This window comes from Pseudoalteromonas luteoviolacea (assembly GCF_018100925.1).
Classification (GTDB): domain Bacteria; phylum Pseudomonadota; class Gammaproteobacteria; order Enterobacterales; family Alteromonadaceae; genus Pseudoalteromonas; species Pseudoalteromonas obscura.
On record NZ_JAGJEH010000007.1, the window covers coordinates 115,343 to 230,685 of the forward strand.

The 115,343-nt window shown below is 42.2% G+C and carries 87 protein-coding genes (2 of these 87 running past the window's edge); 46 read left to right on the top strand and 41 right to left on the bottom strand.

Features of this window, described 5'->3' with window-relative positions; all coding sequences use genetic code 11:
• From J8M00_RS16095 to J8M00_RS16110, 4 genes are all read left to right on the top strand, one after another.
• Window positions 1-1,667, top strand: the 3' portion of a protein-coding gene (locus tag J8M00_RS16095; protein ID WP_211011564.1) for an S-layer family protein. It extends 1,372 nt beyond the left edge of the window; 1,667 of the gene's 3,039 nt are visible here — the last part of the coding sequence; its start codon lies off the left edge, out of view; the stop codon is at window positions 1,665-1,667.
• A 17-nt stretch (window positions 1,668-1,684) separates the two neighbouring features.
• Window positions 1,685-5,890, top strand: a complete 4,206-nt coding sequence (locus tag J8M00_RS16100; protein ID WP_211011565.1) for a DUF637 domain-containing protein — start codon at window positions 1,685-1,687, stop codon at window positions 5,888-5,890.
• The gene (locus tag J8M00_RS16105) at window positions 5,887-6,798 is read left to right on the top strand and encodes a hypothetical protein (protein ID WP_211011566.1); all 912 of its coding nucleotides are present in this window, start codon (window positions 5,887-5,889) and stop codon (window positions 6,796-6,798) included. Before J8M00_RS16100 ends, J8M00_RS16105 begins: the two co-directional genes overlap by 4 nt.
• A 769-nt stretch (window positions 6,799-7,567) precedes the next feature.
• The gene (locus J8M00_RS16110) at window positions 7,568-15,589 is read left to right on the top strand and encodes an ExeM/NucH family extracellular endonuclease (protein ID WP_211011567.1); all 8,022 of its coding nucleotides are present in this window, start codon (window positions 7,568-7,570) and stop codon (window positions 15,587-15,589) included.
• Window positions 15,590-15,965: 376 nt separating this feature from the next.
• Here J8M00_RS16110 and J8M00_RS16115 read toward each other — a convergent pair whose 3' ends face one another.
• From J8M00_RS16115 to J8M00_RS16125, 3 genes are read right to left on the bottom strand one after another with little or no spacing between them, the layout of a single operon-like run.
• Window positions 15,966-16,265 (bottom strand): AzlD domain-containing protein, encoded by a 300-nt coding sequence (locus J8M00_RS16115; protein ID WP_211011568.1) that lies wholly within the window; start codon window positions 16,263-16,265, stop codon window positions 15,966-15,968.
• A complete protein-coding gene (locus J8M00_RS16120) occupies window positions 16,262-16,945 on the bottom strand; it encodes an AzlC family ABC transporter permease (protein WP_211011569.1) in 684 nt (227 codons plus the stop codon). Before J8M00_RS16120 ends, J8M00_RS16115 begins: the two co-directional genes overlap by 4 nt.
• 4 nt (window positions 16,946-16,949) lie before the next feature.
• Window positions 16,950-17,750 (bottom strand): helix-turn-helix transcriptional regulator, encoded by an 801-nt coding sequence (locus J8M00_RS16125; RefSeq protein WP_211011570.1) that lies wholly within the window; start codon window positions 17,748-17,750, stop codon window positions 16,950-16,952.
• Between the two features lie 370 nt (window positions 17,751-18,120).
• On the opposite strand from J8M00_RS16125, the gene J8M00_RS16130 reads away from it, so the two are divergent.
• The 6 genes from J8M00_RS16130 (at window position 18,121) to J8M00_RS16155 (ending at window position 30,542) form a co-directional block, all read left to right on the top strand.
• Window positions 18,121-22,116 carry a TOMM system kinase/cyclase fusion protein gene (locus J8M00_RS16130; RefSeq protein ID WP_211011571.1) on the top strand — a complete coding sequence of 1,332 codons (3,996 nt, stop codon included), beginning with the start codon at window positions 18,121-18,123 and terminating at the stop codon, window positions 22,114-22,116.
• Window positions 22,117-22,183: 67 nt separating this feature from the next.
• Entirely contained in the window at window positions 22,184-22,993 is an 810-nt protein-coding gene (locus tag J8M00_RS16135) for a hypothetical protein (RefSeq protein WP_211011572.1), read from the top strand.
• A gap of 91 nt (window positions 22,994-23,084) precedes the next feature.
• Window positions 23,085-24,236: an amidohydrolase family protein gene (locus tag J8M00_RS16140; RefSeq protein WP_211011573.1), complete on the top strand. Its 1,152-nt coding sequence runs from the start codon at window positions 23,085-23,087 to the stop codon at window positions 24,234-24,236.
• 2 nt (window positions 24,237-24,238) lie between these two features.
• Window positions 24,239-26,380, top strand: coding sequence for a YcaO-like family protein (locus tag J8M00_RS16145; protein WP_211011574.1), 2,142 nt, complete (start codon window positions 24,239-24,241; stop codon window positions 26,378-26,380).
• 178 nt (window positions 26,381-26,558) lie between these two features.
• A complete protein-coding gene (locus tag J8M00_RS16150) occupies window positions 26,559-29,411 on the top strand; it encodes a hypothetical protein (protein WP_211011575.1) in 2,853 nt (950 codons plus the stop codon).
• A 375-nt stretch (window positions 29,412-29,786) separates the two neighbouring features.
• Window positions 29,787-30,542, top strand: a complete 756-nt coding sequence (locus tag J8M00_RS16155) for a hypothetical protein (RefSeq protein WP_211011576.1) — start codon at window positions 29,787-29,789, stop codon at window positions 30,540-30,542.
• 183 nt (window positions 30,543-30,725) lie between these two features.
• Here J8M00_RS16155 and J8M00_RS16160 read toward each other — a convergent pair whose 3' ends face one another.
• Window positions 30,726-31,979, bottom strand: coding sequence for an MFS transporter (locus J8M00_RS16160; RefSeq protein WP_211011577.1), 1,254 nt, complete (start codon window positions 31,977-31,979; stop codon window positions 30,726-30,728).
• Window positions 31,980-31,991: 12 nt separating this feature from the next.
• The gene (locus tag J8M00_RS16165; RefSeq protein WP_211011578.1) at window positions 31,992-33,308 is read right to left on the bottom strand and encodes an NAD(P)-binding domain-containing protein; all 1,317 of its coding nucleotides are present in this window, start codon (window positions 33,306-33,308) and stop codon (window positions 31,992-31,994) included.
• A gap of 308 nt (window positions 33,309-33,616) precedes the next feature.
• Between J8M00_RS16165 and J8M00_RS16170 the strand changes: the two genes are divergently transcribed.
• Complete coding sequence (locus J8M00_RS16170) at window positions 33,617-35,353, top strand: hypothetical protein (protein WP_211011579.1); 1,737 nt, start codon at window positions 33,617-33,619, stop codon at window positions 35,351-35,353.
• Between the two features lie 73 nt (window positions 35,354-35,426).
• Here J8M00_RS16170 and J8M00_RS16175 read toward each other — a convergent pair whose 3' ends face one another.
• On the bottom strand, window positions 35,427-36,266 hold the full coding sequence (locus tag J8M00_RS16175) for an SPFH domain-containing protein (protein ID WP_211011580.1): 840 nt from the start codon (window positions 36,264-36,266) through the stop codon (window positions 35,427-35,429).
• 175 nt (window positions 36,267-36,441) lie between these two features.
• Between J8M00_RS16175 and J8M00_RS16180 the strand changes: the two genes are divergently transcribed.
• The 5 genes from J8M00_RS16180 (at window position 36,442) to J8M00_RS16200 (ending at window position 39,976) form a co-directional block, all read left to right on the top strand.
• On the top strand, window positions 36,442-36,918 hold the full coding sequence (locus tag J8M00_RS16180; RefSeq protein ID WP_211011581.1) for a GNAT family N-acetyltransferase: 477 nt from the start codon (window positions 36,442-36,444) through the stop codon (window positions 36,916-36,918).
• A gap of 469 nt (window positions 36,919-37,387) precedes the next feature.
• A complete protein-coding gene (gene bufA2 / locus J8M00_RS16185) occupies window positions 37,388-37,855 on the top strand; it encodes a BufA2 family periplasmic bufferin-type metallophore (RefSeq protein ID WP_211011582.1) in 468 nt (155 codons plus the stop codon).
• 63 nt (window positions 37,856-37,918) lie between these two features.
• On the top strand, window positions 37,919-38,764 hold the full coding sequence (gene bufB, locus J8M00_RS16190) for an MNIO family bufferin maturase (RefSeq protein ID WP_211011583.1): 846 nt from the start codon (window positions 37,919-37,921) through the stop codon (window positions 38,762-38,764).
• Window positions 38,751-39,542 (top strand): HvfC/BufC N-terminal domain-containing protein, encoded by a 792-nt coding sequence (locus tag J8M00_RS16195; protein WP_211011584.1) that lies wholly within the window; start codon window positions 38,751-38,753, stop codon window positions 39,540-39,542. The genes bufB and J8M00_RS16195 overlap by 14 nt, the downstream gene beginning before the upstream one ends.
• Before the next feature lie 8 nt (window positions 39,543-39,550).
• Window positions 39,551-39,976, top strand: a complete 426-nt coding sequence (locus J8M00_RS16200) for a hypothetical protein (RefSeq protein ID WP_211011585.1) — start codon at window positions 39,551-39,553, stop codon at window positions 39,974-39,976.
• A gap of 80 nt (window positions 39,977-40,056) precedes the next feature.
• On the opposite strand, the gene J8M00_RS16205 is transcribed toward J8M00_RS16200, so the two are convergent.
• Both J8M00_RS16205 and J8M00_RS16210 read right to left on the bottom strand, forming a co-directional pair.
• Window positions 40,057-40,422, bottom strand: coding sequence for a hypothetical protein (locus J8M00_RS16205; protein WP_211011586.1), 366 nt, complete (start codon window positions 40,420-40,422; stop codon window positions 40,057-40,059).
• The gene (locus J8M00_RS16210; RefSeq protein ID WP_211011587.1) at window positions 40,419-42,983 is read right to left on the bottom strand and encodes a reprolysin-like metallopeptidase; all 2,565 of its coding nucleotides are present in this window, start codon (window positions 42,981-42,983) and stop codon (window positions 40,419-40,421) included. Before J8M00_RS16210 ends, J8M00_RS16205 begins: the two co-directional genes overlap by 4 nt.
• Before the next feature lie 302 nt (window positions 42,984-43,285).
• Between J8M00_RS16210 and J8M00_RS16215 the strand changes: the two genes are divergently transcribed.
• A complete protein-coding gene (locus tag J8M00_RS16215) occupies window positions 43,286-43,468 on the top strand; it encodes a hypothetical protein (protein WP_211011588.1) in 183 nt (60 codons plus the stop codon).
• 37 nt (window positions 43,469-43,505) lie between these two features.
• On the opposite strand, the gene J8M00_RS16220 is transcribed toward J8M00_RS16215, so the two are convergent.
• From J8M00_RS16220 to J8M00_RS16245, 6 genes are all read right to left on the bottom strand, one after another.
• Window positions 43,506-44,243 (bottom strand): substrate-binding periplasmic protein, encoded by a 738-nt coding sequence (locus J8M00_RS16220; protein ID WP_284137576.1) that lies wholly within the window; start codon window positions 44,241-44,243, stop codon window positions 43,506-43,508.
• 180 nt (window positions 44,244-44,423) lie between these two features.
• Window positions 44,424-44,882, bottom strand: coding sequence for a nuclear transport factor 2 family protein (locus tag J8M00_RS16225; RefSeq protein WP_211011590.1), 459 nt, complete (start codon window positions 44,880-44,882; stop codon window positions 44,424-44,426).
• A 75-nt stretch (window positions 44,883-44,957) separates the two neighbouring features.
• Complete coding sequence (locus J8M00_RS16230; protein WP_211011591.1) at window positions 44,958-45,698, bottom strand: ferredoxin--NADP reductase; 741 nt, start codon at window positions 45,696-45,698, stop codon at window positions 44,958-44,960.
• A gap of 54 nt (window positions 45,699-45,752) precedes the next feature.
• Window positions 45,753-46,772 carry a hypothetical protein gene (locus J8M00_RS16235; RefSeq protein ID WP_211011592.1) on the bottom strand — a complete coding sequence of 340 codons (1,020 nt, stop codon included), beginning with the start codon at window positions 46,770-46,772 and terminating at the stop codon, window positions 45,753-45,755.
• 763 nt (window positions 46,773-47,535) lie between these two features.
• Window positions 47,536-48,237: a purine-nucleoside phosphorylase gene (gene deoD, locus J8M00_RS16240; RefSeq protein ID WP_211011593.1), complete on the bottom strand. Its 702-nt coding sequence runs from the start codon at window positions 48,235-48,237 to the stop codon at window positions 47,536-47,538.
• Between the two features lie 17 nt (window positions 48,238-48,254).
• Entirely contained in the window at window positions 48,255-49,469 is a 1,215-nt protein-coding gene (locus J8M00_RS16245; protein ID WP_211011594.1) for a phosphopentomutase, read from the bottom strand.
• A gap of 310 nt (window positions 49,470-49,779) precedes the next feature.
• On the opposite strand from J8M00_RS16245, the gene udk reads away from it, so the two are divergent.
• The 3 genes from udk to J8M00_RS16260 all read left to right on the top strand — a co-directional run bounded on the left by udk (window position 49,780) and on the right by J8M00_RS16260 (window position 55,053).
• Window positions 49,780-50,409, top strand: a complete 630-nt coding sequence (udk, locus tag J8M00_RS16250) for a uridine kinase (RefSeq protein WP_211011595.1) — start codon at window positions 49,780-49,782, stop codon at window positions 50,407-50,409.
• 17 nt (window positions 50,410-50,426) lie between these two features.
• Window positions 50,427-51,650 (top strand): NupC/NupG family nucleoside CNT transporter, encoded by a 1,224-nt coding sequence (locus J8M00_RS16255; RefSeq protein WP_211011596.1) that lies wholly within the window; start codon window positions 50,427-50,429, stop codon window positions 51,648-51,650.
• 376 nt (window positions 51,651-52,026) lie between these two features.
• Window positions 52,027-55,053 carry a TonB-dependent receptor domain-containing protein gene (locus J8M00_RS16260; RefSeq protein ID WP_348772558.1) on the top strand — a complete coding sequence of 1,009 codons (3,027 nt, stop codon included), beginning with the start codon at window positions 52,027-52,029 and terminating at the stop codon, window positions 55,051-55,053.
• Between the two features lie 63 nt (window positions 55,054-55,116).
• Here the strand turns inward: J8M00_RS16260 and J8M00_RS16265 are convergent, their stop codons facing one another.
• Together J8M00_RS16265 and J8M00_RS16270 are read right to left on the bottom strand one after the other, a co-directional pair.
• The gene (locus J8M00_RS16265) at window positions 55,117-55,368 is read right to left on the bottom strand and encodes a DUF2999 family protein (protein WP_023398396.1); all 252 of its coding nucleotides are present in this window, start codon (window positions 55,366-55,368) and stop codon (window positions 55,117-55,119) included.
• Between the two features lie 107 nt (window positions 55,369-55,475).
• On the bottom strand, window positions 55,476-56,756 hold the full coding sequence (locus J8M00_RS16270; RefSeq protein WP_247687424.1) for an RsmB/NOP family class I SAM-dependent RNA methyltransferase: 1,281 nt from the start codon (window positions 56,754-56,756) through the stop codon (window positions 55,476-55,478).
• Window positions 56,757-57,000: 244 nt separating this feature from the next.
• On the opposite strand from J8M00_RS16270, the gene J8M00_RS16275 reads away from it, so the two are divergent.
• Entirely contained in the window at window positions 57,001-58,389 is a 1,389-nt protein-coding gene (locus J8M00_RS16275) for an FG-GAP repeat domain-containing protein (protein ID WP_211011597.1), read from the top strand.
• A gap of 171 nt (window positions 58,390-58,560) precedes the next feature.
• Complete coding sequence (locus J8M00_RS16280) at window positions 58,561-59,925, top strand: hypothetical protein (RefSeq protein WP_211011598.1); 1,365 nt, start codon at window positions 58,561-58,563, stop codon at window positions 59,923-59,925.
• A gap of 54 nt (window positions 59,926-59,979) precedes the next feature.
• Here the strand turns inward: J8M00_RS16280 and J8M00_RS16285 are convergent, their stop codons facing one another.
• The gene (locus J8M00_RS16285; protein ID WP_211011599.1) at window positions 59,980-61,440 is read right to left on the bottom strand and encodes a chitinase; all 1,461 of its coding nucleotides are present in this window, start codon (window positions 61,438-61,440) and stop codon (window positions 59,980-59,982) included.
• A 246-nt stretch (window positions 61,441-61,686) separates the two neighbouring features.
• Between J8M00_RS16285 and J8M00_RS16290 the strand changes: the two genes are divergently transcribed.
• The 3 genes from J8M00_RS16290 to J8M00_RS16300 all read left to right on the top strand — a co-directional run bounded on the left by J8M00_RS16290 (window position 61,687) and on the right by J8M00_RS16300 (window position 64,127).
• Window positions 61,687-62,250, top strand: a complete 564-nt coding sequence (locus J8M00_RS16290) for a GNAT family N-acetyltransferase (RefSeq protein ID WP_247687425.1) — start codon at window positions 61,687-61,689, stop codon at window positions 62,248-62,250.
• Window positions 62,247-63,584 carry an NAD(P)/FAD-dependent oxidoreductase gene (locus tag J8M00_RS16295; RefSeq protein WP_211011600.1) on the top strand — a complete coding sequence of 446 codons (1,338 nt, stop codon included), beginning with the start codon at window positions 62,247-62,249 and terminating at the stop codon, window positions 63,582-63,584. Before J8M00_RS16290 ends, J8M00_RS16295 begins: the two co-directional genes overlap by 4 nt.
• A 138-nt stretch (window positions 63,585-63,722) precedes the next feature.
• Window positions 63,723-64,127: a hypothetical protein gene (locus tag J8M00_RS16300; protein WP_211011601.1), complete on the top strand. Its 405-nt coding sequence runs from the start codon at window positions 63,723-63,725 to the stop codon at window positions 64,125-64,127.
• Window positions 64,128-64,232: 105 nt separating this feature from the next.
• Here J8M00_RS16300 and J8M00_RS16305 read toward each other — a convergent pair whose 3' ends face one another.
• The 3 genes from J8M00_RS16305 to J8M00_RS16315 form a co-directional block, all read right to left on the bottom strand.
• Window positions 64,233-64,511, bottom strand: coding sequence for a hypothetical protein (locus tag J8M00_RS16305; protein ID WP_211011602.1), 279 nt, complete (start codon window positions 64,509-64,511; stop codon window positions 64,233-64,235).
• Window positions 64,512-64,766: 255 nt separating this feature from the next.
• Entirely contained in the window at window positions 64,767-65,465 is a 699-nt protein-coding gene (locus J8M00_RS16310; RefSeq protein ID WP_211011603.1) for an SDR family oxidoreductase, read from the bottom strand.
• Window positions 65,466-65,557: 92 nt separating this feature from the next.
• Window positions 65,558-65,938, bottom strand: coding sequence for an STAS/SEC14 domain-containing protein (locus J8M00_RS16315; protein ID WP_211011604.1), 381 nt, complete (start codon window positions 65,936-65,938; stop codon window positions 65,558-65,560).
• A gap of 160 nt (window positions 65,939-66,098) precedes the next feature.
• Between J8M00_RS16315 and J8M00_RS16320 the strand changes: the two genes are divergently transcribed.
• Window positions 66,099-66,872 carry a putative porin gene (locus tag J8M00_RS16320; RefSeq protein ID WP_211011605.1) on the top strand — a complete coding sequence of 258 codons (774 nt, stop codon included), beginning with the start codon at window positions 66,099-66,101 and terminating at the stop codon, window positions 66,870-66,872.
• On the opposite strand, the gene J8M00_RS16325 is transcribed toward J8M00_RS16320, so the two are convergent.
• The 9 genes from J8M00_RS16325 to J8M00_RS16365 all read right to left on the bottom strand — a co-directional run bounded on the left by J8M00_RS16325 (window position 66,869) and on the right by J8M00_RS16365 (window position 79,053).
• Window positions 66,869-68,179, bottom strand: a complete 1,311-nt coding sequence (locus tag J8M00_RS16325) for a methyltransferase domain-containing protein (RefSeq protein WP_211011606.1) — start codon at window positions 68,177-68,179, stop codon at window positions 66,869-66,871. The genes J8M00_RS16320 and J8M00_RS16325 overlap by 4 nt on opposite strands.
• A gap of 21 nt (window positions 68,180-68,200) precedes the next feature.
• A complete protein-coding gene (locus J8M00_RS16330; protein ID WP_211011607.1) occupies window positions 68,201-68,806 on the bottom strand; it encodes a LysE family translocator in 606 nt (201 codons plus the stop codon).
• 97 nt (window positions 68,807-68,903) lie between these two features.
• Window positions 68,904-70,079, bottom strand: coding sequence for a 2-methylaconitate cis-trans isomerase PrpF (gene prpF, locus J8M00_RS16335; RefSeq protein WP_211011608.1), 1,176 nt, complete (start codon window positions 70,077-70,079; stop codon window positions 68,904-68,906).
• A 55-nt stretch (window positions 70,080-70,134) separates the two neighbouring features.
• On the bottom strand, window positions 70,135-72,723 hold the full coding sequence (acnD, locus tag J8M00_RS16340; RefSeq protein WP_211011609.1) for a Fe/S-dependent 2-methylisocitrate dehydratase AcnD: 2,589 nt from the start codon (window positions 72,721-72,723) through the stop codon (window positions 70,135-70,137).
• A 99-nt stretch (window positions 72,724-72,822) separates the two neighbouring features.
• Window positions 72,823-73,944: a bifunctional 2-methylcitrate synthase/citrate synthase gene (gene prpC / locus J8M00_RS16345; RefSeq protein ID WP_211011610.1), complete on the bottom strand. Its 1,122-nt coding sequence runs from the start codon at window positions 73,942-73,944 to the stop codon at window positions 72,823-72,825.
• Between the two features lie 78 nt (window positions 73,945-74,022).
• Window positions 74,023-74,901, bottom strand: a complete 879-nt coding sequence (gene prpB / locus J8M00_RS16350) for a methylisocitrate lyase (RefSeq protein ID WP_023398379.1) — start codon at window positions 74,899-74,901, stop codon at window positions 74,023-74,025.
• Window positions 74,902-74,924: 23 nt separating this feature from the next.
• A complete protein-coding gene (locus tag J8M00_RS16355) occupies window positions 74,925-75,590 on the bottom strand; it encodes a GntR family transcriptional regulator (RefSeq protein ID WP_211011611.1) in 666 nt (221 codons plus the stop codon).
• Between the two features lie 318 nt (window positions 75,591-75,908).
• Entirely contained in the window at window positions 75,909-76,118 is a 210-nt protein-coding gene (locus J8M00_RS16360) for a cold-shock protein (RefSeq protein WP_023398377.1), read from the bottom strand.
• Window positions 76,119-76,764: 646 nt separating this feature from the next.
• Window positions 76,765-79,053, bottom strand: coding sequence for a putative bifunctional diguanylate cyclase/phosphodiesterase (locus tag J8M00_RS16365; RefSeq protein WP_211011612.1), 2,289 nt, complete (start codon window positions 79,051-79,053; stop codon window positions 76,765-76,767).
• A 171-nt stretch (window positions 79,054-79,224) separates the two neighbouring features.
• Between J8M00_RS16365 and J8M00_RS16370 the strand changes: the two genes are divergently transcribed.
• From J8M00_RS16370 to J8M00_RS16395, 6 genes are all read left to right on the top strand, one after another.
• Complete coding sequence (locus J8M00_RS16370) at window positions 79,225-79,842, top strand: chemotaxis protein (RefSeq protein ID WP_211011613.1); 618 nt, start codon at window positions 79,225-79,227, stop codon at window positions 79,840-79,842.
• A complete protein-coding gene (locus J8M00_RS16375; RefSeq protein ID WP_211011614.1) occupies window positions 79,839-80,573 on the top strand; it encodes an MBL fold metallo-hydrolase in 735 nt (244 codons plus the stop codon). The genes J8M00_RS16370 and J8M00_RS16375 overlap by 4 nt, the downstream gene beginning before the upstream one ends.
• A 375-nt stretch (window positions 80,574-80,948) precedes the next feature.
• The gene (locus J8M00_RS16380) at window positions 80,949-82,730 is read left to right on the top strand and encodes a glycoside hydrolase family 3 protein (protein WP_211011615.1); all 1,782 of its coding nucleotides are present in this window, start codon (window positions 80,949-80,951) and stop codon (window positions 82,728-82,730) included.
• A 64-nt stretch (window positions 82,731-82,794) separates the two neighbouring features.
• Entirely contained in the window at window positions 82,795-83,592 is a 798-nt protein-coding gene (locus J8M00_RS16385) for a D-glutamate cyclase family protein (protein WP_211011616.1), read from the top strand.
• 17 nt (window positions 83,593-83,609) lie between these two features.
• Window positions 83,610-84,344 carry a 5-oxoprolinase subunit PxpA gene (locus J8M00_RS16390; RefSeq protein ID WP_211011617.1) on the top strand — a complete coding sequence of 245 codons (735 nt, stop codon included), beginning with the start codon at window positions 83,610-83,612 and terminating at the stop codon, window positions 84,342-84,344.
• Between the two features lie 25 nt (window positions 84,345-84,369).
• Complete coding sequence (locus tag J8M00_RS16395) at window positions 84,370-84,915, top strand: GNAT family N-acetyltransferase (RefSeq protein ID WP_211011618.1); 546 nt, start codon at window positions 84,370-84,372, stop codon at window positions 84,913-84,915.
• Between the two features lie 54 nt (window positions 84,916-84,969).
• Here J8M00_RS16395 and J8M00_RS16400 read toward each other — a convergent pair whose 3' ends face one another.
• On the bottom strand, window positions 84,970-87,141 hold the full coding sequence (locus J8M00_RS16400; protein WP_211011619.1) for a beta-propeller domain-containing protein: 2,172 nt from the start codon (window positions 87,139-87,141) through the stop codon (window positions 84,970-84,972).
• A 155-nt stretch (window positions 87,142-87,296) separates the two neighbouring features.
• On the opposite strand from J8M00_RS16400, the gene J8M00_RS16405 reads away from it, so the two are divergent.
• From J8M00_RS16405 to J8M00_RS16420, 4 genes are read left to right on the top strand one after another with little or no spacing between them, the layout of a single operon-like run.
• A complete protein-coding gene (locus J8M00_RS16405) occupies window positions 87,297-88,274 on the top strand; it encodes a MipA/OmpV family protein (protein WP_211011620.1) in 978 nt (325 codons plus the stop codon).
• Window positions 88,264-88,665: a DUF3019 domain-containing protein gene (locus J8M00_RS16410; protein WP_211011621.1), complete on the top strand. Its 402-nt coding sequence runs from the start codon at window positions 88,264-88,266 to the stop codon at window positions 88,663-88,665. Before J8M00_RS16405 ends, J8M00_RS16410 begins: the two co-directional genes overlap by 11 nt.
• Complete coding sequence (locus J8M00_RS16415) at window positions 88,665-89,354, top strand: response regulator transcription factor (RefSeq protein ID WP_211011622.1); 690 nt, start codon at window positions 88,665-88,667, stop codon at window positions 89,352-89,354. The genes J8M00_RS16410 and J8M00_RS16415 overlap by 1 nt, the downstream gene beginning before the upstream one ends.
• A 6-nt stretch (window positions 89,355-89,360) precedes the next feature.
• A complete protein-coding gene (locus J8M00_RS16420; RefSeq protein WP_211011623.1) occupies window positions 89,361-90,614 on the top strand; it encodes an ATP-binding protein in 1,254 nt (417 codons plus the stop codon).
• Here the strand turns inward: J8M00_RS16420 and arfB are convergent.
• From arfB to J8M00_RS16450, 6 genes are all read right to left on the bottom strand, one after another.
• Window positions 90,604-91,017, bottom strand: coding sequence for an alternative ribosome rescue aminoacyl-tRNA hydrolase ArfB (gene arfB / locus J8M00_RS16425; RefSeq protein ID WP_211011624.1), 414 nt, complete (start codon window positions 91,015-91,017; stop codon window positions 90,604-90,606). The genes J8M00_RS16420 and arfB overlap by 11 nt on opposite strands.
• 206 nt (window positions 91,018-91,223) lie before the next feature.
• Window positions 91,224-92,429, bottom strand: coding sequence for an ABC transporter permease (locus J8M00_RS16430; protein ID WP_211011625.1), 1,206 nt, complete (start codon window positions 92,427-92,429; stop codon window positions 91,224-91,226).
• 13 nt (window positions 92,430-92,442) lie between these two features.
• A complete protein-coding gene (locus J8M00_RS16435; protein WP_211011626.1) occupies window positions 92,443-93,771 on the bottom strand; it encodes an ABC transporter permease in 1,329 nt (442 codons plus the stop codon).
• Window positions 93,772-93,785: 14 nt separating this feature from the next.
• Window positions 93,786-94,475 carry an ABC transporter ATP-binding protein gene (locus J8M00_RS16440; RefSeq protein ID WP_211011627.1) on the bottom strand — a complete coding sequence of 230 codons (690 nt, stop codon included), beginning with the start codon at window positions 94,473-94,475 and terminating at the stop codon, window positions 93,786-93,788.
• Between the two features lie 9 nt (window positions 94,476-94,484).
• Window positions 94,485-95,753, bottom strand: a complete 1,269-nt coding sequence (locus tag J8M00_RS16445) for an efflux RND transporter periplasmic adaptor subunit (protein WP_211011628.1) — start codon at window positions 95,751-95,753, stop codon at window positions 94,485-94,487.
• 399 nt (window positions 95,754-96,152) lie between these two features.
• Entirely contained in the window at window positions 96,153-96,446 is a 294-nt protein-coding gene (locus J8M00_RS16450) for a hypothetical protein (protein WP_211011629.1), read from the bottom strand.
• 144 nt (window positions 96,447-96,590) lie between these two features.
• Here J8M00_RS16450 and nhaR point away from each other — a divergent pair, with 144 nt between their 5' ends.
• Window positions 96,591-97,487 carry a transcriptional activator NhaR gene (nhaR, locus tag J8M00_RS16455; protein ID WP_211011806.1) on the top strand — a complete coding sequence of 299 codons (897 nt, stop codon included), beginning with the start codon at window positions 96,591-96,593 and terminating at the stop codon, window positions 97,485-97,487.
• Window positions 97,488-97,522: 35 nt separating this feature from the next.
• Window positions 97,523-97,807, top strand: a complete 285-nt coding sequence (locus J8M00_RS16460) for a SelT/SelW/SelH family protein (protein ID WP_211011630.1) — start codon at window positions 97,523-97,525, stop codon at window positions 97,805-97,807.
• A gap of 196 nt (window positions 97,808-98,003) precedes the next feature.
• On the opposite strand, the gene J8M00_RS16465 is transcribed toward J8M00_RS16460, so the two are convergent.
• On the bottom strand, window positions 98,004-98,933 hold the full coding sequence (locus tag J8M00_RS16465; protein ID WP_211011631.1) for a hypothetical protein: 930 nt from the start codon (window positions 98,931-98,933) through the stop codon (window positions 98,004-98,006).
• Between the two features lie 314 nt (window positions 98,934-99,247).
• Window positions 99,248-100,156 carry a LysR substrate-binding domain-containing protein gene (locus J8M00_RS16470; protein WP_211011632.1) on the bottom strand — a complete coding sequence of 303 codons (909 nt, stop codon included), beginning with the start codon at window positions 100,154-100,156 and terminating at the stop codon, window positions 99,248-99,250.
• A gap of 132 nt (window positions 100,157-100,288) precedes the next feature.
• Here J8M00_RS16470 and J8M00_RS16475 point away from each other — a divergent pair, with 132 nt between their 5' ends.
• Window positions 100,289-100,750, top strand: coding sequence for an OsmC family protein (locus J8M00_RS16475; protein WP_211011633.1), 462 nt, complete (start codon window positions 100,289-100,291; stop codon window positions 100,748-100,750).
• Window positions 100,751-100,758: 8 nt separating this feature from the next.
• On the opposite strand, the gene J8M00_RS16480 is transcribed toward J8M00_RS16475, so the two are convergent.
• Window positions 100,759-101,913 (bottom strand): HAMP domain-containing histidine kinase, encoded by a 1,155-nt coding sequence (locus tag J8M00_RS16480; protein WP_211011634.1) that lies wholly within the window; start codon window positions 101,911-101,913, stop codon window positions 100,759-100,761.
• Window positions 101,906-102,589 carry a response regulator transcription factor gene (locus J8M00_RS16485; RefSeq protein ID WP_211011635.1) on the bottom strand — a complete coding sequence of 228 codons (684 nt, stop codon included), beginning with the start codon at window positions 102,587-102,589 and terminating at the stop codon, window positions 101,906-101,908. Before J8M00_RS16485 ends, J8M00_RS16480 begins: the two co-directional genes overlap by 8 nt.
• A gap of 71 nt (window positions 102,590-102,660) precedes the next feature.
• Here J8M00_RS16485 and J8M00_RS16490 point away from each other — a divergent pair, with 71 nt between their 5' ends.
• The 5 genes from J8M00_RS16490 to J8M00_RS16510 all read left to right on the top strand — a co-directional run bounded on the left by J8M00_RS16490 (window position 102,661) and on the right by J8M00_RS16510 (window position 110,862).
• Complete coding sequence (locus J8M00_RS16490; protein WP_247687426.1) at window positions 102,661-104,433, top strand: amidohydrolase; 1,773 nt, start codon at window positions 102,661-102,663, stop codon at window positions 104,431-104,433.
• 267 nt (window positions 104,434-104,700) lie between these two features.
• Entirely contained in the window at window positions 104,701-106,719 is a 2,019-nt protein-coding gene (locus tag J8M00_RS16495; protein ID WP_211011636.1) for a HAMP domain-containing methyl-accepting chemotaxis protein, read from the top strand.
• Window positions 106,716-107,960 (top strand): ABC transporter substrate-binding protein, encoded by a 1,245-nt coding sequence (locus tag J8M00_RS16500; RefSeq protein ID WP_211011637.1) that lies wholly within the window; start codon window positions 106,716-106,718, stop codon window positions 107,958-107,960. The genes J8M00_RS16495 and J8M00_RS16500 overlap by 4 nt, the downstream gene beginning before the upstream one ends.
• Window positions 107,961-108,670: 710 nt before the next feature.
• On the top strand, window positions 108,671-109,849 hold the full coding sequence (locus J8M00_RS16505) for a S41 family peptidase (RefSeq protein ID WP_211011638.1): 1,179 nt from the start codon (window positions 108,671-108,673) through the stop codon (window positions 109,847-109,849).
• Window positions 109,850-110,655: 806 nt separating this feature from the next.
• Complete coding sequence (locus J8M00_RS16510) at window positions 110,656-110,862, top strand: hypothetical protein (protein ID WP_211011639.1); 207 nt, start codon at window positions 110,656-110,658, stop codon at window positions 110,860-110,862.
• A gap of 325 nt (window positions 110,863-111,187) precedes the next feature.
• Here the strand turns inward: J8M00_RS16510 and J8M00_RS16515 are convergent, their stop codons facing one another.
• Window positions 111,188-112,972 carry a S41 family peptidase gene (locus J8M00_RS16515; RefSeq protein WP_211011640.1) on the bottom strand — a complete coding sequence of 595 codons (1,785 nt, stop codon included), beginning with the start codon at window positions 112,970-112,972 and terminating at the stop codon, window positions 111,188-111,190.
• A gap of 425 nt (window positions 112,973-113,397) precedes the next feature.
• Between J8M00_RS16515 and J8M00_RS16520 the strand changes: the two genes are divergently transcribed.
• Entirely contained in the window at window positions 113,398-114,093 is a 696-nt protein-coding gene (locus tag J8M00_RS16520) for a fimbrial biogenesis chaperone (RefSeq protein WP_211011641.1), read from the top strand.
• Window positions 114,094-114,101: 8 nt separating this feature from the next.
• Window positions 114,102-115,343 carry the 5' portion of a fimbria/pilus outer membrane usher protein gene (locus J8M00_RS16525; RefSeq protein WP_247687428.1) on the top strand. Its footprint extends 1,212 nt past the window's final position, so 1,242 of the gene's 2,454 nt are visible here — the first part of the coding sequence; it begins with the start codon at window positions 114,102-114,104; its stop codon lies off the right edge, out of view.

Below are 115,343 nucleotides of genomic sequence, written 5' to 3' on the forward strand. Positions count from 1 at the left end.
CAACTCACTTAAATATCAAAGCAAACATACTGGAAAACATTAACCCTTATTATAAAGAGCGGGGGGATGCAGCGTGGCCAGGAAAAGTTAGTTTAGACTACGGAAAATCTCGGCAAGTAAGTATAACCGCGCAGCACACTCTAAAGCTATATAGCAGTACTTACGTATTAAACAGCAGTGCCATACTTGGTCTTGAAAGCTCTGGTGAATTCACTATTAACACGCCAAAACTACAAAATGAGCGTTACAGATTCGATTCAAAAGGTTATGTATTCCACCAAAAGCAGCATGATAGCACCAATGAAAAACACGCTGTTAAGAGTCCACTGGCAGTAACTGCATCGGCACATGTCGATGCTATTTCACCTATGGCGGCGCTATACAGCTTTGGCGAATTTAATCACTCTCCTCTAAATAGCAACGCAGCGACAACTTTCACTAACCTTGCAAGTTTTTTACAAATTCATGGCCGCTCTAACTTTTACAACACCACCTTCGGCTCCATCGCAATCTCCGCTTCATCCGAGTATCAAGAAGGACTAACTCCAGCATGTATCACCAATGCATGTAATATTTCAAACTACGAAGAAAACTATACGCAGACCACATTTACTTCGTTTTTGGATGATGTGAATGGACTAAGTACAGACTTTTTAGTTCAAACCAACTTACAGCTTGAAGCAACTATCGACGCCGACATCAAGTGGTTCAAAGAAAAATTCATTGCAGAGAAAAAAGCAGCTTTCGGCGGTGAAGAATTTCATCCAGAACACGGGAAGATGTTCTATTACAACGTAGCGGAACAAAAAACGACTTCAGCTAGACACCTCATCATTACTATTTATGAGTGTAGACTCAGTATCTTGCAAGATGGTGAAACTTTCGGTAACAAGCGCTGTGTACCAGAAGAATATAGCAAACCATTTTCAGAGATTTTGGAAGAAGCTGCCGCGCACCGTCCGATACCAGGCACAGCCCATACAGCGAAGCAGTTAGGTGAGCTAATTAAAATCTACATGGGTAGATACAATAGAGGTGCTCAAATGGAACAAACCTACAAAGATGCCGAAGGTTTTCCAGATGTCCGAATCGTGCGGGGTTATTGGGGCAACGTCTATTCAAACGCTTTCTTCACGCCAACGATTAATTCAAGTGGTACTGTCGATCTAGAAGTAAAATACTTCCGCCACTTCTTTAAAACTACAGCCCTAAAAAACCCACATGTGGATTTGGTAAATTACAATCCTTACCGAGAGTACAGTAAAGTGATTGCCTACAACGACTTAAAGGTTCCATCCCCTCCCACTCCAGGATACAAAACAATATCTTACGACAATAAAACAGGTCGACTTGTATTCAATTGGAGCGATGTACTAGTACCGCATCACAGCTACATTTTAGAGACTGATTTAAGCAATTCACCAGTACGTACCGCAACAAGCTGGCGTGCATTTACCAAAAAAACGGATGGCAAAGTCAAATTTAGAGTCAAAGCATGCACCAAATATCAAAATATTGAATATTGCGGAACTTTCAGCGAATGGACGGAAAAAACTGTGGATTACGTCGGTGGCGGTAGCAGTGGCGGCGGCGGTGGCGGCGGTGGCGGCGGCGGCGGCGGTGACGTTGAACCTAAGCCTCCATGTGAAGGCTGTGAGCTAGAGTAAGTAAAGGGAAAATAATAATGAATACATCTATGGAAAACATAAAACGCTCCCTATGGCACAAAGCCACCAGTTATGGGTTGACGTTATTTATGATGCTGCAACTCACACTGCCAAGTGTAGCGTCAGCATTGACAAGCGTTTCTAACGAACAAGTACAACATGACTTAACTTCAGAACAAATGTTTATAAGATCTGTGGTTAGCGATTATTTGTACCAAAGATCTAGTTACATACCAAAGCCGTCCAGTGCATATGGCAACCAGAGTATTGCCGAGTTTCACAGTAAATTAAAGACCTCAGCAATATATCGCCTGCCCAACATAAAGTCAGTCGACTATATTCCAATCACTGGCAATATTACCTTCTTCGTGCCGAAAAAAAGAACAACTTATCCGCTGCAGAAGCAAGTTGGTGATAACTTTGTACAAAAGAAGTTAATTGGCTCACAAATCAAACGTCTGATAGGCCGAACCTATTACAAAGACACCTTTACCAGTGAACAGCAACAAATCAATCAGTTATATGTAAATGCGATGACGGTTGCAAAACGCTCCTCATTTACTCATATGTTTGGTGCGCCGTTGCCAAGTGATATTGCCGATACACTTAACATTGATTTTATCTGGCCTGAATCACGTAATATCGCTGGCAACTATGTTTTAGTACCTGTTGTTCATCTGCGTACCAGTGTTGTTGACGCGCAAAGTATCGATGGCACACATACCGTTGAATTTAGAAAGTCCAATGCTTCATTTAAATCAGCCTCTATCTCAAACGCTGATTTAAAAATTCAGCGAGACGCTTCCTTTAGCACTATCAATGATTTAGTCATTGGCTCAAAATCCAGCATCACCTTAAGTAGCGGCGCTTCAAACATTTATGCTGGTGTCAGTTACATCGAAGACGGTCGCGGAAATATCAAAGGCGTGGCTTCAGGCACTCTGTATAACTATGGTCAAATCAATGCCGCGCGAAATGTAAAGATAGTTGCAGGAAACTACGAACAAAAAACGTTTGTTCATAGATTTAGGTCTGCTCACGGCTATGAAGATCATTTAGGTACAGTCGCTTCAATTAATGCAGGTGGCAGTATCTCAATAAATACATATGGAAATATGGTATTTGAAGGAGCAACTGCAAATGCAGCTGGCGGTAGTATAAAGCTTAATAGTAACGGTAGCATTTATATCGGAGCTGCAAAGCTAGAAAACGCTGCAAGCTTTAAAATCAAAGGAGGCCAAAAAAACGAAAAAGGCATTAGCTATGTCCAGTCTATTTTGTCAGCCCGAGATAACATTAGCCTCTACGCTGCTGGCGTAATTGAAATCAAGGCATCAGAGTTACACGCTGATAAAGGTATCATTGATATTCTTGGTCAAAATGGTGTTTATATTCTCAATGAATTAGGTGAGCAAAGCAGTAGCTATAATCGCAAGTGGGGTAAAACCACTGAACAAGAGCAGCAACTTCAGACCATGGCCATTCACTCTGCATTAGAAGCAGGGAAAAGTGTAAAAATAGCCTCTCACTTAGGTGATATCACTCTAAAAGCAACAAAGATCAAGTCTGGTACAGGCACATCTATCGAAGCCCCTGATGGTAGAATAAACTTACTGCTCGCAATACAGCAAAAAGAATACTTCTACAACAAAGTTAAAAAAGGCACGTGGAAGATCAAGACTGAGACCAAGCAAGATCAGGTCGATACCGCAGTCTACAATGAAATAATTGGCGGAGTAAAAGTTCACGCCACCCATGGGTTAACCCTCGAACTTGGACAGTATGAAGGGGAGGATATTTCTCACGTTGTTAATCAGTTTGCAGGCTCTGATAGTTTAAGCTGGATGGCTGATATCTATAATGATCCCAGATATAACTGCCCTTCAACGTCATCTCATCAAGCGCCTGGGGACTTCAATGCTTATGCCTATGAGGCAATGAGGCATGACCCTGACTTCCAGCAATGTAATAACCTACTCGATGTGGTCTATCACAAGCTAGAAAAGATCCACATACATGAAAAAACAAGCACACTCAGCCCGGCAGCAATGGCAATTGTTGCTATTGCAGTATCAGTTGCAATGGGGCCTCAAGGTGCAGGGTGGATTGGTTCTAAAGGCGCAATCGCAACCGCTGTTGGACAAGGTACATTTTCAGCGGCAGCATTGTCAGCGGGTGCAGCGACCTTAACGACTCAAGCTGTGACAAGCCTTGCCAATGGCGAAGGCATAGATGGCGCAATCAAGTCAATTGTAGATAGTGATAATTTACGCTCATTGGCAATTTCGATGGCAACAGCTGGCGTCTTAAAAGACATAGATGCTATCAGCTTCTTTGAAGTAGACCCTAATATTGCCAGTGCTTCAGCACAAGCACTTGCATCTGTCGGAAACCAAGCGCTGCAAATTGTCGCTGATTCAGCAGCTAGAGCGGGCATTGAAACAGTGATTCAAGGGGGCAACTTTGGTACTTTAACTGACTCATTTGTAGCCGGGTTGCGCAGTGGTGCTGTTAGCGCATTAGGGCGTGGCATTACCAGCCAAATTGAAAGTTTCGATATTTCAGAAGCGTCGAAGTATATAGCGCATGCCGCGACCGGATGCTTGCTTGCAAACGTCTCTTCAACACATGGTAATAGCTCTCAGCAATGCCTAGCAGGTGCATCAGGCTCTGTAGCGGCTAAATTTGTTGCGAGTCGATACGATCACCGAGTTGATAAACTCACGAAGCAAGGTGAGGATATCGCAGCTTGGCTTGAAAAGCACGTAGGTGTAGACCCATCAACTCTGTCTGACAAAGAGTTAAACTACTTCTTAAATACGCACAAAGTCTCTGCGGCTGAACTATCCCAGTGGAACCGATTTAAAGTTGCCACATCTGAGATTAGACAGTTACAAGAAGCCGGAGCGGATATTTCACGCTTAGTGGCAGGCCTTACTGCTTTTGTAGCAAAAGGCAGTAGTGAAGTTATCTCAAGAGCTGCGGAGCAAGGTGGCAATGTCACTTACTCAAGCCTCATGAGAGAAATGTCACCTCAGTATCAGCAAGCAACCGCTCTGCTTGCCGTGCTTGATGAGCATCACATACTTCAATCTGCACAAATTCATGGCTATAAAGTTGAAGATATAAAAAAAGAAAATATCCTACTCCCTTCTGCTTATAACGATCCCTCCATAGCCCCTGCCAATATCTCTGGTAGAGATCTTCTGTTATTACAAGAAATCGCAATTTTAGAAACACTGAGTGTAGGCACGCCTGAGCAAAAAGCCAAACTCATCGAAACATATGGCAATGCAGTAGTAGAGAGCTTTTCTAACACTGATGGACAAATACTTAGATATAACTGGCGCTCACTTGGTCGTGAAGCCATTACTAAGGGTCCATGGGAAGCATTCAACAAAGCCTACTACCATGTAATTGGCCCAGCCTATGATAATGTCCAAGGTGCAGAAACGCTTAGAGAAATATTTAGAAATAAACGCGCCGATGCACTAGAAGATTGGAGAATTATAGACGCAATCGCTCCCTTTGCAGGCGCATCTCGCTATGTGGCCGTTTCGGCTTCCCAAGCGGCAGAGACTATAACGCGAAATGTAGCAACACGGGTAGTCTCTGAAGGAGTCGAAAGAGACAAACTCAATTTTGTTGAAGCACTGCGTGAAAAAACTAAAGTCCTGCTTGAGATTGGCGATGGAAGAAAACCAGAGGTGAAAAACAGAACAGCTATTTCACAATTTTTTGAAGCAGGTAAACAAGGCTCGGAGTCGCCGCTTTTTTATAATTTTACCGGCAACCCGAGTAAAGTATCCAGTCTAGTTAAAAACGGTTATGCTGAGTGGGTGGAAGTAGACAAATCAATAGCGATTAAAGATGTGGACAAGTACTTGAAACATATAGCTAAAGATCTTTACACTGCTACTAATGTCGAGCCACTTCACCCTATCATGAGACAACGTATCTCAGACTATTTGAATTATACAAACGCCAATAACATACCCATACCAACTGGATCGGCGGGATCGCCTGGGTTGCACGCAGAGGTTAGAGCTGTAAACTGGTATCTAAATAATGTGAGCACGGATTTAACTAAAATCTCTATCGCAACTTTTAAGCTTAAAGGAGATGGGGTAGGCAAGCCCTTTACAGCTTGTCAAAATTGCAGTGGGATCCTTAAAGGCTTAGAGATCTTAACGGATATGGACAAATACAAGGCGGGACAATGAATACAAACGGGTTATTAATGGTGCTTTTTGAGGCTTTAGAGCTAAAGCAACAGCGCTATTACTATCACAATACCCTATTTACTGGTATGGCGATTAGCCATACCGACGGGGTCGTAACCAGCCGGCATATGTATAAAGATGGCGTTAAGGAATGCGATTATGAACCGCCTTATTTAAATAAAACAACACATGCCATACTAGATGACTTGGTTGATTGCACCACAGATGAGCCCATGTATTTAAATGGAGAGAAGTATACTGGGATCATATACGGTATTTATCCAAAAGATAGAGTATCAAGCGAAGATGTTTTTATACGTGGTATGAACCGTGAAAACACACACTTTCACTACAATTCAACTGCGTTACATGAACTACAAATAGAAACAATCGTGAATGAGCAGCTCTGCATAGATGAAATGCACGGATGGGATTCAAATGGCCAACTAGAATATTGGAATACAGGAATTGAAAGCACCAAAGGCGAAATGAAAGGCCGTATTTCATTCAGATTAAATGAAGATTTTAGCATCAGTTTTTTTACAATTACCGGTGATTTCAACAAAGTACTGGAAAACAGTGAGAACTTCACATGTCCCTACTTCCCAGCTCTGAAGCAGGTTCGTCAACTGAATTCAGGTCCTATTGATACATTTAACATAAATTTCTGTAAACAGCTGTGGGCTCATGAGCCTGTAATCAAGCAGCTAATAAAGGAACTTCAACCAGCAGAACTCGCAATAAGTGACTTTTCAAGTGAGTACCTAAGCCTGATCCAATATGCCTCCAAACATAATGTGAATAGGCTCGAGGTGTTTGGTTCTCTAGAGGAGCAAGACAGAGAAAGTTTAACATCATTTATTACCCAGCAATGCCCACATATTGAGCTAATTATATATAGCTCTTAAGTTCAGCAACATCGGGCAGCCATAAAGTTAGGGTATTTAACTTCAACCATGATGGCTGCCCTTATACGTTTTACTATTCATTTTAATAGCGCACTGCTGAACGCGATAAGTGACAGTACAACCTCAAAAAGCTACTGACTAAAGATGTAGAGCTTCTAGCTGTATTGTTATTGAGTGTCTGCAATATTGCCTTTTGTCACCCCCAGCTATTAAGGTAAATGCATCACTAAATAGCAGAACTCTCTCATACTGTTTGAAACCGACCTTGCCATAGTGTACTGTGGATGGTCACCCCCATTATTGCAATTATCGGTTTTTTAACCATTTTTCATTCAAAAAAGCCATACAACCTGGCTAAAACCCACTCACTTCGTAAACAATTGTAAAAATTAGAACGTTCTTTTTTGTATATAAAAATAATTTAAAAATGAAAAAATGTTAACGGGATGATTTTTTAGATAACGACTTATCAGCATTACTACTCAGAGATTGACGGCCCCCAAAATTCCGACCCCAACAGAAACCCATACTAATCATAACGTTATGCAAGGACAAATGTCCCTATAAAAAACTTTAAACTGGCACTTGTGTTAATAAATAGATGCGACCAATTGTTGCAATTAGATGTCCTATGTTTAAGGCAATTTTAATAAAAAGTTCATAATAGAGTATTATATTCGCCTCCCATTTTTTAATGGGAATATTTGCACCCTTAAAAATAATCTAACTCGCAAATGATAAAACAGAGTGATAAACACACGGGAAAAATATGAACTCTAACAATAAGCATCGTGGAAAACTGCGATACTTGGGCCGCTGCATCGCTATGGGGCTGTGTTCAAGTGTCGTTATTGGCCACGCAAATGCGAACGTTATCTTTACAGAATATGTCGAAGGTAGCAGCAATAACAAAGCGCTTGAAATTACTAACTTTGGCAACAATAGTATCGATCTTAGTACCGTCAGTATTGCGCTAACTGCAAATGGTAAAAAGTTGGATGAGGTCACTCCACTCACCCTATCCGGAACTCTGGCAGCGGGCAGCAGTTATGTCCTTTACAACAACGGTGCGAGTGACGAACTAAAAGCGCTTGGCGATATCGCCAGCACCGCCACTTATTTCAATGGTGACGACGCACTAACCCTAATGGTCAATGGCGTCATCGTTGACAGCATTGGTCAAGTTGGTACCGATCCGGGCAGCAGCTGGGGTTCAGGTGACACCAGTACAAAAGATAAAACACTCCGTCGCAAAATGGGCATCGAAAGTGGTGACATCACCATAGATGATGCATTTGATCCAGCCAATGAATGGATAGGCTTTGCAAAAAACACTTTTGATGGTCTTGGTTGCTCAGGTATCACAGCCTGTGGCGGCGACGGCAATATCCCGTCAGAAATAAGTGGTGAGCCAAAAGGCATAGTGAATGCCACTGACAATTACATATTCACGCCTACAGTCACCAACCTAGATGATGACACACTGGTCTTTGCAATCGAAAACAAACCAAATTGGGCAACTTTTGATACAGCCACGGGGAAGTTATCAGGGACGCCGACAGCGGCCGATATCGGTATATATGACAACATTGTTATCACCGTTAACGATGGCACAGTCATCAATGCACTTAACGGTTTCTCAATCTTGGTAAGAGCAGCTGGCACCAATGATGCACCGCTAATAACTGGCTCACCAAACACCTCTGTACAGGCAACTCGAAACTATACGTTTACACCCGATGTCATCGATTTAGAAAATGACAGTCTAGTATTTTCCATCACCAACAAGCCGAGTTGGGCGACTTTTGATACGGCTTCAGGCCAACTTGCTGGCACGCCAGCGGAGTCTGACACCGGCAATAATGAAAACATCATCATTTCTGTATCTGATGGTTTCAATGCCCCGGTGAGCCTACCAGCCTTTTCAATTACGGTTACAGACAAACCGGGCAGCAACTATGATTACAATACCTACTATGCTTCAGCAATTGGTAAAGTCGGTGCTGAGTTAGAAAACGCACTGTCTTTAGTTGCGCGACAAGGTCAGCAAAGAATGACTTACTCGCAAGTATGGGATGCTCTAAAGTATACCGATGAAGATCCAGATAACTCAAACAATGTGCTGCTGTTTTATACAGGAAAAAGTCAGTCAAAAGATACCAACGGTGGCGGCACAACGGATTGGAACCGTGAACATAGCTGGCCAAAATCCCATGGTTTCCCGAGTGAAAACCAATATGGTTACACCGACATTCACCACCTTAGACCCACAAATGTAAAGGTTAACTCAACGCGAAGCAGCAAAGATTATGACGATGGTGGTAACCCAGTTGATGGCGCCCCAGGTAACTTTACTGACAGCGACTCATTTGAGCCCAGAGATGCAGTCAAAGGCGATGCTGCGCGTATGATGTTCTACATGGCAGTTCGCTATGATGGTACAGACGGCAGCATGCCCGACCTTGAGCTTGTCAACAATATTAGCGCGAGTAGCTCACCTACTTTAGGCGTGCTTTGTAACCTCATGGATTGGCATCGTGAAGATACCGTTGATAAGCTAGAGCTTGATAGACACCAACGTATTGTTGAGCAACAAGGTAACCGCAACCCTTTTGTTGATAATCCTGAGTTTGCAGAAATACTATTCGGTGAAACTTGTCCAAAGTTAGGCGACGTGGCACCTGTCATTGGTGGTCAACCCGAGCTCATCGTTGGGACTGGTCGTCAATATAGCTTCACCCCTACGGCCTCTGATCAAAACAAAGATACTTTAACCTTCTCGATCGTGAACAAGCCTTCATGGGCGACTTTTGATACGCAAACAGGTCATTTATCTGGTATACCTGCTGTTGCTGATATTGCGATTTATGAACATATTCAAATCTCAGTAACCGATGGTACATCTACCGTGTCTCTACCAAGCTTTAATATTGAAGTGGTAGATTCAAGTGCGATTAAAAACCCGCCTACTATCATAGGAACACCAAGTACCAGTGCGATTGTGGGTATTGCGTATCGTTTTAAACCAGAAGCGAACGATGAAGACAATGACACCCTGACTTTCTCAATCACTAATAAACCGACTTGGGCGACATTTAACACGCAAAATGGCGAATTGTCGGGCACTCCATCATCTCAAGATATTGGCGTGACGGATAATATCGTCATTGGTGTAACTGATGGCAATACAGGTATTGTAAATCTGCCCGAATTTTCGATTCAGGTCAGTGAACAGGTCGAAACGAGTAAAGTTATCTTCACCGAATATATTGAAGGCAGCAGCAGCAATAAAGCGGTTGAAATCACAAACTTTACCGGCGCGACTCTGGATTTGAGCCGTGTCACAATCACATTGGCAGACAATGGTAAACCACTGTCTACCGAAGGATTAAGAACACAAACACTATCTGGTGAGCTAAAACATGGCGAAACACATGTTATTGCCAACAGCGGTGCGAATGACGAAATTAAGAGCCGTCAAGATAGCACGAGTACCATCACATACTTTAACGGTGATGATGCATTAGTGCTGGCTGTTGACGGCCAAATTGCCGATGTATTTGGTCAAGTAGGGACAGATCCAGGTAGTGCATGGGGCAGCGGTAACACCTCAACAAAAGATAAAACTCTGCGTCGCAAAGAAGGGATCACATCTGGTGATACAACCTTAGATGATGCTTTTGACCCAAGTGTTGAGTGGGAAGGATTCGAGAAAAATACTGCCGATGGCCTAGGCTGTAGCGGCGTTTTAGCCTGTGGTACTGATGGTGGAACACCACCTCAAATTGAGATTGGCGCATGTAATGACCCTGCAACTTTAATTAGTGCAATTCAGGGTAACGGAGCTGCCAGCCCACTTGTGGACCAACAGGTTGTGATTGAAGGTGTGGTGGTAGCAGCATTTCAAGATGCGGGGCAACATGGCGGTTTCTTTATTCAAGAAGAAGATCAACATGCAGATTCTGACAGCGCTACATCAGAAGGTATTTTTGTTGCTGATACAAATACAAAGGTCACAGTGGGTGAGCAAGTTCGTGTATTGGGTAATGTTGTTGAAAAATACGACTTAACGCAAATCAATGCTGTGACAAATATGCTCTCTTGTGCGACAAATGTGTTAACACAAGTCACACCAACACAAGTGAACCTGCCGTTTACAGCAGGCTTTGACCAAGAGTCACTTGAAGGTATGTGGGTATCAATGCCACAAAAGTTACATGTAACGCTTAGCCATAATTTTACTAAATATGGTGAGATTTACTTGTCTCAAGGCATGCGAATGCAACCTACCAATAAGTATCCTAAAGACGAACCCCGTCGCTCAGCGCTTGCTGAACTGAACGCAAGAAACAGTCTACTTGTTGATGACAACTCAACACAAAGTAACCCTGAAGAAATCAGTTACTATCCGAGCTTTAGTGCAGATTCACCGCTCCGTTCTGGCGACCAGGTGTCTAACATGTCTGGGGTTATCCACTACACTTATGGCAATTACAAGCTCATTCCAACCAGCTTGCCAAGCTTTGAGCAGTCTAATATTCGTCGTACTAGACCTTACGAACGCAAGTCAGAACAGCATATACGTGTTGCCAGCTTTAACGTAATGAACTACTTCGTCAACTTTAACAGTCGCGGTGCAAACAATGAAAAAGAGTTTACCCGTCAACGTAGTAAAGTGATCCGTGCAATTGTGGCATCAGATGCTGATGTTGTTGGCCTGATGGAAATCGAAAACAATGGATACGGCGACAGTAGTGCTATCAAGAACCTAATTGATGGCCTGAATGAACGCGATGATGTGAATGATTGGGCGTTTATTAATCCTCAGTTAGAACAAGTTGGTACAGATGCAGTCACTGTCGGCATTGTTTATCGTGCCAATCGCGTTGTGCCCCAAGGGAGTGCTCAAGTAATAACGGACGCGCCATTTGATGAAGCGACAAGGGCACATAGACCACCTATGCTGCAAACATTCAAGCCAATGAATGGTGGGAAAGACATCCGTGTCGTTGTGAATCATTTCCGCTCAAAAGGTGGATCATGTGGCGTAGACATGGACGACACAGTAGAAGGTGCATGTAATGGTCAGCGTATCTTAGCTGCAAAGACGGTAGTTGCAGCGCTTACCCAATCAAATGTTGAATCAAGTGAAATCACAAGCTCTCCAGTTTATGCCATTTTAGGTGACTTTAATGCCTATACACATGAAGCGCCGATGCTTGAGTTTTACAACGCTGGTTTCACAAATATCAGCATTGAGAAAGGCGTTGGTGACAATTATTCATACTACTTCAGCGGTGTAGCTGGTAGTTTGGATCACATGTTAACAGCAAGCGGTTCAATGGAGCGTGTTGCTCAATCCATGCACTGGCATATTAATGCCGATGAGGCAGCTGGCCTAGACTACAACACAGAAGGCAAATCTGAAGAACAACAAAGTAAATGGTTCTCAGACTCTCCTTATCGCTCGTCTGATCACGACCCTGTTATCACTGACTTCGATTTATCAATCGTTGTCCTGCCTGACAACCAAGCACCAGTTGCTAATGATGATAACGCTGATGCGGTACAAGGTGAGCGCATTTTAATTGATGTATTGGAAAATGACACTGATGCAGACTCTGATCCACTAACCATCAGCGCCGCGACGCTCACCTCAGGCGAAGGTGACGTAAGCTATTCTGATGCTCAAGTAAGCTTTACACCAAGTGCCAACTTCGTAGGACAGGCAACGATCAGCTATACCATCTCTGATGGCAATGGTGAAACGGCAAGTGCAACTATTTCGGTCAATGTTATCGCCAAAAACCAAGCACCTATCGCGATTGATGACACAGCAAATACACTTGAAGATCACAGCGTGACGGTATCTGTATTGAGTAACGATAGCGACGAAAACACTGCGAGCTTGAAGGTCACCAATGCAACTCTTAGTTCTGGCCTAGGCCAAGTAACGTATTCAGACTCTGCAATTACTTATTCGCCAGCTGAAAACTATAATGGTACAGCGCAAATCACTTATGAGATCAGTGATGAAGGTGGGCTTGGCGCGAGTGCACAGGTTGCAATCACTGTTGCACCGCAAAACGACGCGCCGACAGCAACCAATGACTCAGCAGTGGCCTCTGCAAAAGTATCGACCAACATCAACGTACTTGCGAATGACACCGACATCGATGGCGATACGCTTCGTATTACTTCGGCAGATGCGAATATAGGTAGCGTTGAAATAAACGGCGATATACTTCAATATCAAGCTCCTGCATTGAATACGGGCCATGCGACTATCAGCTACTCTATCAGTGATGGCACTGACACTGCGCAGGCAACGGTAAATGTACAAATTAGCACAGCCAACCTTGCACCTGTTGCCAAAGATGACTTTGTGCAATTGGCTGAAGGTCAATCATCAGCAACAATAACTGTTTTAGACAATGACAGCGATCCAGATGGTGATACATTGTCATTGGTCGCTGTAAATACCGATGCTGGTAATGCGGTGATTGAAGGCAACCAAATTTTGTTTAATACCACGGACACATTCAATAGTGTAGCTCAGGTTCGTTATGCAATTTCGGATGGGTTTGGCGGTCACGCAGAAGCTGTGTTGGAACTACGCCAAGAGCAACCTTTTGCTCCTGTGATCACCGTACCGGCTGATCGTACGGTTAATGCAACAGGCCTGCTTACCAAAGTCGATTTAGGCGTAGCCACAGCGGTTGATGGCAGCGGTAAATCTATCGCAGTTGAGCTACTTGGTAACAACTTCTTGCCATCCGGTGCAAACAAAGTGTATTGGCAGGCATGCAGTACTGACAATGTATGTGAAAAAGTTGCGCAGTTGGTCAACGTACGTCCAATGGTAAGCCTGCCATCTCCAAGCCAAGTTGTTGTTGAAGGCCAAACGGCAACAGTACCTGTAGTACTCAGTGGTGAACATTTCACATATCCACTCACGATTGACTTTACAGTTACTGGCACTGCAAGTGAAGAAGACTACGCGTCAGTATCTGGACAGCTCACAATAGAGTCAGGTACACAGGGCCACATCTCTGTTGAAACTACGCTTGATGATGTTAACGACGCAGACGAAACTATTGTGATCACATTGGACACAAGTGAACTAAATGCAATTGCTGAACAGCGCCATGAAATTACAATCGTAGAGTCGAACATTGCACCAATACTGACTCTTAATGCGCTGCAACAAGATGAAGTGCGCTCTATTATGATCCCAGAGCAAGGTCTTATCACCATTACAGCTGATGTGATGGACCAAAATAGCACTGACACTCACATTATCGAGTGGACAACACCAACAGGTTTGAGCAACGAAAGTACTGACCCAACTCAGTTTAGCGTCAATGCTTCAACGCTTTCTACCGGTGTCTATCAAGTCAGTGCCAAAGCGACTGACAACGCAGGCCTATTTGATACACAAAGTGTGATATTCAAGGTGGTCTCAGAACAACCAGCATTGGACAACAATACAGACTCGGATGGCGATCTCATTAGCGATGCACAAGAAGGCTTTGGCGATGACGATGCCGATGGTATCCCTAACTACTTAGACCCGATTGATGCACTATGTAATGTGCTACCTTCTTCAGGTAACAACTGGAAATCAGATCTGATTGAAGTTGAAGCTGGTGTGTGCATGTCTCTTGGTAGTTTGAGTCTGGGTAGCAACAAAAATGCAGCCTCACTCAATGCCGATGAAGCAGCGCAAACAGGTTTAATCTCTGCGGATGAAGGTATGGAAAATCGCGGTGGTATTTTTGACTTTGTAGTGGATGTACCAAGCGGTATGGACAGCGTCAAAATCATATTGCCACAGCAAGCTGCAATACCCGCAAATGCACAATATCGCAAGTACCTTCCAAACCAAGGGTGGGTTACATTCTCTGCACAAAATGGCAACGTATTGCATTCAGCCATAGGCCAACAAGGTTACTGTCCAAGTATGAATGATAGTAGCTGGCAGGAAGGCTTAGTCGAAGGTGCATGGTGTGTCAGATTAACACTGGTAGATGGTGGGGAGTATGATGCCGATGGCATTAAGAACGGTAAAATTGTTGACCCTGGTGGTGTGAGCATCATGCAAAGTGACAACAGATCGCCGGTTGCGGTCGACGATATACTGGAAGCTGTTCTTAATCAGTCGGTAACGCTACAAGTACTAACAAACGACACTGATGCCGATAACGACACACTGTACATAGTTAGCGCTACAGCTATGCATGGTGTCGTGAGTATTAATACAGATTCAAGTTTACAATATACAAGTGCGCTGGATTTTGTCGGTATTGATACCATCGAATACACACTCAGTGATGGTCAAGGCGGAACAAGCACTGCAACTGCACAGGTACATGTGGTTGCACAAGCTCAACAGCAGAATCAACCACCAGTTACCATTAATGATGTGGCTGAAGTGTTTAATAACGACACAGTGACCGTTGACGTGACAAATAATGACTCTGATCCTGAAGGTGGTAAGTTGACGCTTATTAGCGCAACAGCTGACTCCGGTGAGGTGACATTTACAGATAGCGCAATCACCTTCAAGCCAGCATCAAACAGCGAAGGTAAAGTTACTATCAATTATATCGTAGCGGATGAGCAAGGTGCTAACGCATCCGGCATGTTAGTAATAACAGTGAAAGTACCAACAAAGGAAACGGATATCATTGAACGTGTAGAGACCAGAACGGTTCGCTCCTCAAGCGGTTCAATGCCTGTATTCCTATTGCTACTTGTTCTCCCTGCTCTAGTACGCCGCGGACGATAACAAAAAGTATAGTGATAAGCCCCTGTCGCCTTCGCTTCAGGGGCTTTTTTACGGTATCCCTGAAACCGTTTAGCCCACCACTCTGAGCTCATTTAACCCGCCACGTTTAACTCACACCTCGTCACCCTGAACTCACACCCCGTCACGCTTAACTCACACCTCGTCACCCTGAACTTGATTCAGGGCCCCTAACCACATCAAACATGGATTGCGGGGCAAGCCCACAATGACGAAGAATAACCCACTACACTGAACTCGTTTAACCCTTCCCTCTGAACTCACACCCCGTCACGCTGAACTCACACCCCGTCACGCTGAACTTGATTCAGGGCCAATAACCACATCAAACATATATCGTTTCAGGATCCATATTGGCTCAAAAGAACATATAAAACACAATCAGACTTCCAAAGGTAGTAAGGTAAAGATTTTTATATTTAAACGCCAAAAAAACGGCCGCTAAAGCCCCCAACAAATATGGGCTATTCAACTCATTTACGAACTTCCCACTTGGCATAAAAACAATCGGCACCCAGATAGCAGTGAGTACACAAGGCGCACTAAAACTGAGCAAACGCTGAAATCTAGGTCCTATAGTAAACGGTAAGTTTTTTGCTAAAAACAAATAACGAGTGGCAAAGGTGACACATGCGAGTACAACGATGGTAGCTATCATGATTTGTCCTCTTTTGCCTGTAAAACATATCCCGTACTCATACCAAGCAAAGCTGCGGCGACTAAGCCAAATTCAAACTCTATCCATTTAAAATAAAGCATAGTCACACCCGATACTAAGCAGGCACAAAATACAGGTAAATTCGAAACCCCTGGCACAACTAAAGCGATAAAAATGGCGGCTATCGCAAAGTCCAATCCGAGGTTGGTTAGATCAGGTAAAAACTGCCCGGCGACGATGCCAAACAACGTCCACAAGTTCCAAGCTAGATAGAAGCTACCACCAGCGACTAATGCATAGATAAGCCGCAACTTACCTTGATAAGCCCGGTGATGATGCGAGAATGCAAATAACTCATCAGTTAAAAAGAACGCAATAGGCCCACGCCATTTCAACGGCTTGTCTATCATGTTATTACGTATCGCTAAGCCGTAAAGCAAATGACGCGCACTGATAATAAATGTGGTAATGACCAATGTAATCATAGATGCGCCTTTTGCCATCAACTCAATAGCTACCAGCTGTGCGGAACCTGCAAAGACGAGTAATGACATCAGCTGCGCTTCCAATGCGGAAAAGCCGTTTTGGATGGCCAAAGAGCCACACAATATGCCCCAAGGAAGCACCGCAAGATTTAGCGGCAGCATGTCTAGCAGCCCTTTTTTTATCGCGATATTCATGATTCTAACAAGCCTGCTTGTATTGGTTTGGGGTGATGCCCATATTTTTCTTAAAGTGCCGACTAAAATGGCTGTGATCATAAAAACCAACTTGGCTGGCAACATCGGAGATACTCTTGCCATGGCGCAGCATCGCCTTTGCGTGATTTAGGCGGTGCTGAATCTGAAACGCATGGGGAGTAAGTCCTGTTTGCGCTTTGAAGCACCGTACAAAATGAAACTGGCTCATATGGATCAAACTAGCCAAATCAGCAAGCGAAATATCGTCAAATAAATTATCCTGCAAATAAGTTTTAGCCAATGCGATACGGCACCTCACAGAGGCCAGCTCATCTGACAGTACCTGCTTTCCTGTAGATGCACACAGATTGGTTAAAAACCGCACCATTTGCGTTTGCTTCTCCAGTTTACTTACTGGTGACTCTAACGTATCAAACAAACTATGTAGTTGATATGCCAGTGCCGGGTTGTGTACCACTGCTTCTGAAAAATACGGCGCACGGTTTTTTTCGCAATCCATCAAGTTATTAAAAAGCTCCGGTGTTGGATACATAGAACGGTATGATGCAACACCTTCACAAGCTTTCCGACAGTCATGAACCTGCTCTGCATTGATCAAAATTAAGCTGCTTTTGCCTGCAAGATGTTGAGCACCTGAGCGAAAAAAACGTTGCGCCCCACAGTCCACCAGCGCGATTGTATACCCGCTGTGGTTATGGCGTCCGAAATCAGTTTTCTTATCAATATTATGAAGTACTTCCAAACCACCTAAATCGTGATGAAAGCTGAACTTTGACTGCTGCATACACTTCTCCCTTAACTGAACTCAGCTTAACGCAACTGATTACGAAGTGCTTGTACAAAATTGCGCAATTAACCACCTTAGTGCGCTGTGGATTTGAAACATCGACCTCAACGTCTCATTAAATACTTCACCATAGTAGGTATCGTCGGGAATAACTTTCTGGGGCCAATATTCGGCAGATTGTTCCCTTGTAGATTCTGTATTGCAATAGTGCAACCGACACTTTTCCAATCAATTGGAATGAGTAAAAAATTAACACTTATGGTGTAATATTAAATACGTTGTTGCAAATGACGTGTTATTGTATATTAAATGTAATTTGTTCCATATTGGGGACGATTACTACTTGATTCTGACTTACTGAAAAAGAGTGAATTCAAAACAAATGGAAGCCAGCAGCGAAGTCGCATTTAACTTACCCCAAGTATTTAATTCTGATAAATATCAACTTGCCGAAAAAATAGGTGAAGGCGGATTTGGCCAAGTTTATAGAGCCACGCAAATCAGTACAGGTCAAAATGTCGCAATTAAATTCTTAGCGCTATCAGACAAAGCCAACATTGATAAAAATCGCCGCTGCATCGATAGATTTCACCGAGAAGTATCCCTTGTCAGCCAACTCAATCACCCAAATATTGTTCAACTTATCGATAAAGGTCAACAAGGTGATTTCCTAATATATGCGGTTTACGAGTATATTGAAGGGCAGAGTCTAAAGGAAAAGTTACTTGTTTCTGGCGCATTGGAGCCACCATTGGCGGCAGATGTCATGGCCCAGGTGCTAGATGCATTAGCCAACGCCCATGAGAAAGGCGTGGTGCACCGAGATATCAAACCTGCCAATATTATGTTGTACAAAGTGGGTGCAAAAGTCCATGCCAAGGTGCTTGATTTCGGGATTAGCACGATTTCTCAAGAAGCTCGGCAGAATGATTATAAAAGTATTACTCTCACACAGGAAACTTTAGGCACTCCGTCTTATAGCTCGCCGGAGCAATTAAGAGGCGAGCCACCGGTGCCGCAAACTGATATTTATTTATGGGGGCTCGTTTTTTTAGAGTGCTTAACAGGCAAACCCACAATATCTGGTAGCTCTCTCGCCGCGGTATTTCATCAGCAGTTGAGCTCAGCGAATATTCCTCTAGGTATACTAGCAGGTCATGAATCCGCGAGCTTGCTTCGCAGGGTATTAAGTAAAAAATCTTCCGAGCGGCCGAGTAATACAGCCGGGCTATACCATACATTTAAAAAACTGAGTTTTAATAACCTAGTCGGCACTTTAGAGTTTCAAGGCCGACAAGAAGGTCACTCTCAGTACGAGGACGTTACAAAAACGCTACTCAATACCCAAATTAACAACGCTAGATACTCTTACACTCGGTTGACAGAGCGAAAACAGATCACTGTGTTGAGCCTTATCCTAAATTGTGAGCAAATAGACTGTAATAGTTCAGAAGATCAAGATGTTATTGATACTTTTCATGCCGACCAAATGCAGCAATGTATTGATATCGCCATTCGCTATGGTGCATACCACGTTGGGATATTAGGAGATACGCTACAGTTTTATTTTGGCTATCCACATACCACTGACAATGATAGTCGCCTGTGTGGGCGTACTGCATTGGAGTTGATCAGTAATATACAAAAGAAAAATGTCATTTTGCGGGAAAGCCAAGGCATTCACAGTCAGATACAAGTTGGCATAGAAACGGGCATGATGCTGAGCATCGCTGATGATTTGCCAACAGGTAAGACCGCTCTCAATTCACTCAAACTCAGTCGAAAAGCGAAAACCGGACAAATTTTATGCTCAAAAAACGTGCAGCTATTGCTCGATAATTATTTGTCTTTCAAACCTGTGATTGATGACACCAATAAAAGCACCAATAATTTTATTTTGGCTGGCGAGCGCCAAGTTGAAGCCTTTGGCTTTCTACGCGGCACCAAAAAGAATAACGCTTTTTTTGGTCGTGAGCGAGAGCTGAAGGAACTAGTAGAGCGATTAGTCACACCAGCAACTCAATACTCTGAACTAACAAATAAACCTCTGCCACTGGTTCATATTTATGGCGAAGCTGGCATTGGGAAATCTCGTTTAATCTTTGAACTCAGAGATAGAGCAAAACATAGGCCCCAACTTGTAGCCCAATGTTTACCCGAACACAAAAACAATGCTCTGCACCCTATTTTAAACATCATAAAGTATAAATATACACTTGATATTTTATCGCCGGATTTAAGTTTGCACAAACTCAAAGACGCTGTAGCGCAAACAGAATTGGATAGGGAACAGCAAGAAATCGGCGTATTAATTTTATCTGCTTGGTTAAGCTTGCCTCTGCCCGAGCTAAACCCGATCACAGACTTATCGCCGGAAGTACAAAAGCAGCATCTATTCAACTTATTAGCACATTTACTTTGCCAACCCCTATCGCTGAATGAAATCCCCGAAACTCGCCCTGCTCACTTATTTATCTTTGAAGACCTACACTGGGCCGATCAGATAAGTAAAGACTTTATTGCTTACTTTACCGCGTCCAATATATTTAAATCTGGCGCACATAGCTGGGTCAATACATCGCGCGAAGTACTGCCTGAGCAGCTGTCAAAATTGAGTTTTACTCCATTGCCATTGAAGAAATTAAATCGCGAAAGTGCACAAGAGGTTATTCAATACTTATTTGAACAACAACCTATTAGCAACCAACTAATGGAGGTGTTATTAGAGCGAACCGATGGTATCCCACTGTTTATCGAAGAGTTAGTAACCGCTCTGAAGTCACAACATTTAATCCATAAAGTACATGGCGCCTACAATTTTATTGACGATCACAAAGAAGCTTTAGTGCCCTTAACCCTCAGAGATTCACTGCAGCAAAAACTAGATCAGTTGCAACACGCAAAAGAGACCGCTCAGTTAGGTGCGACTATCGGGAGAGAATTTGACTACGATTTACTGATTGCGTCATCTAAAAAGGAGGAGGCGCAGGTTCAATTTGATTTAGAAGAACTAATCGAAGCCGAATTAGTTTATAAGCAACGTCAAGTCGCTGGTGACAGCTATATATTTAAACACGCGCTGGTTCGCGATGCAGCCTATGAAAGTATGGCTAAAGACGTGCAATACAAAGCGCACCTAACAATTGCTTCAGCAATAAAGAGTAATCCTAAAACCAACCTAGACAGCGCTAACGACATTCTCCATTACCACTACTTAGCTGGACAGTCGTATCGTGAAGCTGCGTACTTTGGAAAAAAAGCAGCAACTTTGGCAATAACAAAAAGTGCTTATGAGCAATGTATTCACTATGCAGATGCAACCATGGATGCACTGAAAAAAATAGATGCCGAAGGCCAAGAACTGTTAGAAATAAATCAGCTGCTAATCACCGCCTCTATGATGGTCGTTGGCTGGGCGTCCGCCAAAGTCGAAGAGCTTATCAAATATTCTCAGCAATTATTAGAAGGATTGGGTCAGCATAAGCAGTCTATTGATACGGCAATTCTGCTTGCAAATCATGTCAATGTCGCAGGAGATGTAAACAAAGTACTTGAGATCATAGATTCGTCTTTGCCGTTAGCACAAGACAATGGCCAACGTGCAGCATTGCTATCAGTAAAATGCCATGCACTGTGGCGTGCAGGCAGGCTGCATCAGGGGTTAGATTGTGTTGCAGAAGTAAGACGCTTATATGATCCTGAAAAGCACAGTGACCATACTATTAAATATGGCCAAGACTCTAATATTTGGGCATTGAGTATAGGCTCTTTAATGCATGCTTATATGGGCGATATGCACAAATTTGCAAAATCTATCGAAGAAGCTGAAAAGCTATCCGAACAGTTAGAGAGCAGCCACTGCCTTGTTTTAGTAAAAGTGTATGCTGCGTGTGGATATTACTTCGCCAATCAAAAGGGCACAATCAAAGCCATCTTGGACCAATCAAGGGCCATTTGCGAACAAGATAATTTGGCCAATTGGGTAGGCGTTATAGATTCTTTGGAAGGCTGGCTACTAAACATCCCAGAAAAGATCAGTAAATCGATAAGTGCACTTGAAGCTAATGGTGCCAAGCAAATGCATGGTTTTTGGAGCGCTATGTTAGCTGAAGTTCACGTTGAAATAGGCCAATACGACCAAGCACTGCAATTAATTGATGCCTCTATTGCACAAACTGAGCGGTTTAACGAGCACCTCTTTTTACCTAAATTGTTGTGGCTAAAGTCTGAGTGCTTTTTGCAGCAAGGCAAAATAGCGCCTTACGAACGCTGTTATTCGCAGTACCTTGAAAAAGCGGCAGCTTTATCTGTGCAGATACCAGAAGGCGATATAAGACATACTGGTAAAAAACCAATTGAATAACCAATTTATATCATCGAGTTGGTATAAAGTTTAATCGTTTCAATTAAATTAGATTAAGGACAACGCAATGCAAAATATCTACCAAAAAATAGTATCGACTTATTCAGTCTATGTCGCCGCAGGTTGGCTCGATCCTGAAGGGCCTTACTTTGTTACACTGCCAAAAAGCCAATCATGTCCCGACACAGGTCAACACAAACGATATCTAAAGTTCAATAACAACGGGGAAGTCTCAACATTTAATGAAATTTTGCCTCACTGTGAGCTATTAATTGACGATTTTAATGTTAATAACAGCAATATATGGAACCCATATTACTCTAGTCAGTGGGCAGGTAGCTTGAACAGTATTCATATTAAATTGCCTGTAGCCCCTCCAAAAGAGCAGCGGGCGCTAGCTATTTCTGTTTATGCCTCTATGTTCCCAACATTTATGGGTCTAGTTGCAGATGGCCACCCATATACAGACAATGATGATATGGATTGGCTGGCAATTGGTGAATACACCAACTCCATCATCACGATGGCATGGGAGGCACATGATTTAGGCGAAAACCCTAATCCAGATACTTTAAGCAAAGAGCAGCAAATACTCCTTAACTTCAGAGATATATTAACCTCTGAAAACCCCAATAGTGGCCAAGAGTTGATTGAAAAGTTTTTACAAAAAACATTGCCTTGGAATGTAAATATTACTTTTGAAACAGACCCCCACTTCAAATTTGTTTTCGATAGATATGAACCTCTTTTAAGCGTTTTTGAAAACATACCAAGAAACACCTTTACATATCACCCACCGGTAAAACCAGAAAATAAAAATGCGCAGGCCATTGCAATCAGTGAGTATTGCAAATTTACCAATGCAACGGCCTGCTGATTTTTAGTCCAAGTAATCGGACAAAGGTTGATAAGTAAAGACAATGCTTTACTTATCAGCTTGATATTTCTGTATAAAAATAGGGAAATCAATGACAATACTTATCCACGATGCAGATAGGCACGTGATAGAAACACCTGATATATGGCAAGACTATGTCGACCCAGCTGAAATAAAAGGGTTTGAGTACAACTTAACCTATGACACTCAGCATAAAGCCGAACAACGCGCCTTGCGTCTTGGGCAAAGCGCAAGGGTTGTATTGCCACCAACATTAAAGCTTGGTGAATACCCCTTACTCAATTGCTGGAATGAAGACATTCAAATTGAAAGTGCGAAGGTGTTTCACAAAAGCATCGACAAACGTAAACGCGCAGCAGCGCCAAATACCATGCTACAAGATATGGACGATACGCATATTCACAGCGCTAGTTTATTTCCCAATGTAGCGAGTTATATTATCAATCATCAATCTATTAGCCACCAAGCCTCCATTGCCTATGCGAGAGGCTACAATACATGGCTTTACGAATATTGCAGCCACAACCCAGCACGTCTCAAAGGCGTGGGCCTGATTAGCCGCCACGACCCTAGTTCCATGATCAGCCAACTAGAAGCCATTGAAAAAATGGGTTGGACCAGTATCACGATGCGCCCAGAAATAATTGCCGGACATCACCTTGGCAGTTCAGTGTACAACGAGTTTTGGCAAGCGTGTGAAGAAAAAGGGATAAGCATTGCGTTTCATGGAGGCTCCAATTTACAAGCTCCAACCGCAGGTACAGAACGTTATACGAGCCGTTTTGCATTACATGCATGTTCCCATTTTCACGAAATGCAACTGGCATTTTTATCTTTGTTAGATGCGGGTGTATTAGAGAGACATCCCAAACTTAAATTAGGCTTTTTTGAAGCGGGCGCAAGCTGGCTATTAAGCTGGCTATGGCGGCTAGACAATATCTGTTATACCGAATTTCCGGGTTTAATTAACAACCGAATTAAAATGCGACCTTCTGAGTATTTCAAGCGTCAATGCTGGGTCACGATCGAGATGGACGAACCATGTTTAGCGCAAGTTATTGAAACCATAGGTCATGACAGGCTGCTCTTTGGTACTGATTTCCCTCACCCCGATCACTTGCATTTCGACTATACAAATCTCGAAACCCAAAACGCCGACATTAAACCGGCTGAACTAGTAGATATATTACAACACAATCCAAAACAATTTTTTGGATACTAGATATGAAAACTTTTAATTGGCACCCAAAATTTCAAAAAGTAACCATAAGTGAGCAAGGTATTTTACTGGTCGGTGAAGTTCTGTCCTATTTCTTAAAATTTGCACACTATCCAGGACTTGAGTTAATCGGCACAGATGGCAGTCAGGAGCAAAACGCGCTGCGCACCAAGCATAGCCACTTGAGAGCACATTTAAATCGGTACTCAGCCCATTTATTGAATGCGGGTTTAATTTATGATCAAGCGACTACGGATTTTTTACCTCATTCATATTCCACAAGTCGACTGGCGCATCCAGTAACGCTGCAACACCATTCAAATTTGCCTGTGGTCAACTTATCAGCAGCACAGCCTAGCTTTTTACAAGCTTGGCTACAGCTTTGCTCGCACGAAGATTTACTAAATGCATTTAACCTCGTGAATAAACCAACGATTATATTTGTCGATGACTTTACCCACCCTGCAATAGACAGCATTATAGAGCAATCTACTCACTGGATTATGCTAAAAATAACGGGGGAAAGGCTATGGTTCAGCCCGGTTATTACTCAAAAGTGCAGCAGCTCATTGAACTGGTCACTGATAAAAACACGTATAGCCAACAATCAACCAGAGCGAAAAGTACTCTCACAGCTCAATAAAGCGCAACAGATCCCTTTTGAAAATCCGTTAGAGCTTGCGCCTGAACTACAGCAGCAATTGCAACGACTGCTGATAAAGCAGCTACAGAATGATAGTCATCACCTATGTGTATTTGTTCGTAAAACTCAGCAAGTCAGCTACCACCCATTTAAGCAGATCACCAGAGTGAGCATGGATACGCTTGAACAACGATTGGGGAAACCTATCACTTTGAACAAACGGGCTATCCAGTTTGACAACGATGGTGGCTCTCGAAGCTATTCACCAGAGCAAACATTAACTAAACTCCAGCCGTTGATAAGCCCTATTACCGGAGTCGTTAATTACTTTGCGTGCATGGAACCACAGTCAGGTAAACCGCTAAAAACATATTGTGCGCGATTTTCAAAAACCCCTTCAGTGCGCCAACTCTCTAACCTGTCTTTAGCTGACTTCTCTATGGCTTGTGCAGGTAAAGGGGTTTCTGATACTCAATCTAAGGTTAGTGCGCTGTGTGAAGCAATCGAACGATATGCACCGCTATATCAAGGTAATGAGCCTTTATTTTTGTCGACCCAATCAGCGTTGGATGGACCAAGCTACAGTCCCCACGACCTGACGCCATATAGTGAATTGCAATACCGTACTTTCGAACACTCTCTGCACTCCTCTTGGGAGGAGAAGTATGCTAAAAAACCTTATCAAGATCAGCCAATTCATTGGCTAAAAGCATGGTCTATGTCTCAACAAAGCAGTATCTATGTCCCTATGGCATGCTGTATTTCCAATATGCCATTTAATGACGATGAGTATTGTTTATGGCAATCAAATGGCTGTGCTGCGGGCAACAATCTAGAAGAGGCTATTCTTCAAGGTTTGCTTGAATTGATTGAGCGAGATGCGGTTGCAATATGGTGGTATAACAAAATTAGTCGCCCAAGCTTTCCACTAGAAAGCCTGCCCGATAGCCTCATTGCAAAAGTTGAACAAACATTACCTAGTAATATGGACTTTTGGATTATCGACGTGACAAATAATAATCAAGTTTCGGTTATGGTCGCTGTTGCTCAAGAAAATAGAACAAAGAAGTTCACAATAGGGTTAGGTTGCCATCTCAACCCCGTTTTGGCTGCACAGCGCGCGTTGACTGAGTTGTGTCAACTTTATCCAAACCGTGATGCCAACAAGTCTCTATTCGACTTTGATAAAATCCCCAATGAGCCGTTTATGTACCCCGCACAAGATGGCGCAACCAGTAAAACTACCTTGGCCTACTGTGATGATATTAGTGACAATATAATTAATATTGTGGAGCAGTTAGCGCAAGTAGGGTTAGACACTCTAATTGTGGATCACAGCAGAGAAGATTTACCTATACACACGGTTAAAGTACTTGTGCCCGGCCTGTGTCATATGTGGCCGCAACTGGGTAACCAAAGACTTTATACACTACCTGTACAGTTAGGGTGGTTAAGTGAAGCAAACTCCGAATTGACACTCAACCAGCAAGGGCTTTACATCTAGCACTAATTACGAGGTTTTTATACCTCGTAATATTCCGAGACACTTGTTCCAGACATTGCACTTCATCAAATTCATATTGAGAACCAGTAAGATAAATATAGTGATTGTAGGTATTCATTTTGTTATTAATAAGTTGTAGCAATAACAAACTAAACAAAAATCGAAGGACCATTACGCTATGATACAAAGAGCAATTCAACTCTTACTCCTGTCGTCCTGGGCCGTGCTTTTAATAAGCACGAATCAGGCCTACGCAAACAACTGCAATTCAGCGCCGCAAAGTTACTTAAATAGCAACGGCGAGCTGGTTCTATACAGCAATTCATTTTGGAATACACAAAGTCTAGGTCGTTATAGTGCGAGTGTGAATAACATTACCGCAAACATGCCTCTGGATTTAAAAAGCAATACCAGCATGACAGATAAACAGCGAGCACAACAATTGCGCTGGGCTGTAAATGTGGCCAATAACATTACACCAAGCCCGGTACGTACCAAACTTGTCGTCGCATCTTGTCACTATGATTTTAGTGATGAACACACCGCACACCCAGATGCACCTGAAGATAAAATTCACAATGCATTTCTGCCAAAGCTGTTTATTGCGCAAAATAATATCACCATTGAAGGCAGCTCAGCTCAATCAAAACCTCGCTTGTATTATTCAGGGGCAGGCGCTGACGGGCTGCACCACGGGCGGGTGCTGCTGATGGTTCAAAGTAACAAACAGGGCATCACGATTAAAAACTTAGAGTTTGAGGGCGACCATAACTGGGACAATATAAAAACGCCTAAATTCACATTGCATGAGAACAACAGCCAGCTCTACTTCAATGGCCGAGATCGCCGCCTATGGTCAGGTATGATCATGGTTGGGCTTACGGGTGGCAGCAATGACGTCACCATCGACAATGTGATTGTCACCAAACCTGCACGAGCAGGCATTGCCATCGTAGGTGGAGCAACGGTACAAAACTCCATTATTAAAGGCGTCGTGCCGATGGCTAATAAAGACAATATGTTGGCTGATCTTGTTGATGCTTCGAAAGCCTTATCTACGTACCTAGATATTGGCTCTGCGGGTATGGGATTTCACTCTGGCATTGCACAACAATTCTCATATGGCCCTACCAATGTCTACAACAATACTATTCAAAACTTTGTCGAAGGCGTAAATGGTAACGGCTCAGAGTGGGTTATCACCGATAACGTGATCAAAGAAATTGCTGATCACGCAATTTATATTTTAAGCGCCATGAAGCCCTCCATTATTGAGCGCAATCACATAGAAATGATTTTAAGCGCTGCAATTAAGCTCGGTGGTTCGACGTGTAAAGACCCGGCTTCACAGTGCAGATTGCCAACAGATCCGCTCGATGAACAAACCCGCGCCGGGGCTTACAAAACACGGATCCAAAACAACACCTTCCGACTCATACCAAGAACATCCATATTATTGTCGGGCACTTTTAACACCATCGCTAACAATACCATAGTTCCTTACAACCCAGCTGATGACAAAAGCACAGGGGATTACTATAACCCTCAAAAAGATCCAGCAAATATCTATCCAGACTTCTCTTTCTCGACATCTGGCGGGCAAACGCGAAAAGATAGTCAAAGACAAGATTATTGGAGCAACCATGTTGCCTATAACAATGTTGCCTACAACACCAAAGGTCATGAAGAACTGTCAATTTTTTTCAGTCAAAGGATGTCGACTCGAGACCGAAGCATTGGCATGAATATGGTCAAAGGTGCTGGGCAAAAGGTGTATTTCCACGCGCGTAAAGACTCTCGCTACGCGCCGCTGATTTCAGTCTCTGGCGGTACCAAGCTATTTGCTGGTGGCAAAAGCGATTGTAGAGATTGTGTAGGTAACCCTGTTGCAAGCGGGTATCGCAGTAATTTAGAGCCAATATGGGCCAAAGCTGTGACGATGGAAAACTCAAGTGGCAACCGTGTTCCACATTTGCTCGTACAACTAGATAGCACACAAAACGATATCTTTTTAGTTGGTGAGTCAGGTATTCATGAAAAGGTCAATGCCAATGGGCAAGTATTAAACATCAAGGAAGTCGCTGATTTGGATGGAGATGGACTGGATGAGATTTATTTCCAAGAAAACAACAGTAACTTATATGGTGCCAAACTATTTAATAGCCGTAATGATGTTCAAAACAGGCAGTTGAGCGATATAGCAAACACACGTTGGACGTTCCACAACGCCAACTCAGCGAGCTTAATTGCAAGCAAAGCTGTGTCATTTAATCGAGCAGGGCCAGACCAGCTTGTGACCAGCTGGACAGGAAATGGGGCAATATTGGGCTCTACTTTTAATGGCGCGGGTCACCCCATTGCGAGCAATGCGATTTACACTGGTTCAATCAATAACCCTGTAAAGATGCTGCAAGCTGCTGATTTATCTAATGCAGGTGAAACATTTGGGGCGAATCAGGAGCTCTACGCCGCTTTCAACGATAAAAAAATTGTTGGCGTATATTGGGATGCAAATACATCGAGTTGGAAAAACCAAACGGTTTACGCAGGCACGCAGAGGCTATCGCTGATGGAGGCTGGTCGCCTAAGAAGTACAGATCAAAAACAGCGCATGTATCAGCGCTTTTACAGCAACACGATTTACGAAAGTAAACCTGCCGCCTCAGGACAGCTACCGGCATTTGGCACTGGCAGCTATTTCTACACAGGGTCGTCAACGAGTGACATGTTAGTGGCAGCTGATTTAAACCATGACGGTAAGCAAGAAATGATCAATCACTTTACTCAGCTCAATAACAAAATCTATTATGGTGGCGAACAAAACGGTTCATTAAACAGCACTATCGGCACTTTATATGACGGATTTACATCACCTAGGTTGATCACCCCTTACACAGGCACAGACAACCGAGAACGTGTCGTTACACTGTTCAACCGTGCATGGGCTATCTACCTATCTGAAGGGCTGCGCAGTACTGGCCACAATTACGTGAACTATGTTTACACCAAGGTATTGGCAAATACTCAGTAAAACTAGCGTTCAAGCAACACTTGTGCACACCTTGCACATTGTTGCTTGAATGAATTGGTATTTAAAACCATATCCAGTGGACCTTAATAGTCCACTTCTCATACTCCTCAACCAAAAACATGTACCGAACTTTTGTTTTCAAAACACAAATCACAGTGCGCTAATTCCAGCGCTGGTGAACAACGCTTTTATGCCACTAAATAAACAAAACAACTAGATAAAATACACTAACTCCATCATTTATCACTAAATGGCATACGCCTTGCTTACTAAAAAATGCTTGCACCATAGTAACTTCATACTAGCAAGCCTATCTCTATGCCATGAAAGGCAGATTTCAAAATATTAAAACGTATCTTTAAGGAGCAAAGAAATATGAAAAACATCATCTCAGCGACGCTCATTGTCGCATCAACCTACTGTGCAACCGGCTTTGCACAATCCCATGCAATAGATGTAGATAAAATGCTTGAGCAAACCTTTGAACTCATTCAAAACAATGAAAATCAAGCAGCACTAAGTAATCTAAACTGGCTTGCCAAACATGGAACGGCGCATGACCCAAGATTTCACAATACCTTTTTAGATGTTGTACAACATCTTTGGCTCAATTTTGCATACAGTTATACCCCAGCTTGGAAGTCGTATGACAAGGTATACAGAAGCGCTAAACAAGCGTTGATAGCAGCCCCGCAAAACTGCTCGGCCTTTGATATTGCCTTAAGCTTTGGCAACCTACCGCATAACGCCACAGATCACATTACACACTTGGAAAATACAGAGCAGCAATTTCCTGCTACGTGGCAGCGTTGTTGGACGGCACAAGCCTCTAGTAAAGCCATTGGATTCATCTCAGAGCCACTTATAACAGCTTATGTGGGTGATTTATCTGACCACTTTAAAATCCATATTGTCGATCAATTAAACGCGGTTTACCGCGATTGCGACGATCTACCGACTGAGACTTTGGTATGGGAATGCAGAGACGCATATAAGCTTCAGCTAACCAGCGCTTCGGCGATGTATCGCGAAGCGGCAATGATCCTGCATGATGATGTTTCTGAAGCGGGCCAAATTGGCGGCCACACCATTTCGCTTATGCTCCAATGGCAAGCACATGACAATCGTTAACCGGCCCACAAACCACTAAGAATAAACGCTGCATTTGCAGCGTTTTTTGACTATACGGCAAATATTTACGTATCAAAACGGCAATCAGCTGCCCACTTCACCGACAAATTCACTTTCAGACCCTGCTCTCAAACAACTTGGCGCACCTCCTTAGCAAATAAGTCGTCGCTGCTGACAAATGTCTCAACGGCTAAAATGAGCGAACTGCCTCACTAGCACAAAGCATGCAACAGCCACAATACCTATGCCACCGAGCACCAGCAGTACCATGTCATAGCTTTGCGTTATCATCCATATCCAAGCAGCTATAGCTGGTGCTCCCGCTTTAATAAACTGAATAGGCATACTCATCGCGCCATTAATTGCGCCATATGCTTCCTTCGTTAACAGCTCTGGAATTGCAATGCCTTTAACAATCGTCATCATTCCGGTAGCTGCACCAAATAGGGTAATAAGGGGTATTAACAGCCATACTTGACTAGGTAAATACACCATACCAACAAACGTTATAGGGAGCGCCGACGTCGTCAGTACACCAAGTTGCAATGCCGATACTTTCGCCCCTGCAAATTTCAAGGCGACCCTGCCTAACACTTGAGCAGGCCCCAAAACAGCTAAAATAAGCACCACTTGCTGAGGAGAAAGTGCGCTTTCAACTAATATGGGGTAGAGGTGAAATTTAAATGTGCTCGCCCCCGCGGCAAACAATGAAAAACAAAGCAGTAAGGCCCAAAAAATCGGTTGCTTTAAAGCCCATGCAACATTGATATTGCGACTATCAGCTTGTGCTACCACCTTGGTGTCTTTGGTTTTTATGATTCCTCTGGGTAATAAGCCATAGCAAATTGAACAGACAAACATATTTACGGCACCCAAAACCACAAAGGTTATACGCCAGCTAAAGTGTATTATTAGCAATTCTATAAACGGGATAAAAACAGTGCTGGCGAAACCTCCCCACAAAGTTAATGTGACAATTTTACCTTTGGCTTCCTCGTGCTGATGGTTAGCATTAATAACTGCGAAAGCCGCTTCATATAAGGTTGTGGCCTGAACGATACCAATTGCAGCAAATACTCCATAGAGAAGCGATAAAGAATTGATCTGAGAACCTGCTATTAGTAAAACCCCCGCGACGATTGAGCCTATCACCATTACATTTCGACCGTACCCATTGTCAATGAGCTTGCCTACCGGAATTGCCGCAAATGAAGAAAATAGCAAACTGATAGACAGCGCCCCATATGTCTCCGATTTCGCCCAGTTAAACTCACTGAGCATAGCTTGGGCTAGCTGTGGAAAGCTGTAATAAAGCGTCCCCCAAGAGCAGATCTGGGCAAAGCCCAGAAGTGCAATTGGAAAGCTATCTGCTGACTTTTTGAGAGCCCACGGCTCCCCCTGAGACAAGCCATATATCTTCGCTTTTAAGGCATTCATATTTGGTCCCGCTCAGCCACAACATGATGCTTCATTAGAGATGGTGTTTGAGTGGCAACAATCTAACTCGTTGCTTTCACTGCTACACACACCCGTTTTTGGTAGCACCAGCTCTACTCGCGTCGCGGCTTCTTCATCGCCAGCCAACTTTGCCGCAATGGACCTAACTTGCTCATAACCTGTCAACATAAGGAATGTGGGCGCACGACCATACGCTTTCATACCGACGATAAAAAAGTGCTTATCTGGGTGCGCAAGCTCTCTATATCCATGCGGAGGAACTGTGCCACAAGAATGTAGATTAGGATCGATCAATGGCGCCAATGCAGCTGGCGCTTCCACAATGCTATCTAAATCAAGGCGTAACTCTCGCAGTATGCTTAAATCTGGTCTGAATCCTGCTGCGACTACGATGCGATCAACTTCAATAAATTGAACTTGTCCTGCAACAGTCGCAGATATGGCAAGTCCACTTGATGTGTGAGTTATTTTTTCAATAGCAAATGGCGCGAGTAAATCAAGCTGGCCATTATCCACCGCACTTTTGGCTGCGGAGCCTAACTCTTGGCGAGCTGGTAGTTCATCATTTATTCCTCCACCAAGCAATTTTTCTAAATGGTTGGTCCGTAAGCCCCAAACAGCTTGTGTTTCAGGGTATCGCTTTTGCAGTTTTAGTAACTCTAATATGATGTTAATGGCGGAATGGCCACCACCTAACACCAATACACGTTTACCTGCATAGTCAACTTTGTTCCGTCCAACGACATCGGGCAAGCCATACCAAATTGCATCTTTGTTAATGATTTCACCAGGCACTGGTAAGCCATCCAATCCAATTGGATTTGGGTTACTCCATGTCCCTGAGGCATCAATCACAGCTTGAGTAAGTATGACTTCTGTTGTTCCATCACTATGTTTAATATGAACTGTGAACAAAGCCTGATCACGCTCTTTTGAGAAGGATTTGGCATGAGTGTGTTTTGAAACTGCAATCACTTCGGTTTGAAGTTTGATAGCGCTCGCAAGTTCCGGTGTAGACGCAGCCGGTTGGAGATATTGCTCAACAATATCATGACCAGTTGGCAAACCCTCGGGATCCGGTGCTTGCCAACCATTGTTTTCTAATATCACTCGAAGCTGTTGATCTATTACATATTTCCAAGGGCTAAATACACGAATATGTCCCCACTGCGATATGGCGGAGCCCACTGCACAGCCTTTTTCAATCACAATTGGCTGTATATTACGAGCAAGCAGGTGGGCGGCCGCACTTAGGCCTACAGGCCCTGCTCCAATAACGACTGCGGAGCTAATTTCATTTTGATTCATTGTAAACTCATCTTTAAGGCTAATTTACCTATAAGACGGTTGTTTTTTTCGAAAGACGAAACCGTGCAAGACTATATTTAGTAGTCTGCTGCGCATGAATTAGATATTGTGGTAAGACGGTTGCCAACCGTTGAAATCAAACTCCAGATGTAATATCTGCAAGCCCCACTGTTCAGCATACACTTAAATACTATGCCGAACAGCCTTATACGGCCCATGACAAAACGAGCCAAATAATAGATTTGTTCATTCTCAATATATTGATATCATTATTTTAAACTGGAAGACCTACTACATATGGAGCAACAATGAAAAAATCTCTTCTCGCGCTCGTCACAGGTACCGCCATTGCGTCCGGCGGCTACTTTATTGCACAACAAGGCGCCAATAATAATAACTTTGCACATTTAGACAACGTGCCTGCCGATACGCTTTTTTTGTGGTCACAATTAAACAGTTTTCCTTATCTACAATATTTGGACGTCTTGCCAGATACATTAAAAAATGTTGATGATATCAATAATTTTGTTGCAGCGATGCAAGGCCAAGAGGTTGATTCAAACACTCAATTCTTACTAAATATATTGGATAAATATGCTAATAGCTTAAAATCATCCAAACAATTCACCAGCACTTGGGGGGTCAATAGCGACTTTCAAGCGCTTGCTTATTCGATCGGTTTACTGCCTGTCCTTCGCGCTGAATTGGGTGACCCTCAAGTGTTTAAAAACACAGTTATCAACGCAGCGAAAGAAGCAAATATTCAATATGAAGATACCAATATAGAAGGTATTCCAGTCACCAAATTCCTGATAGAACAAGAAGGTAATAAGATCTTTGATTTATTGGTCGCTATTGACGGTAAATGGGTGACGGTTACCTTTGATACCCCAATCAACGATCAGAACGATCTTAAAATTGCGCTCGGTATTACAGCCCCAACAACACCACTAAGTAGCACAGATAAGGTGCAGCGTTACATCCAAGACCACCAGCTCGACGGACATGCACTTGCGTATCTTGATACAAGGCTTTTAGCGGATATGCTTACTGCCAAAGATCCACAAAGTAAGTCGACACAAATGCTGGATAAGATACTGGCGCTCACAGACAGCGAAAATGCATTAGACAGTGTGAGAAACCCAAACTGCCAGCAGGACTTCTCTGACATTGCGAACAAGTGGCCAGCCATCATTACGGGTACTCAAGCGTATCAATTTTCAAATAACTACGGTGACATAACAGTATCAAGCGTAATTGCATCTACTGATACCAAAGTTTTAAATGCCCTGAAAAATATACGCGGCTTTTTACCACAGCATACTCAAAGTGACAGCGACGCCATGCTTGCACTGGGTATTGGATTCAACGCGAGTCAGCTCTCGCCTTCAGTCAATACTATCTGGGCAGCTTTTGCCAGCGCACAATTTAACTGCGAACCACTCGCACAATTACAAGCACAAAGTAAAGATGCCAACCCGGCACCATTAGCGATGGCAACAAGTATGCTTGGCACACTAAAAGGTGTAAGTCTCACGGTATTTGATGCAAACATCGCAGACTTAGTTAGAGTAGACAATACAGATTTGAGTTCCGTTGATATGTTACTCACTGTATCTGCTGACGACATGTTAGCATTATTTAATATGGCAAAGAGCTTCGCTCCAGACTTGGCGGGATTGACACTACCTGCCGATGGAAGTGCCATTGAAGTCAACCAATATTTACCTCCAGACTACCAATCTACAGCACCGCTATACTTAGCATTAAAAGGGCAGCATCTGACTCTATACATAGGTAAAACAGCGCAGCAAACTGCGGATGCGTTGAGCACGCAAACCGTGACGGCTAATGGAATGGTGAACTTCGCTGTCAATACGGACAAGATCATGCCTATGCTACTCCAAGCAGCAGAGCTCTCTGGTGAACCTATTACTGATGATATGGCTGAGTTACTGAGAGAAAGTGGCAAAGTGCACTTCTCATTAGACACCACAGATAAAGGTATTGTTGCTGATATTACAATCAAAGTTGAAAATCAGTAAAACAACAAGGCCGAAATAGCATTGCTATTTTGGCCTTACATTTCACTAACTAACGAAAAGCACGCAGTTCAAATTATTTAAGCCCTTTCACTAACGGCATACCATTGGTTCCCACTGGGATATATACCGTAGTGTGGTTTGGTGATTCAGCCATTTTAAGCTGTGCATTAATCGCTTCATGCTGGAGGTAATTTTCGGTCAGTGTCGAGTTTATGATTTTTTGCGCCTCGGCAATCCCTTTCGCTTCTTCGATACGGATCTCCGCATCTTTTTTTGCTATCTGTTTTTGAGTTTCTTTTTCAGATAGCAATTGCTGCGCAGCCAATTTTTTCTCCACAGCTTTAGCGACAATATCTGGGTAATTAATATTGCCAACCACGATGTTTTTTACTTCAAATGGAGTGGCATTTAAGTATGTTTGCAATTTAACGGTGACCTCTTTGGCGATGTCATCACGACGCGCTTTTAATTCACCACTATCAAATTTTTGCACGGCATTTCGCACATAGGTTCTAAATGTCTCTCTCACAAAGCGTGCATACCAGTGCTCACCACCATAATTTTCAACAACGGCCTTCACTGTTCCTGCGCGAATAGATACCACCGCATGAAAGTCAAAGATAATATTTAAATCATCATTGGCAAGTATTTTGAAGTTTTCCGTATAGGTATTGGGTCGCATGTCAATGTTAATGACTTCATTGCGCAGTAGCGACATACCAAAATTACTGGGCCCTTGAAGAGTGCCTTGATAACCACCAGAACCGAATATTCTCGGCTTTTCATAAACATACCCTTCGAAGCCTGCTGGCGTACTCGGGTTGCTACACGACCCTAATCCAAAAATAGAAAACACAATCACGGCAACAAAACTAAATATTGTGCCAATGGGCAAAGACTTTTTCGCAAACATAATGAACTTTATTTATCTATAAACGCCCTATATTACTGGCTAGACTCTAGAAAATAAATTGATAAAAACGCCTAACAACTTATTGGTTACAAGCAACCGTTAAATTCAGTTACACTAGGTTGGACATAGGTTTATCCAAACCGACGATTTTTAGAGCAACGGGCTGGGAAATACAATGACCATAGAGCCAGATAAAATACTGTTTAGAAAAGCTAAATTAGAAGACAAAGCCGCACTGTTGGTATTAGAGCAAGCCGTCGTTGACGCTGAACGACCGTACAATTCGCAAATTAAACCACATGCATATTACTACAATTTAAACGACCTTCTGCAAAGTGAAAATGCCTGGGTGCAAGTTGCAGAATATGACAATGAAATCATCGCAACAGGCTATGTGCAGATCAGACCTTCAAAACAGTCATTGACCCACGCTAACCACGGTTATTTGGGTTTTATGTTCGTCAGCCCTGAGTTTCGAGGCCAAGGGCTCAATAAAAAAATCATACAACATTTGATGAGCTGGGCTGAGTCAAAAGGCGTTTATGATTTCTACCTCGATGTATATAACGACAATCAAGCCGCAATTAATGCATATCAAAAGCTCGGATTTAAGCCTTCTTTGTTAGAAATGAAAGTTAATACCAAGAGCTAGAACGCATTCGTATTGGTACAGGGTGACTCTAACTTGTAAAATGATGCCAGCTAGAGTTTGCCGCCACCGCAGACAATTAAAGGCACAAAAAGGCTTCGGTAACACTTGCCTAAGTAAATCAGCGCCTTCAACTCAACTTCTTTGCTAAAGATTTATCACTCTAAATGATTTCTGAGCAGTTAAGTACTCCTCTTCATTCTGCGCTCCAATTGCTAAATTTTCGTCATAATTCCCTCTACTCCTTTACTCTATAAATAAATTTTTCGTCTACACTGAAATTATTCTGCAGCTCATAAGGTCTTTTGTAGCAAGTCGTCCGGAGCGCATAAACTTTGCTTTTTTTGTATCGCGCGAATTTGCAAAAAAAGTCAATAAATCGAGCTCTGGAGTGGTGCTTTTCCTTAAATAAAATACAGCCCACTCTAGCTAGCTCTATATTTTGGCATAACCAAAACACGAGGAATCGACAATGAAAGCATTAACAGGCGCCGCAATGGCAATGATGGTAGCAGGTCTTGTAGGCTGTAATGCCACTGGGGACTCAGGCCAATCAGCTAGTTCTGGTGCATCGGCAAGTTCAGGTGGCGCTAAAACAGACTTGGTGCATTGCTATGATGTAAATATTTGTGGTGGACACAACGATTGTAAAACAGCAAGCAACGCCTGTTCAGGACAAGCGTCTTGTAAGGGAACTGGTTTTGTGGGTATGCCTGCAAAAGCGTGTGCTGATGTAGGTGGTAAACAAAAAGACAACTGGGTTGGCAGTGTTGCGAAAGCCGATTTAGTGCACTGTCATGATGTTAACATATGCGGTGGTCATAACGATTGTAAGACTGCAAATAATGCATGTGCAGCACAAGCTTCATGCAAAGGCACTGGATTTGTAAATATGCCAGCAAAAGCGTGTAAAGATATTGGCGGTAAAGTCGGTAGCTAAATGACATGTCAAAAGCCTACCTGCGCGTAGGCTTTCATTTCAACTTAAGTTGTGAGGATAAGATTGAAAAATACACCCCCACCTTTTGTCGGCTTTGGTCTAGGCCTACGCACTTGCTACTTTGAAGAGATCCTAGACACAGAACCTAATGTTGACTGGTTTGAAATTATCTCTGAAAACTACTTTGTTTCCGGTGGCAAACCTTGGCACTACCTATCTCAAATTAAAGAGCGTTACCCCATTGTGATGCATGGCGTATCGATGTCAATTGGTAGCACATCCGACGTGAACTTTGACTATCTAGCAAAACTCAAAAAAACCATAGAGCGTGTGCAGCCGCTTTGGGTCTCTGACCACTTATGTTTTTCTTCCCTTGGGGAGTTCAATAGCCATGACTTATTGCCCATGCCCTATACCGAAGAGTCACTTGATCACTTAAGTCAAAGGCTCTCTATTGTGCAAGACTACCTTCAAAGGCCATTAATTCTGGAAAATGTCTCTAGTTACCTCACCTATGAAGTATCGGAAATGAGTGAGTGGGCATTTCTTGCGGAATTACACAAACGAACACAATGCCAATTTTTACTCGATATTAATAATATTTATGTCAGTGCAAGAAACCACGATTTTGCGCCGCAGGAATTTATTGACGCGATACCTGAATCAGCAATCGCACAAATCCACCTTGCCGGACACAGTGATTTTGGCAGTCATATCATAGATACTCATGATCAACCTATTTGTGATGAAGTTTGGCAATTGTTCGAACAGTTTGCGAAGGCGAGAATGCCTGTCAACACCATGATAGAGAGAGACGATAATTTCCCAAGTTTCAAAGAGATCATGGCTGAACTTGAGCAAGCTAGAGGACTCGCCCCTGCTTCTTGGAGCAAACATGAGTACGCTTAAAAAATTACAGCATGACTTTGTTGCTATGCTCCAAGGGCAAAACACAACCTTTACTGAACACATCGCCAAACAAAATGGACTGTCTACAGCCCAGCGCGGTGAAATTTATCAAAACGCTTATCAAATAAGATTAAAAAAAGTACTAGAACAAGATCATGAAATGCTAGGCCTATACCTTGGTGATGAGTTGTTTGATCACATGGTTGAAGAATATTTAAGTCAGTACCCTTCCCGCTCTGCTTCGCTTAGAGAATTTGGTGATCGTATACCACAACTTCTAAAATCATCACCACGCTTTAAAGAGCATGGTATTTTAGCCGAAATAGCGCTTTTTGAGCGATTGTTGTTACATGCATTTGATGCTGCTGATAGCCCAACTTTACAACTGGCGCATTTACAATCCATAGAACAAAGTGCCTGGCCAAATATCGTTTTTCAACTTCATGATAGCGTTCAGCTACTAAGCTGTGAATACTCGGCTGTGGAAAGCTGGCAAGCACTAAAAAATGGCGGCTCACCGCCATCGCCAAACCAAGGCGGTTTACGTCATTGGATTGTTGCACGAGCACCGGATAAACGCACTGGATTCTATCCTTTGTCACAATGCCACTTTCAATGTTTGACTAGCATTGAAAAAGGGCTACCGTTTGGATTTGTGTGTGAAGCCGCAGCCAATGTCGTGGGTGACCAACAACAAGGCACTCTGCAAGTCATGCAATTGCTCCAGCAAGGCATTGAATTGGGCTGGTTTATTGCTAGCCCTCAAGGCTCTCAGTAGGAATTGAGATGAAAATACAGCAAAAGCTACAGCTTTACCAAATCAGCGTGATATTTAGTATGCTGTTTGCGTTGGTTGGCTTTAGCTATAACACTTGGCGGCTTGAAGTTTCTGAATACAATAACAATGTTAGATTAGCGAGTTTTGAGATACTTAAAGAACTCGCGGCATTGGAGCAATTGTTATATGTTGCGCACTATGATCAAGATATGCAGTCTGCCAGCCCTCGTAAAGGTTGGATCAAAGTAGGGCTAATTAAAGATTTCAGCTATTTGACCAACAAACAAGTGCAAGTCGGCGCAACTAACCTACAAAAAACGTGGTCTCAAAATTGGGAAAACATATCAACTAGTAATCAGTCTGTAGAGCTGATAGTAAACGACATCGACGAGGTGAGGGCGAGTATTAAAACGCTCCTCACGTCCTTACAATAACGTCACATTTACCCATGATCTTGCATCGACAGCTCGTGCAGCCTGTTGTCGAAAGGCTTGTGCATACCTCAAAAACAATATCACGAAGACTTTTTACACCGAGCATATATCTCTAAATTATAGGCCTTCGCAAATTCATATCGCTGTAAATGCGTCCTCTTATCCTGTTCAGATTTAATCACATCACCTGTTCCAGACAAATACTTTATACCACACTGCGCTTTCAGCGCAGTGAAATCCATACTCTCTAACCCGGGGATCACAGGCCGACGTCCAGTTGTTGCATATAACCTAAGATCATTACTCTCAAGCGCAGACGACACGGCCTGGGAAACACTTAACTTATTTTCCATTTTATCTTTTGGCTCATTGTGAGTATCTCCGTAGCTATCCGCACATCCATTTAAAAGCCCGCCGATAAAAACTAAAAGTAGTTGAATTTTCAATTTCCTCTCCCAGGAACAGCCCTCAATATAGGCAAAGCCACCATCATCCAAATTAAATAAAAGATCCCTCCAGATGAACCGCTATCACTAGATTGCGGAACTGAGACAGTTATTGCCACCTGTGCCGTCGACTCAGCCCCACTGGCATCTCGCACGACATATGTTAACTGCTCAGTTCCAGAAAAATCGGCCGCAGGAGTGTAGGACAACTGGTTGTTCGACACAGATACACTGCCAGTTCCCTGATAATTTATAGTGCCAATTGACAACGCATCTCCATCAATATCACTGTCGTTATTTAGAACATTAAACAAGTTACTTTGGCTATTGACGTTCACCGTAAATGAATCATTTTGCGCAGTAGGCGCATCATTCACTGCTGTAACTGTGATTGTCGCATTGTAGGTATCACTTGTTAATTCGCCGCGTGTGGCAGTAAGTGGCACCGTCAATGTGCCATTGAAATTCGCAGCAGGAGTTACCGTGAGGCCACTAGCCGTATAATTGTTGCCACTACTGATGGTTAAAGACTCAGCGTTAAAGCCACCTTGGTACTTAAAGTTGCTTATAGATAAAGTAATGCTTGTATCTTCTGCAACTTCTAATGTTTCTTGTTCTGATATATGTGGAGCAACAGGCTCGGTACTTCCTTGGATTTGAATATTGCCACTGTTGACTGCAAAAAATACATTGTTGCTACACATTATTTTAATCTTGCCAAATGACGAACTGGCTAACCCAGAGAGAGCCACATCGTGCTCACCATCATTAGTCACATCATCTGCAATCAAAGTGGGAAAGGTCTCTCCTCCATCCAAAGACAATAGAATATCAACAGAGCTACACGATACAGGCGCATTTTGTGTATCTGCGGTATGCCACCTGACAGTTTGTGTGCCCAATGTCCACTCGGTGTTATCACTTGGTTCTTGTACAGAAAACCCCTGTTGATTGCCAATCACAGTTACTGTCATCGCATCATCAGCAATATTGCCTGTACCATCTCGCACCAATAGTCTAAAGTTCAATGTTCTACTGGTCGTTGGCAATGCTTCACCGTAACTTACAGAGCCCGATAGAACATCTGACATTTTTGGAAAAGTTCTAGTACTCGACTCTGTGGGGTTAAAAACTCTAAATAAAGGCCCTGTACCTCTATCTATTGCATCTTCTTGTGGGCTATTAGTTGCACTTCCTAAATCATATTGCTGCCAGCTATAGGTTAAAGAGTCTCCATCCGCATCTGTCGCGCTCCCAGTTAGCTTAAAGGGGGTTCTGGCTGGTATAGTGTAATTATCTCCAGCATTTACAATCGGCATTTGGTTAGCCTTGGCGTTTCTCACACCACATGAGCTTCCTCCACCTTGTCTGGTATAGGTCGCCATTTGTTCTATCGAGTGGATATGAAAGTATGGATCTGAACTAGCCTGTAGATTTTGCGCTTCACAAATTCCCGTATAACCCATAATTGTGGAGCCGCTACCCGGCTCAAAAGCAGATCCTGCAACATGGTTACTTGATTCACAAGCTCCCATCTGCCCATTGAATGTATGATCAGCTCCCAATTGATGACCAATTTCGTGAGCAACATAATCAATTGCGAACGCATCATTAATCGGCTGTGGATTACCGGTTATCCCTTCTGCTTTAGCTTCACCACAAGCCACACCAAACCCGGCAAGCCCCCCGGCACCTGTACCAACTAAATGCCCTATGTCATACCCAGATACCCCAATCCGGGCATCTATCACTGCTGTTATTTCATCAATATCAGAGCTTTCGTTGGCAAATGGGTCAGCTGACGCATCTAGGAATATCAACTCATCGTTGCTTTCAACCAATTCAAAAGAAGTAGATAGATCCCGCATATAAACTTGATTAACGCGATTGACTAATGTGACTAAAGCGGCCATAACACTACTTTTAGTTCCGCCATGAAACTGAGCATACTCTCCTGTTGTTGCGATTGCTAAGCGATACTTTAAATCATTGGTGATAGGTGTACTAAGACTTGGTGTATCAACCCGCTGCGCGCGATACTCAAAAGAGTTATTGTGTTTTCTGGGTTCCCGCAATAGATAATCCGAGTGACGACCATGACTTGCAATGGCATATTTGTAGTACACTCGGTAAAGCACCTTAGCTGACGCTGCTTCTGTCATTTTTGGTTCAATAAACACCCGTTTCCCGGCCAAGTCGTATACACCAAAAAAACCATTGGGTGAATAATCAAATGTACCTTTCACAGCAGGGTTGTTAGCTTGTACGCCAATATAGGTTTTAATCTCAGGATACTTTTCTGCCAACGATTTTGGCATCACCGAATAGGGCGTTAAGTTAAATAGCAACAATTCACCACTTGGACTTGGAAGCTCTATCTGAACAACCCCTTCTCCAACTAATAGATCTGACAATTTGGCCGTATCTAAATAAGTCCGCTTTAATCCATCATTCTGGGCGCTCATTGATTTATGCTGTGGCGCTGACCACAAATCAGTTTTACTTTGTACGCTAAAAGATGCCAATAAAATCACGAAAAAAATCAAAAAGGATTTCAGCATGAGTCTTTCCAAATTTTTATCATTATTTAATACAGCATAGTCACAGAAACCCGGCTTGCTCATAAAACGCATAAATTTTTATCCCTGAATTGACATTAAAATGCATCGACAGTAGTTGATTTGTAAGATATTACCCACATGCGCTGTGCGTGATTCATGTCACTGAGTGTAATTGTGCCTAAATACTCATCAGACCTCTTGAAAGGGCTAAACAAAGGCTCTAGAGTTAGCACATCATTTTTGCAAAGGGATAGGCAATGATTTTTTTAATTCGTTTTATTACTTGTATAGCAATGACAACGATGTCATTAATTTACTTAATTGAAATGGAGTTCTTGAAAACAACACTTTTAGCTCTGCTCGCAATCATTTCAAATCCTAGAACAAAACGTGCGCCACTCGAATATGACAATGGTAAGCGATTGTTTGATAAGTATCTAGTAGATAAGCCAAAAAAAGGCCGTAACACATTGAAACCTTGGTAGAGAGCATTTAAAAATATCACCATTCTATAGCGAAGTTTTAAGGGCCAACATATTTACGATTGTGCTCTGCTAAGGCCCTTCTTACTTTGTTAATAAGCTCTTTATCAGTATTTAGGTTAAACGCCATACAAGCACGCCTATCAGAATTATTACGCACTTCGATAACAGGCGTCACAACATCATAACTCACACCTATAGCTTTGAGGGTTTCATACATGGTGTACTCAGTTGTTAACAAAAAATCGATTCTATTTGCGAGCAGCTTGCGCTGAGAAGCACTGGGATCGGCTGTAATATCTAGATTAATGCCTGCTTCAAACCCATGTTTTACCAAATATTCATGTACAACACTGCCTCGAACAATAGATATCACGTATTTCTTTGCGTCTTCCAATGAGGCAACTTGAATATCATCTCTGTTTTTTAGCTTAAATAAATATTGCCGAACAGGCCGCATTAGAGGACATGCCCATTCAAACATTGTCTCTCGGTCACCGCTTCGATAAATTGAATAAATCATGGTATTGGCTTGAGTTCTGGTCAGCTTCATCGAGCGAGCCCAAGGATATAGGTTAATATCGTACTCTACACCAGCGAGCTCCAGCACTTCGCGCACTTTTTTAGTAGCACGGCCAACTATTTCGCCCTTTTGATTTGCATAATTATAAGGAACCCACTCTTCAGTCACCACTTGAAGTTTTGGCAAGTTTGCAAAAACCCTCTCTTGGTGAAAGCAACATAAAAGCACTAATATCAGTGCTAGCTTGTCTGCCACGCGGCTCCTCCAACTTACTCTATAAACGAAATCAGTGCGCTTGCTAAGCATAATTAAGGTAGAGTGATGCTTTTAAGAATAGACGTTAAGAGATAATCATAAAAATAAAATCAGCAATTAGTTGCACAAATGGAAGACTCCGCCTGCATTTAAGCGGAGTCGAATTAAGAATGGTGTATTTTACCTAAAAAAGACCACTTTTTTAATTTTGCCTTCTTCAATCTGGTAGCTCGTAACGAATTCCGATCGCTTATCCACAACATCTGGCTTTTGTGTGCAAATCTCAGAAGTTTCATGATCTATCACAATATTACCATTTGTAATTCTTTTTATTGACGTTGATTTCAAGCACTGCATTTTTTCAAACATCAAGCCATAGCGTTTAATTAACTGCTTTTTTCCCTTAAACATGAGCGTTTGCGGGTACATATAAAACTCAACATCATCATCGTAAAGCGCCAAAAACTGACGAATATTTTGTTTGTTATATGCCAATATTAACTTGTCAATGACTGCTTCAGCCGCTTTTTCTTGATCTGACTTTTGCAGGTTATACTCACTTGCCTTGTCTTCAAATGCAGGGTTTGCGAATGCAAGCCAAGAACTTAAACCGAGTACAAAAAAAACGATATACCTCATACTTCCCCCTATTTGGTACGGGCAAGTAAGTATAACAAGTTTATATACCGTAATACAGTTAAGCGCGCATTCAGTTCACCAGTATTGTTCTACCGTAATATGCCCTGGCTCAGCCCTACGATGTTTTTTAAAACCCATTTCCTGCAATAGAGCTGCTGTGTCTTTTACCATATCGGGGTTACCACAAAGCATAAAGTGACTATTTTGTGGCATAGATGTCATATTGCAGTATTCCACTAACTGATTGTTTTTCAAAATACCTGTAACCCTACCACTGAGCCCATTTTCAGGCTTCTCGCGGCTCACCAAAGGGACATAAGTAAATTGCGGGAAAAGCTTTTCGGTTGCACGGATCAAGTCCTGATAACATAGATCAGTGTTAAGCCTCACTCCGTGTACTAATACAACACGATCAAACTGCTTCCACAACTTTCCGTCACTAATAATTGATAAAAATGGTCCCACAGCAGTGCCGGTCGACAACATCCAAAGGGTCTCTCCTTGCGGTACTTCATCCAAAACAAAATAGCCTGAAGGCTTGTTATAAACCCACAAGTCATCACCTTCACTTAACTGAGCAAGCTTTTCAGATAGAGACCCGTTTTGGACTTCTATTAAGAAAAACTCCAGTAGCGGGTCCGCTGGTGAATTAACAAATGAGTAAGCGCGCGCAACCCGTTTGCCATCGATATCCAACGCCAGTTTTGTAAATTGACCTGCTTTAAACCCTTCTATATCGGCCGCTACTTTTAAACTAAATAAGCTAGGCGTCCACCAATTTACTTCAATAACTTTTCCAATTACCCAGTTTGACATACCTGCACCACAATAAATGCATATACTAAAACAATGGCATAGAATGGAGGCTTGTCAAAGATCCTGACACCATCGTTTTGCCAGATTAGCTTGCAATTTTTTATTCATAGGTCGTTTTTTTGGTTCCTGCGGTATTAGAAATTCAGCGTTGAGTGACTTGAGGATCTTACGAACTGGGTTTTCATAGCCACCTTTAAGCAATAAGTCCACATGACGAGTTGTATAACTAGCCGCCTGCTCTGAGATCATATTGGACTTAACGCTTTTAGCCATGAAATCCAGCCACTTTAGATATTGCTTATCACTGTCAGGTAAATAAGTATCAGATGTAGCGCGTAATTTTTCACGATAATTTTCATACAATTCAACTTTCCTTTCAATCAACGCCGCACCAAGTAAATTAACCGTTACTCGTGTCGCATTGCGGTGATGTTTGTCCGTCAGGTAGTGACGTCGAGCCGCAATAAAGTATTCAACAGCAGACTCAGAGTTACCCAACACAATTGCAGTATTGCCTTTAACCACTAATAATCCGGCTTTTCTTCTTCCATTGAGTATCGCTTCATCGACGCTTTGCAGAATTTGAAAGCTAATAGCTGGTTGATTGTTCATGCGATAAGCGATGGCCAAATTAACTTTAGCAGTCATTTTTTCTACGTTATTTTGACTGTGTTTTAATGCACACTTATAGGTTTTAATCGCATCATCAAGTTGCCCAGTTAGGCGATAAGCTACACCTATTACATTAACTACTGTAAACGTGTAAGGCTGGCTGTAAGGCACGAGTCGCTCGTCTGAAAGATGTTGTGCAAGCTCTTCAATTAATTCAATATCTTGAACCTTACTGGCCGCAGCGAGTAAACTGCTGTAAATAGAAAGGGCCTCAGCACTGTTTAATTGCAACAACTTTGCTGAATTCTTTTTATAGTATTCAATCGCTTGAGTTGGGTAATTTAGCGCAAGGTGTTTCACTTCTTTAGGGTCGGCTTCAAATTTAGAAGCAGGAATCTCAGTGGCGAATACATCACTGTGAGTGATTATTAACATCGCCAGTAGGTAATTTAAGTACTTCATTCGGTTTGTCGAATCGCTTTGATGAGTTAACCATAGTACAACAATGCATTTTTAGAAACATTGATTTAAATGCGAAAATCGACTGGAGACCTTAAAAATTGCTGGTATATAAAGAGATTAAATATAGTCGCATATAACAAAGCCACACAGACGGTCTATTTGATTTACACTGAATGAGCATAAAGGGCTGCGCTCAAGTGAAGATCCAGCATATTTTAACTCGATTATGCATCTTGAGGACACTCAATCTCATTGTCACAAGTTTCCACTCTTTTCAGCCATATCAACCCATCCTGACGAACACCCTAGATAGCAGTTTCACGGCGTATTCTATCACGGATACTTATTGCAACTTTCGCTCCCGTAAAAGCCCCCCTTGCGCAGCGCCATTAACGCTTTTCTTAAATAGTAATCGTCATTTATTCAGTGCAAATAGCGATTGATGTAACCCTATTCCTCAAGATCCCGTTGATCAATTTTTAACGCGCTAAAACTTTGATAGGAAATTTGAAATATGTTACTTCAGCGGCAAACTCTCTCAGAGTTAACTTAGTCGAATACTATTAATCGTGAATTTTATTTAGCTTTAATAATAATTTTAATGAGTATCAACGCTATTTAGGACGGGTCAACAAACAAAAAAAAGCCGCACTAGGTGCGGCTTTTTGGGTGTGATTCGCTTTGTTTTAGGCGTGTCTCCAAAACTCTGCGATTACGTTACCAAGGAACTGTTTAAGCAGCGTCGCAATAACGCTGCTTTAAATTAAATTGATTCTAATGCAATTTTAACCATTTCATTGAACGTGCTTTGACGCTCTTCAGGTGGCGTTGCTTCGCCTGTGATTACGTGGTCACTTACCGTAAATAATGCCATTGCTTTGGCACCATATTCCGCTGCAACACCGTACATGCCCGCAGTTTCCATATCTACAGCTAAGACACCTAACTTGTCTAACTCTTGATAGAAACTCGCGTCAGCTTGATAGAATGTATCTGTAGTAAATACGTTACCCACTTTTGCATCAATACCTAGCTTTCTTGCTGCATTAACGCCATTTTCAAGTAAGCCAAAGTCAGCTATAGCAGCCATATCGTAGCCACGTACTCGTGCTCTGTTTACATTTGAGTCCGTACTTGCACCTTGTGCAAAAATCACATCACGGATTTTTGTGTCTTGGCTGATCCCGCCACACGTACCAATACGTATCAAGTTTTTAACACCAAAGCTTACAATTAACTCTCGAGCATAAATAGACATCGAAGGGATGCCCATACCTGAGCCCATAATACTCACAGGCTTACCATTGTATGTACCAGTAAATCCAAACATGTTACGAACGTCAGTAACTTGGCGAGCATCTTCTAAGAAGTTCTCAGCAATATACTTTGCACGTAGTGGATCACCAGGCATCAATACCGTTTCAGCAAAATCACCTGGGTTTGCATTAATATGCGGAGTACTCATAACATGTTTCCTTTAACTTAAGCTGTAACCAACTTGTCGGCAAAGCCGTCACCATATTCAAGTGCTTCAAGGTTAAACCACTGGGCAAGCGTTTGACCTATGTCTGCGAAGCTGTTTCTTTCACCTAATGGAGTATTGTTCATTCCATTACGGTATGCCAATACAGGCACATATTCTCTTGTGTGGTCGGTACCAGGCGCTGTAGGGTCGCAGCCATGGTCCGCAGTTATAATCAGCACATCGTCGTCTTGTAATTTGCCCAATATCGTCGGCAAATACGCGTCGAATTCAGCTAACGCCTCGGCATAACCAACGGCATTGCGTCGATGTCCAAATTTTTCGTCAAAATCCACTAAATTAGTGAAGATCAAACTATTATCTGGCGCCGAATCTATCACTTCGCTGGTTTTATTCAGCAAATTCATCAAACCCGGCGCTTTATGTTTTTGAGTGATACCTTGGTGTGCATAAATATCTGCAATTTTACCAATGCTGATCACCTCACCACCATTGGCTGCTAACTTGTCTAATACAGTTGGCGCCGGTGGCAACACAGAGTAATCGCGACGATTACCTGTACGAATAAAGTCGGCACTCGAAGTGCCTATAAACGGCCGCGCAATCACTCTACCTATGTTCATTTCATCAAGCAGTGCCCGTGCGATTTCACATACTTGATAAAGTTTTTCAAGGCCAAATGACTGCTCATGAGCGGCTATTTGAAATACACTGTCAACTGAGGTGTAACAAATTGGCATGCCTGTTTTGACATGTTCCTCACCCAGTTGTTCTAAAATCACTGTGCCAGAGCCGTAACAGTTCCCTAAAATGCCCGGAATATCAGCTCTTTTACACAGTTCATCTATAAATTCTTGCGGGAAACAAGGTTGAGTATTTGGAAAGTAACCCCAGTCAAATAAAACCGGTACGCCTGCCATCTCCCAATGACCAGACGGGGTATCTTTACCACTCGAAAGCTCTTTTGCATAACCCCAAGCAGCCGTAGGTTGCTGACGTTCTGACACTTGGCATAGCTCACCACCTGCGGCTTCACAGGCATCAACCAACCCAAGTTTGCTCAAATTAGGGATTGCTAACGCTTCACCTTTTTCCTCTTTATATGCTTGTAAAAGATGAGCAAGCGTATTGGCACCTACATCACCAAATTCATCTGCATCTGGTGCTGCTCCAATTCCAAGGCTATCTGCCATTAATATAATTGCTCTTGCCATATATCACCTCTCATCTTTTGTCTGGGCCGTATTTTGTTTTTATAAAGCACTTGTGCTCCCAGAGGTCGTTACTTTATTGCTACCTAAATATATCGTACAGGACATTAGTCCGCTTTCACAAAACCATAATATATCTTCACAGTACCCATTTTAAATAAATAAAAAATCTGGTTATACCAGAGGACATAAGTCCTGTTTTGAATAGGCCAAAACATTTAAATTTGATCCTTAAGCGAGGCAAAAGAGATTAATCGTGTCTTTTTTGCTATTGTGATCTTCCAACGTTAACAATAGCTGGGTGTGAACTTTAGTGACACGAACAATTATAGCCATAGCTGGCGCTTCTGCGTCCGGTAAGTCTCTTTTTAGTCAAACTATATATAACGAGCTAGTAAATGAACTTGAGTCAGGCACTATTGCCGTTATAGAAGAAGATGCTTACTATAAAGATCAATCGCATTTGCCATTTGAGCATAGAACTCAAACAAATTATGACCATCCGGATGCGTTTGAGCATGCGTTGATGAAAGAGCACCTTGCACAATTGCGTCAAGGTAAATCAGTACAAGTCCCGACTTATGATTATGCTCAACACACACGCAGTAGTGAGACACGCACAGTGAATCCGGCAAAAATTTTAATTGTCGAAGGGATTTTACTGTTAAGCGACCCAGCATTAATAGAAGAATTTGATATAAAGGTATTTATTGATACCCCGCTTGATATTTGTTTATTACGTCGTATGCAACGTGATATCGAGCACAGAGGCAGAAGCATTTCTTCTGTTGTTGAGCAGTATCAAGCAACGGTAAGGCCGATGTTTTATCAATTTATCGAACCATCGAAGCACAATGCCGACTTGGTCGTGACCCGTGGCGGTATGAATCGCGTTGCGATTGATATTATTAAAAGTAAAATAAAATATTTGCTGCAAGAATAAAACGGGAACATTTTGGCATGACAACAATAATGAGCCTAGTCGGCATGATGATGCTACTAGGTATTGCTTTCGCGGCTTCAACGAACCGCAGCGCAATAAACAAAAGAACTGTAGGCATCGCATTTTTAATGCAAGTCGTCATCGGCGGCTTTGTACTATTTATAGAAGCAGGTAAAAACGCACTGGCAGCAATGTCAGCTGCTGTGTCATCTGTTATTGGTTATGCCAATGACGGGATCAGCTTCTTATTCGGCCCTCTGGCCGCTCAAGAAACGATTGGATTCGTATTTGCAATTCAGGTGCTACCTGTAATTGTATTTTTCTCCGCGTTGGTTGGCGTTTTATACCACGTAGGGATTATGGAATGGATAATTAAGATTTTAGGTGGTGGATTACAAAAACTACTTAAAACATCGCGCCCAGAGTCTCTTTCTGCAACTGCGAATATCTTCGTAGGTCAGACCGAAGCGCCTCTGATTGTGAAGCCGTTCATTCCAAAAATGACACAATCAGAATTATTTGCCGTCATGGTGGGTGGTCTTGCAACCGTAGCAGGTTCGGTTATGGCTGGTTATGTTGCGATTGGCGTAGATTTAAAATACCTAATTGCAGCAAGTTTTATGGCCGCGCCAGGTGGTTTTTTAATGGCCAAGATGATTGTGCCTGAAACAGAAAAAACCAAAGAAAATTTAGCTGAAGTAGACAGTGGCGAAGACAAACCAGTTAACGTCATTGACGCAGCCGCAGCGGGTGCCTCAAGTGGTATGCACTTAGCACTTAATGTAGGTGCGATGTTATTAGCTTTTGTCGCACTAATCGCGCTGATGAACGGTTTACTCGGTGGCATCGGCAGCTGGTTTGATCACCCTGAACTGACGTTGCAAGAGATTTTAGGCTATGTCTTTGCACCGGTTGCTTGGATGATTGGTGTACCGTGGGCAGAAGCTGTAACAGCCGGTAGCTTTATCGGCCAGAAATTAGTAGTCAACGAATTTGTTGCTTACTTAGACTTTATGAATTATCGCGATGGGTTATCTGAACATACTCAAGCAATTGTCACATTTGCGTTATGTGGATTTGCTAACCTGTCGTCGATTGCAATTTTACTAGGTGGACTAGGCGGTATGGCCCCTAGTCGTCGAAAGGATATCGCACGCTTAGGGCTCAGGGCGGTTTTAGCAGGGTCAATGGCTAACCTAATGAGCGCAGCAATAGCAGGTTTTTTCCTCTCGCTAGCTTAGAAACTTAACGAGATATGCCGCTTTTGCAAAACAATTGGTTGGTTGCCTTAAGGGGTTAGGGTAACCATACTAACTTGAACGATACTTCACCAAAGGGCCTATATGGCCCTTTTATCGTTTCTACACATCATTACTCCTTATTGCACTACTCCTACTTAATACGTTTTATTTAAAAGCGTCTCAAACATGATCACGCTCATTATTCTCATCTTACCACTCTTTTAATTTACATTTAATAAACATATAATTATAAATTAATAAACAGTTGATACACTGCAATACGACCTGTTGAGTCACGGATGTTGAGCGTATTGTCATGTACATCGACTCAATGTTTGATTTTTTACTGACTAATTTGTGTGATTAAGGAAGTTTAGTGTTATCAAGTAAAAAACCTAACATAGCTGCTTTCTCTATGGTTATAGGCGTAAGTTGCATATGTAAAGCAAGCGATATATCTGTACCTGAACTCTCCTCAACGATTAAAAGGCAGAGTCATACAAACCATACCCATATCGAGCGTATAGCTGTCACGGGTTCTCACCTAACACATGGGCAAAACCACAGTACTCATACACTCGTGACTATTTCTGACAAAGCAATTGCACACTCTGCATTTTCCTCACTATCAGAAGTTTTAATCAGTGAAGTACCACAAATCAATGAAGGGATCAGTCACTCGAATTCTCAAAATAGTACGCATAACTCAGGACTTTCTACCATTGACTTACGCGGCTTAGGGCTCAACCGTACACTTACGTTGATTGATGGTCGCAGGGTCGTTTCTAACAGCTATTCTGGTGATTTAGTCAGCCTATCAACTTTGCCCAAAGGCATAATTGAACGGGTTGAAATCATCACCGGAGGTGCTTCAGCCGCCTACGGCTCAGGCGCAATATCCGGTGTTGTCAATATCCTTACAAAACAAGCGAAAGATGATATGTCATTTTCGGTGCGTATTGGGGAAAGTACGTCTGGCGGCGATCGTGAAGTCGCCTTTAATGGAGATATCGGCACCCACTTCGCGGATGGACAAGGTATGTTATTGCTAAGCACCTCATATTTAGAACAATTTGGCTTAGATTATTGGGATAGGTCTCGCGCACAGCAGCAAGATGATTGGCGTTATGATCATAAAAGAATGTGCAATACCATGCTTACAGCCATGTATGATAGCCATTATCGAACTGCTTATCGGTGTATGCGCGACATCGAACAATCAGAATGGACTTCACTAAGTGACGCTTTACCCGGCGGTGTGTTCAATGAAACCAGCAGCTTTCAGCCAAATTCTGGCTTTTGGTATGAGGGCCAAACCTTGCGTCAAGACTGGCAAGAAGAAGCACATGGCATACACTATAATCAATTTAACAAATTAAAAATCCCAAATAAGCAGTTCAACATAGCTGTAAAAAGCGAACTTGATTTTAGTTTAGGCAATCGCGCTTACTTTCAAATACACCACAGCCAAAATGATGCCCACAATGTAAAATCACCAGAAAATGAAGACGAATGTGATATGGTTATCACCTTCGATCCATCCCAGCAGCAATTCGGCTCTGATTGTATTGGGACAATTCCCTTTGATAACCCGTATGTTCCCGCCCAGATCCGTGCACAGGTCAACCACGCCGATATCAAATGGGATCGCTTATTTCAAGAAGTAGGTTTGGTGACAAATGACAATACAAGGGCTACCACTCGAGCTTGGGCTGGTCTCAATGGTTTTTTCAACAATGACTGGCAGTGGGATACTGCCGTCGGCTACGGTATGTTTAAGCAAAAGCAAACTCGATTCAATGAGATCAGAGTTGCCCATGTTAGACAGGCATTAACAGTCGAACAGCTCGAAGATGGCTCAATACGTTGTCGGGATCCAAAAGCAAGAAAGTCGGGTTGTGTTCCCATTAATTTATTTGGAGAAGGGGCAATCAGTGACGCAGCGGCCAATTACATTAGAGCAAATCCAACCTTAGACACTGAGATCTCTCTAGTTTCGCTTTCAGCAAATGTCTCTGGCCTCCTAGTGGTATTGCCAAGTGGTCCAGTAGATGCGGTTTTCGGTTTTGATTATCGCAAGGACAAACAATCCGTGTCGACAAATGTTCCAAATGGCGGCGTTACATTCAATTATATACCGAACTTTTCAGGCGATGTTTCTAGCTATGAAGTATTCACCGAACTGTCCTTCCCTCTTCTCAATGATCTCCCGTTTGCCAAACATTTAAATCTATCACTCTCAGCGCGTGCAGCAGATTACAGTTGGGCAAAAATGGGGTTAATTCAAAGCTATAATCTTGGTTTGAACTATCAACCCACATCAAGCTATTCACTCAAACTAAACTGGGCAAAAGCAATGCGTGCTCCTACAATTACCGAGCTAATGTCTCCCGCTAGAGGCGATTACAACGCATTTTATGATATTTGTGATGGCGTAACAGCCACTTCAACACTGGCAGGACATGAAAACTGCCGAAAAAACCTAGGAATACAATCCGCCATAGTGCAAGATGGCGTGTTCCACGACCATAACAATAGCTATTCACCAAACATCGGTAATCCGAATTTAAAGCCTGAAACAGCATACACCTCTACTTTAGACTTTGTCGTGAACCCACAAGTTATCCCAAATTTGACCCTCAGCGCCAGCTTATATCGGATTAAAATCGAAGATGTGATCACCACGCTGTCACATCACGATATCATGATGCAGTGCTATCAAAGCAGTGCGCTTAATAGTACTGAAAACCTCATGTGCCAAGATATAAAAAGAGACCAGGATGGGCAAATTATTGAACTAAAACAACGATTGACTAATGCCAATGAGCTGATCACTCAGGGTTATGATGTCACGGCAAAATATATTTTTCCGTTCAACACGATTGGGCAAATTAATTTTGACCTTACTTGGAATCACGTTATTGAACACGCTATAGCTTCATCAGACATGCAAGAGAAAAAGCATGAGTCTCACGAAGGTTATTTAGATCACAATATATTTGAAGATACAGCCACCGCTTCTGTTGTCTGGCAAAAAAAAGATTGGCGAGTTCGCTGGAGTACATACTACAAAGGCCCGATAAAACGTAGCAAACGAGTGTATCAAAATTGGCACAATAATATGGCCTTAAACACAGAAAATTGTAATAGAAGCTTAGACTCTTGTATTGCAACTCCTGAATTGCTCTGGGGTAATGACCTCCCTTCATTCACCACTCACGCGCTCAATGTTTCATACCGGCATAAGATCACCTCAAAGAGAGTGCTAAGTTTTTCTGGAGGCATACATAATCTCTTCGACAACAAAGGACCATTTATTATCGGCGGAAATGGTAACTTTCACAGTGCATACGGTGGCGGGCGTGGGCGCTATGTCTCCCTCAAAGCACAATATTCATTTTAATGTATCGCAATAAATCCCTTTCTAAGAGGTTTTTATTGCGATAACAAGATCTGCTTTTATGGGCTACTTGTTCAACTGCGCTTTTGCAGCTTCAACTTTCGAATAATCGAGCCCCAGTTCAGCAACGGCTTCTTTAATCAAACCCGGATTTTGCATAACCAACCCCATAAGCTGCTGTAACTTTTCAGGTGGAATAGCAAGCTGCTGCACAGTCGCCATAGCCATCAAAGGGTTTTCAGTTAATGCCTGAAATACCTCTTTAATTTGTTCATCAGAAATATTGTGCTCTTTTAGCAATGAAATGATTGGATTCATTCTCAAACCTTTAACGAATAAAATGTTGGCAGTACTCACATAGCACATGCTTAATAACTTGTATTTATGTCTGTTGGGTCAAACTATCAAAACTTCAACCCAATGCACTATGAATTATCGTTTTTAACCAGCAATGCGCCGTAAAAACCGTCAAACGCGGAGCTAACCCCGGGCATTAAGCTCAGTTCTTTTTCTAGACGCCAATTTGGGTTATTGGCTAAAAACCTTTCGACCTGACACGCATTTTCAGATGGTAAAATGGAACAGGTTGCATAAACAAGCTTGCCACCCACGCGACACATTTGACTATAACGTTGTAAAATATCTTGCTGCAAAGCGACTAGGTTTTCGATATTTTTTTCTGTTAAATGCCATTTTGCATCTGGGTTACGGCGCAGAATACCAGTACCAGAGCATGGCACGTCCAATAATACGCGATCGAACTTTTCCTTTTGTCGCTTTATCGTTTTACTGTTTTGGATCAGACGAGTTTCAATAACATGCGAACCTGCACGTTTTGCGCGCTTTTTTAAAGTGTCTAACTTGTGTTGATGAATATCTAGTGACAACACACGCCCTTTATTTTCTAATAATGCCGCAATATGTAAACTCTTGCCGCCAGATCCTGCGCATGCATCAACCACTTTCATACCAGGTTGTACATCAAGCAGCGTAGCCAATTGTTGAGATCCTGCATCTTGCATTTCAAAGTGCCCTTGTTGAAAGGCATCAGTACGGAAAAGGTAACCCATTTGTTCGACTTTGAGCGCATTGTGCAAACCGTCTACTGGCACTGCTTTGATCTGCTCTTTGGCTAAACTCTTTGTCAGTGACAAGGCATCACTTTTAAGAGAATTGACTCGGATAAAATGCTCCGCGCTCCGATTTAATGCGGTCGCTACCGTTGGCCAGATATCACCCAGCTCGTCGTTTGCTCGCTCATGTAACCAAGAAGGCATACTCAATAATACGTCTTGCGGTGCAGATGACAATGCAGACTGGACGTCAGCTAAGTTTAGCGTTGATACTTCAGGAAAATCCGGTAGCGATTGTTCATTTAATAAAGTATACGCCCCCCATATATTCCAAACATCAGCAACACTTAACTGAGAAAGTGAGTCCATTAAATCACTGCGCCCGATTGCCCAACACAATTTGCGACTGAAGCGGATCATATTGTAGAGAGTTGTAACAAAATATGCGCGTTGCTCAATAGTCCAAGCAGCATTTATCATTAAGTGCTGTTGTACCACTTTGTCGGCATATTGCTCCAGAGTTGAAGCTTGTAGAAATGCACTATTCAAGCACTCTAACAGTTGACGGGATGCAGTCACGGTGATTCTCATCTTGTAATACAAAGCGCGAATTGTAGCTTGTTTGCCTGTCATACACCACTGCATTGAGAGCGACTTTATACTTTAACTGATCACAATTAATTACATCCTTATCATTGCAGAAAATATAGCCCTCAAATAGCATCTCATTCAACATAGATAGTATTGAATGTAACCAACATACTTTACTTTATAAAAACAAAAGCATGTCATGTTAGTGACCAATATTAGAATGGATAATGTACTTACAACCGTCTTTTAGCCGTGACAAGTGAAACAGGATTTGGGAGATAAAAAAATGAAGCAAAAAGCCATTTTTGCGCTAAGTTTGCTGGCCGCCAGCCAAGGTCATGCCACTGAGTTTGCACTTAAAATAGAAACAAAAAACCCACTGATACTCACTGAATCTCCAATTGTCTTCGCTGTAAATGAGGAGCTAAAAGCACTCGAGCGAATAGACCTTAGCCAAAATAAGTCTCAATTACTGCACATTACTCCAGAATCCAAAGGTTTTCACTATGGGACCACAGCGGGCTCAAAGGAAGTACAAGCCTTCATCTTAGATAGCAAAGGCGTCTATGTTACCACTCAAGCAAAGACCGAGCGCCTCATCAGCTCCAACAGTCTACTTACGCGATTGGAAACTGATGACTTCGAAAAAATAGAATTCGTTTTAGATGTTAATGAAGACGGACTCAGCGACATATATTTACCCGGTTTTACGCGAAGTGAACTCTATATCCAGCAAAAAAATGGCCAGTTTAAACAGCATTTTTTTAACTATAACCTCCCACTTCGCAGTCACACATATAGTGAAAGTGAAGAACTAGAAATCAGTACAAATTTTACCTCTTTACCCATAGTGCATGACTTTAACGCTGATGGTATAAACGATCTGGTCTTTCGTACGCGCAAACAAGTTGCCGTTTTATATGGCGCAAAGAATGGCTTTGCTAACGCGGTCGACCTTGTTCACCTCCCAACAGATTTTGGTAAACTCAAAGGAAAAAAAGTACGCACGACTCAGGAGCTGGTCGATATCAATCAAGATGGTCATCTTGACTTAATAACCAGAACGAGACCAATCACAGAAGGGATTTCTGCACTAGAAGCCAAGGTTGAATACGATTTATATTTAGGACAACCAAAAGGCTTTAACTCCGGGGCAATTAAACTACCACACACCTTAGGCGTAGGTGGCATGCGAGTGGAGTACGACTTCGATGGTGATGGACTACTAGACTTACAAACCATGGATGTCGACATCGGGCTAACTACCATTGCTGCAATCGCACTTGGCGGCGGTAAAGCAGATGTCGATGTCGAGATGCGCTTTTTCAGGCAAAAGCCACATACTTTATTTGATAAAAGTCCTAGCACTGAAAAAGAAGTTGAATTGGAAATAGACATGACCCGCTCAATGAGAGGTCTACCGTTTTATACCGGAGACCTCAACGGAGACAATAAACATGATATTGTTTTTAAATCGAGTAATAAGTCGCTTTATATTTACTATGGTTCAACTGGAAAATTATTAAGAAGTGAATATAAAAAAATCAGCCGAATATTACCAGATAACCCTCATGACATCGCACTAATTGATGTGGACCAAAATGGCAAAAAAGACTTTGTATTTAAGTATGAAAATAAACAAGGTCCAGCTAGAATTGAGATGATATTAAACTAAAACAATATAAAGCCTATACACTTCATGTATAGGCTTTACAAAGTTAGGCGAAAAATAGAAAAGTTTTCTGTATGTTTTTATTCATAGAACAGAATATTAAGTTTAAAATATAACCAACAATATATATAGTCTTCTTTTGGGATACTGTTTGTCTATTAAAGGAACTATATTATGAAGCTAAAACTTAGTGGTGCATTTCTCGCTGTTGTTGGTGCACTATCCCTCTCTGGATGTGGCGGAGGTGGCGGCAACGACACCAATACAATGAACAACCAGCCAAACGTTATGAAACAACCTGCGCCATCCCAAATCGCCTTGCCTAACGTGTCACTCAAAGCTGTTCAAACAAATGCGTGTGGTAATGAGCCTATCATTGCAGATGTCGTTTATCACACAGCAGATGGTAATTTTATTTCTTCAGATAAAACCCTTATCGATGGAAAACTCAACTCGACATTACCTGAAAACACGCAGCATATTTCACTTTTATACCACTCCACCGATAATAACGGGAAAAAGTATTTGCAAATTCAGACGCTGTTAAATGTGCAAGCTGGATTTGCTGTCGATTCACTCAGCTTTGAGAATAAAAGCAACTGTGCTTGCAGCAGTATTAAATACGACTTGGCCTCACTTAAAGCAGAAGTGCCAGACGCAACGATATTTAATATCGGTGCCCCCCCTATGCAGCTAAAGGATGCAGAAAATACATACTCCTCTTGCGTTATTGAAAAGCAAAAGCTGATATTTACACAATCCAAGTCAGCACACACAGGTACATTAATTGATACATCTGAGCAGGCTACCGTTGAGTTAACAGCTGCTCAATTCACAGTACAGGGCACGCCACTAGATATCTCTGGCTTAGATATGCCAGCAAGAGGAGTCATTAGCTTATCATCGTATATTGGTAATGATGAAGTCCATTCAACCGTGGTCAATAACGCGGCTTACAATCACCCATCATACCAAGAGCAAAATCAACTGGTCATTTACAACGGGCTCAACACCACCAGTTATTTGTCTATCAGCCAAACGGGATCAAGTCTTGATTTTAGCGAGGACGTAAGTACGCATTCATATGTTTTAACGTCAGTCGACAACACTGGCAAAGTTGAAAACATACAACCTATCAGGGAAGATAGTTCACTCACCTCTGCGTATAAAAGCCTTTCAAACTCTTTTGGAGACCCAAATAACAGCCACACAGCAATGCTGGATTTTAGCGCCATTGATCCACGTGTTAATATAGCAACCTTAACTTACACTTGGGAAAATGACTTACAGGGGGAAGTGAGTTGGCAGATTATCACCGATGGTCAAGAAACCATTCCTTTATTCACGTATGGCGATATATACCAAGCTGTCGAACCTGAAAATCTATCGATTAAACTCACGTTAACTGCATTGAATAGTGAACAGAGTTTCAATGATTTAAGAAGCGTTTACCTGAGTAGTTTGGAAAGTTTTGAAAAACGCGCCAAATCAAAGTTATTCGATACTTTTGCTAGCTACAGTATTTCACGCCGTTGGTAAATTACACACAGCGAGGGCAGGAAAAGCAATTTGCTTTCCCTGCATCTTTTAAGACTAATTAATCAATTTCCAAGGGCCATTGGTATTTGTAGGGCTCGGTGTATTGCCTTTTGTCCACCATTTTGCTTCATAGATTTTATCTTGGTAGCTGGCTTTGTCGCCTTTGAGATAAACTTTATTACTGTCCCACGCTTTAACACCACCTACAGGCGGTTTCACGTCAATCGGTGGCAGAGTATCCACAGCTGTAACACTTGGCCAACCAGTATGAGATTGATAGAAATTAGTTACGCACTTTTCATAGTCTCCCGGTACCAAAGCTGAATATGCAGTTTGATAGCCAACCAGCTTACATTCAAATGAGTGGCCGCCAGGTCGGTCAGAATAGTGTGCCCAGTTAGCTTCCCAGTTTGTGTACAGAACGCCACTGGCACCATCTAAGTTCAGACTACCAAATGGAGTTTGCTGCCAACAGGTGTTCTCTTCGTCCGCTTCAATCGGAATATTATAGTAGTGCGAAAGCCCCTCCCAGTAACGAATACGATTTACAGGCTGGCCTTTGTAGCGATTGTGCTCGCCACACTCAATACCACCATTGATCACATTGATAGTCGTACCGAAACCGTATCCAATGCCTGCATTTAATTCGACTTGAGAAGGTACCCAAGTTCTATCAATAACATGCAACATAGCCGGCTTAGGTGCTTGCGGCGTTAAGAAAAACCAAATGGCGGATGCAAGGTTGAGCCAAGAGTCAGCAACTCGGCCGGGGTCATTTAACAGCACGGTCGCATCACCATCAAACATGACTTCAGAAAACATGCCGTAGTTAAAATGGTAGGAAAGCTGCTTAGCGCCTCTACCAAAATACCCTTGTCCTTCGCCACAAGGCCAACGGCGATTTTGCCAATCATTTTGGCCACATCCCGTTCTATAACCACCTTGACCTTCTGACCACCCCATTTCACGAACATGAACAAGTGCTTGCTGCCACTCTTCTAGTCCATTAGGGTTGTCTGATGTATTGTCCTTAGAAATATGGCCGCCTGTTTCTTGGGCAAAGTGTGCAAACGCTGTCACGATAGACTTTTTACAGATGGCATCTGCATCACGACCATCCGTGTATTCACCACAAAACGCAGGAAATTTACCAATTGCTCGTAAGAAGCGAGTATAAGTGTATTCTGGCGCAGCCATCTGAGTTAAATAGTCCCACTCAGTCTGACCAAAAACACGCTCTACACGCTTTACGTTGCTCGGATTTGCCGCAGCGCCCGGCACAATTGCTTCAACAACCACATTACTGCGAGTTTCCAGCGCTTTTGACCAAATTGCGTACATTGGATCTGCTGTGAGAGTCTGTTCAGCTGTATTTAAATCAGCTCGTGAAACGAGATAACCACCGGGGTTATTGGGATCCGGCTGTACGTTCATTCCGTGAGTGAATGGACTAGCGCACAATACAGTCACACACAGTGCAGCAAGTTTGCTTACCTTTATTTTGCAGTTATTCATAATTTACCTTTACATGTTGTTGAATTAAATAGAATTAGAATTCAATTTCTCTTTATATGTTGTATCTAAAAAGCAGTAACCAGCTGCTTTAATCTTGATGAATATCAATACTCATCAAATTAACAAATATTACACATTGACATCGCTGTCAATGTGAATTACCTATTTTTTGAACAATTGAAAACTTGATTCTCAGGCGATGTTCTGCAAAATAGGGAAATATTATTAGAAAAAAGAACAAGTAAGATGATTAAACTTACGCAACTTAGTCGCGATTATTTTTCTCAAGTTATTTCATTGGGAAACTTGGTACATGGCGATAACTACCTTGATAGCGAGCGGCTCGAGCAAATTTATCAAATGGGGCTTAAAAAATCGCTTAACGCCTCCTTTGTTGCAATCGATGAATCAAATCAAGTAATTGGCTTTCGACTAACTTATTGTGCTGAGCAATGGCCTATTGATAAATGGTGTACGCCAGCCGACTGGCCTGTCGATATTGAACAGATGGCTTACTTTAAGTGCATCGCGATAGATCCACGAGCACAAGGCCAAGGAATTGGACCTAAATTATTGGCAGCATCAATAGAAGTCTTGAAAAAACAAGGTGCAAAAGCCGGCGTAGCTCACTTATGGCAACAAAGCCCAGGTAATGGTGCTGTGAAATATTTTACTAAGTCAGGCGGTAAGCTCATCAAACTTCACGATGATCGCTGGTTAGAAAACTGCATCAACGATGGCTACGAGTGCCCGATCTGCGGCAACGAGTGCCATTGTCAGGCAGCTGAAATGGTGATCGAGTTCACATGAATACGTACGACCCGCTATATAACAATCATTGCCAGGGACAACCTTGCCCAGACACCTATTGGGCGAGTTTAGCTGTATTAAACAATATAACTCGTCAACCTAAACTGTCTGACAATTATGACGTCATCATAATTGGCGGCGGGTACACTGGGTTGTTAAGTGCTTACTTTCTTTCAAAACTTTATGATCAAAAGGTATGTGTACTTGAAGCCAATCGAGTTGGTTTTGGCGCCAGTGCTAGAAACGCAGGGTTTGCGCTGCCAACTACAGGGCGGCTAAGTGCATTAGACATGTGTAAAAATTGGGGAGAGGATACTGCGCGACAGGTATATCAAGAATACCAAAGTGGCGTTTTAAGGTTAGATGAATTAATACAAGAGCACGACATTGATTGTGACAAACAAGAACACGGCTATTTGAAAATTGCGCATTCAGAAAAAGCGCAGGCTTCATTAAAAGCCGGACTTGAATTTGCAAAGCGGACCTTTTCAGATACACAGCTCTCTTTTATCAGTCAGCATGAGCTAAAATCAAACTACATCGACATGCCCAACGTTTATGGCGCAGTTCGAAATTCGCATGGGTTTGGATTAAACCCACTAAAATTACTGCAAGCCTATAAAGAAATTGCCATATCAGCCGGCGCTGATATTTTTGAAAATAGCCTAGCTGAACGCGTTTTCAAAGATCGCGAAACACATGTTGTATCTGTTCATGGTCAACAGCTTAGAGCCAAAAAACTGCTAGTAACAGGCAATGCATATAATAGCCAAAATTTTCACCCAACCATCGACAAAAAATATATTCCCATTTTAAGTAGTATTTTAGTGACACGGCCACTTACAGCGGATGAACTAGCCGCAACGGGGCTAAAAACTCACCAAGTGATGATGGATACTCGCACACTCAAATACTATTACCGTTTATTGCCAGACAATAGATTGTTGTTTGGTGGCAGAGGTGCTGTCTACGGAAAAGATCAAAATAAGGAAAAGTATCAAGCACACCTCACTGATGCCATGCATGCTGGGTTTCCATCGTTAAGTCCATTACGCGCTCAATACTATTGGCATGGATATATCGCAGCAACGCTAGATGACCATCCACATATACACTTCAATGACAATGTTGGTTATGCCATTGGTTACTGCGGCGCTGGAGTCGCTTTTAGTACACAAGCGGCTTTTCGTCTGTCTCAAATGACCGTTGCAAAATCAACACCTACATTACCAATCTATCGAAAAGCCGCTCCCAGCGTGCCATTCGCCCGGCTCAGTCGATTAGGACAGCTAGGTTATTATAACTACGCTCAATTTAAAGACCGCCTGTTTTAATAACAGGCTCACTTAACGCTATATGCGCTCTAGTTAGCAAATTCAATTTGAATAAAAAATACACAAAAATCACATCTTATTTCAATATTTGAACCGTTTAATGGAACAGGCAATTATAAATCAACTAAGGAAAATAAAATGAAAAAGTTAGTGATCGCGAGTGTTTTTGCTGGTCTTTCAAGTGTAGCTGCTGCAAATACTGTTGAACTTGAAAGTGCTGAAAATAGTAACGTTGCATTTGAGAAAGCTGAAGTAACAATTGCTGCAAGCCAAGGCGTATTCGCTTCAGGTGTTGTAACTTATTACAGTCCTCGCGTATGGGTAAATGGCCGCCTACAACAGTTTTTTGTTGGTCCAACAAACGGTAATCAATTTTGTGAAGAGCGCGGCCACAACCAAGAAGTAAGTGGTAGCACAATCACTTGTGGTGAAGATGAGTCATCGTACGCAAATTACGATTGGTATGGGAAGTCATGGACTTACAAAAGCACCGGTAGTAAAAACCAGTGTTACCAGCTATATGCAACAATTAAGTGTCAGTAATTACGACGTTTAATTAAAAAGCCCACATCAATTTGTGGGCTTTATCTTTACTTTTTTGTATCAATGCTTACCAACGAATCATCAAATAAAAATAAGCTGGTCGGATTACTTTTTCTCCACTTGGTCAAAACCACGCAAAAATCGACAATAATTGTCAATTGATGATCCGCAAATCATTAATATATCTAAAAGTTTTATAAATGGGATTGCTGTTTTACCACTTTCCCAATTGCAGTTAGTGACTTGGTTTTCAAATACCGCCATCGGTTTACCCAACTGCGCTTGAGCTAGCTTTGTTTCGTTGCTTAAAGTACTCAGTCCATATTGCACTTCTAGCTGAGCTTGATTTGATCGCAGCTTCCCTTCTTGATTACATGTGCTCAAAGTGTGTCCCATCATAGATAAGCTTTTCTTAAATGCAATGCTACACAAACATCAACTTCGTGTAAAACAAAAGCTAAAATTTCTTTTAAATATTAATGGGTTACAAATAAATATTTTTATAAAAAACGTCTAAACATACATAATTAAAGGTGAAAATAATTTCCAATTAAATTTTCACCTTGGTTAAGAAATTTATAAAAAACGATGGCCCTAATTGGGTTTTTATTAGGTATTGGGGTGTCGCACTTCGCGAATCTACCAAGGGATATGGCTGCCATCGAAACTCAAGAAGCTCCCACTGTCTGAGTCGGATAAATTATCTATGACACGTTTGAGCCCCTGGGCTGACTCTTGCGCTGAAATAAGCGCATTTGGTCCACCCATTTCTGTTTTAACCCAACCGGGGTGTAAAGCAACTGTTTTGATCCCCTCTGGTAATAAGTCATTGGACAAACTTTTAACGACTGAGTTTAAAGCAGCTTTTGAGCTACGATAAATATAACCGCCACCTTTGGTATTTTCCGTATGACTGCCAACTCGTGAAGAAACCGCCGCAAATACTTTGCGCTCACCCAAGCATAAATTTGGGTAAAACGCTTCTGCAAGCTTTGCTGGAGCAATCGCATTAACTTCCATTACACTGCGCCATGCATCTACATCACAATTGCCAAAACCATAGCCTTTTGGTCCGTACAAACCTGCATTATTGATTACCACGTCAATAGGCCGAGAGGCTAGGGAAAGCGCGAGATGATGAAGCTGCTCGTAATCGGTTACGTCTAAAGGGAGAATATCTAACAGCTCACCTTGTTGTTGGGCGCTCAATTGTTGTAACTCTTTAGCTGAGTTTGGGTTTCTTGCCGTCGCGTATACATGCCAGCCACACGCTAGATAAATATTCACCAACGCCAAACCGATCCCTCGATTTGCACCTGTGATCAAGACACTTGCCATCGAAAACTTCCTCTATAACACTCATGGTTTTGCTATTTTTGTCGGAAAAAGTATTCTAAATCAAGAGTGAGTCTAATTAAAAAACGCATTTTTCAACTGTGATTCAACCATTTTTGCGCGGCATGTACTTCTGAAAAATAACGGGTTGTTCCTCCTAATATCCAACCTCCTACAATGGAGGTGATCCGCTGCCATTTCGTACAGCCGATCACGGCCGTTTTCTTAAACTGATCACTGTATTGAAAGGCAAGACGAATGTCTGTCACAGCCTCTCCCACTTCCCATCCGGTCAATTCAGTTATATCTATCAGCACGTAAATTTCGCCACTCCTATATTGTGATACGACTTGATCAACAATAGGTAAAACGACGACATAGTCTTTGTGAGTCAATCGACCAACCGCTTTAAAACTGAGTAATAGTCCAAAGTCCCGGCGTTCCGTGCCCACTGAAATACCGTGGAATTCGCTCATTGCCCGTCCCAACTTGAAAAGTAAAAATTAAGTAAACAATGCCCTTTTTACAATAGTTCATAATGGACTATCACGCACATTTTATTAAATCGACTATCATTAAAGTTAAACGCTCTCATCAAACTGCACATTAAATAAAGTATAAGAAATGGTAAACCCTTTGAAATTACTTACAATTATGCTCTTAAGCATCATGACCTCGTATAGTTATGCGCAGTCGGAAAAAACATGGTTTAATCAAGCCACTTACACCAAGTTAGAAGATGCTGACACGCAAACGCTACAATTGAGTACACACTACTATTTCGCGCCACAAGCTTATTTTTGGGTTTGGGACGATTTCGGCTACCTAGATACCGACTCCAATATTCGATTCACATACAATAATACAGAACGCAATGTATTTTCAGGCGTAGAGGGTGAGTTATTTATTGCCAACTGGTTTGCCACTGCGAGCATTGAAGATCTTGGCGATACCAGCGATAACAACACCCTAGGTCTTGGTTATTTATTTTACGATAGTTTAAAGCTCAGTGTGCGCCATCAACGTCAAGCAAGCGGTGACGATATAACTTGGCTGCAAGGCCAATTAAATATTGATATTGACACCAATTCTTATGTAGGCACAACACTTGTCAGTGATGACGAATTTGAAAACTGGCAAGTTGAAGTGCGCTATTTCCGGCATCTGGGAGATCAACAATATTTCACGCTGGATCTGACACATGAAAACTCTAGCAGCAAAAATCACAACAACTTTGTCGCTAACTACTATTTTAACCAACACTTTGCGCTCGGTTTAGGCAGCAACGAGTCTCATTTACTCGTTGAAGGCAAATACTTTGTCAATCATAGCTTTTTTGTCAAAGCACGTTATCAAGAGCAAAGTGATGATGAACAATCTCTTGAAATGTCTATGCAGGCTCAGTTTTAATCCCGTTCAGACATAACCAAATTAGCGTGAAATGTGGTGTTGATTGATTGGGTTTGCGTTTCTGACAGCTTACCGACCTGCGCCTCTACCCAAGCTTCAAACTCAGAAAAACTTTCTAGTTCATACATTTTTGACGACACTTGAGCACAGCTCAGCCCCAGCATTTCGTACAAGCCTAATTCAGCATGCCACTCATGTGGTGCAATAGTAAAACGTTCTCCTCGCTTTATCATATATGCTCTTTGAAACGTTCGTTTTAAATGCACTAAGCCCAATTTGCCCAGCTCACTGCTATCGGGCAAAGTGTAACTGCTAACTTGCCACTGTGCTTTGGGAAATAATATTGAAAAATCAGGGCTTTGTGGAGAAACATATTCAAAACAAATGGGGTGATTTTGCTCAAGAACAACATCGTAAGGACTAAAGTTAAAGGCGATATTCAAACTGCAATCCCCTTCCGTTAGAGTTAAATTGCAATAGACTTTAATATCCGTTGTAAGTTTAACTGTGTAGCCTGACCAATCTCCGTTTGGGATCATCAAGTTTGACTTAAAATACCCGAGATCCCCTTGGCTCAAAGCATGTGACGTTTGCTTATCTAGTCGAAAAAATTCACCCAGCAATTGAGTGCTTTGTCGCTCACCTTCTACTTTAGCTAACCAAGCTTTGAGACTCACTTCTTCCGGTATCATCACTCCGCAAGGCTTCAAATACCGTACTAGGTGTTTAAATATATAGACCTGTGGCTCTCGCTTAAGTAATGCTGTCATCGTTTCTGATATCACAATATCAAAGTCACTCTGAGATGGTGGCTTTTGCCATAACGTGGCATCTTCCTGAATGACACTTATATTGTAGTGCTCTAAACCAAAATGGTTAATTAGCTTATTCACCGCATTGATATTCTCTTCGTGAATATCAATTAAAGTGATCTCCAGCAGTAGGTTATCACTTGCAGCCAAAAGAGGGAGCAAAAGCGTTGCATACGGCCCAGTGCCAGCGTATAAAACCCGAACAGGGGACAAATTGTGGGTCATTTTATCTTGTATTGCTTGGGCAACCCCCTGACAGAACACTTGAGTACGTACCGTTTCTTCAAAGCATTTGGCAGCTTGAACTGGTGAAATAGCAACCCCTGATGCAGTTTGTGCTTTTTCAGAAGTGTTCATATCTGTACTACTGAACACGCCTGTCACCTTTCCTAAGTAATCCACCATTGCTTTGATCTCAGCCTTAGCTACTGTGCTTTTTTTTGCACTGAGAAGGGTCTTAACATTGCCGATAAACTGCTCTTTAGATATCCCCATAACTTACCGTTTTTTATAAAGTTAAGCTAAGTTTGAGGATAGAATGACATACACTAAAAGTAAAACTAATAAACTCGCAAAAAATAGTCTTAAATACTTAAGTTGCTGCGGTGTTTTTACTACACGGTGCAAGATCCCACCAAAATAAAGCCACAGGGAATCAGCAATCACGGCGACCAAAAACAATACTAAGGCGGCAATTGCACTTGCTTGAACCTGAGACGCCACAGGAATTGATGTATTGGCGAATATCGCAATGCATGCTGCATATGCTTTGGGGTTAAATAAATTCAAAATGAACCCGTCTAAGAACCCAACAGTTTTGTCTCCTGCGCTAGAAAGGCCACTGCGGTTGGTTGCGATTTTATAAGCGACATAAAATAAATAAAGTAACGCGGCTATTTGCAAACTTTTTGTCAACTGAGGGAAACTGAGCAATAGTGCCCCCAGTCCTGTTGCTGCGGCCACAATAGCAACTGAGAGACCAGTCAAAATACCGAAGAGAAAAGGCGCCCCCGCTTTTACCCCTGAACTTGCGCCAACAGCAGCCAGTGCTAAGGGGGCAGGGCCAGGTGAACCTAAAAGTAAAAAAGCCGTGACTGCGAGAGAAATAACAGCTTCTAGCATGAGATCTCCAAACGTTTTTTAAAATTGATGAATTGTTAATTTGATAGGATGTGAGGAAAATTAGGGTTCAAGACATGTCGTCTTAAACCCTTGATTATTATTCTGGATCTGGGATACGAACAACCCCCTCCATTAAGACTCTGGCACTGCGGCTCATAATGGCTTTTTTCGCCAACCATCTTTGGTCGCTTTGCTCAGCTTCTGCGCCAACCTTAAGCGTGCCCGATGGGTGTCCAAATGTAACTTGATTTCGTTGACCGCCACCAGCAGCTTCATTGACAATAGTCCCAGGTATTGCGGCCGCAGTCGCAATTGCAACCGCCGCAGTCCCCATCATAGCATGGTGCAGTTTCCCCATAGATAAGGCACGCACATTGAGGTCTATCTCTTGTGCATCAACGACCTTACCACTAGATGCAGTGTACCCTTTAGCACCACTCACAAAAGCAATTTTTGGTGTGTGCTGCCGAACCTTTGCTTCTTCAAGGTCCTTGATTAAGCCCATTTTTAAGGCACCGTAAGCGCGGATTTTTTCGAGTCTCAGCAACGTTTTATCGTCACCGTTTATCGCTTCTTGCAACTCAACACCGTCAAAGCCTAAATCATTTGCTTTGAAAAAGAGCGTTGGAATTCCTGCATTTATCATGGTCACATCAAAAGCCCCCTCGTCAGGCACCTCTAACACGTCTACCAAGTTACCACTTGGGAACATATCTGCATCGGCATCTGCCGGGTCCAGAAATTCGACCACAACTTCTGCTGCGGGGAAAGTCACACCGTCAAGTTCGAAGTCACCCGTCTCTTGCACTTCACCATTTGTCACTGGGATATGAGCGACAATGGTTTTACCAATGTTAGCCTGCCAAATTCGCACAATTGCCACACCATTTTCAGGTACTCGCGCTCGATCAACTAGGCCATTGCTGATAGCAAAAGCACCTACAGCAGCGGTTAAGTTGCCGCAATTGCCACTCCAATCAATAAACGCTTTATCAATTGCGACTTGGCCAAAAAGGTAATCAACATCGTGATCTGCTTGTGTGCTTTTTGATAAAATTACTGTTTTACTCGTGCTTGACGTAGCACCACCCATGCCATCGGTTTGCTTACCATAAGGATCTGGGCTACCAATGACCCGCAGTAAGATATCATCCCGCAACTTACCGGCAACCTGTGCCCCTTTCGGTAAATCTTCTAAATTAAAAAAGACGCCTTTTGACGTTCCACCGCGCATATAAGTTGCGGGTATTTTGATTTGTGGTTTGAAACTCATAGTCCTTCCTAACAATAAACCCAAGCTAAGCTTGGGTTTAATTTGATGATTTTAATTAAGCGTTAGCCTCTAAAAAGTCCTTCGCAAAACGCTGCAACACGCCACCAGCTTCATAAATTGATACTTCTTCAGCGGTATCTAATCGGCATGTTACTGCCACTTCAACACGCTCACCATTTTGGCGGTTTATCACCAGAGTTAGTGTCGTGCCTGGTGTACGCTCACCAATTACGTCATAAGTTTCAGTACCATCTAAGCCAAGCGTCAGTCTTGTCGTGCCAGATTTAAATTCAAGCGGAAGTACACCCATACCAATCAAGTTGGTTCTGTGAATACGCTCGAACCCTTCAGCAACAATCACTTCAACACCCGCAAGACGAACCCCTTTGGCTGCCCAGTCACGTGAAGAACCTTGACCATAATCTGCACCTGCAACAATGATCAGCGGCTGCTTTCTGTCCATATAGGTCTCAATCGCTTCCCACATTCGCGTAACCTGCCCTTCTGGCTCTACTCGTGCTAAAGAACCTTGTTTCACTTCCCCGTTTTCCTTAACCATTTCATTAAGTAATTTCGGGTTAGCAAAAGTAGCTCGCTGAGCGGTTAAGTGGTCACCGCGGTGAGTTGCGTATGAGTTAAAGTCTTCCTCAGGCAGCCCCATTTTGGCTAGGTATTCACCCGCCGCACTGCTTGCCATTATTGCATTAGAAGGAGAAAGGTGATCTGTTGTGATGTTATCCCCTAAGATAGCCAAAGGCCTCATTCCTTTCATTGTTCGCTCACCAGCAAGCGCACCTTCCCAGTATGGAGGACGACGAATATAGGTACTCATTTCACGCCAATCATACAGAGGGTCATTGTCCTCTCCGTAATCAACGCTCAAGTTAAACATCGGGTCATATACTTCTCTAAATTGCTGAGGTTTAACACTCTTAGCTATCACTGCATCAATTTCTTCATCGCTAGGCCAAATGTCTTTCAGTGTCACCGGGTTGCCTGCTTGGTCATGACCCAATACATCTTGCTCAATATCAAAACGCACACTACCAGCTATTGCATACGCGACAACCAAAGGAGGCGAAGCCAAGAACGCCTGCTTAGCATATGGGTGGATCCGACCATCAAAATTACGGTTGCCAGATAAAACGGCCGTTGCATAAAGATCTCTATCAATCACTTCTTGTTGGATCTTAGGATCAAGTGCACCGCTCATTCCGTTACAAGTTGTACATGCAAACGCTACGATACCAAAACCTAACGCTTCTAATTCAGGTAATAGGTCTGCCTCTGTCATATAAGAGCGCACTGCCTTCGAACCCGGAGCAAACGAAGTTTTTACCCAAGGTTTACGCTTAAGGCCTAGCTTATTTGCATTTCTCGCCAACAGGCCCGCTGCGACCACATTTCTCGGGTTACTGGTGTTAGTACAACTGGTGATAGCTGCGATGATCACAGCACCATCAGGCATTTGATCTTCAGACTTTTCGTAATCTGCAACTATGCCTTGTTTGGCTAAATCTTGCGTAGCGACACGACGATGCGGATTTGAAGGACCTGCTAAATTACGACCCACACTCGACAAGTCAAACTTAAGTACTCGCTCGTACTTAGCTTCTGTCATTGAACCCGCCCATAGCCCAGTCAACTTTGCATACTGCTCTACCAACTCTACCTGCTCGTCATCACGGCCTGTTAGTTTTAGATAGTCTATGGTCTTTTGGTCAATGTAGAACATTGCCGCCGTTGCGCCATATTCTGGTGTCATATTTGAAATGGTTGCACGGTCACCTAGGGTGAGGTCATTAGCTCCTTCCCCAAAAAACTCTAAATAGGTCGAAACGACTTTTTCATTTCGTAAAAATTCGGTGATCGCCAGTACAATATCTGTCGCAGTGATCCCAGGTTGACGCTTGCCAACTAACTCAACACCAACAATATCAGGTAAGCGCATATAGGACGCACGTCCTAACATGACACTTTCAGCTTCAAGGCCGCCGACACCGATCGCAATCACGCCTAACGCGTCTACATGCGGGGTATGGCTATCAGTCCCCACCAATGTGTCAGGGAACGCAACACCATCGCGCGCTTGAATAACTGGCGACATTTTCTCTAAATTGATTTGATGCAGAATACCGTTTCCAGGTGGGATCACGTCCACGTTTTTAAACGCGGTTTTGGTCCAGTTAATGAAGTGAAAACGGTCATCGTTGCGACGGTCTTCTATCGCGCGGTTTTTTTCAAACGCGTTTTCTTCAAAACCTGCATGCTCAACGGCTAAACTGTGGTCAACAATTAACTGCGTCGGCACAACTGGATTCACTTTCGCCGGATCGCCCCCTTTAGCTGCAATCGCATCGCGCAAACCCGCCAAATCAACAAGGGCAGTTTGACCAAGGATATCATGACAGACAACACGAGCTGGAAACCAAGGGAAATCAAGATCTCGACGACGTTCGACTATTTGCGTTAAATAATCATTAAGTTTTTCAGGTTCAGCTCTTCGAACTAAGTTTTCTGCTAGTACTTTTGAAGTGTAGGGTAGCTCGGCATAGGCACCCGGCTTTATCGCCTCTATGGCCTCGCGCGTATCATAGTAGCATAGGGTCGAATCAGGTAATCGTTTACGGTATTGGGTATTCATAACTGCTTTCCAACTGGAGAAGTGACGGTGTACTCAACATGGAGCACTTAATAAGTGCTCCATGTCGGCGACTAAAACAGGTTGTTAAAGTCGCGAGTATTAACGCTCTGCAATAGCAGGCACTGGACGAAGCTCTTCGCCGGTATATTCAGCTGAAGGACGGATAATACGGTTGTCAGCACGCTGTTCCATAACATGCGCAGCCCAACCTGTTAAACGAGACATCACAAAAATTGGCGTAAATAATTTAGTAGGAATACCCATGAAGTTATATGCAGATGCATGGAAGAAATCCGCATTACAGAACAACTTTTTCTCACGCCACATCACTTCTTCGCAGCGCACTGAGACTGGGTAAAGCACCGAGTCACCAACGTCCGCTGCAAGCTTTTCAGACCAAGTTTTGATGATTTCGTTACGTGGATCAGATTCTGAATAAATCGCGTGACCAAAGCCCATGATTTTTTCTTTACGCTCTAACATACCCATCATTTCTTGCTCAGCATGTTCCGCTGACTCAAAGCGTTCAATCATTTCCATCGCCGCTTCGTTGGCACCACCATGAAGAGGACCACGTAAAGAGCCGATTGCACCAGTAACACAAGAATGCATATCAGATAACGTTGACGCGCAAACACGAGCTGTAAACGTCGATGCATTGAATTCGTGCTCTGCATAAAGAATAAGAGATACGTGCATAACACGCTCGTGAAGCTCTGATGGTTTTTCGCCGCGTAATAGGTGTAAGAAATGAGCGCCAATTGAATCATCATCTGTTTCAACGTCAACGCGTACACCGTCATGGCTAAATCGATACCAGTAACAAATGATGCTAGGGAAACAGGCAAGCATACGATCAGTCACTTTACCCTGCTCATCGAAACTAGCTTCACCTTCTAGATTACCAAGCATTGAACAACCTGTACGAAGTACATCCATTGGGTGTGCATCAGCAGGAATACGCTCTAATACATCTTTTAGCGCAACCGGCAGGCCACGCATTGATTTAAGTAGTGCTTTATATTCATCTAACTCACTTTGGTTAGGTAGTTTGCCTTTTAGAATTAAGTATGCCACTTCTTCGAATTGACAGTTTTCGGCAAGATCTTTTACATCATAACCGCGATAAGTTAACCCTGAACCTGATTTTCCAACTGTTGATAACGCAGTTTTCCCTGCAACTTGACCACGCAGACCTGCACCACTTAGTACTTTAGCCATAACTTTCTCCTGAAATTTTTACCTGCTGAATTTTAAATCTTTATTATGAGCGCACCTGTGCACGCTCTATACTGTTAGTTACTTGTTCTTACCTTCGGCGAATAACGCATCGAGCTTTTGTTCGTACTCGTGATAACCAAGGTAATCATATAAATCCATACGAGTCTGCATGGTGTCGACCACTGCTTTTTGGTCACCGTCATTCAATAATGTTCGATACACCAACTCAGCAGCTTTATTCATCGCGCGGAATGCACTAAGCGGATAGAGGACCATGCCTACACCCCAATCAGCTAGCTCTTTTTTATTCCATAACTCGGTCTTACCAAACTCAGTCATGTTCGCCAAAATAGGCACATCTAATGCTTCTGAAAAAGCTCTGTAATGCTCTTCAGTTTGAATAGCTTCTGCAAAAATGCCATCTGCACCTGCTTCAACATACGCTTTAGCACGTGCTATCGCAGCATCGAGCCCTTCTTGTGCAAACGCGTCGGTACGCGCCATAATAAAAAAGTCTTTATCTGTGCGAGCATCAACGGCCGCTTTAATACGGTCGACCATTTCCTCAGTAGACACTATTTCTTTATTTGGTCTGTGACCACAGCGCTTTTGCGCTACTTGATCTTCAATATGTACGGCTGCAGCACCCGCCTTTTCCATGTCTCTGATTGTTTTAGCGATGTTAAACGCACCACCCCAACCAGTATCGATATCTACCATTAGAGGCAGATCACATGCCGACGTAATACGCTGTACATCTGCAATCACATCGTTGAGTGAAGTCATCCCAAGATCAGGTAGACCATAAGAAGCATTAGCAACACCACCACCAGATAAGTATATTGCTTGGTGACCAATTTGCTTTGCCATTATTGCGCTGTAAGCATTGATAGTTCCCACAATTTGTAAAGGCTGATTTGCATTTAACGCGTCACGAAATTTTTTTCCTGCACTCATGATGGTGTATTCTCCTGTGATGTTTACTTCATTTTAGTTAGCTTGACGGCAATATTATTTTTAGAATATTGGATATGGCGCCGCATCAAAATTTCGGCCAATTCGCCATCTCGATTAGAAATTGCTCTTACAATATGCTTGTGCTCGTCATAAGCCGTTGTAACTCGAGGTCCGGTCATTCCCAACTGGACTCGGTACATCCTAGCCAAGTGGTAAATACCATTACTTAACATAGTGATCAGTTGCTGATTTTTGCTACCGACAATTATTCGATAGTGAAAATCTAAATCACCCGCTTCTTGATAATAAGTGTGGCTTTGTCTGACCTCATCTTGCTGCCCCTCCAACAAGCTACTGAGTTCATAAATCTCAGCCTCAGGCATGTTTTGCGCAGCAAGCCTTGCAGCCATACCCTCCAATGCTTCTCGGATCTGATATAACTCAAGCAGCCCATCTTCCGTAAGCGTTACGACACGCGCACCTACATTGGCTTTGCGCTCAACAATGTTACATGCTTCTAAGCGGTTAATGGCTTCTCGAATAACTGCTCGACTGACCTCATACTTTGTCGACAATTCAACTTCACTGAGCTTAGCTCCAGCCGGGATCGCACCTTCTACTATTTCCTCTCTCAACTGAAAGTATGTTTTATCTGAAGAGGTTACAGCTTGCTCTTTAAAAAAAACCATTTAAAAGCCACACAGTTGTATTTACCGAATGCCAACAATATAGATACACTTTACGTTAACGTCAACCTGCAAACCAATAAATTGTCGACAATCTAGATATCTACATTATTCATCATATTTATGACACTAAAATAAAAGGGCAAACTTTGATGGCATAAAAAGGTACAGAGTATCTGTCAAAGGGGGTAAGAAGCGTCGATGTAGAAAAGGTAGTTTTTTATAAGAAGTTTGAAATATGCCAACGCTATATAGGACGGATCACAGGCAATAAAAAAGGCAAGCTAAGCTTGCCTTTTTTATTTGTTAAAACTGTGACAGTTACAGCTTAACGATTTCCTCAGCTTGAGGACCTTTTTGGCCTGTAGTAAGTTTAAATTCTACACGCTCGCCTTCAGCTAGAGTACGGAAACCATCGCCTTTGATTGCACTGAAGTGTGCAAATACATCTGGGCCATTTTCCTGAGCGATAAAACCAAAGCCTTTTGACTCGTTAAACCACTTTACTGTACCTGTTAAAGTATTAGACATAATAATAAATCCTGATAAAAAATATAAATGCCAATCCTTAAAATCAAATTCTACACTGCTTAAAGAGAATCCATTTTTATAAACTGGCAAACCTATGCCCTTGTGGGCGCATAGACCTAAATTTTGCCGGTGATAAAACTTCAGGACGGTACTACTACAAGCTAACACTTATACAACAACGTAATGGAGATTTATAAACACTGACCGAAATTCTGTCTATGTTCATCTTATAGGGATGCCCCTCTAAGTCAACTAATTTTTAAACATATTTATGAATGCTTAATGACATAATCTCATAAGCATTGTGAACAATTAAAGACAGCGCTATAGGCCTTGTAAAAACACGGCTTTTACCCATATCTATACCAAACAATAATTATTGATTTTTACGCACAAAAAACAACTTTGAGACCGTATATAGAGCGATATTACTAACTTAATAAATGCGCCTAATAATCTATGAAATAAAGCATACAGAGCGCTTACAAATGTGCGCTTCCCCGGTTTAAAAATTGCACATATTGCAACAGAGGTATTTTTATCGCTACTTCTATTTCCGTATTCGCTCGCAACAACCAATTCCCCCTTTATCAGCACAAAAAAATAAAATTTTGTTGGGGGTAGCTGCAGCATTGAGTAAAAAGAATTATAGATCGCTTGATTGTTTAAAACTTTTTTCTAGTAGCAGGTCAACTTCCGAACTTGGCACTGGCTTAGAAAAAAAATGCCCTTGTAATTGATCACACCCATTTTCCGCCAAAGCTTTGGCTTGTAGTTCACATTCGACACCTTCCGCTATGCAATTCACGCCAAGACTCTTCGCAATATTTATCATCACCATCGCAAGATCATCTTGGTGCTCCGCGCCTCCAATCTCATTGACGAAGCTTGGATCAATTTTAATCGAATCAAAATGTAACTCCCTAAGCAAGCTCGGGTTTGTATGCCCTACACCAAAATCATCAATGGCTAGGTGAAATCCAAGCTGGCGCAACGAGTCAAGCGTTGCCGTTAGTTCATCAGCTCGTTCAAGCAATGGTTGCTCAGCAATTTCTAACTCAAACTGCTGCGGTTTTAGCTGATACTTCTCCAACAGGGTCATCAATTGTTCACTAAACATGCCATTTAATAAGTGTTTTATCGATAAATTTAAACACAGCTGCAAATTAGGGTAACGCTCAGACCAAGTTACAAATTGGGGGATGGCCAACTCGAAAACATACATACTCAAATGACCGTTTATCCCCGCACTTTCTGCTACATCTACGAATTGTTCAGCAACTATCAACTCATCACCACACTGCCAGCGAGCCAGTACTTCCAGCTTTTCAATCACTAAAGTCTGCGCATTCAATATTGGCTGAAAGTGCGGTAAGAAAGCTTTTTGATGTAGTGCTTGTATCATCGCCGTTTCTTTTTCAAGATACAGCTCAGCCTCTTTATCTAGCTCGGGACAATAAAATTGATAGTTTGAATGACCTACTTTTTTTGCCCTATACATGGCGGTATCTGCGCTTTTCATCAGTGAGTCTGCGTTTTCCCCATCATCGGGGTACAATGCAACTCCAGCACTAAATGATACATTTACTTGAGTCGCTCTTAGCTCATAGTGACCACCAGATGCCTGAAATACTTTGTCTACGACAAGGCGAACGTGTCGTCTATCTTCCATGCTATCGATAAGTAGAACAAACTCGTCTCCGCCAATACGAGATACGGTATCACAGGCTCTAATACTGGCAGTTAATCGTTTAGCTACTTGCTTCAATAATTCGTCACCATTATCGTGTCCTAACGAATCATTTATTGCCTTAAATTTGTTTAAGTCTAAAAAAATGAGCGCAAATTGATGTTTATGCCGCTTTGCCCTTTTACATGATTGCACCAGTCTATCTTGCAACAGTAACCTGTTAGGCAAACCTGTTAACGCATCATGGTGCGCCAAATGATTCATCTTTTTCCTCAGCAAGCGGGACTCTGTCACATCTTGGAATACCAGCACGGCACCAGCTATTTTATCGCCACGTAAAAAGATAGGTGAGCAACACACCTCGATCGCAAAATCTAGTCCCAAATGATTACGAAAGCAGATTAATTCATTTAAACAAACCGTTTGTAATTCCGTCATTGATTGACGCATTGGATCATCAATTGGCTCTTTGCTGTCTTCTTGAAACAATGGCACCACTTCTTCAAAAGCCTGCCCTTTAACTTCATCAGTTAACAGCGCCAGTACAGCTTCTGCAACGGGATTCATAAAAGTAATTCGATTATTGGTATCTGTGCAAATCACACCATCACCTACTGAACTAAGTGTAATTGCCAGTAATTCATGCTGCTTTTGTAGCTCGCTTTGTTTGTCAACATCCACCAGCTGACCCAAATACACACCAGTTAAGTGGGTGTGATTGAGACTTACTACCAACTCTTTTTGCTTGCCTTCAGAATTGTTTAATTCAAAAGATAGTTGTTCAAAATCCTCCCCCTCACTTTGCCACAATACAAAACGCTCAAAGCTTCGTTCATCAATCAAGCCTTTTAAGCCTATGGCCGTAAGCGCTTCCTCAGGTTCTGCAAGTTGTCTGCAAAAGCCCTGACTTACCGCATATAAGGTGCCGTTTTCACACACTAAAAATTGGCCGTTTAAAGATTCTCTAAATACTTCATAATAGAGCTCACCATGCTCTCCAAAACCAATTTCCTGTTGCTTTTTACGAGCCAAGTAAATTACCCCTCCCCCTAACACGACGGCCATTACAAAGCCTGTTATCGCGAGAGAAAAATAGTTAAATAGCTCAATCAATGACTCATTGCCATAGTGTCCAGCTTCAGTGAATAACCAATTTTCAACAAATTGACTAATTTGGATACCAAATGACAAACCGACTAGAAGAAAAAAAAAGCTAAGTAAAAGTTTTTGAGTGAGTCGATTCATATGCGTTCGCGCGAAATCACTAAGTTAGAAATGAATTTGCAATATTCACTAAGCGTAGACACTGTTGTGCAACTTTTACAGTAAGTACTGACAAATAGATTATTTATATTTCTGGAATTTAACTGGCTTTTGTCCTAAATCTAATAGGGGTGAGAATATCGGAAACAGCCTATGATGACCTTAAGCGACGACACAAAAGTTGTTGAAAACTTTGTTCGAGTGGCACAAATAATCGCTAATTTGGAATCCATATTAACGCAAGCCAAAAACCTATCATTGACCGCAAAAAATGCGCGTGTGGTTGCGTTAAGGGCTGGTGATGCTGCGCTTGGATTCAAGCCCATCACCAACTTTATCGATGAGTTTTCTGAGCAGACCATAAATTCAACAACCAAAATAGCAGATCTATCTAATCAGCTATTTAACAAGGCACTCAAGTTGGTTCGTAGTAGCCAGTACTACCATCAAATGACCATCCTAAAATCGCAGATGAAATCAACCCAAGTAGAGAGTATGTATCAGCAGGCGTTGAAATCGCAGCGACGTGCCGCATCGCAATTATCTCATGCACTCAGCGAGCTAGAAAACCACTTCGAAGATATCCAAAAACAAATGCAAAGTGCAGAGTACATTGCCGTCACCAGTCGTGTTGAAGCGACAAATGCCGGGGATTTTAGTGACAGTTTGCAATCTGTATCTGACTTTATCGCCAGCGCTGCCAAAACAATTAAAACTGCGGTTGTCTACAACTTAAGTGAAATCCATACACTACGGGGAGTACTAAGGTGAAACTAGCGGAATTATACAAAGCCAAAACACACAGCTGGATGATGCTTGAGTGCAATGGTTCGGCAATAAATACCCAGGGCTGTGTCAATCAATACTTTGTTCACACTCAGCACGAATCCATGCTTATGGACCCTGGCGGGATAGAGCTTTTTTCTCCTATGTTAGCGGCTATTTTACAACATACTGAACTCGACAAATTGACGACATTGTTTGCCTCTCACCAAGATCCCGATATCATTGCCACACTCAGCCTATGGGATAAGGCTATTTCTAACGCAACATTATATGCTCCGGCATTATGGGATCGATTCATAGAACACTTTGATCTCGACAACCTGCACTTCGAAGGAATAAATGATGAAGGCGGTGAAATTCAACTAGGCGGTGTTCGTTTGCGGTTACTTCCCGCCCACTATTTGCACTCTGCAGGCAACTTCCAACTTTATGACCCAGCGGCAAAAATCCTTATGAGCGCCAATGTTGGCGCAGCCATCAAAACACAAAATGATGCCAAATATGTAGAGGATTTTTCAAAGCACATCAAAGAAATAGAGCAGTTCCATAAACGCTGGATGCCTTCCAACCAAGCCAAATCAAACTGGATTGCACGAGTCAAAGAGTTAGACATTAATATACTCGCGCCAAATCACGGTAAGTTATATCAAGGGGAGCAAGTGCAAGAGTTTTTGGAATGGTTCGACAAACTGGATGTTGGTAGCGCGGCAAAATAGCCGAAACTGACGTTCTAAGCACGACTTGACATGCTCCAATACACTGGAAGCTGCGCTCAACAACGGTGAGCGCACAATATGAATAAACTGTTATTGCGCGCACATTAAACCAGATCTATAAACCCAGTCTTCATTGTAAAAACCAATATATGGCAATTTGAGGGCTTTGTTATCGTCAACAAAGCCCTGTTAAAGTGGTTTGTTTCAATTCGAAAAGCACCTGTTCTGATCCCGCACCAGTCGAGTAAAAGCACATGAAATTTACCGAGTAAAACTCTCCACTCATATGTTTGCATGGTAAAGTAGGCAAAAAATTTATAATTTGATGACGTGCGTATACTCAACTTTCTCAAACAACTAGGTTTAATTAGTATTATGACAATCAGTACAGCAGTCAGTGCCAGCGACCCCCAAGTAGACTTTCGCAAAGTAATTGGACAAAAGCTCATGCTGGACTTACGTTATTTTTGCAACAACACCGCGCCTACACACTGCCGCCAACCGATGACACAATTGCCACCCGAATTGGCGACATTACTCAAACAATACCACATCGGTGGCGTGATTTTGTTTGCTGAAAACGTACAGCAAACTGAACAAATAGTGTCTCTGACCAAGGATTTACAACGAGCGTGTGAGACGCCCTTGTTCATTTCTATCGATCAAGAAGGGGGGCGTGTAGCTCGCATTAATCGAGCTGAAGCCACTTCTTTTACTGGCAATATGAGTATTGGCGCAACCTATAAAACACATGGTGAGAAATATGCGACGAGTGTCGCTACAACTATTGCCAAAGAACTGAGTAGTCTGGGGATCAATGTAAACTTTGCCCCGACCGTAGATGTCAACGCCAACCCATTGAATCCTGTCATCAATGTACGCTCATTTGGTGAAGATCCAGACCGAGTCGCGATATTAGGTGCTGCACAGGTTAAAGCATTTGAGCAGCACGGCGTCATTTCTGCGCTGAAACACTTCCCAGGGCACGGCGATACTCACGTTGACAGTCACACCGGTTTGCCAAAGGTTGCACACACTCTCGCACAGATAAAACAACAAGATTTGTATCCCTTCGAGCATATAATTAATCGACAACAGCCGGGCATGATCATGACAGCCCACATCCAATACCCCGCCCTTGATAGCAGCACAGTGACAAACAAACAAGGTGAAAAAATGCTCCGTCCAGCAACCATGTCTCGGGCAATTATGCATGACCTGCTCAGAGGGAAAATGAATTATCAAGGTGTCACCATTACCGATGCGCTTGATATGGCAGGGATCAGTGATTTTTTCTCACCGCTAGATGCTGTAATCGAAACGTTCAAAGCTGGGGTTGACATTGCCTTGATGCCGATCCAAGTGCGCACACCTGAAGACATCAAAGCATTTCAATCTTTTTTCAGTGCACTGCATGAAGCTGCACAGTCAGGTCAACTGGACCAACAAGAACTATTGCTATCCAAAGCACGCATAGACAAATTAAAAGCGTCATTCATCAAACATAATTGGACACCCAGTCCAGCCATCGCAAAGGCGACCCTTGGCAACCCACAACACCGAAAAATAGAAGCAGATTTAGCGCTTGCCGCCATCACTGAGGTTAAAAATAAGGCGTTGTTACCTTTGAATATCAAAGACGGTGCACATATTCATTTAATAATGCCTGATAGGCAAAAAGCCACTGCATTAAAACAAGCTTTGCTCAGTGAAGTCGACAAAGATATCAAGATCAGCATTACCAGCTTACAAGCATTCAAGCCTGAACGAGCAAAAAATGCGATTTTAGCAGCCGATTGGGTGATCAGCGCACATGCATCACCACAGCAAAGCGCTGCCGAAATTGGAGGGATGGATGACCTTGTTGAACTTACCGAATATGAAGTATCAAAGCAGCAGCAACCCAAGGCACTATTAGAGCTCATGCAATATGCTCACTCTCACCAAAAAGCGAGTATATTTATAAGTTTGCGTGCACCGTACGAAATTGCAAAATATGCACTATACAATCAGGCGATTTTAGCAAGCTATGCCTATAATGTGGATGTAGCAACAGAAAATGATGTGCGCGGGCCTGCCTATACTGCACTTGCAAAAGTGATTGTCGGTAAAGCTAAAGCGCTTGGGCAACTGCCGGTGAGCATTAACCTTGAGTGATAGGCATTGTCCAAGTACAAGCCCTGCGTAAATATAGAGACTTCTACAATTTAGTGAGGGCAATATGGATCCTAAGGCGTCCTTAACGGCACCTAACGCGATTCGTGAAATGATCAGAGCCGGAGACTACTCAGGTCCAACCAATGGGTTTGTGCCCGGCTTCACACAATGTAATATTGTGATTTTACCTAAAGCATATGCTTTTGATTTTCAAAAGTACTGTCAAAACAACCATGATTGTTGCCCATTACTTGCAACCAGTATCAATGAAGGGGATTTTCGCTTAGACCCGCTGGGCAGCAATATTGATATACGCAGCGATGTGCCAAAATATCGTGTGCTAAAAGACGGTCAATTGGTTGATGAAGTCACCAATATCACAAAAATTTGGCGAACAGATTTTGTCACTTTCGCACTTGCCAGCTACGTAGCGTTTGATTATGTCCTCAATACATTTGGCTTTGATACCTCCACTTCTAGCCCTGCGCATACTTTGCCTATGTACATCAGTGATATACCAAGCCAACCTGTGGGTCCATTTAAGAGCAATAAGGTTGTTTGCCTAAGACCGATGGACACCAAAGAGATTATTCGGGCAATTCAAGCTGGCAGCATCAGCCGCGTACCACACGGGATCCCCGTCCATTTTGGCAACCCCGCTGACATCGGTATCAACAATCTCAGCAAACCCAATTTTGGCGACCCCATTTTTATTCCTGAACACAAACACCCTGTATTTTGGACAACCAGTTTAACCGCTCATCTCGCAATTACCCGCGCAGCGCCAGAATTGTGTATTATCAATAGTCCACAACATATGTTGGTCACTGATAGGCCGGATATGGATCTGTTAATACAATAATTAGAAAGTAGGTTGGCATGTTATTAAACTGCGATTTGGGCGAAAGTTTTGGTGCTTGGAAAATGGGGCTTGATGTCGATGTCATGCCCCATATTGATATGGCAAATATTGCATGTGGCTTTCATGCTGGCGACCCAAGCGTTATGGCGCAAACTTTGGCTCTTGCTAAGGAGCACTCAGTTAGTATTGGTGCACACCCAAGTTACCCAGACTTACAAGGATTTGGTCGTCGCTCATTGAATATGGCAAAGCAAGACCTGATTCATTGCATTCACTATCAAGTTGCCGCACTTGAAGGCATGGCTAATATAGCAGGAATGCAGCTCACCTATGTCAAACCACATGGTGCCCTCTATAACGATATGATGCGCGATGCATCTATACTGGAAACATTGCTCGAAGCGCTAAGCATTTATCCTTCAAATCTCAAGTTAATGCTGCTCGCCACGGCGCAGGCAGAGCAGCACAAAAACTTAGCAGACCAATATAAAGTGGATATTCTGCTAGAAGCGTTTGCGGATAGACTTTATACCGATGACGGACTGCTCACCCCAAGAACACAGCCTAATGCCGTGCACAATGAAGAGAAATTGCTGGAGCAAGTTGATCTACTTGCTACAAAACAGTCTGTCTTAACGGCCACAGGGAAAACACTATTCTTACCCGCTGATACACTTTGTGTTCATGGCGACAATCTGCATGCGATCAATCAAATTCAAAAAATTAAAAACATTCTCAATGCCCACACCTAGATAATTCAAACAACTAAGGACAAATATGGAGTTGTTAACTTCGCGCCTAAGGCTAAGACCTTTGAACCAACAAGACTGGCCGCTTTTCCAAGCATTAAACCAAAACCCTGAAGTCATGAAATTTGTCGCGGATATTCAACAAGTAAGTGAGATTAAAGCCAATTTCGATCTCCGCTGCTGCCTCTGGCACAACTATTCAAACACTTGGCTCACACTAGTTATTGAGCGACAAGATACGGGAGAGCCCATTGGTTTGCATGGGTTTAAAACGATTTCTGACACCCCAGCTGTTGCTGAACTTGGTTTTATGCTTTGCCCCAATCATCAGGGACAAGGGTTTGCTTTTGAAGCTTCAATGGCCGTTATTGAAAATGCATTTAAAGTACACCACTATGATACGCTCATAGCTACGGTGACAAAAGGAAATACCGCTTCAGAACAACTACTGTATAAGCTGGGGTTTAAAGTACACCAAGTCATTGAGAGAAATTATATGATTGGCGGTAACTTGTTGGATGATATTGAACTTGTCTTAAACAAACCGGCTGCAAAAAAGCGCCACCCTGCGTAATTGGGTGGCGCTTGGTCCCTCAGAGATTTCGCTCAGAGGCTTGATATGTGCGAGTTAAAACGGGCCCGTATTTATGTCAGGAGACTGCCATAAACTAGACCAGACGAAGTTACCATGGATATAGTAGATCGTATCTCCATGGATAACGCCTCTGTCGTCCGACGCTCGCACATAAGGAACGCTGTTTGTCGGATCATCATAAGTTGCAATACTGCTACCAAGATAGGTCAAAGATCCGGAGTTTTCGGTATTCACTTCAAATGCAGCCAATTCATTGATGTTACCCCAAACACTTGAGTTATCGGCTAAAATAGTGGCTTCCCAAGATTCCACCGGTAATGTCATGCGAAACTCTTGGTCGCTCACCTTCACCCAGCTAAATGCGTGATGATCAAATTCAACTGGCGTATAACCGCCTGCAAATACATGCTCTTTAATCAAGGTTGGTGACGTCATGTTGCTTACATCAAACAAACTAACTTTTGCACCGATTTCAGGGAATACTGTATTTGATGTATCATCATCGTTGTTGTCGACGACCGCAGGTTCTGAGAGAAATGCAAAGTCCCCTACGTTTTGACCAACACCGATTAATAAATTATCTGATACAGGATGAAGGTATGCAGAATACCCAGGTATTTCCAGCGCGCCAGCTATTACTGGCTCAGCAGGTTTTGACAAGTCAATAACATACAGTGGATCTATGCGCCTAAACGTCACGACGTACGCTCTTTCACCCATAAACCTCACCGCATAGATATTTTCTTCAACCATACCGTTGTCTTCAACTTTACCTATCGGGGTTGGCTGGCTTTCGTTAGGCAAAGTTGAAACTAGCTCGAGGTTAGTTCCCTGTTGCTCCAACACAAATAACTGATGAACCATACCTTTCGTTTCGCTAAAACGGGTTGTGACCAAGCGAAGCTTGTCTTCAAACTCGCTCAGCCTAAAAGCAGCATCACTCACGTTTTGAACAATTAAAGGTTCAATCATGCCACCAAAGTTACTGCCGAACCCTAGCGATCCTTCAACTGCCCCAGATGCGCTATAGGTAATATTGCCATCCGCTATTGAGAACTTATGTAGCGCTGTTTGAGATAAGTCATCAAAGCTTACAGCATCACTTGGCCAAAAGCGTTTATGTAAATAAATACTTTGCTGCGAGGCATACACACCATCTGTTGGTACGTTGATACAGGTTGATTGAACACTAGATGGGTTTTGCATCGAAATTTTGGTGATTGTAGTGATGGTATTAGCACTGTCAGTCACCACCGTATCTTCTGGAATATAACACGAACTAGGGTCAAACAAAGGCGATACTGTTCCTGTTTTTAGGTCCGTGATCTTGGGTAATAACTCAGATACGTTGAGTTGATACAATGCTTGATAAACCGCCAAATCATCACTTAGTTCTGTACTGTAATTGGCATCAAATTCACTGATAACATACAACTGGTCATTGATCACCCTGCTATCTAGAATGTTGCCGTCAACTCGATATTGCTTAAGCACTTCGGCTTGCTCAGGAGTGGTTACATCTGCAAAGCTTAATTCAAACGTATTAAGAAAGGTGTTCGCTACCACTGACGTATCAGAGGCTGTACTGCTTGACGCAGGGGACACATCCAAAGTCAGTACTGGATATTTAAATACAGACGCAAGTCGCCCGTCGTTCAAGTAGAGCTCTTGTTGACTATATAAGTTCTCTGAAGCCTCTATTCTCTCGACTTCTTCAACGCCTTGCTCCGTGCGTTTCATCACGCGAACATATTGCTTAAATACCGCGTTTTGAGCTAGCTCTTGAGCCGAATGTGCAGCAATGTATAAATAGTTGCCGTCATATTCGATCCGATCCCCTTCATCAACGCCCGACTCGACAACATTCGTAGATGAAAACTGATTGCTTGACTCTCCCTCAGAGACTGGCGATGCATTGACAGGAGATTCGAGGCTAGAATCATTTTTGTCACTTGGTCGACTATTCAAATAGACGCCGTTTTTCAATAGTGAACTAAACTCACCTGATGACGCTTTTTTCAGCTTTGCTGAAGACTCACCTAACCAGGTTAACTCTGGTACACTTGTCGGTAATTTGGTCTCTCCCTGATCTACCTTGTTATCACTATTACTATCACTACCTCCGCCACATGCAACTAAAGCAGGCAAAACAGCTATCGCAACGCCCACTTTTGCCAGTGAAAGAGTAAATCTAGAGTAAAACATAGTTGTGCTCCTTGATTGAAAGTAACTTTACTTTAATACAGTGACACCATTCTTCTGTTATTTCGCTCGATCTATTTGTTATTTAATGTAACCAGTTCTGGTAATTACTAAAATTGCTGGTAAATTTAGCCCTAGGTTTTACAGGAGTAAATTGATTGAAACAGTTTTCTATTTTGCTATCTATCTGTTTTTACTTATTTAGTACTAACAGTGTTGCAAACTGCAATGAAAATGACGAACAGTGCGCCGAGATTGGACACTGGGAGCTTTCTGTTGCCGTTGGTGGCGGGATTGCGACAAACCCAGTGCGTGGTGGGGACAACATCCCACTTGTCATACTGCCCTACATTAGCTATTACGGCGACAAGTTTTTTTTCGACAATACCACCTTGGGGTTCACTTTTACTGAGCAAGAAAACTTCGATGTCAGTTTAATTGCGCAGCTCAATACAGAGCAGGCCTATTTTGAGCGCTTTCACCCAAGTAACATCCTAGTAAAAAATACTTTTACCGCTGAATCGAATGCCCCACCGGTCACACCTTCACCGGGTAACCCGACAACAGATCCCAATGACTCTGATGAACCAGGCATCGGAACTGACAATGGAGAAGATAACGGGGGAGATAGCGATGATAAAGAGGACAAAGAGCCCGTTCCTAAATCCATTACTATCGATAAAATAGCAAAGCGTGACTGGGCATTAGACTCTGGAATACTTGCTCACTGGTACTTCAAAAATGACGCAAAACTCACTTTTTCATGGCTCCATGATGTTACCAGTACATACCAAGGCCACCATGGCAGTATAGATTACAGTTTTGTTGTCCCGACAAACACGCAAAACCCTTCTCGTCTGAGAGTGAAAGTAGGTGCAGAATATAAAGATAAAAGCCTCGTTGATTATTACTACGGCATTAGTCAACAAGACACTCAGTCTGAGCACTTCCTCTACGAGGGAAAGGCGACAGTAAACCCGTTTTTGGCTGTGGCTTTCAATTATAAGCTAAACTCAGATTGGCAATTGAAATTCAGTGCAAGACACACTTGGTTGGGCTCAGGCATAAAGAACAGCCCACTTATCGAGCGTGATTATACCTCCAATATCTTTATCGGAGGGCTGTATGAATTTTAAATGGTCATGTGCGTTATTTATGTCTTCTTTGTTACTGTCTGTTATCAGTGTCAAAGGCCATGCTCAGCAGCCTAATAAAGCAACTCTTAAGATTAAACCTGTGGTGTGTATGGTAAAGTCCATAGGCCAAGTCTGTGAGATGACAATCGCTGTTGATTGGACAATACCCAGTGCACAGGATGTTTGCTTATACAAAGATAATGCGCCTTTGCAATGCTGGAAAAACCAGCGTAAAGCAAGAACAAATATCAGTATCGCAATATCTGAGGACATGTCATTTTCACTCAGAAACGAAAACATGCATGTTTTGGCTGAGCAAAAAGTAAAAATCAATGCGGCGGCAAGTCGAAAATATAGACGAAAATTAAAATCTGACTGGAGCTTTTTTTAATGGCTAAGGTAATCCTTGTTGAAGACGATGAAAGACTCGCAACCCTGACTGGACAATTTCTTGAAAGTAATAACTTTTCAGTGACTTTGGTGAATGATGGTGCAAAAGCTGTTGACGCAATTATACAGCAACAACCAGACATTGTTATTTTGGATATCATGCTTCCCAACATGGATGGATTTTCCATTTGTCGAGAAATACGCCAAGACTACTCAGGACCCGTATTATTTTTAACAGCGAAGGACAGTGATTTCGATCATGTTAGAGGGCTGGAAATTGGCGCTGATGACTATGTAATAAAACCTGTTGAACCTTATGTGCTACTAGCGAGGGTAAACGCCTTATTAAGACGCGGTGGAAAACAAGACGAGGGTTCTGATCATATTAAGCTTGGTCAACTTGAGGTAGACAAAGCCGCACGAAAAGCCTATTTAGCAGGCCAAGAAGTGGAACTAACCAGCTACGAATTTGACTTACTTTGGGAACTTGCCAACAATGCAGGACAAACACTAAGTCGCGAGCATATTTACAACCAAGTTGTAGGTAGAGAATACGATGGTTTAGATCGCAGTGTCGATGTGCGTATTTCTCGTTTACGTAAAAAACTCGGTGACAACCCAGATCAACCATTTAGACTCGTCACAGTGTGGGGTAAGGGATACCTATGCTCTAAATCAGCGTGGGATTAAGGCCATATGGTCCGCCTATTAGCAAGTCTCTATTTCTTTATTTTTGTCAGTATCATTGTCATAAACCAAAGCAGTGAATACATATGGCGAAACTGGGGCAACCAAGCCCCAAATGAGTTGAGCTATGCAACACAGGTCGCTGTTAATTTGAGAGATGTTTTAAACTCGGTAGGCGTTGAGCATTATGACCAGAAGGAAACTCTAAATATAATCAACATCAATGATGTAGCTTGGTTTCCAGAACAACGCATAGCACTTGAAAACGATGAAGTCGTGATATCATTTGATAGCAATGATAACTATCAACTGTCCATGCTGCTGTCCGACGATGAGAGCATCATTCAGCTTGGTCCATTTGCCCCTAGTCGCGCTTCTTTTTTCACTAAATATGGATTTAGATTAATCTCTTTCTCTGTTCTGGGCTTGCTATTAATTCTCTGGTTGCGACCACTTTGGCGAGATCTTGAGCAACTAAAAGTGATCACAGAACGTTTGGCGACGGGAAAACTTGATATCGCGACTAAGCCATCACGATTTTCGGCCATTTCAGCACTCACTCAGCACATTCAAAAGTTAGCACTGCAAACGGCAAGCCTGATGCAAAACCAAAAGCAGTTAGTAAATGCTGTATCTCATGAACTCAGGACGCCCCTTGCGAGGCTTAAATTTGCGCTCGCCATGCTTGCCCCCAAAGATCCTCAGCAAGTACATGCAATGAATCAAGACGTAGTCGAAATGGAGCTATTGATTGACGAAATGCTCAGTTATGCGAGATTAGAGTTTTCAGAACGTGAAATGACCAAAGAGCACGTCAACTTAAGTGAACTTGTACAGGAGCAAATTGATAAATCTGCCGCAACGTCCAGAAAACAGATCACACAAGCTGTGGAGCCAAATATCATTGTAAATGGTAATGAGCACTACCTCGCTCGAGTGCTACAAAACTTGCTGCAAAATGCAGAAAAATATGGCGATAAGCAGATATTTATAGAGCTAAGGGCTTTGCACCAAGGAGAAGTGATTTTATCAATATGTGACGATGGACCAGGCATACCGATAGACAAACGCAATAACGTCTTTAGCCCTTTTACGCGACTTGATACCAGCCGCAGTAAAGAAACAGGGGGCTTCGGATTAGGCCTTGCAATCGTCGCTAAAATCCTTGGCTGGCACAGCGGCAAGTGTTGGATCGAAGATTCCCAGTTTGGCGGCGCCGCGTTTACCGTTACATTGCCGACAATACAGAAGCTTAAAACTTAACCGAGCGTCTTAGCACCTTTGTTTGTGCCCTTTTATTTTTAGTATCTAAACGGCGCTTTTGAGAGCTTTTGGTCGGTTTAGTTTGTCGGCGCGCCTTTTCAACTTTGATAGCATCTAGGATCAATTGCTTTAGCCGATTAAGTGCATCCTCTTTGTTCTGCTCTTGAGTGCGAAAAGTCTGCGCTTTTATCACAATGGTGCCATCTTTATTTATCCGGCTATCTTTTAATGCCAACAAACGTTCTTTGTAAAAAGTGGGCAAGGTTGATCGCTTTATGTCAAACCGCAAGTGTATTGCAGAGGAAACTTTATTAACATTTTGACCTCCAGCGCCCTGCGCGCGAATAGCCGTCAGCTCAATCTCCCAAGAAGATAACTCAACATTGTTTGATAGTCGTAACATCTCAATCAACTAACCTTATTTGATACCTATTTATAAACGTGACAAATTGCGGCTTGCATAGCCATAAAAACAAACCAAAGCTTGTTATTGTTACGACGGTATTATAGCAAAACAAATGCGATAGAATGGACTAATTGGAGCAAATTTAGGTGCTAAGTATTGGGTATTTAATCTGTATTTCAGTAAAAATTAAATACCCAGATACATTAAACAGTACGTGTAGCGATAGCTGGAGACAACTGAGCGGCTCTAATAGCTGGATATAAAACAGCGACTTGCCCCAAAATTATGGTGCAAATACTGCCATATAATAGGTAGCTTAAAGGTATGGTACCAAGCTCAAATGCATTGCTAAACACATTGTTTAATACAATAGCTGCACATACGCCAATTAAGATGCCTACCAAGCATAGAACCACATTTTCCAAGACAAAATATCGGATGATCTGACCTCGACTTGCCCCCATTGCCCGCCTAATTCCGATTAGTTTAGTACGCTTGACAATGCTATATCTGGATTGCCCATAAATACCCAAGGCAGTCACGATCAATAGGCCGGTAATAACGCCAAATAGAGTCTTACTGGCAGCGTTTTCAGCACTATATGCCCGTGATTTAACTTCCATAAAGGTTTCAAAATTGTCAATTTTTCGGCCATGTAAAGACATCAAATACGCTAACGTTTGCGTCAAAATATCATCTTGTTGACCCGGTGCCGTTTTAACCACATAGTGAACTATGCTATCAGCTTCTTTTACTGGGGCTAAAACAGCATGCTCTACGACAACCCAAGACGGCCATGCTGCTTGAAGCGTACCTAACACGCCAACAACGCGCTGAGGCTGGTTATTGATGTAAATAGTCTTGCCAACTATTTGTTCCCACTGCTCGGAAAACAGAGACTTAGCAAGCGCTTTAGTGACCATAATATCGATCGCATTTCTGTAGCCTTCAGTGCGCACGGTCAGCTCTGCGCTGGGGCTAAACTCACTCCCTGCCACCAGCTCTAAACCAAACGCTTTTAACAGATTCAAATCACCTCCATAGTAACCCGAAAACGTGTCGTATTTGGTATCTGGGTTTACTGCTACTTCAACCAATCGACCCCAACCACTCAAAGGGATCCCCGACGATACTGACGCATTCTCGACCCCAGAAAAAGCGCGAATATTGGCAAGATCTTGATCTAATAGTGCAGGTTGTGCAGCTTCCTCTACTGGTAAGTTAGTCGCAACATAAAACACGTTTTGTTCATCCAGACCCGAAGCACGTGCGATAAACTCTCGCTTGTCAAAAGCGAGATAAATCGCATTCACGAGTATTGTAAAGGTAATCGCCACTTGTAGAATAAAAAGTAAAGCAGCCGTATAGTTGCTCTTCAGTGACTTGATAATAGGTAATAAATCCTTCATTTTATTATCTCCTTTACAAGCTCTTTAATTGAGTTGCTGGCTGAACATTAATGGCCTTAATTATGGGAAACATACCAAAAACTAAGCTTGATAAAATAGACAGCAATACTGTAGAAACCATCAACTCCGCACTCATCGTCATAATATCTTTACTCAAATGCGTATAAAGTTGGCTAGAAAGGAATAAACAAACCTGTGTCAATACTAACCCCAAGATGCCGCCAAATAACCCTATGGCACCCGTTTCAATCGTATATTGATGCACCAAATCAACGCTACTAGCCCCGACCGCACGACGTAAAGCCACTTCACCAGCTTTGCCCTGAAACTTGGTCATAATAATGCTCATGGCGTTTAATAAACACAGCGCAAAAAAACAGATTGAAAGCCAAACCGCGATTTCGCTATCAGTCGAAAACGCGCGTCTTTCCTTTAAATATTCAGTCGGAGACTGCAATTTGTTTAAAGTAGGTCTTTGAAAACGCCCCAATGCTTTTTGCTGTTCAACATACGACTGTAAAAAATCCATATATTCTTGCTTTTCAAGGTCGCTATTCAGTTGAACCCAGAAAAACACCCACACGCATTCAGATGCCCACAATGCTTTGACTGATGCATTTTCGGGATCTTTCCAGCATTCAAACGCCTGCACATTTGACGACCAAAGTTCCAAATTCAACTGCGTTTGAAAAGGGATAAAGATATCTCTTGGTGCTTTGAACGCACGCATGGACTCACCATAAAAGCGCGGCAGAATAAACCAGTCGTTTAACACACCGACCACTGTGTATTGGTGCTCGCCAAGTTGCACTACTCGTCCCACGGAATTTTGCCCATCAAATAGTTCTGCATTGAGCTTTTTTGAAATCACGACAACTTGCTCACCACTGTCATCGCTACTTTTAGGCCAACTTGAACCATACAAAAAAGGTACTTCAAACGAAGAGAAAAAGTCTGTGGTCGAGCTTCTTACGAAAGTCATTTTTGCATCAACTGCGCTTTGCTCAGGTAGTTTTAACATGTCTTTAAAACCAGCAATCGGGATATGTGCTTGTGCCTTATCATGATTAATTAGGTTAACAGCATCTTGCACTGACATATAAATAGGCGGGTTTTCTTCGTTTCGGTTACGATAAGCAGCTTCTGGGCTCCAGTTGTTTAACCTTACCAGAAATACTGAGTCCGACTTTGATGGTAAGGGATCCTTGGTCATCATATGATTGATAGTATAGGTAGTCATTGTGGCTGAAATACCGACGGCGATTACAATAACCGCCAGCAGACTCATATAGCGCGTTTTCCACAGGCTCAAAAAGGCCAGTTTGGTGTAGTAAGTTATCATAACAGGCTCACCTTCTAAGCTATCTCTTGAGCGCAGTGTTCTACTTCACTAATGACACCATCCTTTACTTCTATTATTCTGCTGGCTTGTGTTGCTTGGTCTAGATCATGCGTTACCATAATGATAGTAGTTCCTTGCTTATTGATTTCTTTAAGCAACGACATCACTCCATCTGCCATCTTGGAGTCCAAATTACCTGTTGGCTCATCGGCTAAGAGAAACGCCGGAGAGCCAGCCAGTGCTCTTGCAATTGCTACGCGCTGTTGTTGTCCCCCAGATAACTGAGCGGGAAAATGCTTTTGTCGACTAGCAAGCCCTACCTGCTCAAGGGCTTCTTCTACCCGCTGCTTTCTCTGCACAGTCGAGAGCTTTCTATAGCGCAAAGGCATTTCAACATTATCGTAAATATTGAGTTCTGGAATTAAATTAAAACTCTGAAAGATAAAGCCTATTTTCTCATTTCTGAGTCTTGATTTAGCTTTATCCCCCAGTGTAGAAACTTCCAAGCCATCCAGCCAATACTCTCCTTCACTGGCGTTTTCGAGTAACCCTGTAATGTTAAGAAAGGTTGTTTTTCCTGATCCTGACGGACCAACAACAGCGACAAACTCACCTTGTTTTACTTCTAAATCAAACGGACATAGCGCCCTCGTTTTGACCGTATCTGTACGATAAGTTTTAGCCAACTTGCTCATTCTTAACATACCTACCCCCTATTGAACGATTCTCACACTTCCTGCTTCATTGAATACGCTTAGGTCAGAAATAACCACTTTCTCGCCCATAGCCAGGCCAGAAATAACTTCAACTTGTCCTAAACTCCTTGAACCCAACTTGATTGGCTTTTTCACTGCCATATCATCTTGAACAACGTAGACATAGCGTCCACCTCCAGACTCAGTAAACTGGCCTCGAGGTAAAAAATGCACATTGTTTTTTTCCTCTAAAACCACACGGCTAGTCAGTCGTTGATTTTGTCTCAACCCTTTGATATTTTGATCTTTAAAGCGAATCTTTCCCTCTACTTGACCACTGACAATTTCTGGAGAAATGGCGGTGAGTTCACCCTGATAGGTGGTGCCATTGAGCATCAGTTCAGCCCCCATGCCTAGGGCCAAGTCATCGGCATAATTCTCAGGAATATTAACTTCCACTTCATATTGAGACAGATCGACAACGCTCAGTAACGGTTGGTTTTTAGTCACCGAGTTTTTTTGTTCAACCGTTAAATTCCCTACTATGCCTGATACAGGAGACACTATAGACAAGGCTGCCACCTGCCTTTGCAATTCGTTGACAATCACTTGCTGTGCCTCAAGCTCCAAGGCACGCGTTTTAATTTCGAACTTTTGACTTTCTTTCAATAGTGCAACTTCTTTAATTGCCAAGCGATGTTCTCGCTCTGCATTTTCCAAGTCATCTTTGGCTTTTTGATAATCAATATCGCTGACGACCTGATTTTTTTGCCCTTCTTCATTTCGACGCATTTCTCGCTTAGCTGCGTTTAAAGCTACTTGCGCTTTTCCAATATAATTTTCTTGTTCAAGATCTTGCTTTTTCACCTGAATTTTTTCACGCTCAAGCTGTGTTTTAAGGCGCGTTAGTTCAGATTGCTCTTGTGCTAGCAAGCTCGTCAACTCAGGGCTATCTATTAAAGCCAGCGACTCACCCAATTCAACAGTATCCCCGGGTGTCACTAGATAGGTCACAGTACCTTGAGCGGGGCTATACAATGTGGGACGTTTTGCGGCAACGACGCGCCCTTGAACAGAGATATCACGTACGAATTGGCCTTTTTGAACTTCTGCAATGCGAATATTTTCAATACGCACTGCACTCTTTCCACTGAACCAAATTGATAGTTGAGGTACTATCAAAGTAAAAAAAATAACGATACCAACAGCGATAGCCAAATAGAGCTTATAGTTCCTTTTTTTCTCTATTTGCGTGTCTTGAGCACTAGTATCCGATATATATGTCATGTTACTTCCTTGAGCATTATGTTACTGCTTTTCATTGATTAAAATACACAACCAGCCCCAAAATGTCACTTAAAATAAACATTTTATTAAAATATAATATATGTGAGGGGCCCCTTCACGTCCAAACACTTCTTATTTAACAAATTAATTAAAATAGTTGGGAGAAATTAGGACTATAGGAATATTAACATGAACGTCAACGATGAGTAATCAGCATTAAATATTTAATGCAACAGGTTAACAAACAAAGTGTTTGAGTACGTGATTTGATATATGAAGTGATTATAAAAGATGCAGCTTCCATGCCGCAGCAAGTGCTTGGGAGTTTCTATTCGCGCAATATGTTAAGAGGAGAAAACCCCATCTATTAAACGCTTTTTTGTTACTTAAATTGCGTGATCAACATAGCTTTTGCGTCAACACAGTCTCGCTATTGCTGACTGCACGACTGATAGCCTGAGCTAGGTTTTTGCCTTTTGCTTTAACAGATATGCTTGGTAAACCTGGTAGCAACACCTCAATACTGCATTGGGTCAGCGTGCCATGTAATTTTGAAGGTACGTCATCAATATGCACTTTTACCTTACGGATGTTGGTAACATACTTAGCAAGCTGGGTACTGATCATTTTTGATATTTTTGCTTTTGCCGCACTACCTAATGCTTTACCTGTCATTCTTAAGTTAAGTTTCATACTTTTGACCTCGCTCATAATTATTCATTTTTCACTACGCTCTAGTGAAATTAATGATTGCGCCGTTGATTTAAATCTACTAAGGTGGAAACAAAGATAAAAGCTGATTAAATCTTATTTAGACATCGAAATTAACGAAGTATGATGAATATTAACTACAACCACCTTTATTATTTCTGGCAAGTCAGTAAATTAGGCAGTATTGCCGCAGCGAGTAAGGTACTGCACCTCACACCACAAACCATTAGTGCGCAAATAACTAGCCTTGAACAACGGCTGGGAAAATCACTGTTTGTTCGGGAGGGAAGGGGGTTAAGACTTACTGAATATGGGCAACTTACCCAACAATATGCCAATGATATGTTTAATGTCGCGGAAGAGTGGCTGGAAACAACTCGAGGTGACCTTGATAATTTAAATCGCACATTGAAAGTGGGGATTTCGGATGCGTTGCCAAAGTCTTTGGTCTCAAAATGGTTGTCTCCCCTCATTAAACATGAACGCATTACCAATTTGCACTGTATTGACGGACAACAATCAGAATTACTGGCGCAGATGGCAACACACAAAATAGATTTGGTATTAGCAGATAAACCTCTGGATAGCTCCACACCGTTCAAAGCATTTTGTCACGAAATAGGTAAAAGCCAGTTGGGCTTCTACGGCAACTCATCATACTATTCTAAATTGAGCAAAAATTACCCTAACACGCTGAAAAACATGCCAATCATTCTGCCTGCTAAAGCAAGTCCGGTTACCAATGCTATCCAGTATTGGCTCGAAGACTTAGAGATTGAAATGTCTGTCGCGGGTCACGTAGACGATAGTGCCTTGATGAAATCACTGGGCCAGCAAGGGTTTGGTATCTTTCCGGCTCCACTGTCAATACGTGAAGAAATTGAAAGGCATTATGATGTGACATTTATAGGCAGTATTGAGAATGTCTACCAACATTATTATGCCTTTACACCTGATAGACTGATTAAAGACAGTATTTATTCAGAGTTTGTGCAAAATGCTCAGCGTGAAGGTGAATCATGATGTTGGACTCTGGCTCCTGTGGAAATTGAGAAAAAATGAATAAACCAAAAATCACAATTCACTATTGCGTATTGTGCCAATGGCTGCTTAGAAGCGGTTGGCTCGCTCAAGAGTTGTTATCAACATTTGGCCAAGATTTAAAAGAAGTTTCGCTCGCGCCAGCGAGCAAAGGTGTTTTTCAAATTTACTATGACAACGATCTTATATGGTGCCGTGTACAAGATAGTGGCTTTCCAGAAGCTAAAGAGCTTAAAAGGCGGGTAAGAGATAGACTCGATCCAAGCAGAGATCTGGGTCATATTGACAAACATCAAAGCTAACTTAACAGACGTCTCCCTTGTACTGTTCAGTAAGAGATGACAACAAATAGCTATTTGGGATGTGCTCAATCAGAATAATGTAATTATCAAAAATATGACTATTTTTTAGAGTTTAACTCATTGAATTTACTGTGCGGCACAATATCACTAAGAGCCGCACAGAGAACCACCTAAATTACATTCAAGGAGCGCTTATTTACCTACCCGCATCTCTTCGGATTTGCTCTAGCAATTCACCATCTCTGATCAAACGCTGCATCACCGCCTGTACATCTGAGCTGGTGGCATTGTCGTACATTGCTAAGATTTCATTGGCCAATTGTTGTTTCATTTCTGGATTACTTTCCCCAGCTTGGTAATACTGCCCCATTAACCCTTCAGCCGCCATTGTCTTCATATATTTGTTAGGCTCTTTTTCAATAATATCCTGCAAAGATTTTGCTATTCGACTATCCACCACTGGCGAATGAGCAACAACTTCAAGCGCTTGTACTTTTAGTTTATCATCAGCACTGTTTCTACTGATCTCAAGTACTGCGTCTACAGTTTCATAGTCGAACATTTCATCTTGTGTGCGATTTAAAATATACATATTCATCTGCAACTGGCCCATTGCCGACAGGCGCTCCTGTGGTGTGAGGGTTTGATCCAGCACCTTACCTTTTAAATCTTGACTGATTTTACTTGCAAACTCCGGGTCAGTTTTAAGTTTCAAATCATAGTCTTTAGGTAAGTCTTCATAGAATCCATATACAGGATTATCTTCATTTCTCTTTTGGCGTTCTTTGCGCTCTTTTTCTTCCAGCACTGCAAGGATGGCTTCTTCCATCACATCACTGGTGCCCCCATTCCCGTAAGCTTGATTCTCAATATCCAACAGGCGCTCTTCTAAATACTCAATACGTGCGATCAGTGCACTGCTATCCATCTCATCATAGCTGTTACTTTTAGAGGCTTCATTTACATGGGCAGGCTCATTAGATACCTGGCGGGTATTTACTGATGATTGATGCTGTTTGACTGGGGCAGCCTCAATGTTAGTTTGAGAAGAAAAATGACTATACAGCGTCAATGCGAATGCAGCTGATGCAACACCTAGTGCAATATTACTTTTTGTTTGAGACATCTTGTACCTACACCTACCTTTCAGGTCTAAAATTAACACGCTTCCTTGAGCCAACGAATAACGTTGTAATCTAATCTATATAGACAAGACAAACTGTTAAAAGTTGTACACTAAATTTAGCCATACTTCGAGGGTAAATTGCAAACTTTGGATAATATTAAAGCATTTTACTGATGATATGAGCATTTATCGCAACTCTGCATTTACTCCTCTAATCTACATAACATAATGAATTTACTACGTAGAACAATATTTATTTCAATCAAATAAGCTAAGATATTTGCGTTCACCATGTAGTGATAAAACCGTGCCGTTTATTCGTTATAAAAAACACATGGTCGCGAATCAGCAAATTGTAATTGCAGCCACTGAAGCAAAGATTGCAGCGCGTTGCTTTGATAAGTTTGATGGGGCGTTACCAGAAAATAGGAAAATGGCAATGCGATGGGTTCAAACTGCATTTTTTTCAAGGCACCTTGTTTTATTAACTCACTCGCAATAACGTGCCACCCTAACGCCACCCCCTGTCCATATTGTGCCGCTGTCAAAGTATGCCCCACTTGGCTAAAGCCTCTATTTACGGGTTGGCACTCCATATTAATTGACTGATATGAAAACCAATTACTCCAGTCAATATTCCCTGGTGCATCTTCTATACCATGCTGATAACTTAATAACTCAGCATTTTTACCTAACTCTTTTGAGTAATTTGGTGAACATACAGGATAAATCCATTCTGCGCCCAAGTGAGTACAGTTATATCCTTGATACTGCCCATGACCAAAATGCAAATGTGCATGCACATGGTGACGATTAAAATCAATTAGCTGATCTTGTGCAATTAGTTGTAACTCAATATGCGGAAATTGATGGTAAAAATCACCTAGCTTGGGGATCAACCAATGTTCTAACAATGAGGGGATCACCGCAAGAACAACACGCTCTGTTGTGTTCGCACGCTTGGTCGATTCAATACCAAATTCAAGTAGATTAAAGCCTTTGTTCACATGATCCGCTAGCAGCTCTGCTTCTTGTGTTAAAGTCACCCCTTTCGACTTGCGATGAAACAAACTCATCCCAAGCTGGGCTTCTAACAATTTCATTTGATGGCTAACAGCACTAGGAGAAATATGAAGCATACTCGCGGCGACAGTAAAATTAAGCTCTTTTGCCACGACAGAGAACGTATGTAATGCATTAAGTGATAAATTTAAGCTGCTCATGATATGAATTTAGCTCATTTCAATTTGAGCTATTATCGCTTCTCTTAATGCCGTGTCAATTACATACTTAAGTACAACTTTACTAAACCTTGTGAATAAAAAGTGTTCGTATCACTTTTTGAGGAGAACCCTATGTCTATCTATCAAGCGACTATTTTTTGGCAACGTCAATCAGAAGAGGCGTTTATTGATGCCAAATACAGTAGAGCTCATACATGGTCATTTGACGGGGGAGTCACTATTGATGCTTCTTCATCGCCTTCAGTGGTTCCGCTACCTTATTCAAAACCAGACAATGTCGACCCAGAGGAAGCATTTGTGGCTTCACTCTCTAGCTGCCACATGTTGTTTTTTTTACACTTCGCGGCCAAGTCAGGTTATATCGTGGAGTCTTATGAAGACAGTGCAACTGGCATTATGAGCAAAAATGCGCATGGAAAAATGGCGATGACGGAAGTTATATTAAAGCCTCGTGTTACATGGCAACAATCAAAAGAATCCATAGATAAACAGACAATTGACAACCTGCATCATCAAGCCCACGAGGCTTGTTTTATTGCGAACTCCGTCTATACCGAGATAAAAATTGAGTAGCGACTCACCTACCACGATACACGCAGCAGGTACCAGTCTCCCCTGTGCACTGCTGCTTTCCAACCAAAACACTCAGTTACTTGAGTGATGATTTTACTCCCAAGACCGTGTCCTGAGTTTGCTTGCATGCAACTTCGCTTATTTTCAAATTCAAAACCCTGTTTCAAACACCTTACCGTCAACTTTCCCTCGCCATGCTGGAGCGCGTTTTTTGCCACTTGGGTTAATAATAACAAAAAGAGTCTTGGCTGGATTGATTGCTCTGATAGCTGTTCCGTTTCTAGCAACTCAATTTCGAGACCCCGCTGTGCCCACAACTTTTGCCACCGAGACAACATAGGAAAAAGCGCTTTACATTCTAACTTAGCTTTGTTTGGCTGGCACAATAACAACACCGCATCCGCCGTCTCAGCCAACTCACGCTGCCCAGCCTCAAGTTCATCGATCACGTCCAGTGCATCAAGTGGTATATCATCAATTTGTTGGAGCCTACTAATGCTATTGTTTACTCTCGTGAGCGGTGTACGTACCTCATGACTTAAAAAAGAAGAAAACAAGCGCTCTTGCTGCTGTGCATGTCGTTGCGCAAACCTTGCCATTTTAAGTGAGGATTGGATTTCAGCTAACTCAACAAATCTAATTGTGTGCTCATTATCTTTTTCCAAGCTGCACTTTAGCACATTAATATCTTGGCTTATTGAGCGCCATATTCGCCACGCTAAAAACCCCGTAGGAAACAACATAAAGCCGCTCAAAATCAAAAAAATAGGCAACAAACTGGGCGAGTCCTGATGAGAGAAAAAATGAATAACGTACAGCGGCTCTCCACTGTGTCCTTCACTTTTGAGTACATACATATCCCCAGTTGCACTTGGCAGGAGAAATGTATGTTCAAACTCCACATCATGTGTGCTCAATATATGTTGAAACTCAACGGGCATATTAGCCAGTATACCAATATACTTCTCGTCGCTTATCACAGGCATTGATAATTGACCACTCAGCGCCAAATCTAAGTCCTGATACAGGTAGTGCTCAGTCGTGTCATCCCATGCAAAGTGATAAACCCAAGTTGCAACTTGGATCCAAAGGGCAATAAACACTACAAAAAAAATGCCTAGCCTGACTGTGAAATATCGCGCAAAGCTCTGTTGCTTAATCACCTTCGCTCCTTAGCACCACCCCCTGACTCTTGATAGTATGGATCAACTCCACTTCATCATGTTTAGATACATTGCGGCGCAGACGCGTTAACAATGATTTATACATATTATTGTTCACATCTTGATCAGGCCAGATATAGTCCAAGATCTGATCTTTACTTACTGGCATGGGGCTGTGGTTGGCCAGCAAGGATATAAGTTGCCACTGCTGCGGAGACAACACCAAAACTCGTTCGTTACGCTTCGCAATTTTCAAGCTAAAATCAACCTCTAAAGTATCTAATTTAAAAACCTCAGTGCGACTTGATGGCTTTTTTTGCGCTAATATCTTTAACCGAACAGCCAGTTCAGGTAAAGCAAACGGTTTAGTTATGTAATCGAGCGCACCTGCAGAAAAAGCAGCGAGTTTATCGTCAAGTGATGTGGCGGCAGTACAAAATAATACCGGTACACCTTGACCCAATATCTGTGTAGATAGCAAACTCAAGCCACTGCCATCGGGCAGATCCATATCGAGGATCACGGCGTCATAATTAATATATTCCCTTGTTTTAGCAGCTATTTCTTTTGCACTCGAAATAGACGTGGCATAATCCACCTCGATATCCTCGCATTGCAAAAAGTCAATTAATTGGGCTGCCAAGGAAGTATCATCCTCTACCAACAAAACGAGCATAAAACCTCTACACTGTTACCTTGTGGTTACCATGCCACTGATATTGTAGTGCCATCAAACAGGAGTCAACTATGCGAGTCACAAATATGTCTTTAATTCCGTTATTAGTAGCTGGCCTATGTATGTCAGGGTGTAATTCAGATTCAAGTTCTGGAGCTAATAATCCCACAAATGGCAATACAGCAAACAGTACAACAGCTCTGCCTCAACAATCGCAATCGCAATCGCAATCGCAACCAGAACAAACACAATCGACAATGGTCTTCACCAATGGCCGTATTTATACTGTAAATGAAAAAACCCCTTGGGCTCAGGCAATTGCAATAACCGATAATAAAATTGTATTTGTCGGAACCAGTGATCAGGCACAACAATATATCGGTGACAATACCCAAGTTATCGATCTCAAAGGCAAAATGGTCATGCCTGGGTTTCATGATGTTCATATGCACCCTCTGGAATCAGGCTCTGACGCAACCCAGTTTACAATTCCAGAAGCCACTTCAGCGCAAACCTACATCAATTTAGTTGCAGAAGCCGCTTTCCAAAATCCGAATGCCGAATGGCTAATTGGTTACGGACACGCTATTGGCACACTATTAGAAATGGAAGATAACCCCATTGCCGTGCTGGACGAAGCGGTCCCTAATCGCCCAGTAATTATTATGGAGCAGACGTCACATTCCATGTGGGTAAACAGTAAAGCGCTTGAATTAGCAGGGCTTCATTCTGAAAGTCTAGACCCTATTGGCGGCGTAATTGGCCGGGATGAGCAAGGTAATCTGGATGGTATTCTCTACGATAATGCAGGAAACCAGGTCATGGAGCTTGCCATGCGCTCACTCACCAATACCCAGCAAAACGACTATTTGGGACTGGTAGAGTATACAATGCCGGCACTTAACAAAGCAGGGATCACATCGATTAGCGATGCTAGAACATACTGGCAGCGTGGGCACTTAGAAACTTGGTTAAAAATAGCAAATGAAGATAAGCTCACACTCAGAACACATTTGGGCTTGTGGGCATATCCTCAGATGAATGATGCCACTCAACTAAGTAAACTTAAGTCTCTCTACCAAGCAGATCCCACGAGTTTGCTTAAGGTTAATCAAGTCAAATTTTATGTCGATGGGATATTGATCAATACCACAGCTGCAATGCACGAACCCTATCACCAAGATTGGTTAGAATTGGATGGAAACAAAGGGCTCAATTACTTCACACAAGCTCGTTTGGAGAAGTATATAAAAGCACTTGAACCAACAGGCTTTGATTTTAATATCCATGCAATTGGAGACAGAGGTATACATGAAGCGCTCAACGCCATAGAAAATGCTTCTTCTGGCACAGCTCGACACAGATTAACGCATTTAGAAGTTGTTGACCCTGCTGATTACACCCGTTTTGCCAAACTTGGTGTAATCGCTGATGCGCAGGTTGCAGGTGACTTTACCGACCCAAGTCACTGGCCAGAAAATACCCCTTTACTTGGTAGCGAGCGCTCTCAAGATTTAGTGCCAATAAAAAGCTTGGTAGACAATAATGCAACCCTCACATTATCTAGTGATTGGAATGTAAGTCCATTTAACCCCTTTATTGGTATCAGCAATGCAATGACGCGCACACCACAGGCCATTACATTAACGCAAGCGCTTGAGGCCTACACGCTTAATAGTGCCTACGCCATGCGACAAGAACATCTGGTTGGTAGCCTTGAAGTCGGTAAACTCGCAGACCTGATCGTATTAGATAGAAACTTATTCGACAGTACGGTAAAAGAAATAGCCAATACCCAAGTCGTGATGACGCTACTTGATGGTGAAATCGTTTATCAAAAATAAGTAACACTTTAATAAGGGGCGTAAGCCCCTTTTATTACATCAAAGCAACAACCCCTCCGTTAAAATCAGTTTTGATTACCACTAAATTACGAATAAAGTCACTTTTTTACTCTTACAACACAGACTAAACACTTACTCAACAATCTGATTGCGATAAATTACATTTTATTGTTTAAATATACTGAATAAAGGCTAGGTTCTTTTAAAATAGACAGTGTTACCATTGCGCAAAATTTAAACCTGTATTATCTATAAGTTACCCATACCATGTTCAAAGCATCCGTAATATCAAGAATATCAGTCGGATACACGGTAGTTCTCCTGGCAATGGTTGCCATCAGCGTCTTTTCTCTTTTCAGAATGTCTGAGATCAACAGTAATTTGAAAAAAGTAACACAAGTAGCTCAACCAATTGATATAAAAGTAAATTCTGTAGAAAGCAAGCTGGACCAACTCAATTTATCTGTTTATCAGCACTACCATGCAGATACCATTTCTGAACAGCTAAAATTGGAAGGTTCCATCAATGCATATCAGAAAAAGATCCAGCAGCAACTTGATGAAATGGCTAGATTGTTTGCCGATCTGCCAAATAATGATGAAAAGCTACACGTCGTTGAACAGTTTGAAACCAGCAAAGCGCAAGTATTTAATGCACAAAAGAAATCAATGAATGTCGCAAGTGCCGCGCTGAAGAACAAAGCCACCTTAGAGCAGTACCAGAGTCAGATCCGCCAGCTAGATGAGCAGCTGGGGAACATAACAGAACGATATAAGCGCTACAGACAAAATCAGCAAATTACAGCATCTTTGAGCCAGCTAAGGTACGGCATTTCCATCGCAAAACAGTATTTGCTTATCAACAACTTACAAGAGCTTCAAGCACTATCAAAAGAGTATAAACTGTGGCTAGATGATTATGTAAAAAGTGGCTATCAGCTGCAAACACTGTCGCCAAATACCACATTACAGCGCAATATTCTTACGCCAATGGGGGCAGTCGCCACTGAGCTGGCTTGGATCATAGGCAAACAAGATGGTATCAAATCACTGCAAAGCAGTTACCTATCAAGTAAAAATGTGTTGATAGACAACCTAAGTCAGGTAGAAGCCGGTTTACTACAACTAAAATCTGATATGGCACACATTAGCCAGCTTAGCCAAACCTTTAGTGCAACTGTTGAGTCACAAACCACCGCTTCGGTTGAATCTAGCTTCACTTGGATTTCTTTGGCGACACTGACCACCCTCATGTTTGGCATCTTAACGGCCTTTTATATTACCCGCAGTATTAGCCGACCATTGAAGCAAACAGTGGCTGACATCGAAAAACTGGCGACAGGAAACCTAGGAGAACAAATTACGATCGCTGGTAAAGATGAATTCGCGCAACTTCGCCAATCGCTGCAAAGTCTACGGGTTGCTTTTGTTAATATCATTACTGACATTAAAACCCAATCCGAACACATTAATGAGTCAGTTGATACTTTATCGACCAGTGCCCAACACACCACCGCTATTGCCAATCAGCAAAAAGATCAAACGACTCAAGTTGCCAGTGCAGTTCTTGAAATGACAGCAACCTCCAGTGAAATCTCAGATACCGCCGAACAAGCCACCCAACTTATGGCTCATGCAGATGCACTAGCCACTCAGTCGCAGGGGTTAGTGCTTGAAAACCAAACCCTCAGCGAACAGTTACGCGGTGATATGACCTCTGCAGCAGAGGTTGTTGCATCTCTTGACCAAGAGTGCCGTCAAATTCAAGAAGTTGTCAATGTCATCGATACCATTGCCGATCAAACCAACCTGCTGGCACTCAATGCAGCCATAGAAGCGGCTCGTGCAGCTGAGCACGGCAGAGGATTTGCTGTCGTTGCCGACGAAGTCCGAACGTTGGCGATGCGCACACAGACCTCCACTGAACAAATTCAAAGCAAGATTAACCAGCTCCTTTCTTCTTCGGAGCTCGCTGTAAAAGCGCTTCACAGCTCTGTTGAGAACACTGAATCTTGCACGCAAATGGCTAGAGAAATTGATATTCAGATCAAAGAGTTTGCGCAGGGCGTAAGCAATGCACATCAGTTAAATGAAGTCATCGCCGAAGCGGCCAAACAACAACATATTGCAGCTCAGGAAATCAGTACCAGCATCGAAAACATCGATGGGTTGTCGTTACAGACACTAGATCAAATTCAACATAATAATGCCGCAGCCACAGAGCTGGATAAAGCTTCTGGCGCTCTTGTATTGATGAACGAACAGTTTAAGGTGCAATCAAAATGATCAAAGCTAGACTAATATACCTCATTGTTTTTCTGTTTGCTTACCCAGCTTTTGCCAGTGCCAAGCAACAACTTGATCTTTATACATGGCGCCAACAAGAGCTGCTGCTATGGGACAAGATCAATCGCCAAAACCTTCTTAATGACATTCAAGTCAATGTAAAAGTCATCGACTTTGATACTTATCAGGCACATATCCAATTAGCGGTTCAAAATCGTCGCGTCGACCTATTCCAGTGGATGCCAGGGGCTGCTGCCCTTGCACCATTGATTGAACACGGCGTGATCACAGCACAGTCGACTCCACCTGATTCTATTAACCCAAACGCACTACCTGCTGCAACTGGTGCTGATTCTAAAATCTATGGTGTCCCATTTGCCATGCAACTTGAGGGCATGTTGATCAATCAAAAGTTGCTCGCCAAACATGGTCTAACAGTTCAGCCTCGCACCATATCGCAATTGGAAAGTTTATTTGCACAACTTAAAAGCCACAATGTGACACCACTGCAAATGGCTAGTGACCAATGGTATCTGTCTCAAGTCGTTGCCGAGGTCATGACTGCGGGTCTACTCAACGCCTCTCGCGCTAAAGAACTTATAGCTGGTCAAGCATGTTTTACCGACTCTGACTACCTCAAAATACTCGAAACATTAAAGCACTGGTATGCTAAAGGCTACATCAACCAAAATGTTTTAACACAAGACTATCACGGTATGGGGACCAGCAAAGCGCTGGGGAACTCGGCGATTGCACTAGATGGTGGCTGGCGTGCAGGGCCAAACTCTGTTTTCTACCAAGTTGATAAAAGTTACAAAGTTGATTTTTGGCCAGTACCAGGCGAAAGCGGACATTTCTATGGATTTGCAGATGGTACCTATCAAATCAATGCGAAAAGCAAGCAGGCAGAACTTGCTCAAAAAGTGCTACATTTTACTACCACTAAAACATTCGCCAACTTATTTGCCAACACGCTAAATGAGATCCCGGCTTACGGAGGACAGGTGCAAATTAACAGTGCAAACTTGCGTGCTCAAGCAAAACTGCTTAACGAGCAAAGTTATGATGCGAGCTTATTTACCGCACCTTCGTTAAATCAAGGTATACCTAGTTACCAACAACTTGTTGCAGAGGCCATAAAGCAAGTATTCTCTGGTAATTCACCACAACAAGCAGCGGCCCATATTCAAAAGGGGTTAAACAGTTGGCACTACATAGGAGAAGCTAACTGCCAACTTTGAAATATTAATGGGCCGGCTTAATTCACTGGCCAGCCCATTTAAATAAAAAAATCCAATAAATAAACATTGACTGTTAAACAAACCAATTATAAAAATGGAAATACATAAAATACAAAAAGCAAGGATTACGCATGTATTTCAATAAAAACAAAATAAATAAATTAATATCTTTTTCATTACTTTTCTCTTCAAACTTTGTATTTTCTTCACAAAACATCCAACCATTAAGCACTACTTATGATAAGGCCGTGATTCAAGACATTGCTGAATTTGCTGAGCTAGTACACAGAATAAGATATTTTTATCCAAGTGAAACAAATAATGCGACGCAATGGGAGTATTTTTTATAATATAGTATATCAGAAATACTAAAGCTCCCCACTGAAGATCGCTTAGAACATGGCTTAAACCTACTAAAATCAGTTACTCCATTAATCGAACGCGAAAAGAGCAAACTACCTGACTTAAAAGAGTCCGAACAGCTTTATCACTGGATAAACTTTGGGCCTCGTCAATACAACTTTTTCTTTAGAGTAATATTAAAATCTGACCCACAATATATTCCAGCGCCAAATGCGCTGGTTTACTCCGATTGGTATAATGGACAGGAACTCCACTGGCCACTATTTAGCCGTAAACAAGATCTTCATCTAGGTAAGGTTCATCATTCAATTGACGGGCCAGTATCATTGGAAGACCCTGCGACATGTATGGCAGCTGTAAGCTCCATCTGGGGTGAAATACATCATTTTTGGCCTTATTTTGAGCAAGTATCAGTAGATTGGGAATCAAGCCATGTCGAGTTACTCAATGGGTGTTTGGGTGACATTGATAAATTAGAACAAGTAATAAGAACTGAGTTTACTAAGCTTCAAGACAACCATGTATGGGTCGGGTTACCCAGAGAATATCGTGAATCAAACTTCTATCGACTCCCCCTAGATATTGACCATATTGAGGGAAAAGCAATCGTTACTAATAAAACGTCATATTTAACGCTACAAGCAGAGATAGGCGATGAGCTTATTTCAATTGACGGTACGCCTACCGATAAACTCATTGAAAATTATAAAAACCAAACACTTAAAAGTGTACATAGAGCTGAAATCATGGCCACTCGAATGTTACCAAGGCTGTATAATGCACCACAGCTCGTTGACCTAGAATTCAAAAAGCCTGACGGTCGAGTCATCACAACTTCAACGGCATCAATACACGACAACGTAATAGGTCCATTTAACAGACCAGCAAAAGACGGCTCAGTCATTCAGCAGCTAGGTGATGGAATAACAGTATTCAGGCCCCATAAACTGTCAAACCATGACGCACTGCAGACCGCAAAGCTAGCTTTAGCAGACAGTCACGGCGTGATATTGGACATGCGTGGATACCCATCTAACCTGATGTTGACCAATCAAGCTCTGGGCATGTTCACTGACAACCCCCTGAAACTTGGCGAATTCTCATTTTTTATCCAACTATTGCCAAACCGAGAACAAGCATTCAAAGCTGAACAACTTTCACCCACACCAGCTACACCACAATTATTTAATGTCCCGATAGTAGCAATGGCTGGACGCAATAACCAAAGTGCAGGAGAACATATGATGCAATGGGTTCAATCAATGGGTATACCTATTGTAGGTGAGGTCACTGCTGGTATTAACGGCGAACACGTCCATGCTCAATTATTTGGTGGCCATGCAAATGGAGGGATTTCGTTTCGATATACCGGATCTTTATCCAATCAATTCGATGGCAGTAAGCTGATTGGTGTGGGTATTCAGCCAGATATCCTTACACCTATTACTCAAGAGTCGATTCAACAGAGTCGAGATATACAAATGCAAGCAGCGATTACGCAGCTTAAACGTATGATGCAACATTAATTCTGTACGAGCTAGACTGTCTAATATGGCAGTCTAACGCTCAGGCTGCATTAAATTCCTGCTAACTTTAGGTTTGCATTTTACAAATGCCACTGAGTATTTTCTTTACAATGCAATTTATATAAATATAAAGATAGGCGTGTAAAGATAAAATGAAGATTCTACTCTCATAAACATATAACCTAAACACACCTCGAAAGGACAGCTAACCAACCGAAATTCAGTTGAAATTAGCTTTGGTAAGCATAGACAAAATTCGCTAAAAAACTGAGAGAAATTAGAAAAAATCATGAAAAAACAGTGACAAGAGATATAAAAGCTCGCCTTTATTCACAAAAACTCAACGCCCACTAGTACACTAACAAAGCGTATGTCGCCCACACCTGTATAGATCACTAATGATATCTATTTCGGACTATTACCTTAAATTGAGTAATTAAATACTCAACAAAGCGAGAAGAATTCAATCAAAAGTTTGACTCAGCAACTAAAAACAACCACAAAAGCTTAATCGCAACCTTATAGATTCAAAAATGGCTATTAACTTCCTGTTATTAAACCTCACATAATCATAAACCATGCTAACAACATTAATTGAAAATTAAGCACAATTCATATCATGAAAAACTCCTCAACAAAAAAGAAACTCTTTAAAACCTTAAGAAAACTAAAATCTCATTTATGAAAAATTTATAAAGCAGTGAAAAACACAAAAAAACCTAAAGAAAACTATTTACAACATAAAAAAACACCTCTAAGGTAATAACCAACACAATAAAGTGTTTTATAAAAATTAAGGATTAATAATGAAGCTTTCTCTAAATAAGAAAAAAATCAAATCTCTAAGCCAAGACAACAAGCAGCTTCCTAATCAAGCTACACCAGCAATTGCTGGCGGTCGCCTTACTGATAACTGCACAAACAACTACTATTCTAATAAATTTCAAAACTGTAACACTTTAATCCATACCGATCGCAATCAAACGGCTTGTTGCCCATCTGCTGCATGCTAAAATACAATTTCAAGTAAACTTTAAAATAAAAAGAGATAATTTCAGTTATAAAATAGATTTATCTCTTTTTAAATTACCTTCCCAGCTTTATAAAACTACCAATTTAAAACCACATTAAATCTAAAATTAACATTTTAGGCTGAGACATTTAGATAATAAGTAGAGTTTGGCTCTGGCTATAATCGGTTTAGAACATAATTTCACTTTAAACTCAAGTGCGGGCTTTAAGCTACTTCTTCAAAAAGACATACAGTGAAACAGCTGCGGTAAAAAAGTGGAACTATTCATAGCACCACTTTTTGCTAGTTTAATATGCGCTAGAACCTTAACGTGCTAACGCCTGACGAACAAGTTGAGTTGCTTTTTCCATCTGAACATCTCGACTTTCCACAATAGATGCTTGTGTGGCTGGTACTAAGTAGTCCGGCTGAATACCCACTCCAATCAACTTACTCCCATCAACCTGATCAGAACGAGAGGCAGTATATATATATGTTACCCCACCATTAGCTTGGCCGGAAAACACCGTTCCAAACATAATATCGCCATTAATCCCTGCTGTTACCTCACCGACAATAGGAATATCCATATTTTGAGCAATCATTAAAAAATGTTCACCAGAACTTTGATTGTAGGTTTGAGATATGGCCACAGTAGGCACGTCATATAGCTTTTCATTTAGAGGGACACCGAGATCAAAAGACAAAGTGTGAGGGTCTGCCTGATTCGGTAACCTCTGGACAAATTGCTTAAAAGGACCAATTGTCGCTTTAGCGTCAGTGAAATAACCCAGAAGAGAGCGAATTAATGCGAAGTTTTTTGGGTAACCACGCATGTCCAAAACTATCGCTTGGGCAGTTTTAAGCCTCTCCTTTGCAGCGTCATAATGTGCTTGCTCTTTGATGTCATAAAGACGCAGGGCTACAACTCCATCACCCAACTCCTTAATCAGTGGCGGTTGTGTCTGGTTGTTGTAAAACCTACCTATCACTTTGTTATGTATTGTCGCCGTAGTGGTGGTGATTATTTCTCCACTTGGCTTTTTGAAAGTAAGTTTGTATAGATCCGGGGATTGATATGTATAGGCAAGCTGAGCTATTGCGATACTTCTTTCGAAATGTTTACTACGTAATCTAGTGCCTAGCATTTCATTTACCAGCTCAGCCACAGGCACATCATCAATTGCAAGTAGTTCATCCCCAATATCGATTTGCTGCGATAGATAGTCTGTTTTGTGAGTAAGGATCGCTTTATTTTCTATCTGTTGTAGTCGAATTGGTAAACTATACTGCCCATAAGCTGAATATTCCTCAGGGAGTCCAAAGTAGAGGTGATTGTCTTGCAGTTTACTCAGCTCTCTACGCGCTGTCGTTTCAAAATTGCCTGGCTCATCAATACACGCCTGCAGTAGCACCGAATGGCTATCTTGCCAATTTACATCTACTTGTTCAAAGTACGGCCAAAAATGATAGATCTCACCCCAAATTGAACTCAGAGCAGCCATGCACATTGCTGGTTGGTGCAATGACAGGTTTCTTTTTTGTTCCTTAAATGCCTTACCAGCGAGGCTATCTTGTTCACTTAAATACAGGGGCCAATAAACAGCTTGGCTATCATAAATATCACTATAAAAATCAGACTTTGCAGTTAACATTGAGCTTTTTAGCTCTTCAGGTTTATCTGATAATAGCGTACGTTCATATACATAAAACCATCGAGCGGCTCCATTGTACCAAGTACGAGCAGCCCCTTGTTTATCCAACACAGGAAGCTTACCTTTGTCGACCTCAATGTAAGGGGCAACCTTTTTCAATTCCAACATGGCGTATTGCATCCGCGCTGTAGCAGGCTGTTTTACCATATCGCTGATGACATGCTCTAGAAAGTAGTCCCACTGAGTATCTGAAACAACTTCACTCGGGTAGAAATAACGTACCCTATGCACAAACTCACTAAACTCAATAATATCCGGCAAAGCAGCCTGATATTGTGCTTTATCTGTAAACTCAGTCTGCACAGCGCTGCCTGCGTTGTCACTGGCATGAGAAGTGCTTGTCATTGTCAGCAATATGCCAACATAGATCACACTTATTTTTTGTCTTAACTTCATACTAACTCCTTTTTTATTATGTAAGCCAAAACTACATTATAAAACGGCAAGGATTTGTCAATAAACCAATAAAATCAATGATTTATTTAATATCAGTAGTGTGATTGTCTAAAACTGTTGGCAGTTGCATCGAGTGCTGAATTGGTGGCAGGAATGTCTCATTTAATTAATAACATAACGAAAATAGAGTTAACTCTTAGTTACTCGCTCAATTAACGCAATAAAAACCTCCACATCATTGAAATTATTGATTAAAGTTAAAAAGGAAAGATACTAAATGAAGCTGTATTTACATATGAATTTCGCTTAGTAGAATACTTAAACCCTCATATTTTTTACTGAGCGAGCAATTTATGCTTGTATTAACATATAGTAACGGTATCGTATAGCAAATTTTATAATCAAGCTTGTTTGTTGGAAGTCAAATGCGTTTACTAATGTTACTCCTTTTTTGGTTATCAATCCCTGCCATGGCCTATCAAGTTCAACCCATGATTGTTGACTTAGCTGCACATGGTAACAAATCATTAGTCACTTATCGTTTGCAAAACCCTAGTGAAAACACATTACCCATCGAAATAGAAGTATATAAGCGTACATTTGATGAAAACCAACAGGAAATACTGGTACCTGCAGAAGACGACTTTATTGTTTTACCACCGCAAGTCGAAGTAAAAGCAAAAAGTTATCAAGTTTTCCGCGCCAAGTACTTGGGCTCGCCAGAGCTTAAAGAAACCCACTCTTACCGAATTGTATTTAAACAATTACCATTGCCAGATGAAGACGATAAATCAGGGGTTAAAATGGTATTTAATTTTGCAACCCTAGTATTTGTCAGCCCTGATGGCATAAAAGCGCAACAGCAAAGTGAGATCCGTTGCGAAAAAACCGATGATTGCAAGCTCACAATAGCTAACAAAGGTAACCGAGTATTAGACTTATCTCATTTTGACTACCACTTCCACCAAGGCGAAACAGTCATTAGTTGGGCGCAACTGCAATCAATTACATCTGGGCGCTTCATTATGCCTGGGCACAAGATGGAAGTTGATTTAAAACCCATCATTACAGACAAGCCTTCCAAAAGCGCAGAGCTAATAAACCTATTCGATAAAAAGTAGCTTTATCTATGTTATTTTTGGGCGCTTATATTCGGCCTATTGATTTGAAGTGTGTGTTATACGCACTTCTTTTATTTTGGGTTTCTAAGACATTTTCTGCCACCTTCGAGATGGACTTTCCTGTGCGGCTGCACATTGCCGAGATAGGGCAAGTTTCTGCCGCTACCGATGGAATAGAGTTGAAATCGATTGCCGCTACCGAGTTTAAAGACAAAATGCAGTCGGTGTTGAGCGAAGAAATACTGGCATGGTTAACCGAGCTTGGTGACACAGCCATCACACCGGCTGAATTCTCAGCTAAAGGGATTGAGCTCACCCTACAGCCACAAGACCTGACAATTGAAATGTCCCTGTCAGAAGCGGCAATGGCCACAGACAGCTTGTCGTACGGCAGACAAAAGCACTTTGAACTCCCCGAGGGAGAAGCAAAGTGGGCGGTTTTGAATAACCTTAACTTGAATCATGAACGAACCAATAACAACCATGACCATAGATCACAACTGGAATGGCTAATAGATGCAAATATTGGCGGCGGAGACGGCATCAATATGAAAAGCTCTGTGTTTTGGGAAAATGGCAATCAGCGATCTAGTAAAGTTTATCGAGGAGAAACAGCATTTTACTATGATCAACCAGATAAGCCATTGCGATACACATTAGGCGACACCAGCATGAATAGCGCAGGGCACTTACCTGGTGCCCAACTGGCTGGATTTAGTATTGAGAAAGCTTACTCTAAATTGCAACCACAACGTCGTATCACACCCGGCAATAGCCAACAGTTTGTGCTTCCTCGCGCTGCTCTGCTCGAAGTTTACATCAATGATTTTTTGATCTCCCGATTGCGTTTAAAAGCGGGTCGATATGACCTAAGTGATCTGCCGCTCACATCAGGGGAGAACAATATTCACGTGGTTGCAACTTACCCCAATGGCGAAAAAGAAGATTTTTATTTTACAACACATTACAATGCTAGATTGCTAGCAAAAGGACTAAGTGATTACTCACTGTCAGTTGGTTATCTCTCTTCTCTTGAAGACCAACGTTTTCACTATGACGACGACTTAATCATATCTGGTACATATGAATACGGATTAAGCGATTCCTTTACATTTGGTTTCAATGGCGCTGTGCACCCGCGAGGCCATGTGCTGGGTACACTGGCAACCATTAATAGCCCGATAGGTAATCTCTCGCTGCGCTACTCTCAAAGTGAAGTGAATGGCACAGTGGGCAGTATCTACTCGCTG

Coding starts and splice junctions, on each gene's coding strand:
- J8M00_RS16235 (WP_211011592.1), bottom strand. CDS start 46,772: ATGAAGTACTTAAATTACCTACTGGCGATGTTAATAATCACTCACAGT.
- J8M00_RS16410 (WP_211011621.1), top strand. CDS start 88,264: ATGAATTTTAAATGGTCATGTGCGTTATTTATGTCTTCTTTGTTACTG.
- J8M00_RS16160 (WP_211011577.1), bottom strand. CDS start 31,979: ATGAATGCCTTAAAAGCGAAGATATATGGCTTGTCTCAGGGGGAGCCG.
- J8M00_RS16215 (WP_211011588.1), top strand. CDS start 43,286: ATGTCATTAATTTACTTAATTGAAATGGAGTTCTTGAAAACAACACTT.
- J8M00_RS16450 (WP_211011629.1), bottom strand. CDS start 96,446: ATGAAACTTAACTTAAGAATGACAGGTAAAGCATTAGGTAGTGCGGCA.
- J8M00_RS16165 (WP_211011578.1), bottom strand. CDS start 33,308: ATGAATCAAAATGAAATTAGCTCCGCAGTCGTTATTGGAGCAGGGCCT.
- bufA2 (WP_211011582.1), top strand. CDS start 37,388: ATGAAAGCATTAACAGGCGCCGCAATGGCAATGATGGTAGCAGGTCTT.
- J8M00_RS16395 (WP_211011618.1), top strand. CDS start 84,370: ATGGAGTTGTTAACTTCGCGCCTAAGGCTAAGACCTTTGAACCAACAA.
- J8M00_RS16120 (WP_211011569.1), bottom strand. CDS start 16,945: ATGAATATCGCGATAAAAAAAGGGCTGCTAGACATGCTGCCGCTAAAT.
- J8M00_RS16170 (WP_211011579.1), top strand. CDS start 33,617: ATGAAAAAATCTCTTCTCGCGCTCGTCACAGGTACCGCCATTGCGTCC.
- J8M00_RS16115 (WP_211011568.1), bottom strand. CDS start 16,265: ATGATAGCTACCATCGTTGTACTCGCATGTGTCACCTTTGCCACTCGT.
- J8M00_RS16135 (WP_211011572.1), top strand. CDS start 22,184: ATGCAAAATATCTACCAAAAAATAGTATCGACTTATTCAGTCTATGTC.
- J8M00_RS16475 (WP_211011633.1), top strand. CDS start 100,289: ATGTCTATCTATCAAGCGACTATTTTTTGGCAACGTCAATCAGAAGAG.
- arfB (WP_211011624.1), bottom strand. CDS start 91,017: ATGTTACGACTATCAAACAATGTTGAGTTATCTTCTTGGGAGATTGAG.
- J8M00_RS16365 (WP_211011612.1), bottom strand. CDS start 79,053: ATGAATCGACTCACTCAAAAACTTTTACTTAGCTTTTTTTTTCTTCTA.
- J8M00_RS16380 (WP_211011615.1), top strand. CDS start 80,949: ATGACAATCAGTACAGCAGTCAGTGCCAGCGACCCCCAAGTAGACTTT.
- J8M00_RS16300 (WP_211011601.1), top strand. CDS start 63,723: ATGAAAAAGTTAGTGATCGCGAGTGTTTTTGCTGGTCTTTCAAGTGTA.
- J8M00_RS16400 (WP_211011619.1), bottom strand. CDS start 87,141: ATGTTTTACTCTAGATTTACTCTTTCACTGGCAAAAGTGGGCGTTGCG.
- J8M00_RS16255 (WP_211011596.1), top strand. CDS start 50,427: ATGACAACAATAATGAGCCTAGTCGGCATGATGATGCTACTAGGTATT.
- J8M00_RS16310 (WP_211011603.1), bottom strand. CDS start 65,465: ATGGCAAGTGTCTTGATCACAGGTGCAAATCGAGGGATCGGTTTGGCG.
- J8M00_RS16360 (WP_023398377.1), bottom strand. CDS start 76,118: ATGTCTAATACTTTAACAGGTACAGTAAAGTGGTTTAACGAGTCAAAA.
- J8M00_RS16430 (WP_211011625.1), bottom strand. CDS start 92,429: ATGAAGGATTTATTACCTATTATCAAGTCACTGAAGAGCAACTATACG.
- J8M00_RS16265 (WP_023398396.1), bottom strand. CDS start 55,368: ATGAATCCAATCATTTCATTGCTAAAAGAGCACAATATTTCTGATGAA.
- J8M00_RS16245 (WP_211011594.1), bottom strand. CDS start 49,469: ATGGCAAGAGCAATTATATTAATGGCAGATAGCCTTGGAATTGGAGCA.
- J8M00_RS16155 (WP_211011576.1), top strand. CDS start 29,787: ATGAAAAACATCATCTCAGCGACGCTCATTGTCGCATCAACCTACTGT.
- J8M00_RS16500 (WP_211011637.1), top strand. CDS start 106,716: ATGATCAAAGCTAGACTAATATACCTCATTGTTTTTCTGTTTGCTTAC.
- J8M00_RS16275 (WP_211011597.1), top strand. CDS start 57,001: ATGAAGCAAAAAGCCATTTTTGCGCTAAGTTTGCTGGCCGCCAGCCAA.
- J8M00_RS16510 (WP_211011639.1), top strand. CDS start 110,656: ATGAAGCTTTCTCTAAATAAGAAAAAAATCAAATCTCTAAGCCAAGAC.
- J8M00_RS16290 (WP_247687425.1), top strand. CDS start 61,687: ATGATTAAACTTACGCAACTTAGTCGCGATTATTTTTCTCAAGTTATT.
- J8M00_RS16285 (WP_211011599.1), bottom strand. CDS start 61,440: ATGAATAACTGCAAAATAAAGGTAAGCAAACTTGCTGCACTGTGTGTG.
- J8M00_RS16210 (WP_211011587.1), bottom strand. CDS start 42,983: ATGCTGAAATCCTTTTTGATTTTTTTCGTGATTTTATTGGCATCTTTT.
- J8M00_RS16520 (WP_211011641.1), top strand. CDS start 113,398: ATGCGTTTACTAATGTTACTCCTTTTTTGGTTATCAATCCCTGCCATG.
- J8M00_RS16465 (WP_211011631.1), bottom strand. CDS start 98,933: ATGTCTCAAACAAAAAGTAATATTGCACTAGGTGTTGCATCAGCTGCA.
- prpB (WP_023398379.1), bottom strand. CDS start 74,901: ATGAGTGCAGGAAAAAAATTTCGTGACGCGTTAAATGCAAATCAGCCT.
- J8M00_RS16325 (WP_211011606.1), bottom strand. CDS start 68,179: ATGGGGATATCTAAAGAGCAGTTTATCGGCAATGTTAAGACCCTTCTC.
- J8M00_RS16490 (WP_247687426.1), top strand. CDS start 102,661: ATGCGAGTCACAAATATGTCTTTAATTCCGTTATTAGTAGCTGGCCTA.
- J8M00_RS16505 (WP_211011638.1), top strand. CDS start 108,671: ATGGCAGCTGTAAGCTCCATCTGGGGTGAAATACATCATTTTTGGCCT.
- J8M00_RS16355 (WP_211011611.1), bottom strand. CDS start 75,590: ATGGTTTTTTTTAAAGAGCAAGCTGTAACCTCTTCAGATAAAACATAC.
- nhaR (WP_211011806.1), top strand. CDS start 96,591: ATGAATATTAACTACAACCACCTTTATTATTTCTGGCAAGTCAGTAAA.
- J8M00_RS16415 (WP_211011622.1), top strand. CDS start 88,665: ATGGCTAAGGTAATCCTTGTTGAAGACGATGAAAGACTCGCAACCCTG.
- J8M00_RS16370 (WP_211011613.1), top strand. CDS start 79,225: ATGATGACCTTAAGCGACGACACAAAAGTTGTTGAAAACTTTGTTCGA.
- J8M00_RS16180 (WP_211011581.1), top strand. CDS start 36,442: ATGACCATAGAGCCAGATAAAATACTGTTTAGAAAAGCTAAATTAGAA.
- J8M00_RS16280 (WP_211011598.1), top strand. CDS start 58,561: ATGAAGCTAAAACTTAGTGGTGCATTTCTCGCTGTTGTTGGTGCACTA.
- J8M00_RS16440 (WP_211011627.1), bottom strand. CDS start 94,475: ATGTTAAGAATGAGCAAGTTGGCTAAAACTTATCGTACAGATACGGTC.
- J8M00_RS16200 (WP_211011585.1), top strand. CDS start 39,551: ATGAAAATACAGCAAAAGCTACAGCTTTACCAAATCAGCGTGATATTT.
- J8M00_RS16385 (WP_211011616.1), top strand. CDS start 82,795: ATGGATCCTAAGGCGTCCTTAACGGCACCTAACGCGATTCGTGAAATG.
- J8M00_RS16140 (WP_211011573.1), top strand. CDS start 23,085: ATGACAATACTTATCCACGATGCAGATAGGCACGTGATAGAAACACCT.
- J8M00_RS16230 (WP_211011591.1), bottom strand. CDS start 45,698: ATGTCAAACTGGGTAATTGGAAAAGTTATTGAAGTAAATTGGTGGACG.
- J8M00_RS16435 (WP_211011626.1), bottom strand. CDS start 93,771: ATGATAACTTACTACACCAAACTGGCCTTTTTGAGCCTGTGGAAAACG.
- deoD (WP_211011593.1), bottom strand. CDS start 48,237: ATGAGTACTCCGCATATTAATGCAAACCCAGGTGATTTTGCTGAAACG.
- J8M00_RS16495 (WP_211011636.1), top strand. CDS start 104,701: ATGTTCAAAGCATCCGTAATATCAAGAATATCAGTCGGATACACGGTA.
- J8M00_RS16330 (WP_211011607.1), bottom strand. CDS start 68,806: ATGCTAGAAGCTGTTATTTCTCTCGCAGTCACGGCTTTTTTACTTTTA.
- J8M00_RS16270 (WP_247687424.1), bottom strand. CDS start 56,756: ATGACAGGCAAACAAGCTACAATTCGCGCTTTGTATTACAAGATGAGA.
- J8M00_RS16390 (WP_211011617.1), top strand. CDS start 83,610: ATGTTATTAAACTGCGATTTGGGCGAAAGTTTTGGTGCTTGGAAAATG.
- J8M00_RS16295 (WP_211011600.1), top strand. CDS start 62,247: ATGAATACGTACGACCCGCTATATAACAATCATTGCCAGGGACAACCT.
- prpF (WP_211011608.1), bottom strand. CDS start 70,079: ATGAGTTTCAAACCACAAATCAAAATACCCGCAACTTATATGCGCGGT.
- J8M00_RS16225 (WP_211011590.1), bottom strand. CDS start 44,882: ATGAGGTATATCGTTTTTTTTGTACTCGGTTTAAGTTCTTGGCTTGCA.
- J8M00_RS16105 (WP_211011566.1), top strand. CDS start 5,887: ATGAATACAAACGGGTTATTAATGGTGCTTTTTGAGGCTTTAGAGCTA.
- J8M00_RS16420 (WP_211011623.1), top strand. CDS start 89,361: ATGGTCCGCCTATTAGCAAGTCTCTATTTCTTTATTTTTGTCAGTATC.
- J8M00_RS16175 (WP_211011580.1), bottom strand. CDS start 36,266: ATGTTTGCGAAAAAGTCTTTGCCCATTGGCACAATATTTAGTTTTGTT.
- J8M00_RS16150 (WP_211011575.1), top strand. CDS start 26,559: ATGATACAAAGAGCAATTCAACTCTTACTCCTGTCGTCCTGGGCCGTG.
- J8M00_RS16125 (WP_211011570.1), bottom strand. CDS start 17,750: ATGCAGCAGTCAAAGTTCAGCTTTCATCACGATTTAGGTGGTTTGGAA.
- J8M00_RS16100 (WP_211011565.1), top strand. CDS start 1,685: ATGAATACATCTATGGAAAACATAAAACGCTCCCTATGGCACAAAGCC.
- J8M00_RS16315 (WP_211011604.1), bottom strand. CDS start 65,938: ATGAGCGAATTCCACGGTATTTCAGTGGGCACGGAACGCCGGGACTTT.
- J8M00_RS16110 (WP_211011567.1), top strand. CDS start 7,568: ATGAACTCTAACAATAAGCATCGTGGAAAACTGCGATACTTGGGCCGC.
- acnD (WP_211011609.1), bottom strand. CDS start 72,723: ATGAATACCCAATACCGTAAACGATTACCTGATTCGACCCTATGCTAC.
- J8M00_RS16445 (WP_211011628.1), bottom strand. CDS start 95,753: ATGACATATATATCGGATACTAGTGCTCAAGACACGCAAATAGAGAAA.
- J8M00_RS16460 (WP_211011630.1), top strand. CDS start 97,523: ATGAATAAACCAAAAATCACAATTCACTATTGCGTATTGTGCCAATGG.
- J8M00_RS16515 (WP_211011640.1), bottom strand. CDS start 112,972: ATGAAGTTAAGACAAAAAATAAGTGTGATCTATGTTGGCATATTGCTG.
- J8M00_RS16145 (WP_211011574.1), top strand. CDS start 24,239: ATGAAAACTTTTAATTGGCACCCAAAATTTCAAAAAGTAACCATAAGT.
- J8M00_RS16485 (WP_211011635.1), bottom strand. CDS start 102,589: ATGCTCGTTTTGTTGGTAGAGGATGATACTTCCTTGGCAGCCCAATTA.
- J8M00_RS16195 (WP_211011584.1), top strand. CDS start 38,751: ATGAGTACGCTTAAAAAATTACAGCATGACTTTGTTGCTATGCTCCAA.
- J8M00_RS16470 (WP_211011632.1), bottom strand. CDS start 100,156: ATGAGCAGCTTAAATTTATCACTTAATGCATTACATACGTTCTCTGTC.
- prpC (WP_211011610.1), bottom strand. CDS start 73,944: ATGGCTAAAGTACTAAGTGGTGCAGGTCTGCGTGGTCAAGTTGCAGGG.